At 53.2% G+C, this 115,343-nt stretch carries 89 protein-coding genes (2 of these 89 cut by a window edge); 39 read left to right on the top strand and 50 right to left on the bottom strand.

Annotated elements, in window-relative coordinates; translation table 11 throughout:
* Together Poly59_RS19205 and Poly59_RS19200 are read left to right on the top strand one after the other, a co-directional pair.
* On the top strand, positions 1–1,027 hold the 3' portion of the coding sequence (locus Poly59_RS19205) for a DUF1559 domain-containing protein (protein ID WP_146535729.1). It extends 221 nt beyond the left edge of the window; 1,027 of the gene's 1,248 nt are visible here — the last part of the coding sequence; the start codon falls outside the window, past its left edge; its stop codon occupies positions 1,025–1,027.
* A 39-nt stretch (positions 1,028–1,066) separates the two neighbouring features.
* Positions 1,067–2,800 carry a glycosyltransferase family 2 protein gene (locus Poly59_RS19200; protein ID WP_146535728.1) on the top strand — a complete coding sequence of 578 codons (1,734 nt, stop codon included), beginning with the start codon at positions 1,067–1,069 and terminating at the stop codon, positions 2,798–2,800.
* Here Poly59_RS19200 and Poly59_RS19195 read toward each other — a convergent pair.
* The 3 genes from Poly59_RS19195 to Poly59_RS19185 all read right to left on the bottom strand — a co-directional run bounded on the left by Poly59_RS19195 (position 2,795) and on the right by Poly59_RS19185 (position 7,597).
* Positions 2,795–4,009 (bottom strand): glycosyltransferase, encoded by a 1,215-nt coding sequence (locus Poly59_RS19195; RefSeq protein WP_146535727.1) that lies wholly within the window; start codon positions 4,007–4,009, stop codon positions 2,795–2,797. The genes Poly59_RS19200 and Poly59_RS19195 overlap by 6 nt on opposite strands.
* A 114-nt stretch (positions 4,010–4,123) precedes the next feature.
* Positions 4,124–6,580 (bottom strand): S8 family peptidase, encoded by a 2,457-nt coding sequence (locus tag Poly59_RS19190; protein ID WP_246151763.1) that lies wholly within the window; start codon positions 6,578–6,580, stop codon positions 4,124–4,126.
* A gap of 30 nt (positions 6,581–6,610) precedes the next feature.
* The gene (locus Poly59_RS19185; protein WP_146535726.1) at positions 6,611–7,597 is read right to left on the bottom strand and encodes an AAA family ATPase; all 987 of its coding nucleotides are present in this window, start codon (positions 7,595–7,597) and stop codon (positions 6,611–6,613) included.
* A gap of 410 nt (positions 7,598–8,007) precedes the next feature.
* Here Poly59_RS19185 and Poly59_RS19180 point away from each other — a divergent pair, with 410 nt between their 5' ends.
* Positions 8,008–8,274, top strand: coding sequence for a hypothetical protein (locus tag Poly59_RS19180; protein ID WP_146535725.1), 267 nt, complete (start codon positions 8,008–8,010; stop codon positions 8,272–8,274).
* Positions 8,275–8,619: 345 nt separating this feature from the next.
* Here Poly59_RS19180 and Poly59_RS19175 read toward each other — a convergent pair whose 3' ends face one another.
* The 7 genes from Poly59_RS19175 to Poly59_RS19145 all read right to left on the bottom strand — a co-directional run bounded on the left by Poly59_RS19175 (position 8,620) and on the right by Poly59_RS19145 (position 19,534).
* Positions 8,620–10,149: a hypothetical protein gene (locus Poly59_RS19175; protein ID WP_146535724.1), complete on the bottom strand. Its 1,530-nt coding sequence runs from the start codon at positions 10,147–10,149 to the stop codon at positions 8,620–8,622.
* 1 nt (position 10,150) lies between these two features.
* Positions 10,151–11,539 (bottom strand): S1 family peptidase, encoded by a 1,389-nt coding sequence (locus Poly59_RS19170; protein WP_146535723.1) that lies wholly within the window; start codon positions 11,537–11,539, stop codon positions 10,151–10,153.
* A 79-nt stretch (positions 11,540–11,618) separates the two neighbouring features.
* A complete protein-coding gene (locus Poly59_RS19165; protein ID WP_146535722.1) occupies positions 11,619–12,386 on the bottom strand; it encodes a hypothetical protein in 768 nt (255 codons plus the stop codon).
* Positions 12,387–12,466: 80 nt separating this feature from the next.
* Positions 12,467–13,840 (bottom strand): trypsin-like peptidase domain-containing protein, encoded by a 1,374-nt coding sequence (locus Poly59_RS19160; protein WP_146535721.1) that lies wholly within the window; start codon positions 13,838–13,840, stop codon positions 12,467–12,469.
* Positions 13,840–16,143 (bottom strand): lipase family protein, encoded by a 2,304-nt coding sequence (locus Poly59_RS19155; protein ID WP_146535720.1) that lies wholly within the window; start codon positions 16,141–16,143, stop codon positions 13,840–13,842. The genes Poly59_RS19160 and Poly59_RS19155 overlap by 1 nt, the downstream gene beginning before the upstream one ends.
* 87 nt (positions 16,144–16,230) lie before the next feature.
* Positions 16,231–17,556: a hypothetical protein gene (locus Poly59_RS19150; RefSeq protein ID WP_146535719.1), complete on the bottom strand. Its 1,326-nt coding sequence runs from the start codon at positions 17,554–17,556 to the stop codon at positions 16,231–16,233.
* A gap of 22 nt (positions 17,557–17,578) precedes the next feature.
* Entirely contained in the window at positions 17,579–19,534 is a 1,956-nt protein-coding gene (locus Poly59_RS19145; protein WP_146535718.1) for a di-heme-cytochrome C peroxidase, read from the bottom strand.
* Between the two features lie 167 nt (positions 19,535–19,701).
* Here Poly59_RS19145 and Poly59_RS19140 point away from each other — a divergent pair, with 167 nt between their 5' ends.
* Both Poly59_RS19140 and Poly59_RS19135 read left to right on the top strand, forming a co-directional pair.
* Positions 19,702–20,127 carry a helix-turn-helix domain-containing protein gene (locus Poly59_RS19140; protein WP_146535717.1) on the top strand — a complete coding sequence of 142 codons (426 nt, stop codon included), beginning with the start codon at positions 19,702–19,704 and terminating at the stop codon, positions 20,125–20,127.
* Positions 20,128–20,131: 4 nt separating this feature from the next.
* Positions 20,132–21,043 carry a M78 family metallopeptidase domain-containing protein gene (locus Poly59_RS19135; RefSeq protein WP_146535716.1) on the top strand — a complete coding sequence of 304 codons (912 nt, stop codon included), beginning with the start codon at positions 20,132–20,134 and terminating at the stop codon, positions 21,041–21,043.
* 196 nt (positions 21,044–21,239) lie between these two features.
* Here Poly59_RS19135 and Poly59_RS19130 read toward each other — a convergent pair whose 3' ends face one another.
* Entirely contained in the window at positions 21,240–21,488 is a 249-nt protein-coding gene (locus Poly59_RS19130; RefSeq protein WP_146535715.1) for a plasmid partition protein ParG, read from the bottom strand.
* Positions 21,485–22,105 (bottom strand): ParA family partition ATPase, encoded by a 621-nt coding sequence (gene parA / locus Poly59_RS19125; RefSeq protein ID WP_146535714.1) that lies wholly within the window; start codon positions 22,103–22,105, stop codon positions 21,485–21,487. The genes Poly59_RS19130 and parA overlap by 4 nt, the downstream gene beginning before the upstream one ends.
* Positions 22,106–22,279: 174 nt before the next feature.
* Between parA and Poly59_RS19120 the strand changes: the two genes are divergently transcribed.
* On the top strand, positions 22,280–22,747 hold the full coding sequence (locus Poly59_RS19120) for a hypothetical protein (RefSeq protein ID WP_146535713.1): 468 nt from the start codon (positions 22,280–22,282) through the stop codon (positions 22,745–22,747).
* Positions 22,748–22,892: 145 nt separating this feature from the next.
* On the top strand, positions 22,893–23,507 hold the full coding sequence (locus Poly59_RS19115; RefSeq protein WP_246151762.1) for an ankyrin repeat domain-containing protein: 615 nt from the start codon (positions 22,893–22,895) through the stop codon (positions 23,505–23,507).
* A 457-nt stretch (positions 23,508–23,964) separates the two neighbouring features.
* On the opposite strand, the gene Poly59_RS19105 is transcribed toward Poly59_RS19115, so the two are convergent.
* The 11 genes from Poly59_RS19105 to Poly59_RS19065 form a co-directional block, all read right to left on the bottom strand.
* A complete protein-coding gene (locus tag Poly59_RS19105) occupies positions 23,965–24,183 on the bottom strand; it encodes a helix-turn-helix domain-containing protein (RefSeq protein WP_146535711.1) in 219 nt (72 codons plus the stop codon).
* A 91-nt stretch (positions 24,184–24,274) separates the two neighbouring features.
* A complete protein-coding gene (locus tag Poly59_RS19100) occupies positions 24,275–25,603 on the bottom strand; it encodes a TraM recognition domain-containing protein (protein WP_186776390.1) in 1,329 nt (442 codons plus the stop codon).
* Between the two features lie 398 nt (positions 25,604–26,001).
* Positions 26,002–26,148, bottom strand: a complete 147-nt coding sequence (locus Poly59_RS29690; protein WP_186776389.1) for a hypothetical protein — start codon at positions 26,146–26,148, stop codon at positions 26,002–26,004.
* 101 nt (positions 26,149–26,249) lie between these two features.
* Positions 26,250–26,537: a hypothetical protein gene (locus Poly59_RS19095; RefSeq protein WP_146535709.1), complete on the bottom strand. Its 288-nt coding sequence runs from the start codon at positions 26,535–26,537 to the stop codon at positions 26,250–26,252.
* A gap of 939 nt (positions 26,538–27,476) precedes the next feature.
* Positions 27,477–28,250: a hypothetical protein gene (locus Poly59_RS19090; RefSeq protein ID WP_146535708.1), complete on the bottom strand. Its 774-nt coding sequence runs from the start codon at positions 28,248–28,250 to the stop codon at positions 27,477–27,479.
* Positions 28,251–28,353: 103 nt separating this feature from the next.
* Positions 28,354–28,731, bottom strand: a complete 378-nt coding sequence (locus Poly59_RS19085) for a hypothetical protein (protein WP_146535707.1) — start codon at positions 28,729–28,731, stop codon at positions 28,354–28,356.
* A gap of 151 nt (positions 28,732–28,882) precedes the next feature.
* Positions 28,883–29,320 (bottom strand): hypothetical protein, encoded by a 438-nt coding sequence (locus Poly59_RS19080; protein ID WP_146535706.1) that lies wholly within the window; start codon positions 29,318–29,320, stop codon positions 28,883–28,885.
* A gap of 88 nt (positions 29,321–29,408) precedes the next feature.
* Complete coding sequence (locus Poly59_RS19075; protein ID WP_146535705.1) at positions 29,409–29,945, bottom strand: hypothetical protein; 537 nt, start codon at positions 29,943–29,945, stop codon at positions 29,409–29,411.
* 171 nt (positions 29,946–30,116) lie between these two features.
* On the bottom strand, positions 30,117–30,239 hold the full coding sequence (locus tag Poly59_RS30425; RefSeq protein ID WP_261343507.1) for a hypothetical protein: 123 nt from the start codon (positions 30,237–30,239) through the stop codon (positions 30,117–30,119).
* 411 nt (positions 30,240–30,650) lie between these two features.
* Positions 30,651–31,688, bottom strand: a complete 1,038-nt coding sequence (locus tag Poly59_RS19070; protein WP_146535704.1) for a hypothetical protein — start codon at positions 31,686–31,688, stop codon at positions 30,651–30,653.
* Between the two features lie 493 nt (positions 31,689–32,181).
* Positions 32,182–33,045: an abortive infection family protein gene (locus Poly59_RS19065; RefSeq protein WP_146535703.1), complete on the bottom strand. Its 864-nt coding sequence runs from the start codon at positions 33,043–33,045 to the stop codon at positions 32,182–32,184.
* Positions 33,046–33,256: 211 nt separating this feature from the next.
* On the opposite strand from Poly59_RS19065, the gene Poly59_RS19060 reads away from it, so the two are divergent.
* Both Poly59_RS19060 and Poly59_RS19055 read left to right on the top strand, forming a co-directional pair.
* Positions 33,257–34,225, top strand: a complete 969-nt coding sequence (locus Poly59_RS19060) for a tyrosine-type recombinase/integrase (RefSeq protein WP_146535702.1) — start codon at positions 33,257–33,259, stop codon at positions 34,223–34,225.
* A gap of 87 nt (positions 34,226–34,312) precedes the next feature.
* Positions 34,313–36,073 (top strand): ATP-dependent nuclease, encoded by a 1,761-nt coding sequence (locus Poly59_RS19055; RefSeq protein WP_146535701.1) that lies wholly within the window; start codon positions 34,313–34,315, stop codon positions 36,071–36,073.
* Positions 36,074–36,189: 116 nt separating this feature from the next.
* Here the strand turns inward: Poly59_RS19055 and Poly59_RS19050 are convergent, their stop codons facing one another.
* The 3 genes from Poly59_RS19050 to Poly59_RS19040 are packed head-to-tail and all read right to left on the bottom strand — an operon-like array spanning position 36,190 to position 42,345.
* Positions 36,190–39,366 carry a type I restriction endonuclease subunit R gene (locus tag Poly59_RS19050; RefSeq protein WP_146535700.1) on the bottom strand — a complete coding sequence of 1,059 codons (3,177 nt, stop codon included), beginning with the start codon at positions 39,364–39,366 and terminating at the stop codon, positions 36,190–36,192.
* Positions 39,363–40,748: a restriction endonuclease subunit S gene (locus Poly59_RS19045; RefSeq protein WP_146535699.1), complete on the bottom strand. Its 1,386-nt coding sequence runs from the start codon at positions 40,746–40,748 to the stop codon at positions 39,363–39,365. The genes Poly59_RS19050 and Poly59_RS19045 overlap by 4 nt, the downstream gene beginning before the upstream one ends.
* On the bottom strand, positions 40,738–42,345 hold the full coding sequence (locus Poly59_RS19040; RefSeq protein ID WP_146535698.1) for a type I restriction-modification system subunit M: 1,608 nt from the start codon (positions 42,343–42,345) through the stop codon (positions 40,738–40,740). The genes Poly59_RS19045 and Poly59_RS19040 overlap by 11 nt, the downstream gene beginning before the upstream one ends.
* A 279-nt stretch (positions 42,346–42,624) precedes the next feature.
* Here Poly59_RS19040 and Poly59_RS19035 point away from each other — a divergent pair, with 279 nt between their 5' ends.
* From Poly59_RS19035 to Poly59_RS19015, 6 genes are all read left to right on the top strand, one after another.
* Positions 42,625–42,915: a hypothetical protein gene (locus tag Poly59_RS19035; RefSeq protein ID WP_146535697.1), complete on the top strand. Its 291-nt coding sequence runs from the start codon at positions 42,625–42,627 to the stop codon at positions 42,913–42,915.
* A gap of 7 nt (positions 42,916–42,922) precedes the next feature.
* Positions 42,923–43,210, top strand: coding sequence for a hypothetical protein (locus Poly59_RS19030; protein WP_146535696.1), 288 nt, complete (start codon positions 42,923–42,925; stop codon positions 43,208–43,210).
* Entirely contained in the window at positions 43,210–43,401 is a 192-nt protein-coding gene (locus Poly59_RS29685) for a hypothetical protein (protein ID WP_186776388.1), read from the top strand. The genes Poly59_RS19030 and Poly59_RS29685 overlap by 1 nt, the downstream gene beginning before the upstream one ends.
* A gap of 30 nt (positions 43,402–43,431) precedes the next feature.
* Entirely contained in the window at positions 43,432–43,968 is a 537-nt protein-coding gene (locus Poly59_RS19025; RefSeq protein ID WP_146535695.1) for a JAB domain-containing protein, read from the top strand.
* Positions 43,969–44,077: 109 nt separating this feature from the next.
* Positions 44,078–44,701, top strand: a complete 624-nt coding sequence (locus Poly59_RS19020) for a JAB domain-containing protein (protein ID WP_186776387.1) — start codon at positions 44,078–44,080, stop codon at positions 44,699–44,701.
* 162 nt (positions 44,702–44,863) lie between these two features.
* Complete coding sequence (locus Poly59_RS19015) at positions 44,864–47,494, top strand: methyltransferase (protein WP_222436138.1); 2,631 nt, start codon at positions 44,864–44,866, stop codon at positions 47,492–47,494.
* A 67-nt stretch (positions 47,495–47,561) separates the two neighbouring features.
* Here Poly59_RS19015 and Poly59_RS19010 read toward each other — a convergent pair whose 3' ends face one another.
* The 5 genes from Poly59_RS19010 to Poly59_RS18990 form a co-directional block, all read right to left on the bottom strand.
* Positions 47,562–48,368, bottom strand: coding sequence for a PEP-CTERM sorting domain-containing protein (locus Poly59_RS19010; RefSeq protein ID WP_186776386.1), 807 nt, complete (start codon positions 48,366–48,368; stop codon positions 47,562–47,564).
* Positions 48,369–48,471: 103 nt separating this feature from the next.
* A complete protein-coding gene (locus tag Poly59_RS19005) occupies positions 48,472–49,311 on the bottom strand; it encodes a PEP-CTERM sorting domain-containing protein (RefSeq protein ID WP_146535692.1) in 840 nt (279 codons plus the stop codon).
* A gap of 163 nt (positions 49,312–49,474) precedes the next feature.
* Complete coding sequence (locus Poly59_RS19000) at positions 49,475–50,194, bottom strand: hypothetical protein (protein ID WP_146535691.1); 720 nt, start codon at positions 50,192–50,194, stop codon at positions 49,475–49,477.
* Positions 50,195–51,489: 1,295 nt separating this feature from the next.
* Positions 51,490–51,834, bottom strand: coding sequence for a hypothetical protein (locus Poly59_RS18995; RefSeq protein WP_146535690.1), 345 nt, complete (start codon positions 51,832–51,834; stop codon positions 51,490–51,492).
* Between the two features lie 55 nt (positions 51,835–51,889).
* Positions 51,890–53,029, bottom strand: coding sequence for a replication initiator protein A (locus Poly59_RS18990; RefSeq protein ID WP_146535689.1), 1,140 nt, complete (start codon positions 53,027–53,029; stop codon positions 51,890–51,892).
* Positions 53,030–53,727: 698 nt separating this feature from the next.
* On the opposite strand from Poly59_RS18990, the gene Poly59_RS18985 reads away from it, so the two are divergent.
* Positions 53,728–54,384, top strand: coding sequence for a ParA family protein (locus tag Poly59_RS18985; RefSeq protein WP_146535688.1), 657 nt, complete (start codon positions 53,728–53,730; stop codon positions 54,382–54,384).
* On the top strand, positions 54,377–54,799 hold the full coding sequence (locus tag Poly59_RS18980) for a hypothetical protein (RefSeq protein ID WP_146535687.1): 423 nt from the start codon (positions 54,377–54,379) through the stop codon (positions 54,797–54,799). The genes Poly59_RS18985 and Poly59_RS18980 overlap by 8 nt, the downstream gene beginning before the upstream one ends.
* A gap of 50 nt (positions 54,800–54,849) precedes the next feature.
* Here the strand turns inward: Poly59_RS18980 and Poly59_RS18975 are convergent, their stop codons facing one another.
* Entirely contained in the window at positions 54,850–55,869 is a 1,020-nt protein-coding gene (locus Poly59_RS18975) for a tyrosine-type recombinase/integrase (protein ID WP_186776385.1), read from the bottom strand.
* A 294-nt stretch (positions 55,870–56,163) separates the two neighbouring features.
* Between Poly59_RS18975 and Poly59_RS18965 the strand changes: the two genes are divergently transcribed.
* The gene (locus tag Poly59_RS18965) at positions 56,164–56,514 is read left to right on the top strand and encodes a hypothetical protein (RefSeq protein WP_146535684.1); all 351 of its coding nucleotides are present in this window, start codon (positions 56,164–56,166) and stop codon (positions 56,512–56,514) included.
* A gap of 178 nt (positions 56,515–56,692) precedes the next feature.
* Here the strand turns inward: Poly59_RS18965 and Poly59_RS18960 are convergent, their stop codons facing one another.
* Both Poly59_RS18960 and Poly59_RS18955 read right to left on the bottom strand, forming a co-directional pair.
* Positions 56,693–58,120, bottom strand: coding sequence for a DUF1501 domain-containing protein (locus Poly59_RS18960; RefSeq protein ID WP_390621506.1), 1,428 nt, complete (start codon positions 58,118–58,120; stop codon positions 56,693–56,695).
* A 4-nt stretch (positions 58,121–58,124) separates the two neighbouring features.
* Complete coding sequence (locus tag Poly59_RS18955; protein WP_146535682.1) at positions 58,125–61,268, bottom strand: DUF1553 domain-containing protein; 3,144 nt, start codon at positions 61,266–61,268, stop codon at positions 58,125–58,127.
* A gap of 279 nt (positions 61,269–61,547) precedes the next feature.
* On the opposite strand from Poly59_RS18955, the gene Poly59_RS18950 reads away from it, so the two are divergent.
* Together Poly59_RS18950 and Poly59_RS18945 are read left to right on the top strand one after the other, a co-directional pair.
* Positions 61,548–61,763 (top strand): hypothetical protein, encoded by a 216-nt coding sequence (locus Poly59_RS18950; RefSeq protein ID WP_146535681.1) that lies wholly within the window; start codon positions 61,548–61,550, stop codon positions 61,761–61,763.
* A 244-nt stretch (positions 61,764–62,007) separates the two neighbouring features.
* Positions 62,008–62,619 (top strand): hypothetical protein, encoded by a 612-nt coding sequence (locus Poly59_RS18945; protein WP_186776384.1) that lies wholly within the window; start codon positions 62,008–62,010, stop codon positions 62,617–62,619.
* A gap of 46 nt (positions 62,620–62,665) precedes the next feature.
* On the opposite strand, the gene Poly59_RS29680 is transcribed toward Poly59_RS18945, so the two are convergent.
* Entirely contained in the window at positions 62,666–62,803 is a 138-nt protein-coding gene (locus Poly59_RS29680; RefSeq protein WP_186776383.1) for a hypothetical protein, read from the bottom strand.
* Between the two features lie 27 nt (positions 62,804–62,830).
* On the opposite strand from Poly59_RS29680, the gene Poly59_RS18940 reads away from it, so the two are divergent.
* The 3 genes from Poly59_RS18940 (at position 62,831) to Poly59_RS18930 (ending at position 68,261) form a co-directional block, all read left to right on the top strand.
* Entirely contained in the window at positions 62,831–64,384 is a 1,554-nt protein-coding gene (locus Poly59_RS18940; protein WP_146535679.1) for an efflux RND transporter periplasmic adaptor subunit, read from the top strand.
* A gap of 17 nt (positions 64,385–64,401) precedes the next feature.
* Positions 64,402–67,599, top strand: coding sequence for an efflux RND transporter permease subunit (locus Poly59_RS18935; protein ID WP_146535678.1), 3,198 nt, complete (start codon positions 64,402–64,404; stop codon positions 67,597–67,599).
* 119 nt (positions 67,600–67,718) lie between these two features.
* Positions 67,719–68,261: a hypothetical protein gene (locus Poly59_RS18930; RefSeq protein WP_186776382.1), complete on the top strand. Its 543-nt coding sequence runs from the start codon at positions 67,719–67,721 to the stop codon at positions 68,259–68,261.
* A 49-nt stretch (positions 68,262–68,310) separates the two neighbouring features.
* On the opposite strand, the gene Poly59_RS18925 is transcribed toward Poly59_RS18930, so the two are convergent.
* On the bottom strand, positions 68,311–68,895 hold the full coding sequence (locus tag Poly59_RS18925; RefSeq protein ID WP_146535677.1) for a hypothetical protein: 585 nt from the start codon (positions 68,893–68,895) through the stop codon (positions 68,311–68,313).
* A gap of 349 nt (positions 68,896–69,244) precedes the next feature.
* On the opposite strand from Poly59_RS18925, the gene Poly59_RS18920 reads away from it, so the two are divergent.
* A complete protein-coding gene (locus Poly59_RS18920; protein WP_146535676.1) occupies positions 69,245–69,808 on the top strand; it encodes a hypothetical protein in 564 nt (187 codons plus the stop codon).
* A gap of 97 nt (positions 69,809–69,905) precedes the next feature.
* On the opposite strand, the gene Poly59_RS18915 is transcribed toward Poly59_RS18920, so the two are convergent.
* The 4 genes from Poly59_RS18915 to Poly59_RS18900 all read right to left on the bottom strand — a co-directional run bounded on the left by Poly59_RS18915 (position 69,906) and on the right by Poly59_RS18900 (position 74,321).
* Entirely contained in the window at positions 69,906–70,316 is a 411-nt protein-coding gene (locus Poly59_RS18915) for a hypothetical protein (protein WP_146535675.1), read from the bottom strand.
* Positions 70,317–70,478: 162 nt separating this feature from the next.
* A complete protein-coding gene (locus tag Poly59_RS18910) occupies positions 70,479–71,936 on the bottom strand; it encodes an FG-GAP repeat domain-containing protein (protein WP_246151761.1) in 1,458 nt (485 codons plus the stop codon).
* 282 nt (positions 71,937–72,218) lie between these two features.
* On the bottom strand, positions 72,219–72,851 hold the full coding sequence (locus Poly59_RS18905; RefSeq protein WP_186776381.1) for an esterase/lipase family protein: 633 nt from the start codon (positions 72,849–72,851) through the stop codon (positions 72,219–72,221).
* Positions 72,852–72,932: 81 nt separating this feature from the next.
* Complete coding sequence (locus tag Poly59_RS18900) at positions 72,933–74,321, bottom strand: right-handed parallel beta-helix repeat-containing protein (protein ID WP_222436137.1); 1,389 nt, start codon at positions 74,319–74,321, stop codon at positions 72,933–72,935.
* A 436-nt stretch (positions 74,322–74,757) separates the two neighbouring features.
* On the opposite strand from Poly59_RS18900, the gene accD reads away from it, so the two are divergent.
* The 4 genes from accD (at position 74,758) to Poly59_RS18880 (ending at position 78,030) form a co-directional block, all read left to right on the top strand.
* A complete protein-coding gene (accD, locus tag Poly59_RS18895; protein WP_246151820.1) occupies positions 74,758–75,606 on the top strand; it encodes an acetyl-CoA carboxylase, carboxyltransferase subunit beta in 849 nt (282 codons plus the stop codon).
* Positions 75,607–75,877: 271 nt separating this feature from the next.
* Positions 75,878–76,780, top strand: coding sequence for a serine/threonine protein kinase (locus Poly59_RS18890; protein ID WP_146535671.1), 903 nt, complete (start codon positions 75,878–75,880; stop codon positions 76,778–76,780).
* 217 nt (positions 76,781–76,997) lie between these two features.
* A complete protein-coding gene (locus Poly59_RS18885) occupies positions 76,998–77,846 on the top strand; it encodes a hypothetical protein (protein ID WP_146535670.1) in 849 nt (282 codons plus the stop codon).
* Positions 77,824–78,030, top strand: a complete 207-nt coding sequence (locus tag Poly59_RS18880) for a hypothetical protein (RefSeq protein WP_146535669.1) — start codon at positions 77,824–77,826, stop codon at positions 78,028–78,030. Before Poly59_RS18885 ends, Poly59_RS18880 begins: the two co-directional genes overlap by 23 nt.
* Before the next feature lie 82 nt (positions 78,031–78,112).
* Here Poly59_RS18880 and Poly59_RS18875 read toward each other — a convergent pair whose 3' ends face one another.
* Positions 78,113–79,582 (bottom strand): RecQ family ATP-dependent DNA helicase, encoded by a 1,470-nt coding sequence (locus Poly59_RS18875; protein ID WP_146535668.1) that lies wholly within the window; start codon positions 79,580–79,582, stop codon positions 78,113–78,115.
* 101 nt (positions 79,583–79,683) lie between these two features.
* On the opposite strand from Poly59_RS18875, the gene Poly59_RS18870 reads away from it, so the two are divergent.
* Positions 79,684–80,940 carry a GspE/PulE family protein gene (locus Poly59_RS18870; RefSeq protein ID WP_146535667.1) on the top strand — a complete coding sequence of 419 codons (1,257 nt, stop codon included), beginning with the start codon at positions 79,684–79,686 and terminating at the stop codon, positions 80,938–80,940.
* Between the two features lie 115 nt (positions 80,941–81,055).
* On the opposite strand, the gene rpoC is transcribed toward Poly59_RS18870, so the two are convergent.
* Complete coding sequence (gene rpoC, locus Poly59_RS18865; protein ID WP_246151760.1) at positions 81,056–85,429, bottom strand: DNA-directed RNA polymerase subunit beta'; 4,374 nt, start codon at positions 85,427–85,429, stop codon at positions 81,056–81,058.
* A gap of 172 nt (positions 85,430–85,601) precedes the next feature.
* Positions 85,602–89,327, bottom strand: a complete 3,726-nt coding sequence (gene rpoB, locus Poly59_RS18860) for a DNA-directed RNA polymerase subunit beta (protein ID WP_146535666.1) — start codon at positions 89,325–89,327, stop codon at positions 85,602–85,604.
* A gap of 834 nt (positions 89,328–90,161) precedes the next feature.
* On the opposite strand from rpoB, the gene Poly59_RS18855 reads away from it, so the two are divergent.
* From Poly59_RS18855 to Poly59_RS18835, 5 genes are all read left to right on the top strand, one after another.
* Complete coding sequence (locus Poly59_RS18855) at positions 90,162–91,130, top strand: deoxyhypusine synthase family protein (RefSeq protein ID WP_146535665.1); 969 nt, start codon at positions 90,162–90,164, stop codon at positions 91,128–91,130.
* 241 nt (positions 91,131–91,371) lie between these two features.
* Positions 91,372–91,929, top strand: a complete 558-nt coding sequence (locus tag Poly59_RS18850) for a GspH/FimT family pseudopilin (protein WP_146535664.1) — start codon at positions 91,372–91,374, stop codon at positions 91,927–91,929.
* Positions 91,926–93,005 (top strand): type IV pilus modification PilV family protein, encoded by a 1,080-nt coding sequence (locus Poly59_RS18845; RefSeq protein WP_146535663.1) that lies wholly within the window; start codon positions 91,926–91,928, stop codon positions 93,003–93,005. Before Poly59_RS18850 ends, Poly59_RS18845 begins: the two co-directional genes overlap by 4 nt.
* Positions 93,002–93,682, top strand: coding sequence for a type IV pilus modification PilV family protein (locus tag Poly59_RS18840; RefSeq protein ID WP_146535662.1), 681 nt, complete (start codon positions 93,002–93,004; stop codon positions 93,680–93,682). Before Poly59_RS18845 ends, Poly59_RS18840 begins: the two co-directional genes overlap by 4 nt.
* Positions 93,679–94,998: a hypothetical protein gene (locus tag Poly59_RS18835; RefSeq protein WP_146535661.1), complete on the top strand. Its 1,320-nt coding sequence runs from the start codon at positions 93,679–93,681 to the stop codon at positions 94,996–94,998. The genes Poly59_RS18840 and Poly59_RS18835 overlap by 4 nt, the downstream gene beginning before the upstream one ends.
* Before the next feature lie 36 nt (positions 94,999–95,034).
* Here the strand turns inward: Poly59_RS18835 and Poly59_RS18830 are convergent, their stop codons facing one another.
* Positions 95,035–96,042 carry a Gfo/Idh/MocA family protein gene (locus Poly59_RS18830; protein ID WP_146535660.1) on the bottom strand — a complete coding sequence of 336 codons (1,008 nt, stop codon included), beginning with the start codon at positions 96,040–96,042 and terminating at the stop codon, positions 95,035–95,037.
* Positions 96,043–96,643: 601 nt separating this feature from the next.
* Between Poly59_RS18830 and Poly59_RS18825 the strand changes: the two genes are divergently transcribed.
* Positions 96,644–97,036: a thioredoxin family protein gene (locus Poly59_RS18825; protein WP_146535659.1), complete on the top strand. Its 393-nt coding sequence runs from the start codon at positions 96,644–96,646 to the stop codon at positions 97,034–97,036.
* 328 nt (positions 97,037–97,364) lie between these two features.
* Here the strand turns inward: Poly59_RS18825 and Poly59_RS29675 are convergent, their stop codons facing one another.
* The 3 genes from Poly59_RS29675 to pilM form a co-directional block, all read right to left on the bottom strand.
* Entirely contained in the window at positions 97,365–99,401 is a 2,037-nt protein-coding gene (locus tag Poly59_RS29675; RefSeq protein WP_186776380.1) for a hypothetical protein, read from the bottom strand.
* A gap of 124 nt (positions 99,402–99,525) precedes the next feature.
* Complete coding sequence (locus tag Poly59_RS29670) at positions 99,526–101,301, bottom strand: hypothetical protein (RefSeq protein ID WP_186776379.1); 1,776 nt, start codon at positions 101,299–101,301, stop codon at positions 99,526–99,528.
* Positions 101,302–101,565: 264 nt separating this feature from the next.
* Entirely contained in the window at positions 101,566–103,713 is a 2,148-nt protein-coding gene (gene pilM / locus Poly59_RS18805) for a type IV pilus assembly protein PilM (RefSeq protein ID WP_146535657.1), read from the bottom strand.
* Positions 103,714–104,095: 382 nt separating this feature from the next.
* Between pilM and Poly59_RS18800 the strand changes: the two genes are divergently transcribed.
* The 4 genes from Poly59_RS18800 to Poly59_RS18785 all read left to right on the top strand — a co-directional run bounded on the left by Poly59_RS18800 (position 104,096) and on the right by Poly59_RS18785 (position 111,707).
* Complete coding sequence (locus Poly59_RS18800; protein WP_146535656.1) at positions 104,096–107,011, top strand: hypothetical protein; 2,916 nt, start codon at positions 104,096–104,098, stop codon at positions 107,009–107,011.
* 7 nt (positions 107,012–107,018) lie between these two features.
* Positions 107,019–108,356 (top strand): serine/threonine-protein kinase, encoded by a 1,338-nt coding sequence (locus Poly59_RS18795; RefSeq protein ID WP_246151759.1) that lies wholly within the window; start codon positions 107,019–107,021, stop codon positions 108,354–108,356.
* A 327-nt stretch (positions 108,357–108,683) separates the two neighbouring features.
* Positions 108,684–110,327, top strand: coding sequence for a GumC family protein (locus Poly59_RS18790; protein WP_146535655.1), 1,644 nt, complete (start codon positions 108,684–108,686; stop codon positions 110,325–110,327).
* A 9-nt stretch (positions 110,328–110,336) separates the two neighbouring features.
* On the top strand, positions 110,337–111,707 hold the full coding sequence (locus Poly59_RS18785; protein WP_146535654.1) for an O-antigen ligase family protein: 1,371 nt from the start codon (positions 110,337–110,339) through the stop codon (positions 111,705–111,707).
* 50 nt (positions 111,708–111,757) lie between these two features.
* On the opposite strand, the gene Poly59_RS18780 is transcribed toward Poly59_RS18785, so the two are convergent.
* From Poly59_RS18780 to Poly59_RS18770, 3 genes are all read right to left on the bottom strand, one after another.
* Positions 111,758–112,744 carry a sigma-54 interaction domain-containing protein gene (locus Poly59_RS18780; RefSeq protein WP_246151819.1) on the bottom strand — a complete coding sequence of 329 codons (987 nt, stop codon included), beginning with the start codon at positions 112,742–112,744 and terminating at the stop codon, positions 111,758–111,760.
* Positions 112,745–113,020: 276 nt separating this feature from the next.
* Positions 113,021–115,000, bottom strand: a complete 1,980-nt coding sequence (locus tag Poly59_RS18775; protein ID WP_146535652.1) for a HEAT repeat domain-containing protein — start codon at positions 114,998–115,000, stop codon at positions 113,021–113,023.
* Between the two features lie 103 nt (positions 115,001–115,103).
* Positions 115,104–115,343, bottom strand: partial view of a hypothetical protein gene (locus tag Poly59_RS18770; protein WP_146535651.1) — the 3' portion only. The gene runs 228 nt beyond the window's last position; only the last 240 of its 468 coding nucleotides appear in the window; the start codon falls outside the window, past its right edge; its stop codon occupies positions 115,104–115,106.

Raw genomic sequence — 115,343 nt, 5'->3', positions numbered from 1 at the left:
GGTTTTCTGCGGTACCTTTGGCTATGTCACAGGGGCAACTCCGCAGCAGGCTGGTAGCACGAACGGCAATGAGTTGAGTGCCTTTCCGGGACTGTTGCCTTTCATGGAGCAACAGGCACTCTGGGAGCAGATTAGCAATGTTTACGAAGTCCAGGTTGGAAGCCCCGGAACGTACTTCGCCGCGATGGGGCCACACCCCAATATGAACTTGGACGAGCAAGCGGCTCATTTGTATGAACCATGGATGGCAGAGATTCAAACGCTTCGATGCCCGAGCGATCCGGGCGTTGGTCTACCGGCACTGGGAAGAACCAATTTCACATTTTGTGTTGGTGATGCGATTCAACAAACAAACATAGGGCCGGGGGATCCCGAGGGACGCTTTACCTCAATTCCCTCACAACGAGCTCGTGAATCATGCCGTGGAGTTTTTGTAAATCGAATGTTTACGAGCTTTGCCGATATCCGAGACGGGTTGTCGAACACGATCGCGATGGGAGAAGTCATTACCGATCTTGGTGACGGCGATGTGCGATCGGTGATCGGCGCATCCGCGGTGGAGTTAAGGACAAATCCAAACGCTTGCGCAACGATGATTGATCCGTTACGCCCAAGTTTCTGGTTGCCAGGGACTCCGGAAGCGGGGACGATTCCAACAAATCGGCGCGGCCATAAATGGGCGTGTGGTCGCGTAGGATACACGGGGTTTCAAACAATCCTGCCACCGAACCGACAAAGTTGTACTTGGAACAGTTCCTTCGGGAATGTTACGGACTTGCTGGATGAGGGAGTGCTTAGCGCCGCGAGTCGACATCCAGGAGGCGCTCATGTCCTCTTAGCCGACGGTGCGGTTCGGTTCATCACTGACTCGATCGAAGCGGGGAACAGTGGTCATGCCAGCGTTCGCCAGAATGGCGCCGCGATGGATCCAACGCTTCCGACGGTTCCAGGATCGAAAAGCCCTTACGGACTTTGGGGGGCACTCGGTAGTCGTGGATCGGCCGAGCCCATTGCGGCAGACTTTTGAGTTTGACGTGTTTCATCGCTTTAAGAAGAAAAGTCCGGTGTGAATAGGCCCAAGTTATCGTCCGTCGCCGTACTGGGTTCCTACCGTGGCGGCACCTCTGTTGTTACGGGACTGCTTAAGCACTTCGGTTTTTTCGTCGGAGACGCGTTCTTCAACGCGTGGAACGGGTATTGGACTTACGAAGATGTTTACCTAAGGCGGCTATGTCTGGAGTGCTTTGACGAGCGTGAGGGAAATTGGAGTCACCGAGCTGACTTTGCCACTCGTGTTGAGCGTCTTTCGCGGTGGAGTGAGTGGGCGAGATGGCGAGCGGTGGAAGAAGATGCATGTGGTATCGCTGGCAAGCATCCGACGCTGTGCAAATTGGTACCTGAATTGACCGATGCTTGGACAAGTGATGGCGGATCTGCTGCGAAACTGGTCTCAGTATCCCGGGATGCTGAATCGATCATTTCGGCGTGGCGAAAATCAAAGTCTCCCAACGGGCACCCATGGTGGCCTCGCGGGGACGTAGAGGACATTGTTCACGACCTGATCCGTTGCCGGGATTCGAGCCTCGAGGGCGTCGAACATTTGGTTTTTGACTACGAACGTCTACGACGCGAACCGGAATTCGAGATTGGTCGGTTGGCCGACTACTGTGAAGTCGGCGATATCCGAAAGTCGATCGCGATTGATTGGTACACCGACACTTGTCGAGCTCTTGGGCAGGGAACTCCGCTCGTGCTGGGGTGGGAGCACTCGGCGAATCCAGAGAGTGGAAAGCCGCCTACTGAATTGCCGGAACTGCAAAATGCTATGTCGAATGCCTTTGTTGACTTGCAGGTTTCCAGGCGACTGCCTTCGCTGCCGCTGGACAAGGTCTTATGCGTCATGATCACTTTCAACGAACGATTGCGATTGCCCGACACGCTGCGGCACTATCGCAGTTTGGGCGTTGACCGGTTTGCGATCATCGATAATGGATCGGATGACGGCACCGTTGAACTACTCCTATCGCAGCACGACTGCGATGTCTATTTCATGCCTCATGCGTATCGAAGTTCGGTGGGCGGATCAGGTTGGTCGTCGACCCTGATACGAGAGTTTTATGGCACCGGCCGTTGGGTCGTTTGCACCGACGCCGATGAACAGATGGTCTATCACGATTGCGAACGCCATGATTTGCACGATCTCGTGCGGTTGCTGAAAGATAGCGGGCAATCGTCGCTGCCGTGCGTGACGATCGATTGCTACTCGGACCGAGGATTTCTGACGTCGGTCTTGGATCCGAATCAGCAGATGGTTGATTGCTGCCCGCTGTTTGATAGCGAAGGATATGTGCGACTTGAATTGAACGATCCAGCCGACGGCGTCCCTCGAGTCATTTGGTCGGGAGGGCCAATAGAGCGAGAAATGAACGCACCCTGCGGCTGGCTCGCCAAGGTTCCGCTGATGTACTGGAAAGCTGAGACTTGGAATTGGAATCCGCATGTCGCTTACCCGTTTGAGCGTAACTTTTCCGCTCCGTCCGGAGCGATCCTGCACTTCAAATGGCTTTCAGATCTTTCAGGTGTTGTTGGCCGCGAGATTGCTCGCAACCAACGTACATACAATGCCGAAAAGTACAGGCTGCTGGGGCGAAAAATCGCGACTCAAGGCGATATCTCACTCGTCAGTTTTCGAAGTCGGAAATACGAAGGGTCGAGTTCGATCGTTGGTGCCGGATTTGCAGATGTGGTCGATTGGAACAACGAGCAGGAAAGAATCATCCCAAAATTGCCAAGCTCATGAATGTTGAGCTGCGTGGGCGGATGCAGCCTCGCTGATCCACTGGGCGACGCTCATTAGACGCTCAAACAGGTCCCAGGTCCGGTATTGTTCTGCAAAACAAGCAGCGTTCCGCAGGTAAGATTCATTTACCAGCACGTCATGAATCGCGTCTAAGACTTCGGCTTCGCGGAACGGATTGGCAAGTCGGCCTGCACCCATTTTGTGGATGTTGACGCAAGTGATTCGTTGCTCCAGGGCAATGGGGAATAGCACGGATGGTTTGCCGGCAAGCAAGACTGCTGCGGAAACACCGTGCGTGCCATGATGGACCGCGATGTCGCATTGCTTCGTGACATGCTCGATACAAAGCGGGCTTCGTGCAAATGAAATCGCGGGATAGTTCGTTTCATAAAATTCCACGACACCAGCGTCGAGAGTGGGGCCGTAGACCAGGGTTGGCATCCCAAGCATCGCAAGATTTTTGATCACCTTTTCGGCCCATGGTGATTGCTTAAGGTAGGCAAATATTCGTTTCCCGAGCGAGAGCGGCCACTTGGGCATTTCACCACCATCCACGGGGACGATGCCGACGTAGTTGGCGCCAATTCGATCAGGGAAGTGATCCAGCTCGGGATAGGTTTGATGAAACTGACGATCAACACGATAATATAATTCGCCAATGGTGCGAATCTCTGGTTGCTCGAAGAGGCAAAGTGCGTGATTGATGTTCGCAGTTACCAGCTGCTCTGCTGCATGGCATTCGTCGTCTGTACGGTCTAGCCAGGGACGCCAGTTGGGTAGTCGCTCTGCATCCGGTGGACAGCAGAAGCCGGTTCCCAGAGTAGCCGTTGCAAAGCCAAGGCCTTGCGCCGCAAGAAGAGCGATTGGACTGTGATCAAACAGCACGCAATCAGGCTTTAGCTCATCAAATAGGTTTCGCCAAAGTTGGCAACGCTCAGCAAGTTCACCGGCAACAAGAAAGCCATCATCCATCAAGGTGTGGGCAAAGTTCGATGCCTCTCGATAGCCTGAGTCTTCTGTTGAAGAAAATACAGGAGCGTCAATGATGGTGAATGGGCCAGCGATTAGAGATTGGTCAAGCTGCGAGGCTCCGCGACATACGAGAGCGACTTCGTGCCCGGCCGTAACTAATTGCTCTGACAGGACTCGCAAAGGAAGCAAGTGCCCTAGGCCGCTGCCAAGCTCCCATGTCACTAAGATTTTTGCCAACGATCAAGTTTCCAGAAGCGTCGTGAAAATGATTCGTGCGAGGAGATACGGCAAACTTGGATCACAATATCCGCAGCCGCATCCAATTGCAAAACTTCAGATTGCGATGCCAGATCAAATCAAATTGGAGATCGCAATTTCGTTAACAATAGGAGTGTAGAGATCCGTTTCGATGTCGTCTGTTTCAATCGAAACAACCAGTGCATAGTTTGTTGTGCTGTCGTGGTAGCCCAGATGAGGACGCTCTTTCCACCATCCAGTGACTGGGACGATCGCGATATAATTCGCGGCCACGAGATCGGCTGCCGTGGCGGTCCATGTGTCGCAGTGAATGGAACCCTTGCAGCGCAGGTTGCGACCCATCAGCCAATTCCGATCATCGGGTTCCGATTGATAACCTTCGTCTTCTGCGCGAGCCGACGCCGTGAGTCGTTTTCGGAATTCGTCATCCGTATCTGCGGGACGCTTCACATCGAAACGTAGGCCGTGTGATTGGTAGCGATGCTTATTGGTCCATCCTCGACGACCGGGACTCGGCTGGATGAAGTAGGACAGCGTCATTTTCAACCGCACTTCAATCTCACCTAGACTCGCCAGCACTGCGCGAGGCCACGGCAAACGATGAAAGTGCATGTCCTTGGTCTTAATTCGCGCGGATGTCTTCTCGAAAGGTTGCATTTGGGATTCGATGATCATCGTTGCGGAATTCTTGGCACTTCGCGAAGCCGAGCCAAAATCGGGAACTCCGTATCCGAAGGTTCGCAAGAGTGTTTCCCGGCTCTCGCCCTGGGCAATGGCGTGCATGGAATCAGTCCATGTCGCCGAATGTATGGTCAGCGCACGAATCGTTTCGGGCCATAGGCGTGGATATTCAGCCCACAATCGTGCAGTAAACCGCGACGCTAATGCTGCGGCAGCGCTCGTGTCGCCCGTCGTGGTTAACAGTGAACCGCTTGGATCAACACGAGTTGTGAGCAGTGAAAGGTCGTCGGCAAAGTCTGCGTCACCGGTGGTCGGATTGCGGAGCATGTTTCCGGCCTCCATGACAATTTCAGGCTTGATCGGCCAACTCTTGTCGTCCCAAACGCGCGAGGTTCGACTTGCGGGACTCAGCGAACCACCGACCGCAAGGCGTTCCCATTCTTCGAGGCCGCTCTGTCGAATCGACTGTTTCTCGGTGTAGCCACCCACCGTAATGGCATTCCAGCATTGCGCCGGATCTTCTATCCCTTCAACGAAATTGCGATCCGGATACTCTCGACGTTGCTCAAGAGATAAGTTTCCAGCCGACACAATGAAAAGTCGATGATCAGTGTTTTCATCCATCGCAGCAGCGGACTGATCAATTGCAGCGGACCAAGATGAGGGATATCCCTCATCTCGGGCTTGTGCCGTGACCGTTAGGCAAAAGCTACGGCAGCAATTCTCAGGTGATACAATCTCAATGCGATTTGCCGCCTGCTGAGTCAATGCTCCCCAGAGCGCGGGATCGGTCGTTGAACCCAAACCCATAATTTTAACGGACTCAATCCGATGCGATAACGAGATCAACTGCGGTTGATTCAATACTTCTGTCAGACAGCCATAAAGTGCGATACCTGCCATCTCGGTGCCATGACCCACGCGGTCAGTTGCCGCCCAATCTGGGTTCGCTGTCAAAACATGATTTTCGTGAATCGCTGGTTTCAATAGCGGATGATCGCGATTGACCCCAGTATCCAAATGGCAGACGGCCGGCGAAGCCGCCATCGCAAAGGTGATCCTCCCTAGTGCTTCGTTGACGTATTCAGCCTGATCGATTGGCGGCAAATCGAGAAGTTCGCTCGACAATAGCTTTGCGAGCCGGACCTCTGCCAGATACTCAAACAGATTCGGGATTGACTTCAATTGATTGGCAGTTGCCTTCGCAAGAACGACCATTCTTTCTGGGAAACGCAACTTCTCGGGTGCGACCGTAATTCCTATCGGTTGTGCGTCCGCTTGAAATTTGCTGGCGACGTTGTCCTGGGACACACTGCTGAGCCATAGCTCCCACCAGTATTCATTTTCCACTTCGGTGGGGAAGCTTCCGGCATCGCTCCAGAATGATTTTAGGGAAGCGAGGCGAATCTGGCTAATGCCTTCGATCAAGTCTTTGTGCTTCGGTCGCGGCGTCTTGCCTCCCGTTTCTTCTCTCGCATATTCCTCGCACCGCTTGACAAAGAATCCCATCTTTCCATCGGGGACAAATACGGTTGCGTGCATTGTCCCTTCGCGATCGCGACGAACGGAGCGGAGTTCAATGCCGCTCGGTCTAAATCCAAGACTGTCGGATTTCAAATCGAATCCGCAAGCTCCCGAGAATTCGAGAACTTTCCCGCTGAGTGAATTGGATCTATCGACGCTTGGCTCTTCGCCGGACACATCGTCCGTCGCCTCAAGCGAGTTGAGCTGGCTAATCAAATCGTCAGAGTGAGGAATCCGATCGCGCGGAGGACTATTGAAAGTGGGGCCACCTCGGACCTCACGCGGATAGACGTACTCTTCCGTCTTGACCGTTTCTTGGGGAAACAAGTGCGGTAACGTTGCCATAGGCCCCAGCTCACTCAATCAACGAGAAGTTTATTCGTTTGGTGATCGAGCTAACTGACGTTCGTTCAAAAACTCTGCCAGGTGACAGGTCGTCACTTTCGCTCTGTCGTCGATCACACATTGCTTTGCGGCGTCGTCGCAAGCCCGAGCAATCTCGGCATGACTAAGCCCCTCTGCGGCCGATTGTATCTTCTTCCAACCTACGCGAGAGGGGAGGAATGCATGCAGGCGATTGCGGATCAATGACTCTGCTTCTTGCTTGGATGGCCGCGAGTAACGCACTACGTCATCGAAGCGACGAAACAATGCATCGTCTAACATGTCCACGAAGTTGGTTGCTGCCAGAATCAAGCTATCTGAATCGTCTTGCTCCAAGAACTGCAGATAGGAGTTGAGAATGCGGCGAGCTTCGCCAACATCGTTGGACGCGCCGCGATTGCCTCCAATGGCATCGAACTCATCGAAAAAATAGACACCACGTGTGGAATGCATCGCTTCGAAAAGCAAATGCAACTTAGCGGACGTTTCGCCCATGAACTTAGTAATCAGCCCGTGCAGCTGGACGGAAAACAAGGGAAGGTGCAATTCCCCAGCAATTGCTGATGCGGTCATTGTTTTTCCGCACCCCGGCGGGCCGACCAACAGCAACTTTCGACGAGCCGACAATCCATGGCTACGCAACTTTTCTTGATGGCGGTATTCATGGATGACGCGTGAGAGCGGGCCAAGAGTTTCCTTCGACAGCACCATTTCTGACAATCGTGTCTTGGGAAAACTGGTGGCGAGCAGGCCAGCAAGATCCCCCGAAGGCCGAGCGATCGGAACAGGACTCGACTGCCGATCGTGACTTTGACGCCGCTTGACTTCGTCAACGAGATCCCGCAATTCCTTTGCTTGTTTCCCATCGCCCCTCTTCGCCGAGTTCGCAGCAATCTGCAACGCAACCATAACGAAGTGTTCCTCGTCACCTGCGGTAAAGCTGCGTACAAGCGATTTGATTTGCTGAGCGGTAGCCACGGAACCACATAAAAACTAAAGATCGGGAATGCGTTGTGCCCCTTTAGTCTACTCCGTCCATTTTACACCGAAAACGGACCTAGGGCTTGCTCAACGGCAGATACGCAATTTTTCGCCGACAGGGCAATGCCAAGTAGAGAGCAGTTGATCCCACGCTGTGAGCGTGTAACCGGCGAGTGATCGTTGCTGCCGGGAGGTTTGGTCTCGGCATTTAGTTTCAAATCAGCGGGGCATTCTCGACTCGCAGCTCACTCAACTGAATCGCCAATAGAGCGTTGTCGGAACTGCATTTCATTCGGCTGGCTGCGTCGCCTTCCCAATCCGTATTCTTGTTGCCGATGATTTTGCTTTGACCCGCGAAGCTCTCGTGCTAGGAATGTCCAAACTCACCACAAACGAAGGGCATCGTTATGCCCAATGAAAACAAGCCAGTGCATCGTCTCCGACTGAGCACCATCTCAGCGGCGGTATTCCGCAACGTCAGCGAAGATGGTTGCGTCAGCTACAATGCCAAATCCGACGGAAGCTACAAGGACGGCGAGCACTGGAAGCACAGCGACAGCTTCGGACGCGACGACTTGCTTCATCTTGCGAAGTTAGCGGACCAAGCCAACGCATGGATCCACGATCAACAACAGGCCGAATCTCGAACAATGGAAAACACTGGTCCAAGTTAACGAACCCTCAGCGGCTGATGTTCAAATTTCGTATCGTGCGGGGAATTGAGAATCACGTCTGCCTGACAGGCTGTTTGAGTGATAATGTATCTTATGGAAACCTTCGCCTGTATTGGCTGCTCGAGAGATCTTTACAACGTTAGAACGCGGAAAAAATCGTGCTTGTTGGCATCTGTGGGTCATTTAGTTCTCTAACTTCCGAGGCAACTCGCCCCCTCCGACGCTCGCGTACTGGTAAGCGTCATGTCTTTGGCCCCAATGCCGCGTCACCGGTGACGGCGGTAGCGTGATGCTTTTACTCTGCTGTGATTCGCAATCTCAAGTAAGACCACACTGCCACTGCCGTCAATTTAATGGAAGCGGGGAGATAACCAAGTTTTGCCCATCAATGACAAACTTGTGGCCGGACTTGGGCTCGAATGAAAGCACCCTGGAGCGTTTGAGGATTTGTCCGTTTGCGCCAACATCAACTCCACGCACGCAGAATCGTTTGGAAGCCTGGAATTGATTTCCAACATCGAATCCAATGGGGAGTGATTCCCATTTAAACCTCTGCTCCAATTCTTTTCTTGCTTGGTCGTTTGCGGCAAGCGCAATGATGTCACAGAAACCTTTATAACGGTACTCGGCATAGTCGTAGCCCGCGAGCGAAATTTCGATATTTGATAAGGTATGAATTCGTACGGTTTGGTAAGTGAAATACTTGCTTCGCTTGACATTCCCCGTCTCGTCGATGGTGAATAAATCCACGATCGGGCGGTCGTCGAGCGTGACTGCCATGTTTTCAAGTGCTGGGTTCCGGGTATAGAGAAACGAGCAACCGTAGTGCGCATTGATTCGTGAGTGCATCAGCGCTCGTCGTTGCTCCGACCTGTCGCTCGATTCAACCGATAGAGCGGCAAGTCGCTTGACGTCGTCTCGAATCGGTTTTACTGCGCCAGCAAGGTAGTCGAATTCTGATCTGGATTCGATCTCGCTCAGCTTCTTTAACTCTCCAACCGCGTCATCAATTATGCTTGCCGATCCATCGACACCAAAATACTTCCCAGTGCCAATGAGTGAGAACTGTCCCCCGGCGTTCTCAATTACCGAAACTCGACGCGATGGTGGTTTCACTGTTCTTGACGAGGTTTGAGCGAGTCGTCTAACTCCGTCCCAAATTGCGTCGGCGACATCGTCATCGGTGCAAACGGAATCGAATTGAACATTCGCAAAAGGGCTTTCGAGTGCGTCTTTCACCATTTTCTCAAGCTCACTTTTAAGCGACGCGGGCACTTGTTCACAGGTAAGTGCCTCGATTGAAATCGTAGCGGGATCGTTAGCATCTTGCCCGGTTGACCATGGATCAGGATGAATCAAAAGCTCTAACCCAAGTTTGCGGCGTAAGTACGCCTCCAACATGAACGCCTCGCAATACCGCAACTGCGCCGGATCGACTCTCAGTTCATGCGTGTCATCGAGTCGTCGATCCCATTTCTCACGCAATTCACTTTCCGTGGTCTGGACGTATCGGCGCGCAGCATCCCGGAAACCCTTGACAAGGCCTTTGCCGAGCTTCCAACTTCCCCGTTCGTCTTGGAACACGCAGTAGAATTGCTGATGCCACGGAGTCATCCCTCCTGGTAAAGAGCTAGCGTCCAAATCGTAGACTGAGGTCTCCGTCGGAATGAACAATTCATACTTTTCAAAGTTGCGGAGACGAACCGTGTCGCCGGGGGTCAGAGTGATCGTCTGTTCGACCGCAGCGCCCTGCTGTCTCACAACGATCGTCGTCGCAGATTTTGCGACGTTGACGACAACGCCGTTTCCCTGCTGCGCCGCAGCAATGGATATCTGGGAGAAAAAGACTGGAAAGAATATGAAAAGTCGAAACATTTTAGGCACCTTCCGATGTCGTCGACATACCTTCGTCGAATTGGGGTAACGGACCAGACTTGAAGAGAAAGAATCCAAGCGTCAGCGATCCGAAAAGCCACACACCGATCCAGCTCCACCATAGTTTCATTTTGGATGAGCGAATCGAATCGATTGGTTGGACCGATTCGGGGTTGGGAAAGTCCCGGAGCCATTCACGCGGGGGCTTATTCGCGAGACTCTCGAAGCCCGGTTGAAAAACATCTCGGGCACCGATGACTTCTTGAGTCGAAAATTGCTCGATGCCTTCATCGCTCTTCTGCTCGATCGTCACAACGTACTCATTCCGAAAATGGCCGTAGCCCATCAGTGTTGCAACGAACAACGCACCACATACGACGACTGGAACGATTGAGCGACGCAACCGCAGAAACTGTGTGCAAAGGATGAAAACGAGGAGATAAGCGACTGCCTGCAATAAGACAATAATGAATGAAGTCACTGTCCTGTCAGTGAGCGAAGGGCCAACCTTCAGGATCAAGTCCAAGAAAGGGGCAGCTAAGACTAGCTTCAAAAGATTCGATTCTATTGATCGAATGTTGGCGATAAAAGAAACGAAGTCGACTGCACTTTCCTGAACCGATCGCCGCTTGGGGACAGGTTGAAACGACGCAATCCGATAGCCATGAAGCTGCAATTCGTGCGCGATGTGTGCTGCTGATACACCACCGACCGAGTTGCCGACCCTACGTCGCGACCTGTGAATCCCAACCAACTCTCCATCGGCATTGAACATTCCACCGCCGCTCATTCCTGGAGCCGTTTCTGCAGGGCCGCTAAGTCTTGTTTGGGCGGGCGATTCAGGCGTCACCTCCAGACGAAATCCCGGTACCTCTTCGGCCTCAACTCTGGAGCCGACATGCCAGTGTCGGTTGCCTTCAGGAAAACCAACAATCGAAACATCGTCGTGACCAGTATCGCTCCACTGATGAACAGTTTCGTACTCTTGAAAACTGGCTTCATCAATGTTCAACAGAATCCAGTCCACGCCAGGCCCAATCTGATCTTGGGTCAACACGTCTTCTGGTCGATCGTAGATGTCGACGATTGTGGCAGACCAACTGCCATCTCGACTAGAAGATGGCCAATCGTCATCACTGCGAATCGGGGAGTAACCTCTGCCGTGCGGCCAACAGAGTATGTGTGGTAACAATTGACCGCGAGGTTCGTCCCCGCTGCCTACTGGCGCTCGAACGCAATGGCAACACGTTAAAAGGAATCGTCGGGGAGCGACTTTGTCACCCGGCGGCGTAAGGACAACGGCCACTGCACTCCCGCACGCCACGACCGCCGATGCAGTCTTGCTGCTTCGTGCTTCGATGTACCATGAGATTGACTTGCGACGTGGCATCCCCAATTTTCTCCGTGATTCGGTCGCGATCCTCCCTCGTCGATAAGAGCAGCGTCAATTCTGACATGAAATGACGGTGCTACGGGATAAATTTCCCAATCGCTGGTCGCTCGTATTCGTCGTCTGGTCCAGCATCGCGGGGGCCGTTGGGCAGCACCTCGACCACGCGCCCCTTCGTGTACGTCCATTCTTTTGCGCCGAAGCCGGTATTGTCAGGCCACTGCGCCTTCAATACGACGCGTCCGTAGCTAAAGTGACCGAACCCACCGATGGATACGGGCTTCCAAGGAATCGGACGTTTGTAGTGTTGGTGAATTAAGTAAGTACCACGGTCAATCTCCAAAACCTGGGCACCATCAGGAACCGCGTAGATCGCCACGGGGTAGGCCTCGACAGCCTTTTCGGTATTGAGTCGCAGATTGCCTCGCGTCGCGATGTCCTTGAAGAACTGATAGTAAATTTGGTCGATTCGATATGACACGTCCAAGGCCTTTTGCATCTGTTCCTTAGTGGCCGGTCGGCCAGCTTGCTGCCTATCGATTGCAAGGATGCGTTCGATTTCTTTCTCCACAACCGGAAGCACCGTGTTCCAATTCCGACGTCGGTTATCTGTGTCCATTCGATGCCGCTTGATCGCTTCAACTCTTGCCTGCTCGATCGCGGCGATTTCCAACGGAGCTGCTTGCATCGGATCGAAGGATGATGGCCAGGGCAGTTCATACCGGAGTTCTCCGTTTGAGATCGTCACTTCCGGCACAAGTTCGCCATCAATCGCTTCGCTGTAGAATTTGCGGACATCTTCGCCGAAGGTACGCACCGGCTGCATTGGCTGAACGACTTGAGCCATTGCATGTGTTCCCGCAAACAAAGCGCAACCCAAAGCGACGACGATCCGAATGTACCAAGAATCAAATGATGAACCGAAACTCAATTCGTTTTTCGCTGTCGTAGCCATGAATCGCATAAGAACACTCCAATCGTTATCGTAAGAAGAAACCACATCAGCATCCAACCAGCCAGCATCCCCATTCGCGTGATGGCTAACGAGAATTTCGTCCAAATTCGCTCCGGTTCACCTTCAAAGTTTTCTAGTAGCTGCCTGTCGGTCAAGGGTGGCGACTGGCTTCCTCGGACGATCTCTATATCAGGTTGATACCGAAAGCCGACGACTTCTTTGCTCCCTTGCCGGTCGTCGATTACTACGAACATAGAAAACAAGCCGGTGTAGAGAACCACACAGATCAAAGCAGCGACACCATTGCGAACCAATAACTTGTCGCGCCGCTTCTTTGTCGTTTCCCCGTGAAGCCAAAGCTGGAAGGCGAACATCAGAGAGAAGAATGCGGCGATGGAGGCAGCGATTCCCATGAACGTTTCGTTGGGAAACGGACTTGCGACTCCAGCGAAATAGGCGACGATCGGCAAGAGCACCACGCCGTACGCAACCTTCGCGTACATGCTTCCCGCGTCCTGAACAAACTGGAAAAACTCAGCAGTCGGTCGGGCTTCAACAACCGGATCTTCATCCCGTTGAACAGCACTGGGCTGTGCCGAAATGGCCGTGTAGCCTCTACCGCCCAATTCTTGCTCTATATGCTTCGCTCGGATTCCGCTAGTCTGGCGAGCGGCGACGCTTTGTGCTCTGTGCAAACCAGAGAATCCGCCATCCTGATTGAAAAGGCCGCCACCACTCATACCCGGTGCGGTTTCTTCTGGACTGGTCAATAAAGTCAACGCTGGCGAACTGGCTGATACTTCGCGTCGAAAACTGTCCGCCGAAAGGCTTTCGACGATCATGCTAGGCTTCCAAAGAGCTGCTCCAGCCGGAAACCCGACGATGCTGATTCCTGCATCATCGGGCTCTGCCCATGACATGACGCTTGGGTAATCCTGGAAGTCGGCTTGCTCGACATCAAGCAGCACCCAGTCGCGAGACTCTTCCAAATCGTCTGCTGCAACGCCGTCAGTTGCACGATTAAAAACGTCGACAACCTTTGCCGTCCAAACGCCGCAGTCGGCTTCACTAGGCCAGTCGCTCGAATCTTTGATCGGTACAAATCCACGACCGGGTGCCCAGCACAAGATGAACGGAAGCAAAGCACCCGCCGCCGGGCGTCCATCGGCGGACTTGGCCCGCACCACATGACTGCACGTCAGAAGATACTTGCGAGGTTGCTCATCGGACGCTCGCTTGAGCCGGACGCACACCGCGCTTCCAACCGAACGCACCGCATCCGAGTCCTTGCCGGACCGTGCTTCGACGTACCAAACACAACTTTTCGGGTAGGGAACTGAACTCATTATTGTCCGTTGGTTCCCCGCATCAATCGTTTCAATCCTGCGATGTAGTTCGCCATTTTGTGGTCGCGAAAACTTGGCAGCAAACCTTCGGCATGCAAGGGGCCTTCTTCAGCGATGTCAGTCGTGGGCGTCATAGCTTTCGCCACTCGTAGTTGGTCTTGAAGCGTGCCAAACTTTTCTTCGCTCATCGTTGGTGGATCGTTGACTGCCTCGCCGCTAGGCTCAACTTCGTCGGTCGCAGAGTGGCCCAGCGCTAACGATTCTATCTGAACACCGTTGCGCATGTGTAGCAGACGACCGGTATGAACGAAGGTCGGAGGCACCATCGCGACAATGTCATCGTCGTTGACCACTCGCAAGTGCCGCTCGCCGTATTGATTGGTCATGAATGGTACGAAGTTTCCTTTCCCAACTGCTGGTTGACCGAAAGTAAAAACGCTGTTGACATTGATGCGACCACTCCACTCTGCCGCAGCGACGACCGCCAATGCGCCACCCAAACTGTGACCCGTAATGACCAATCGCTTTCCAGGATTCAATTCGATCAGTTCAAGCAGTTGCGACTCGACATCCTGGAACGCGCCGACGAAGCCTCGATGAACTCGCCCGTAGGTTCGTTGAATGGAAAGTATCTTCAAGTCGGTGAGCCAATCAGCAAGGCTTTCAGTGCCACGAAAAGCAATCAAGTTGACATTTTCGTTGGAAGCAAAGAAACATTGCGTGTCGCCAACATGAATGGACCGACAGAATTGAAAATTCCATCGACGGGCAACACGGTCAACAACCGCCGGAGATTCATACGCAAGCTGACTGCAGAACGCCGTTGAGTACGCGGCGGCGATGGCATCGCCGTCGGCAAGCAGACTCAGCGAATCAAACTCACCAGCCAACTCATTGTCGCTCGTCTGTTGTGAACGAAAACGCCCCTCACTGGTCGGAACACTCGCATTAGTCGGCGAAAGCGAGGCAATCATGCTTGGCGCGGGATGTCCCGCAACAGGATTGCCAAGCCGAACCGAAAAATGGAGTGGTTGAGTCCATTCAAACGACAGTGGCGAGTCGTTGTTCCCCGCGCCACCGTGCGGAGGAGGCGACTGAAGCGAAGGTGTCTGGGGTGACGAGCCGGTTGTCGTCGAAGCGTTCAGCCTGCCACTCGACGTACCCGATGATTCGGCGATTTCGGAATCAGCGTCGTTCCAAAATTGCAAGTAGTCATTGCTTAATGGCACGTCACCTGGAGCGAAATTCACGCCTGCTTGGACAACGTTTTGATCAGAAGCCAAGTCAAAGGTCGGAACCGCGTAGTTCTCCTTCAAATAGATTCCGGCGAAGTGTAGGCCGATGATCTGACCACTCGGAATGTGCAGGAGGGCTGACCCCGAGTTCCCGCCAAGTGTGGAACAGTCATGTGTTAGAGCGTTGACCAATTTGCCGAAACTGCCAACCTCTTGTCTGGTGAGTAACTTTCCTGGCTGCAAGCGTTTGACGTCGTAAACGCCGTGGAAAATTTGATTTTGGAGTGTGATGTCGTTGCGTGGATCCATAGCTGGGTAGCCAACGACAACGACGTCCTGGTTCTCAAACGCTTCGGGCCGCGCCGTCGAGAGAGTCAACGGAACGACGCCCTCGGGAAGCTGCTTCACTCGCAGGAGAGCCATGTCCCAATACGGGTGAATCAACTCGACACCATCAACTTCCAAAACAAACTCTTCTGGGTTTAAATGCTCTTCCAGAAAGTCAATCTGGACATTCATGCCAGTGATAATCTTGACATGCTTGCGTCCCAGTCCTCGACAGAAAATCGCGGCGACGTGGCGATTGGTCATCAACAGATTGGTTCCGACGAGGAAGCCTGTGCCAGCATATGGTAGGCTGGGGTGTCCTGGAACTTCAATGCGTCCGATAGATCGGCATGCGGTTTCAATTGCTGTTCGCGAGTCCCCGTTCCCAAGATGTGTCCATGGATGCGGCAGGTTCTTGAAAGAGTTATTCAAGATGAACTCAGCCGGGCGAAAACGTTTGTGAACGATTGCCTCCAGACCGAACAACTGATCGGGACGAAGCACACCTTCACCAGGATCTTGGATAAGTACGTCGAGCGACTCGACCGCTATCTGCTCGTCCGATGCATTCGGTCCACCGAGGGTCAGATTGTCAAGCGATTCGGTCGCTTCCCCGGCCATCGGCGATGTAGACTCCAGTGTCTCCTTGAGATTGCCCAACGCCCCTTCCGGTGCGATGTTGCCAAGCAATTTCCGTAAACGGTTTTCGCGTTCTTGGTCGGTCAACTTGTTCTTAGCCATAGATTTTTCTCCGAGAGTTGCTGTGCTTTTGATTGTAACGGCTGGCGACTGAATCGTGACCTTTGGTTAAGAGAAACGAAGGACGTACTAACGCTCGCCGTACTCTTCCGCGATGAAGGAAACGACCTCCGCTGTTTCATTGGCGGTGCGCTGTGTTGCAGTGGCAACTGTTGGCCCTCCGCCAATCACACGGTGAGGCGGAAACCAACCAAAGTTCCTGACGTTCCAATCGTGCTTGGGGAGTACTTCGTCGGCGATCTCAGGGACTTGCGAGCCGACTCGGAACGCAAATGTGCCAGGTTCAAGGTCTAACGCGATGCGACGCCTCGTCTCCGTATGGCAACTAACGCAGTCTGTATTGAAAAAGTGTGACATGACAGGGTTAGCAACGACATCAGCGATATCTCTATAGCGCAGCTCACCGTCGAACACTTCGTCATCACCGTCCGTTCCGACAATTGCAAAATCGTCCAAAACGACGCCTCGATTGAACAGCGCAGCGGTCGCGACTCCACGACGTTCGTTCACTGGCACAACGAAACGAGAATCAATGAGAGAACGATTATTAACGATTGGTGGCGGCGACACGCTCATAGAACGAAAGTCAATCACTTGCACCGGGAGGAACGGGACCGGCCCGAAACAACCTGGCGGCTGACGCGATTTGCCAAGCGCCAGAAACATCCAAGGCTCGGGAAGCGTCCTGTCTAGCCCCATGATCGCCATCGCGGACAGATTCTCGGATGCGAGATGACTTTCAAGGAAGTCTTTGACCGCCTGAGACAAGCCATCGACTTCGGCTTTCAATCCGGGATGCACGCCAAGCGACTTGCCCGTCGTGGTTGCACCAGCGATCTCCGACATTGCCTTGAGGCCGTCCAACTCTCTGAGGATTGACGTGAACGCTTCGCGGTCCGGTACCTTTCGGCTCGATGTAGCGTCGGCAACGGTGTAATCGAACACCAGGTGAACCGCGACATCGTGGACAACGACGGCTTCACCTGAAACGTCCACTGGTTGAAGGACAAGCCGAATTTGTGGTGAGCTGCCGAACGCATCGACAATGCTGACATGGCCTCCCGGTGCCGTCGGATCAATTCGCATGGCAGCAATCTTCCACATTTGCTTATTCCGGAATGAATCACGCAATCCAATCTGACTCTCGCCAAGCTTGGACGCATCGCTTTCGATGGTCGCTATCAAATCCTGGAATTGGTCGTCAGACCAGACGTCGCTACCATCCTTCGCTTGAATCGACGAGATTGACAAAACTCGATCCAGGTCGGCCGCATTTTGCGGTGCCGGCCACAACCAAGAAACGTCATTCATATCGAGTTTCGGAGCTTCGCCGCGTGCTACTGATGTGATGCTCAACGCAACGACACACAACGGACCGATCAAGATAGTTCGCATGATTCTGTTCAACTTTCGATTGCTAGAGTGACTTCAGGTATTCGATTAAATCGAGCTTCTGGTCATCTTCAAGGTCGACCCCATGCTCGTGGCCGATGTTGAGATTACCGTCGACCGACGTGTCGAAGGTTGGAAAGCGTGCATCGTCAACGAAACCGACGTGGACCGGATCAAACTCAATACTTCCGACATGAAACGTAGGCTTCCGCTTGCCCTCTGGAAGCAAAAGTTCCCAGAGCGTTGGAACCGACCCGTTGTGCAAGTACGGGGCAGTTGCCCAAATGCCGTTCAGCGGCCTTGCCTTGTAGGCGAAGGACGCCGTTGCTTCGTTTACACGAAGTTCCCCACCGCTTCCCTCATCATCCGGTTGCGAAAGCGTTACTCGCTCTTGGGACGACACCACGCTTTCTAGCGCACCAGCAACTTTGGGATCAGCAGCCAACTTCGTCCGGATCATGTCAGCCAGCGAATTCAGTTTTTCATTGCCTGCGGATATTTGGATAGTCGCGTCGCCAATACGAGCGAGCGAATCAAGAGGCACGTTAACCGAGTTGTCGCCAAATCGAATGACCGCTGTGTTCTGATAGCCGGGGCTCAGTTCTTCATCCCCCGCCTTGCCAGTGACCAACAGATTTTTGATCTCAGCTCGCGGCAGCGAATTGAGCATCACGCGTTGGACAAGGTGCTTGAGCAGAGAACCAATCGGTGCTTCGGAGCCGAATCGTTCGTGATCGGATAACGAAATGCGTCGTCCTTCCAGCACACCCGTTTTTGCTGTTCGGCCAAAGTTCATCGCCATTGCTGGATCGGTTCCTTCGTCCGACATCATGGCGGTCACCTTGCGATCATCTGCGGTTCGATCAATAGCCTGATGGCAGCTTTGGCAATTCTCTACAAACAACGCTTCACCGCGGAGTTTGCGTGACTTATCAATCGCACCAAAAGCCGTGGGCCATTCTGGCGACCACAATCTTTCAAGGCTGTCCTCAATTTCGAGGAGGTTCGCCTTGTTCACCGTTGATGCGTACTTACGAGGAACAAGCAACTCGTGATCCTCAATCTCGGCGTGGCCAAAGACGCCCAGTACCTCACCGGTGTTTCTGCCGAGCGCTCCCACCTTCACCGTGCCAAACAGCAGTTTTCCCAGTTCGCTCGTTCGGTTTTCGGCAGCCCCGTTCCATTGGACACGATCGTGTTGCGGCGCGTCCCAGAGACACGGGTAGCTGACAGGTGCCGATGCGGGACGGACGTTTTCGCTGATGCCCAAGAAGGTGACCGAGACCTCGTTGAAGATCGCTCCAAAAGCATCCACCCGTCCGTGGCCGAAACCTTCCGCATCTTCATTTGGAAAATTTCGAGTGTTGTATCCAGCCCTCGCACTGGCGGCGGATTGCAAAGCCGACCGAAGCAATTTGCGATTCTCTTCAGAGTCGTCGGAGCCGAACAACTTGCCAGCGAATCGTAAGAACTTTCCGTCCTGCTTAACCGTGTTGTCTAACGATGCGACCAAGTGTTTCATCAAAGTCTGCATGTCGCCCATGGCAGGGCCGCCGTCGATAATGTAGCCAACTCTCCCGTGGTTGATCTGCGACGTATGACAGGCCGCACACGTGAGACCTAGACCGGCGGTACCGTCATCGTAGGCGGCATCTTTTACAAATCCCAATGGCAAGCCGTCAGGATTGTCGGCTGACACATTTCGCGGAATGTAGCCAAGGTCGCGAATATGTTCGGGGTCAAAAAACGGCGACACTGACGCCGGTTGTTCCAAATGAAGAAACCAGTCATACGGCAACAGCCGCGAACCTTGGGGGACATTATAGAACCAGTTCGATTCTTCGTCCGACCAATTCTGCTTGAGCGTCACCACCCGATCAACGGCATCACCGTGGTGGATATGCAGGGGGTTTTCCTGCGCCCAACTGACGGTCGCATAGGCAGCGACCAACAAGAAGGCTGTTCGACTAACAAACTGCATGGCATTTTCTCCAAAGGTAGAACCGGCTGAATGCGGCAACTCAAGCGTCGCCACAAAGCCTAGGGATGCTTGCTAAGCTTGTCAAGCAACGCGGTTCTTTTTGCTTGCTTTATTTAGCACATGCTAGTAAACTGTGAGTGGAAACATTGAACTTTGGAGAGTAACCAATGCCGAAGAAGACCATCAAATCGCGTGTGTCCGCGGCGAAAGACAACGATTCAACGCTGACTCTCGGGCAATTTTTGGCAAAAACGCGGACTGAAAAGCAGATGACGCTTCGGCAGGTCGAAGATGCGACAGACAAGGAAATTTCCAATGGCTATCTGTCGCAGTTGGAGAATGACAAAATCACGAAACCGTCGCCGCATGTGCTCCATACGTTAGCTGAGGTGTACGACGTGGCGTACGATCAACTGATGCAAAAGGCGGGCTACATCACGACTCGATCACCTGAATCGTCAATAAAGCAGAGCAGCAAGCAGAGCAAACCCCAACAGCACGGACGAGCAGCAACCTTCGCCGAAGAGGCTCTGACCGAGCAAGAAGAAGATCAGTTGCTTGAGTATCTTGCGTTTCTTCGCTCTAGGAAATAATGGAATGCCAAAACCCGACGACAGCGCCCTTAGCGAACGACAGCGTCAACGAATCCGCCAGGAAGCGTTTAAGGCTCTGACTCAAGCCGATGCAATCGGAGTGTTCCCGACGCCTATTGATCGGATCATGGCCGTCTCGAAAGTCGAACTCGCTCGCGAAGACTTGGCCGACGAAACGCTATTGAGATCGTTTCGGAGTCGAGCCAAGGGAGCGATCAAGCGAGCCGTCGAAAAAATTCGCGGTGTCGTCGACATTGTCGCGAGAATCGTTTACCTCGACCAAGCACTGCACAAAGCACAGTTGCCGTTCTTGAAACTCCACGAGACGGCGCACGCGGTATTGCCCTGGCAGAAAGACCTTTACGCAGTGACCGAAGATTGCGGAATGACACTGGACCCTGAGATTGCGGAAGCATTCGAGCGGGAAGCAAGCAATTTCGCAACCGAAGTCATGTTTCAAGGAGATGCTTTTCAAAGCGAAGCGGCTGACTACAAATTTGGAATACGAGCACCGCTCGGCTTAGCAAAAACGTACGGCTCATCGGTCTACATGGCAGTTCGCCGATATGTTTCGACTCATCACCGGGCGTGCGGAGTCTTGGTCCTTGAAATGCCCGAGGTCGACCAAGAATTTGGTTTTCGATGTGAGTTGCGACGCTTTGTCTCTTCACCAAGTTTCGACACTCAGTTCGGATCGCTGTACTGGCCGGGCTTTTTTACGCCCAGCGACGAAGTCGGTGCGGCCGTGCCCGCAACGGGAAAACGGATGTCAGGTATTCGCAAAATTGGACTCGTTGACCGCAACGGTGCGACTCACGAATGCGTTGCCGAAGCTTTCACGACAACAAAACAAGTTTTCATATTGATCCACTCTCAGAAGACTCTCACCACAACCCGTGTGATCGCGATCATGTAGCGTGGAGAGCTGCGTGGTTAGTACTCAGTATTTTCTCAGGCATAATTCGCTTTTCCATTTCCCAAACAGAGGCTAAGCGGTGAACATATGACCGCTGTCAAGCGAAGAAATTGGTCGACGAGGTTCGGAGATTTGTGAAACCGAATTGCGATGTAATATCGCCTGTTCCTGTAGCCGACATCCACGTCATCAGCGATTAATCGTCGCTTGAAACCCGACTGAGCAGGTCGCGTTCGATAAGGGTGCGCACCAGATCCGCGATCTGAATGCCCCGTATGGCGCAGCTCACCTTTAGATCGGTGTGAAGCGTTGGGTCGATATCGATTGTTAGCCGTTTCGGTTTGACGGCTGGCTTCTCTGCTACGGTCGATCCTCGAGTCTCGACCCATTTGTCGACTTCCGCTTTCGCTTTTGGGCGAGCTGTCATGGTGATTTTCTTGCTCATGGGAGCCTCCTTAGTTCGTCGACGAATCTCTTGATTTCATTCGCTGCTTTCGATCTTTTTTGATCGAGAACCGTCGTTCCGCTTGCTGCACTCTCGGCGAATGCCACTCTTTGGCCGATGTCGCTTTTCAGAATCGGCACGTCGAGTTCCTTCAACGCCTCTCTCACGTCCCTTCCGATTGCCGTGTTGGCGATCTTTCGATTCAGCGCAAGGCAGCATTTGATCTCAGGATTGAACATCTGTGCTTCGCGAACCAGGTCAACCGTTTCGGCTGCTGCCCAAACGTCCATTGGCGATGGTTGGAGTGGAATGATCACGATGTCTGCTGCGAGGATGATGGATCGGGCCAGCTCGGTGACTCGAGGCGGACCGTCGATGACAACGTCGTCGTAGTCTCGGGCGAGGCTCTCGATCTCTTTGTGGATGGTGGCTTTGGCCATCCCAACGACAGTGAAGTCCGCCGTCTCGCGATGGTTCGACCATCCAAGCGAGCTGCCCTGCGGATCCGCGTCGATCAACAGCACTCGCCTTCCTCGGTTGGAGAGTTCGGCGGCGGTATGGATGGAAAGCGTTGTCTTGCCGACACCACCTTTCTGGTTCAGGAATGCGTAAATCATGTTCGTCGTATTTCTGTGCATGAGACTGCACGTTGTTGCGATTTCACGCTACACGATCTCGTTCATGAGCGCAACCATTTTTTGCGCCGTCATGATTTGCCTTCTCTGTCTTGCCGGAAAGAATTTGCACACGAACCACATCAACGCCTCCCGACTCAATTGCGAGATCAAACGATGGAACCCTGGGTATTCAAGTCCTTCGGCATCATGCTTGCCATGTGCGTGTTTGCTATGCTCGCACCGTTCATGGCAAAGAACTTCAGTCTCAATTCTGATCTGACGATCTTTACATGGATGTTCGGGTCCGGCGTCGGCATCGTGCTGTTCTCACCACACGTCAATGTGACGAGCCTTACCAGTCAGCCCCTACAAGTTGTAGTGTTGCTGGTCCTGGGCATCACCGTTGGCGCGCTTGCCAACATCGCGATGGGACGCGTCGCACTGGAGGCTCCCAATCCCGCTTTGCCTTTTGCGATCATCAATGCGAGCACCGCGATCGTCTACGCGACGACTGCCCTACTCGCTGTTGTCGCTGCCAAGTGGTTTGGCAACGCAGAGATTTCGATACGCGGTTGCATCGGCATTACGATTGTGCTGATTGGTCTCTACCTGATTTCGACAGCAGGTCGAGCAGTGAGCTAGCTGGCAATCGTGTTGAAATAAAAGTCTTGCGCTTACGATTTGGTCGTGGCAATTTGCCGGCATGTTGCCGGATTATCAGCTCATTCACGCCATCGAATCAGGATGCCATGTCGATTTCAGCGATGCGATATCACGTGGAGCAAAAATGACTGCCAAGGATTGCGTCGGGCGAGGCGTTCTCGAAGTCGCGTTAAGATCAGGGCAGCCTGAAATGGCGAGGGAACTGATTCAGCTTGGGGCAGATCCAAACGGGGCAATCGGAAAACGAGAGGATCGAGTGATCCATCGTGCAGCGCGGACCGGAGACATCGGCATTCTCGCCGTCCTGCTGGAAGCGGGCGTCTGTTCAGACTCAATAGGGACAAGGCGCAAAACGCCCCTTCATCTGGTCGCCGAGCACGGGTTCCAGTTCATGGCACAGATTCTGTTGGACAAAGATGCGAATCCAGACACAACGGACGCAGCTGGAAACACCCCGCTCCACTTCGCAGGACGCCGTGGCGACTTTCCGATGGTGAAGCTTCTCCTGAAGCATCACGCAACGGCGACGATCACCAACAACGAACTATACACCCCGATTCACGACGCCGCCGCAGCTGGTCATACCGAGGTCGCACAGGCAATGCTCCAGCACGAAGACTCACTCAGTTCTCGCTTCCGGTCATCGTCCATTCCTGACCGCGTCCGCAAAGTCGCCGAACGGCATGGGCAGTTGGAAACCGCGATGGCAATTCAAGACACTTGGCTTGCCCCCGCTTGAAGCTGATCTGTGACAGACATCCTTCCGGTTTGGAGGGCTGTCGCGTGATGCTGATCAATATCCCAACTTTTTTAACGGCTGATTTCAGAGGTGGGTTTCATTCCCTTTTCCCTTCCCTTTTCAGGTCGGAAAAGGGAAGTGTTGACGCAAAATATGGAAAGCAAGGAATGCAGAAATGCCGTGATTTGCAGGACTTTCGCGTTTTTGAAGATAAAAAAGCTGCTTTGACATCGTGGAGGTCACAGATTCGAGTTCTGTATCGTCCATCACCGAAAACCCCGTAGAACCTAGTGTTTTGCGGGGTTTTTTCGTGGCAGGACGATACCTCTTTGGCTTCGTGGGAAAAACGTATTGTACCGTAGGGCAGAGGTTTAGAACGCTTTTTACCGTAATTCTCTGCCCTTATCTCTGCCCTTTTTTGGGCACCGCAAAACTGTCCACGGCTTTTTCACCCACGTTAGCTGAGGTGACGAGAAGGGGCTCTCTTAAGCGGTTCCGAAGATCCTTGCCCAGCTGCCTCCTGCCTGAGCGCCGCTTTTACCTCCTCGACTTCAAAGCGAAGTGTTCCTCGTCCCGTCCCGATGCGGAAAAACGGAATCTGCTCGCCCTCTGCCATGGCGTAGATCGTTTTCGGGCTGACCCCGAGAATTTTTGCCATCTCTTTTACGCTGACCATGTTTTAGATCCCGTGCTTGCTCGGTAGTGATTTTGAAAAGGGTGGGGGAAGACTCGGTGGAGGTGTGATTGGTGGACCGGTCGCGGAGACGTCACCGCCACCAAGTCTGCTCTGACTTGATGCGATTCATCAGCTCAAGAAGTGCCGGGTCTGGAACTGATTCAAATTGCTTGGCATCAGTGCGGCTTGGAACAGAAAGCGGCGTACCTAAACGCGGAAGCGGCATCTGCTTGTAGATGTTGTGCTCCTCCAGGCTGATTGCAGGCTTGACCTTTGCAACCACAGGTTGCTGGTAGCCATTTCCCAGCTTCAGAGCGAGGAAGAACTGGCTCTTGATGCCAGAGACTTCCAGGATTTCGTTTCTGGTAAGTGAGGGCTCAACTTGTTCGTTTTGAGTTTGCGTAGGCATATCAATGCCCGATACGCTCATGCTTCTTTGACCTTGCTGGTACACGTCTAAGCTAAGCGAGCGAAGATGCTCCTGCTCGTCACGAGTGAAGGCGTCAAATATTGCTTGCTGGCAATTGGTCCGAAGTACCGATTGCAGGTCGTCCGGCACTTGTGCAATTGATTGCAGGATTAGCGTCAGTTGCACGTTCCACTTGCGGGCAAGGTTGAGGATCGATTCCGTCGTGGAGCCTGACGAGGCAATTTGTGCAAACTCATCCACAACAAGGTGGATTGTTCGTTTACTAGCTGCTTCGGAATCAAAACGAAGGGCGGCTTCAATCATCACGCACCAGTTTGCGGCAGCAGCTATGCTTCTGGCGGCTCCTCCCTCAATGCCTGAGGGAACAAAGAAGTAAATCAATGCCGCCTCTTCAATGGCTTGGCCGATTAAGAGCTGCCGCTCTCTGCTCGACATCGCTCGCGTGTACCGACAAAGTTCTTCGGCTGCAAGAAACGCCTCGCTGACTTGACCCTTGTTCTTGGACTCGGCATCGTTTTGCCGAAGTTGTTCGGCTAAGTCCTCAAAAGACCACTTGTCGATTGCCTTAAGTCCATCGACGGCCTTGTTCACGTCTGCTGCCGAATGACGTGACCAAAATGTGTTTGGGTAACCTTCACCGCTTTGAAGCCTGAGTGCTCCCATTAGTCCCGGTACTGCTCGCTTTGGATCAAGCTTGAATACCGGAGTGTTTTTCAACATGTCCCATCCGTCACAATCGACGGTTTCATCAAGGCATATTAGGTAGGACGGTTTGCCCGCTGCATCGGCCTTGGACTTCAATGCGTGGTAACCGGCTAAGTCACCGCCCAAGTCCACCATGACCACTGCATGGTCTGGGTGCTTGATGTACTGGGCCATCCAAGAAACGGCCAATACGGATTTCATTGAACCAGGGGCCCCGGTGATCAACCAATTCGTTTCTTCTAAATCACTGACGGGATAGGCAATGTCATTTCCGTCAGCGTCCAAGCCCAAGGTTATATCTGTCATTTTTCAGTTCAAAGAAAGTTATGGAATGTTGCGACAAAGGTGTGATAAGATCGCAGGCTTCTATGAATGAGCCTGACCTATTTGAAAAAATGTCTGCACGCGAACGATGGGAGCTTGTTCTCCCGCCTTGGGCGGTCAATTGGATAGTGGGTCCGTTTCCAAGTGAGATTGGTTGGCTTCCATTTCTCTTAAAATGGTATGCCCTGATTCGCGTGTTTTGGTACTTCATTGACGAAATGGAAATCCCGCTTGAAGTACACCACCTTCTTATTGCAAGCGGTATCGCTTGGCTCTTGCTAGACATACATGAGCGTTGGCATCGAGACTAAGCAGGGAAGGAAGCCGTCCGAGGATAGGAATCCAAGGACGACTTCTGTTTAACCTGCAAGCGAGTATCGAATTCGTTCTAGTGCAGCACCGAGAAGCAACAGAATCATGGTTCGAAGAACCCAGTTGACCGACAAATCCACCAAACGAAACAAATACGCGCCCACAGTCTCTTCCTTGTTAGCATCCATTAACATCCATCCACTCCATTAATTAGATGGACTCAAACTTCAGGCCTCGCTCACCGAACTGTGAACAAGACCAAGCTTTCATCCATCCATAAAGCGATAAAGCAACGCTAGCTGTTCAGTCGGTTCTGACGAAGCTGCCAATTTTCGATCTCAATATCGACAAGCGTGTAATCAATGTTCGCCGATTGCAGACCTTCTTTTTCAACTGAGTCTTTACTCAAACGAATCTCTTCACGCTGCTCTGATATCCAGTCGAGCACTAGCAGGAGCAGAAACAGAAACAGAAACACCGGCCATAGTGGTGGCACCAGCAATAGGCACCAAAACAAGACTACGCTTGCGTAGTACAAAACAAACTTTGTGCCACGCCAAAGTATCTCTAACGTTGTTTTCATGGTTTTCCCGTAGTTGATTTAAAGTGACGCGATGAGTTCGACCCAAGCGAAGCGTTGTTTGGAAATGTACTTGTAAACGAACAAACGTTTGTTCACACCGTTTTCAAAAGACAGGACCCTTGAGTCCGTCTTGCGAGTAAAGCGAAAGTCGGTTCTCTCGATATTGACCTCAATGGGTCTATCGATCGCAAAGTGTCTGTCACCGATACGCACGCCGCCGTCGGCACACAAAAGGAGCATCGTTCCGACCTTGTACTTAGTCGAGTCCTCAGCCCACGTCAGCATTAATGGCTCAGCAACATACGAGCCCGTTATTTCGAAAGTCTTCATTACGCAAACTCCAATGGCAGATGGTTAAAGTGGTTGAAAATCGCTTCAAGTTTGGTGGATGAATAAGATCGTCCTGCGACCTCGATGACCTTGGTTATGCCTTGCTCCAAAACGGCATCAGGCCGTCGGTTTCCGAAGGCATTCTTTGCCAAGGAATCTTCGGTCTTCCAGTCGAGTTGCTGCACAGCCGAAAGTGAGAACCAAAGGTCTGCAACTCGCAAGTCATGCTCGACTTCTTGCAATCGAACACGTCTTGGAGTTCCTCCAAAGCGTTTGTGAGCCTTGGGTGTCGCAGAGATCACGGAAGTGCAAGCTAGGTCTCCTCGCCACCGTTTTCTATTCGCAGCTGCAATTTTTGCGAAGTCTGGCATTTCGCTTTGCCCTGGACTCCACTGGAAAAGTGGGGCTTGGTGTAGACCGAGCTGCCTAACGGATATCTTCCGAGAGCTTACGTAGCCGAGAGATTCAAGCCTTCGTACTGCTTCGAGCGCTTGCGTTTTTGAATCAAGACACTCGCAAAAGTACTCCCGAGCAATCTGATCGACAGATAGCACGCGAACCTGGCGGCACAGCAATCTGGCGATTTCTGTTCGTGGGTCGGTCACCATCTCACCCGACCTCCGAGACGCTACGTAACTCGTTGGCAGGCATGGCGTTTACGGCGGTCTGGCAGGCCCCATTTCCGGCCCCCATCCGTGTTGCCCCCACCCGTGACTCTGCGAGTGCGTCCGAATAAGTCTCGGCGGTTGGTCCCAGCCCAACCACGATGCGTAGCTGACCGCTAAAACCGACTTGTTCGAATTCCTCGCGAAGCTCGGCCACTCGCACCTTGTTCGACCCAAGCACGGCGAGTCCGTAGCGCCCATTATCGAGTTCCGTTGCAATGCCGTCCTTTCTTCGATGCTCGCTCAAAAACGATGTCACGTGATCACGAGCGGCACGTTGAGTGCTACCGGCGTGATACACACGAAGCACGACCGGGCATCCAAACTCGTTTGAGAGAACGTGTCGATGTTTGTTGTTCGCTGAAGTTCCAAAGCAACTTCTTAGCTCGGATGCAAGCAGCACTTGCCGGTGATACGCCTCCATTGCACAGAACCAGGCCAGGCCGATGCGTTGGTCTAAACGAGTTGGCGTAAGTTGCGTTGCTTTCGATGCCTGGACGCCAAGTCGATTGCAACCAGCAGTGTCGATCAATCCGTAGCTGTAGCGGCTTTGGATTTCTCGATTCCATTGGCGAATCGCTTGTTTACCTTCCAAGTCGCGCAGCTTGCTGTCAACGGCTTTGCCATCGTTTAGAAGGTGCGACACAATTGCGGGCAAAATCAAGCCTTGCCGGTAGGCGTACCAGAGGATTGCTTCAATGTCATGCACTTTGGACATCGCTTTGCTCTTTGGAAAATACTTGCGAATCAACTGTTGATAATTTGAATTAAAGAGGCTACCGCCAACCCTTTCGGGTCGGCGATAGCCAAGTTCGAAGTTCCTAGGCGGTTGCTAATAAGCTGGTTTTCACCGAACCCTTACCAACTTCCATACGCCCCATTCGAGAAAGAACGGTTGCCAACTCGCCACTCAAGCGTTCGCAATAAGTGCGGATGTCGGCGTCCACTTTTTCGGTATTACTAAAGACGCGGCTAAGTAGCTCTAGTCCAGAGACTGCTGCACGCACGTCAATAGGTCGCAAAGTTCGATAGCCGCGACCATGTGGGTCTTTGCTATTTAGTCTCGACAGAGACCAAGAGAGACCTTTCTCGGAGACCCAAAGATCAACTAGAACATCTTCTCCCTCTTCAACACATACCGTCTCGTCCGGTGCATTCTTACGTTTTGCTGTTTGTCCGTTACTTTGAAGTAATGACATATGCTTTTCCTTTTTCGGAGCAGCTGCATAAACGTTGGGGTTGCAGCCTGCTCGTTGATTTCGATTCCCCTGCCACTTCAAACGAAGTCGCAGCGAAGCCAACAATCAAAAGGTAAACGTGAAATAGAAACCATCGAACTTAAAAACTTCTTCATGGTCGAAGCTCCGATAACAGCTTCTTCCGCTCTTCGACAGTCAACGACGACAGAAGCGAGCTTGCCAATGTCGCTCGTTGAGCATCTGATTTCGTGGCGAGTGTTGATGCAAGCAACTCGGTTGGGGCGGCAGCGATCGACTTCCGTTCGCTGTCCGATAGTCCATTGCAGACGACTCGTTGATTTTTCCCTCCGCAGAGTTCTAAAACGAAGTCATCGCCTTGACTTTCCAGAGTGATTTTCCCAGGGACCACAACGTCACGTCCATCACTCGTCAACGAATAGGGGTTGCTCATTTGAAGCGAGGTCAGTCGCACTACCTGAGTGCCATTCTTGGATGTGCTGCTTTCGACTACACCCGACACCTGGATAGTCGCCGTGACTTCGTCGCCACAACGGGTTTTACCCAGGCTTTTGTTTCTAGAAACTTGCATTAGTATCTTTCGGTTTCATGAAAAATTTTCGTTCTGGGCAGCGTGCCGAAATCGGCACGCTGCCCTTACGCTCTAGTTGTTGCTTTCACTACAGAACCTGATCGCCTCGGCCCTCGAGTTCGCATTCAATCGAGTCGAAAAGCTCCTGCTGCTCGTCAAGTGAATCTTCAAGCGGCTCCAGCGTTTCGTTGAGTTCATCGATTTCTAACTGCAAGTCGTCGCGATCGGATTGCAGGTCGATCACTTCGCTGCTGATTGCTTCGATTGACTCTTCACACTCTCGATGGAGTTCCTGAAGTTCACTCACTGACATTGACTCGATAGACATCGAGCACCCACTTGCCGAGGGTTCACTTGTGCACACTGGAACGGGCAAAAATCCCGGCAGCATCGTAAGAGCAGCGATCCATAGTTCGGTGTACGTGGGCTTTTCCATGTCACTGATTTCAGTGAGCAATTGGTTCACCTCTTCAGGTGGGTATTTGCCAAGTTGCTTTCGAAACCAAAGCTTTGCGGGAAGCTGCTCATGGTCTGTAAAAACTTCGCGTAGCAGTTCGTCGACTTTTCGCATTTGAATGGTCAGCTCGACATTGCGAATGGATTTGCGGTCAATTGAAACGGACATGCGTTTGGGCCTTGAAAAGACTGGATGTGAAGATGAAGAAGCTTATTACTCAGCGAACGATCTCGTTTTCTGTTTGTTGTCTCCATGGGCAGGGTGCTCAGTGAGCACCCTGCCCGATAATTTGGCGGCCCTAAACGGCCTGCCTTTCCGCACCAGCTATGAGGCCGGTTGCTAGGATTGCTGCGGTGGTGGAGGCGGTGGTGGCGTCTTCTGCTCCCTCGCAGTTTGCTGCATCGCGTACTGGCGATCTTGCTCAGCTTTCTCAGCTGCTTTTTCTGATTCACTCTTGGACATTTCTCTTCTCCATAGGAACGAAAGTTATGGCGACAACGCTGTCGCCCAGAATGTGAGTCGGTGTTAGAGGAACGGAATTCGTATACTGAAAGGTTCACTTCGGAAGAAGCCGCGATCTCATTGCGATTCGGTTGATTGTTTTGAATTGCACCCAGAATCGGAATTTCGAGGTCGGCTCCACTTCGGTGTTGACACGAAAAAACCCTCGTGACTCCCAGCGCAGCTTTTGCTGCGACTTGGAAATCACGAGGGCTTGACTCAACTATCGGCCCAGAGCTGGAGGGAGTGAGACCCCTCCCTTTCCGTGGCTCCTGCCAGTGGAAAGCTGCTCAGTTTCGTGGACAAGAGCGAGCGATTCGCCCTTGCACCACTGAAGCATAGGGTGTCGGATTAAATCCGACAAGGGCTTTTCTACGATTTTCGCCGAAAAAGTTCCCGAAGGGCCTGCATTACAGGTTCCCTGGGCTGTTTAGTCTTCCCGCTAGAAATGTCTCCAGGGATTGAATGGTGCTTGCCAATCTCGCTACCAATATCTCGCAAGGTCATGCCAAACGGCTCGGAAAGGAGTGCATCAACTAACTCCTTTCCAGTCATCCGTTCCAACGGAACGGGGGGAGTTTCACCTTGAGCGGTAGCATCATGAATCACCCTCCGCTTTGGTTCAGGTAAGTCGACTCGTTCAAAAATTTGGGGAATGCGATCAACCGGAATCAAAGATAGCGACTCAGCAGCGAGGTTTATAACAGCCTCCTGCTCCACATCATCGCGTTCGGAGAATGAAAGCTCAGCAAAGCTCCGCTTCACTTCCCTAATTTTATCTAAGCGACGCTCACCCACTTGTCCTTTTGGCGGTTCTTTTGGCAACTTACGTTGAAGGATGCCATGACCGTTATCGCTAAGCAAATGCCCGCCGCCCCCTGCCTTCTCCTGGTGTTCCTCGTCACCAGTTTCATGATCTGTGTACAGTCCTTGCTGACTTGATCCAACTATCAGTCCACGGCACTCTCTGTGACTAACGAGCAACCTAAGGCATCTCGGTAAAGCAGTCTCTAGGTCTTTGACGATGGTGCCAGCGGCCACCAAAATATCGAACTCGCTCGCTCGAAGAAAATCCAGCTCATCAGCAACTAATCGTGAGACCAGCCTATCTACGGCAGTTCCCAAGATATTTGAAACTGTCGGGTACAAGGCATCATTTTGATTATCCGACGCACTGAAGCTTGGAATCGTCGCAGAGTCTTTGTCCAAATGAAAACGCAATCGGAATGTGATCGAAAGCCTGTGTTGCCTTGCACCTCCGATCGACCATCCGATTCCTCCGTCATCTGGTAACGTCGGAGTTTCAGCAGGGCGAGTAACATTATCAAGCGGTGGCGCAAGGTCCGGAGTATCTGCCTCAGGGACACTCTTGTGCTCGTCTTGCTGCAATTTTTTGTACGGATCAGTCACTGATTATCCCTGTCGTTGTCTCACTGCTACTTCTTGCTTTTCAAGTTTAAACGAGTGATTTGGTCGTTGCTGGGCACTGCAAAATTGTCGCGTGAGCAGGCTTTCCAAGGATTTCGAGCAGGAGTGTCGGATCAGTTTAATCGACAGCCGCAAAACGGAGATAGGCAGGGCGTTGCCTGAAATTTCGGTTATTTAAAAAGCGACCTCGCTTCGCAATCCGTATGGGGGCAAAGGATGGGTGCCGGAAATGGGGCTACGAGCTAGATGTCGATGGTCACGAGCATTCGCTTCAGCGTCGGATTGAATGAACGCCTAGCGGCGAGCGTCTTTTTTCGCGGCATCCAGCCGCCGGGAAGGCCAAGCGAGGAATCAGCTAAAATAGAAAAACGAAGGTGTGGCCGTCTTATTTCCGCTCCCCTTCATCCCGACGGCCTGGTTTCTGCGAAGGCCATCGGGATGAAGGGAAACGGAAAACGACCTGACTGCAATTGAGCTAGCTCAGAGGATGAACGGCTCCGTTTGTCACCTGGTAGCTGTACGTTTCCACGAGGAAATCGACGGCAGTGTGGGACGCGTTCACCGCTAGTTTTGCATGATGGCGAGTTGGCTTAAACGAGCGTGCGTGAGCGTCGCTCATCCGGTTCCTGATTGGTGCAATACCGTTAACGATGCTGGACAGACCAGAGAGAACTTGCCTCAGTGAATCGGCAACGTCTGGACGGCTCGGTTCAAGGTTCAACGCTTTTTGAACTCGCTTGAACAGCTTTCCGAGGTCACCATCTGCTTTCTGAGGTTCGGCGATTAGCCGAACCTGGATCTCAGACAATACCGCCTCCAGCAAGGATCTTGCGTTGGTGATGGCACCGTCGTAATCCTCGTCGCGGATCTTGACTCGGCATTTGTAAAGTTGCTCTTCGACAAACTCTTGAGCCAGAGGGTCGACGGCAAGGGTGATATCTTCAACTTCAACAAGGGAATCATCAGCACGAGCCATCCGGTAACGATTGCGAGACAAAACCAGCCGCAGGCCGTCAAATGCCAGGTACTTGTTGATGTACTCCACCGCTGGCTCAACGCCACCGTCGAATTCAAGAAAATGGGCAGGGTCCACCGCCGCCTCGACCGCCTTCCACTGCGTGTCTTTGTCGAGAGACCGAAGCGAATCCTTGGCGTAGACGTGTCGCGACGGGAAGCCTGCTCCGTAGGAATCGTTGCATCCAAAATCGACGAAGAAGTCAATCAGCTTCGGGCCAGACCGATACGGGGCAAGAACGTCGCCCGTCGCAGTTGGGTTGCCTGAAACCACAAGTTCGATTGCGTTGATCGCTCGTTCGCTGAGCTTGTCACCGTTCCGCATCTTTCCCCTTCGTCGTTAGCTGACGTTTGAATGTTGAAATAACTAGAGCGGCAAAACACCCATCGCGTTCGCTCTCGTCGCTCTATGTTTTCTGTAGCGTACTTTCGAGGGGGCGTCCATTTCCCACGCGTGCTGTTTCCCGTCTTTTCAGATCCCCCCGGTTAGTGCATGATAAAGGGAGTTATCAGGCATTAAAACAGGACGGTACGCGATGGCAATGGAATTGACGGTTTTAGGCTCGAGAGAACTCCAGGCAACGGAGCTGCCAAGCTTGATTGCAGCTGCGGGCCGTCCGGCAGCGACCGCTTTTCGGGATTTTTTCTACGGCGAGCTTGCCAACAACCACACCCAGCGAGCCTACGGCCACGCGGTTGGCCAATTTCTTGAGTGGGCAGACCTTCAGGGTCTTGAGCTTGCTCAGATTCGACCTGGCGACGTTGGCGTGTATCTACGTCAGCACGCCGGGGCACCGAGCACGAAAAAGCAGCATCGTTCTGCCATCAAGCGGTTTTTTGACCTGCTCGTTGAACGGCACGTTTGTTTGATTAACCCGGCAGCATCAGCGAAAACAGAAAAGCACAGAATAAAGCAAGGCGTTACACCAGAGATTGCCAAGAATGAAGTTCGGCAATTGCTCGCCACACTTACCGGCACCAAACTGAGCCAGGTGCGAGACCGTGCAGCGATTGGAATTCTTGTTTACACCGCTTGCCGCGTTGGTGCAGTGGCAAACCTCCGTCGGGGCGACTTTCAGGGGCAGCCTGGCAAAATGTCGCTTCGCTTTCACGAAAAGGGCGGCAATCACCAAGGCGTTGAAGTCAGGCACGACCTAGAGGCCTGGATAAACGAGTACATTGAGCGAGCGAGCCTGAAAACCGCCCACAGGGACGCACCGCTCTTTAGGCCCCTTGTTAGGCGAGAAGAACGCTTGCAGGCTACGGCCATGGAAGCGAACGACGTTGGCCGCATGGTAAAACGCAAGCTTCGCCAGACTGGTATCCGAACCGAGCTTTCTGCTCACTCATTTAGAGTTGCCACCATCACCGACTTGATTGCTCAAGGGGTGCCCGTTGAAGATGTGCAGGAGCTTGCAGGGCACGCAGATGCACGCACCACAAAGCTCTACGACCGCACAAACCGCAAGGCGACCAGAAACCTCGTGGAACGGATTTCGTTTTAGTCCTTTGAAATGTCAAGGAACTGGGGTAAACAACGGAGCAATGACCAGACTTTCTGGCCGCCATCTAACGAAGTGAAAAGGTAATTCATGGCAAAAAGAATTGAAAACTTTAGAGTAGAGCGGCAGCGTGGCGTTCGACTAGCCTTTTGTGATTCCGTGCCATCTTTGATGGTTGTTGCTGGACCTAACGGTGCTGGAAAATCCACACTTCTCGATGCCATTCGAAAACAAGCAAACCCGAAACCTCTATATGTTGGTCCTCATCGCGTATCAAGACGACAGAATGTTCAGATGCGATATATGTATCCGAGCAACGAAGTGTCCTCAATGGAAGAACTATTCTCGCTAGATAACCTAGTTCAGTATGAAGGCATAACGATTCAGGCTACCGCGCGTACGCCATGGGACCAAGACGAATCAACAAGCTTTGTGAAATATGGACTTTGTAAAATTGAAGTGGAACGGGCTGATGCACTCAAGGAGTTATACGACCTTAAAGGTGAGATTCCTCCTGGTCTACAGGACCCTTGGAAACCATTTCACGACCTCCTAAAGTTTCTGCTCCCCCATCTGAAATTCCAGGGAGTGGACTCAAAGATCAAGACAAATATCCGTTGCAACTTTTTAGCTCACGGACTCGATACACTGGTCGACTTGGACGAACTCAGTTCAGGCGAAAAGAGCGTTGTCCAACTGTTTTATCCACTAATCGAGCACCAAATAAAGGCTCTTCTAGAACAATACGCTCGTGGTGAAACCGCCACTGCAGCAGCTGTTTCTAGAAATCCTTGGTGTATCTTGATTGACGAGCCAGAACTCCATCTCCACCCCGCCCTGCAGGTTAAGGTATTAGACTACCTTCGCACTCTTTCACTGCTGAGCGACTCGCAAGTAATCCTGACCACTCAATCAACGGCAATTATAGAGAACGCGACTTTTGAAGAGCTATATCTGCTCCGGCCAGCGGAGCATACATCGGAGACGGAAAATCAGCTTACACAGCTTGCAACCGACGAGGAGCGTCTACAGACGATTCGAGACCTGTTTGGTTCCCCCGTAAACCTTACGTCCATGCAACCCGTCGTTGTCGTGGAGGGCGTCGGCCTGGACGGTGACACAAAAGTCGTCTCCGATAAACAGCTTTATCGGAATCTCGATTCGCGTTTTGATAGAGTGACAGTCGTTCCAGGCGGTAGCAAGGGACAAGTCATGGAGCTGCGACAGCGAATCGAGACAATGTTAGGTGAATTTTCAGTGGCTATTCCTGTCATGGCACTTGTCGACCGTGATACTGGAAGCGGTACGACTAAAGCAAATTGCTACTCCCTTCCGGTCTCGATGATTGAAAATTTTTTAGTCGATCCCCACGTAATATATACCGCAATCGAGAGTGTGCGCCACAAGACAGATCTTTCAACAATTGCTCAGGTCGAAGCCGTGATTGACAAAATCCTAGACGACCAGTTTGAAGAAGAAATTGAACGGACGGTAATTCAGCAGGTAGGTTATCGCAAATTCCAGCCACAAAGACCTGCAACTGAACTTGTCACTCAAATCCAAGAGTTTTGCCAACAACTTGTAGCGAAAGTAACACCAGAACAGGTCAAATCGTGGATAGAAGAAGCTCAGCAGAATGTCCATGCAATAAAAATAGAGAATCGACGCCGTGAACAGTTTAGCGGAAAACGTGTATTAAAAGCGCTGCATTCGAAGGCACTGCACAGCACTGGCATATCAAAGGAAGTGTTTCTCTTTTATGCCGCACGGGAGGCTGGGAAACGCCAGTCAGTCAAAGTGTTCTTTGACGAATTCTTTTTGAGACTCTTCCCCGACGATGCAGATAGTTAGTTGGCAATTAGATAACCTGCAAAATCATCTACCTTAGCCCAACCTGAAGTGTGAGACCGGTATTTTCAAAGAGCCAATATGCCGTTCCTGAGCGGCTTTGCACAAACGTCTCGTAGTCAGCCCTGATACTTCTTGAAATTTTCGGCCTGCTCGAAAATCTCCTTGTAGACCTCATCACGGTCAATCGGCGGGTAACCGTTCTCCGCTAGCAGGATTATCAGGTCGACCTTCAGTTCAGCCTTGATGTCGTCGCGTTGGCTCCAGTCGGTGTACCTGGCCTTGTCGTCAACGATGACTTTCACTTTCGTTGCTAGAGCCAGCAGCTTATCCTCTGGGTATTCAAAGTCGTACTTGACGGTCAGAGCTTTCAGGATGTCGTAGAAGGCTTTTTCTTCGAAGTCGATACCGAGTTCTTCAAACGAATCTCGCTCTTTTCGCATCGCATGGTACAGGTCGATGATCTCGTCGGTGAAGTCTTCCAGCACAGTGCTTTGAAGCACATCGTGTTCGCTGCGGTCGTTGTACTTTTCCACTAGAGCCGCAAACTGTTTGGAAAATTCCACTCCCTGTATCTTGTTTACTTTCTTAAACGAATCAATTGCTTTGGTCAGCAACTGCTGAAGCAATTTAATCTTCGTGTTGGGAAGTTTAATCTTGTCGATCTTTGCCAGGTAATCGGGATCGAACAAATCAACCTCAGAAGTATCGCCCTGACCCATCTTGAAAACTTCTTCTACGCCGTCACTTGCCAAAGCATCTGCCAGCATCTGTTGGACTTTGGCGTTCATCTGAGCCGTATCAGGAGCATCGCCTTTGGTCAGTTTGAACACGATACTGCGGATGGCAAAGTAGAAATGCACATGGTCGCGTTCGCTTTGAGTAAAGCCGTCGCTGCCGACACAAATATCGTAGGCCGCTTTCATGCGTTTGGTCAGGTTCATGAAGCGTTGTTCCAGGGCTTCCGTCACCTGCACGAATTCCGCTGCCATGTTCAGGCAGTGAAGTTGCTCCATCGGCTGGCCGCTAAAGTACGGCTTTGAATTGAACTTATGAAAGACCGCCTTTAACAAATCGAGGTGATCCTTCACCACGACCACCGAGGCCGCCACGTCTTCAAAGTTATCCTGGTCGCCTTTGCTGTAATGAGCCAAGGCCAGATTCATCTGCTTTTTAATGCCGATGTAGTCGACAACCAGGCCTTTTTCTTTCTTCTCAAAGGTGCGATTCACTCTAGAAATCGTTTGTATTAAGTTGTGGCGTTTAACAGGCTTGTCGATGTAGAGGGTGTCTAGTTCGGGCACATCAAAGCCAGTCAGCCACATGTCCACAACGATGGCAATCTTGAAGTTCGACTTGCGATTCTTAAACTCGCCGTCGAGCTTCTTGCGATACTCCTTAGTGCCCAGCATCTCGTACAGAGCCTTTTCGTCGTCCTTGCCGCGAGTCATCACCAAGTGAATTTGCGGCATCGGCAGAACTTCTTTTTTCTCTTTCTCGCTCAGCTCCACACCGTCGGCACATACCTTCACTTTTGCCCACTCTGGCCGCAAAGCGATCACTTCTTTGTAGAACTCGTAGGCAATTTGGCGATTGCTGCTAACAAACATTGCCTTACCCGCAACGGTTGCACGTTCCTCGATGCGAGCTTCATAGTGTTCCACAAAGTCAGCAGCCAGCGATTTCAAGCGATCGGGATCGCCTAAAATAGAATTCATCTGCAAGTTGGCCTTCTTACTGGCATCAATCGCGTAGGTGGTTGCTCCGTCGTCGGCACATTGAGCGTAATACTCTTCAATCTCCTTTAGCTTGCTATTATCCAGCAACACTCTGGCGGCTCGACCTTCGTAAACAATGGGCACGGTGATTTCGTCGATAACAGATTCAGTCATCGTGTACGAATCAATCACTGGTCCGAACACATCCAACGTCGCGTCGATGGGCGTACCGGTGAAGCCTACATACGTCGCGTTCGGCAGCGAATCGTGCAGATACTTGGCAAAGCCGTATGTACGTTTCACGCCTTCATCGGTAGTGGTGACTTTCTGATCCAGATTCACCTGGCTGCGATGCGCTTCGTCTGAAATGCAAATCACATTGCTGCGATCTGTAAGTAGTTCTACGTCTTCGGTGAATTTGTGAATGGTGGTCAGAAATACTCCGCCACTGCTACGCCCTTTTAAGTGATCTCGCAAATCTGACCGGCTTTCAACGCTAACTACAAGCTGATCGCCAATAAATGACTTTGCGTTTGTAAACTGAGCCGACAGCTGATCGTCCAAATCGGTGCGGTCGGTAATGACAACGATAGTTGGGCTGGATAAAGCAACACTTTTCATCAGCAAGCGTGTTAGAAACAGCATCGTGTAACTTTTGCCACAACCAGTCGCTCCAAAGTACGTACCGCCTTTTCCGTCTCCACGTTCACCGTTCGCTTCTGTCCGCATGTGCTGCAAGATGTTTTGAAACAGCTTGTTCGCGGCATAGTACTGCGGATAGCGGCAGAGAATTTTTTCCTCACGACGGGAAGTGTCTGGTAGGTAGATGAAGTTACGAATCACATCCAGCAAGCGATTCGTGTGGAACATGCCCTGAATCATGCTGTGTAGCGAATTAATGCCATCGACTTCGACAAGGTCGCCGCCATCAGTCTTTCGCCACGAGTAAAAGAACTCGTACGGAGCGAAGAACGAACCAGCTTTGTTGTTGACTCCGTCGCTTATCACGCAGAAAGCGTTGTATTTAAATAGCTCTGGAATGTCGCGATGGTAACGCACTGTGAGTTGCTTAAACGCGTCATGAATGGTCGCGTTTTCAGAGATAGCACTCTTAAATTCAAACACCACTAGCGGCAGGCCATTAATGTACAAAATGCCGTCGGGGATGCGTTTTTCGCTGCCAAAAATCTCTAGCTGATTGACGAGCTTAAAGATGTTCTGGTCGTTTTCGGCACCTACGGACAAACGACCGTAGTCGATCAATTGCACATACAAATCTTTTTGCTTTCGGTCTTCACGCTTTAGCAAGAAGCCATCGGCGACCATTTTCATGATCGCTTTGTTGCTTTCGTACAGATCGGCAGCTGCGTACGAGGTGAGTTTCTGGATGATCGATTCAATTTCACCTGGTGTTATGTTGTCCGATGCGTAGCGCGCTGCCAAAAACGCTCGCAAGTCATCCTTAATCAGAACTTCGTCAGGCGGACGGCTGATAGCCACGCCAATCACATGCGGATAGCCGACCTCGCCAAGAAGCTCGACAATAGCCGCTTCAAGTTGCGCTTCGGTGAACTTCATGCCAAGGCTCCCTCCGCCAGTTTTTCAGCTTCAGGGATTCGGAGTTCGCCTGAGATAAGTTTCGGAAGAAGGGTATCGCGGAGCTTGGTGAGTTCGTCCGATGACGCGTCGTTTCGAAGTTGCTTCTGATACGTTGGTTCAAGGATCGTTTCGGTAAACACTTCAACAATCTTTGGATCCTTTGGAAGTGCTGTCTGAACCTTCGACAGAACGTCAAATGTGATTTGCGGAAACGTACCGGATCTTGATTCGGCCAACATCTGTAAATGCTCAATGATTGGTTCTTGCTTCAAAATCAAATACGCGAACAGCGAATTGACATTGCCGATTGCCCGAAGAACCATCAGCTTTGTAGAGACGACGTGATTCGGGCTATCGAAGTATACATATGCGAATCGTCTGTTTTTGGGTCGGATCTCGCTGTAAAGAATGTCGCCCTTCCTGATCGACTTCTTTGCTTGTCCGGGAAGGCCAGTCGTTAACGAAAGGTCATCGTGAAGAAACCGTCCGTTGAGGATGTCACCAGTGTTGAGAAAGACGACTTCATCAACAGACTTCAGCGGAAAGGTTTCCGAAATCGTGTTGAGGAGTTTTGAAATCGGCGTCGCTTCCCAACCTTCAGGAATCCAACCCAGTTCGTCGGTTTGTTGGAAGGCGGCTGGGAAGGGTTTGGCGGCTTCGCGATTGGCGGTTCCGTCGGCAAGTGCCGCACGCCGGACTTCGGCTCGGTCGGCCAGTTCTTCGGGGATCGGATTCCCAGCGGCAAGGGCATTGTCGATCACCGGATCAAAGTCCACAAACCAACTTTTAAACAAGGCTTGAGCCATCCCTTCTAGCGTCGCATTCGTCCGACGATTCAACTCGATCTTGTCAGTGACCGCAGTCCAGCAAGTTTCGATAAAGTCCCTTCTTGCTTTTGGCATACGAAGGATCGGGATTTCACAAACGTCTTTTAAATTCAAAGTCTTCTGAACCGTCGTGTTCGCACGTGAATCAAGAAAGTGCATAACTTCCGGAGTCTGCAGACAAATGTGAATCCAAGTAGCGCTGTACTCTGCTGATGGCCGAATCACAGCGACTGCGCGAGCAACATTCCAACCAGCTAGTTCTGGCCCCGCGATCGCCGATTGTCCGGTCGACCCGACCAAGGAAAGAAGAACCTCTCCGCCCACCAAACGTGTTCTGCTGTGTTTGGCTTCTATCGAAGGCTGCACCTTAATTGGCGACGAAAGATCAAGCTTCCCGTTATCAAAATTGTTCACGCGAACGATTGGGACGCCATTTTCTAAATGGCTGCCAGGCTGAACAATGCCGTACGAAATTTTGCCGTCGGAAGTGCAGTCAATGAGCGAAACACATTCGGTTGCTGGTTCACTTTCCATAACCCAAGACCTCCAGATTCTTGCGAATCACTTTGTCCAACTTCGCCGACTCGTCCATCTGCTGGTAAAGCGTCTGGCTCATCTCCGTCATCTTGGTTTCAAAAGGGATACCGTCGTCTTCCAACGCTGCAGCGCCGACGTAACGACCGGGCGTCAGCATGAAGTCGTGTTTGCGGATGTCCTCCAATGTCGCCGATTTGCAGTAACCTGCCTGATCTTCATACACACCATCTTTTTTCTCGCCGCGCCAAGCGTGGTAGGTTTTGGCGACGGCTGCGATGTCGGTGTCGGTCAGTTCCTTTTGCGTGCGGCTGATCATCGAACCGATTTGGCGTGCGTCAATGAACAACGTCTCGCCTTCACGATTACGGTAGCCCCGTTGCTTGTCTACTTTTTTAGACTTGGTCAGGAACCAAAGGCAAACGGGAATTTGAGTCGTGTAAAACAATTGACCCGGTAACGCTATCATGCAATCGACCATGTCGTTCTCGACCAGCTTCTGACGAATCGCACCTTCTCCGGTGGTGTTGGTGCTCATCGAACCGTTGGCCAACACAAAACCAGCCACACCATTGGTCGAGAGCTTCGACACCATGTGCAGAATCCACGCATAGTTGGCGTTGCCCGTCGGAGGTGTTTCGTAGCCGTCCCAACGCGAGTCTTTGGTCAGCTCATCAGCCGCTCGCCAATCTTTCATGTTAAACGGCGGATTGGCCATGATGTAGTCGGCCTTTAAGTCAGGATGCTGATCCTTAAAGAACGAATCGGCCGGAACGTCACCCAGATTGGCCGACAGTCCTCGCACCGCAAGATTCATTTTGGCCAGCTTGTAGGTGGTCGCCGTAAACTCCTGACCGTACACCGAGATGTCCTTGGTGTTACCGTGATGCGATTTTACAAACTTAAGCGACTGCACAAACATCCCGCCTGAACCACAGCAGGGGTCGTAAATTTTGCCTTTGTAGGGCTCGATCATTTCAGCAATCAAATTCACCACGCACTTGGGCGTATAGAATTCGCCTCCAAGCTTCCCTTCGGATGCTGCGAACTTGCCCAGAAAGTATTCGTAGACGCGGCCAACGACGTCTTCTTCTTTGTCGGCAACGGTGTCAATGTTGTTGATGGCGTCAATCAAGGCCGACAGCTTGCTGCCATCCAGACCAAGCCTAGAGAAGTAGTTATCTGGCAAGGCTCCCTTGAGCGACGCGTTGCTCTTTTCGACTTGAGCCAACGCCGAGTCGATTTTGATGGCGATGTCGTCCTGTTTGGCGTGCTGCTGAATGTGGCTCCACCGAGATGTTTCGGGCAGATAGAACACATTCTGCATCGTGTAGAACTCCACCATGTCGGTGTAGTCCTGCTTGCCTTCAGCGATCAACGCTGCTTTGCGTTCTTCGAATTTGTCCGAGACGAATTTCAGGAAGATCAGGCTCAGGACGACGTGCTTGTACTCGGAAGATTCCACGCTGCCGCGAAGCCGGTTGGCAGAATCCCACAGGGATACTTCAAAGCCCTTGTCGTCTTTGGGAGCTTTTTTTTGAGTGGTCGACTTTTTCTTCGCCGCTGCCTTTTCGGAAGCCGCTTTTTTCTTGGCCATGCAATGCAAATTCAACTAGTGGACTCGGGTTTCAGTCGAAGATCGTGCAACAGTTTACTCGTAGAAGCAATACCAAACTATTGGGCAGCGTGGGCAGCGACGAATGAGGCATCAAGCCATTCCGCCACCGGTGCAAGTCTTTGCTCCTCGACGTTTTTTGCTCCCCGCAGTCTCGATCTACCCGAATCAGTCGCCATCTCAGTAAACCACTGCGAGATTTTTGAGTAGCGTGAGCAGTTCTGCCAACATCCTTGGAGTGAATCACCCCAAGGAGACATCATGGAAGAATCAAATCTTGACTCAGGACTCAAACACCGCATCTGGGTCAAATCAGTCGGAATCGAGTTGACCCCGCAGCAAAAGCAAGACGGCTCCTATTTCTGGACGTACCGCTTTGCTCGTTGCTTCAAACGCGGTGAAGAGTGGGAGTATTCAGATACATTCTCAAGCCACAATGATGAGTCGCTAAACGAGGTAATCGTTCAGATGATTCGCTTTCGTGAAGAACACGACGCTACCCGCTGGATGGCGAAGAAAATGGCAGAGATAAACAAAGCCAACGCAGCATAGGAGGCACATGGAAACAAAGAAGAAGGAATCCAAGAAGACTCAAAAACCAGTTCACACCGTTCGACGCGGTGCAATCGCTGCCAGCATTTGGAAGCGTCAAAGTATGAACGGCTATTGCTATTTTGAATACTCTCTATCTCGCTCTTACAAGAGCCAATCAAGTGGAAAAGAAGGCTACTCGAGTAACTTCTTTGATCGAAATGCTGCTCAAGTGATTGAAGTCATCAAAGAAGCCTCCGCTTGGATTGAAGAGCAATCAAGCCCAGCTGATGAGACTGAAAAAGAGGCTGCATAATGACAACTCCAGAGCCAGCCCCAAAACAAAAACCGCCTGAGTCAGATACGTCACTCGAAGTTGCTACGGCTCCTAAAAGTGACCCCGCTGAGGAGCAAAAGCAAGCTGAAATGCGAGCCGCGTACATCTTGCAGCAACGAAGAATGCAGTGCGGTCGCGGCGGTTGCGGCGATGGCCTTGAGACTTTCTAAGTCTCAAGACTCTTTCCAGTTTGGAGGACGATGAAACAGAGCTTTTTTGATTTTGAGCAGGAAAACATCCAAGCAGGAAACTCAGAGCTTCTAAGAGAAGCCACATTTCCAAGGATGATTGAAGACCCGCAATACGCATCGATTAAACGCGTCTCCTTGGTCTTTGAAAGTTCCCTTAAAGAACGGCCTTGTATTACCAGTACAGAGGAGGCCAAAGCCTTCTTTCAACGCTACTGGAAAAAGCACCCAGCCAACGACCAAGAGCATTTTGTCGTTGCTTGCCTAGACACCAAGCATCGTGTGCAGTGCGTTGTTTTGGTCACAGTTGGCACGCTCGATGCCTCGCTGGTTCACCCCCGTGAAGTCTTTAAGCCAGCCATTATTGAGGGTTCGTCCGCAGTTATCGTGTCGCACAATCATCCATCTGGAAACACTGAGCCAAGCCGAGAGGATATCCAAGTCACGGATCGCCTAACAGAAACTGGCAAATTAATGGGAATCAGTGTGCTCGACCACATCATTTACGGAGATGGAACCGGTGATGTTCTTTCGGTTCGAGAGCATTAGCCCGTGCTGCCAGGCCTCTCTTGTTGAGGAGTGGCCGCACAATTTTCTCCCAGAAAGCTTCATCACCATGCTTGGGGCAAAGGCAATGAAGCTTTCAAGGAGAAAACAGATGAACCAGCACAACCTGACCCAAGAAGTCGCCCAATCAATCAGCAAAGTAATCGCATACTTGTCTGAGGAAGAGATGGACTTTCTTGAAAATCCAACTGAAACTCACATTCAACATTCAATACGAAAGATTGAAACTTGGTTTTCTGAGCTAACTGGGTACCAAGCAATTCCAGTTGAAGCTTCGTCTGACCATCGATTCATACGCGAGGTAAATGTTCAGTACCGACTTCAGGAAACTAAACGGGAAGTTCTCAGAGATGCCAAGCAAGTAGCTGGTCTCACTCGCTTGCTGCTGCCTGATAACAGTCGAGAGCACTTTCTTGCCTTCTATCTTGATGGTTCCCATCAGATTGCATCGTATTCAGTCATTTCAACTGGTACTGCCAACGCAACGCTTGTCTACCCTCGTGAGATATTTCAACGAGCAGTCTTAACGGGAGCTGTAAGCGTAATTCTTGCCCACAATCACCCCAGTGGTTCGGTGCAACCTAGTGAAAGTGATTTTGCAATAACAAAGAAACTTATTGAGTGTGGCGAGGTGCTAAAGATTGCAGTTCTTGACCACGTTGTCGTGAGTGACCAAGGCTTTACTTCTTTGCGTGAGGAGTCGTCGCTTTGGTAGGGCGATTTCGCCTCTACAGAATTCACTTCGATAAAAACTTAAACAGTTCGTGCAGGGCGTGCTGCACGAACTGCCGCCTTTTCTGGAATTGTTCACCTAGCTTTGGGCAAAGGTAAACAAATCCAGCAAAGGAGGCAGGAAACGATGAAAAGGAAAAACACAATGCAACAATATATGCTCAATTTTGAATCAGCAGAGCTGCCCACAAAGGAAGTGAACAAGGTACAAGAAGATGTCTCACTGCCACCACCGCCACAGGGCGAGCGTGAACAGCCGAGAATACTTCACTACCCTGGTAAACTTCATTTTGATTGGCCAGAGGCTAGCAATCAGCACGACCGAGACACCATCACAGTTGATAGAGTTGGAACCGTTAACGGCCAAGTACCACATCGCTTTGTCATTCTTCGAGGCGATACAGTAAGGGTTAATCTTACTAAGGATAAGCAAAAAGACGGAGAAGTTGTTGGCATCAGTCACGCTCGAAACGAAGTGTCTATCCGTTTTCCAGGTGCCAGAGCTGGGACAGACGGAATTTGGTTTTCCCTTGGCTACATCTACCCAAGCAAACAGCCAATAGAGGAACCCCCAAAGGGTGTACCCCTTTCAGGCGTCATAGAGAGGCTAAACAGCAAGCACGGCGAGACGCTCACAGAGGCTGACCGCGTGCCCGCACAGGCTACGCCCTACTTGTTTGCTGACCACAAGCAGACGGTGGAAAAGCTCCGCGATGGCAGCATCACCGTTGCTGAAATCCAAGACGGCTTTACTCGCTTACTCGAATCAAAAGACGCTTTTGTTGCTGACCTGGTGGGCCGCCTAAAGGCTCCCCAGCTAAAAGCCCTTGCCTCAAGGCTTGGTGACTGGAACGCCAAGAGCCAAAGAAAGGAAGAAAACGCTGCAAGCATTCACAGAATGCTACTGCACGATTTTCATCTCGCAGATTCGTTTTCCTACGTGATGGGCCAAGACCCAGAACAGGTGCTACGCGATGCAGTGTTTGGGCAAACTAAAGCCGACATCGAAGCCTACTTTGCAAAACGCAATGATGCGAAGGAGGAAACCGAAAAAGCAGTTTCAAACCCAGAAACGCTTTCAGAATTCCACACGTTCCTACGCCACCTGGGAGAAGCTGAACTTTCTGATTCTCAACTACGGACGTTTAGCGAGCTGAACGCAAGTATCAGCCGCAAACGGCGAGCAGAGAAAAGACAAGAGCAGTCCGTTAGCCAGTTTGAATCAGAGGAACTTTCAGACATCGCTTTCACCGTCAAAGAAGGCTACCACGACAAGAAAGAGTGCTCGCTTTGGATTGTCCAACTTCCAGGACGCGTTGAACGTGCCACGTTCACAGAGCTAAAGAACAAAGCGAAGATGCTTGGCGGCTGGTACTCAAGTTTCAAAAAGGCAGATGCTGGTTTTCAGTTTCTAGACAAAGAGCGAGCTGAACGCTTTACAGCGTTACTGGGAAGTGACGTTGACAGAACAGACGTGCTTGAGCAACGAAAGGAACGCCGAGAACTGACGGCTGCTGAACGCCTTCACGAGCTTGCAAAGAGCACCTTCGATAAAGCTGAAGAAACGATTGAAGCAAGCGAGAACTCGCTTCAAAACACAGTCAGACGTGCCGACATGCAAGCTGGCATCAGGGGCCGTGCTCATGCTGACCAGGCCCTTGCCCGCTCACTTCACTCGATAGCTGAAGCACTCTCAACAGGTGAAGCGAAGTTCCTTGATGGAATACGCTTTAAGGTGCAAATCGAAGAGCTTGATTCTATTCTCTACCTGGCAAAGTACGCTCGGATAAGGGAAGTGAAGAAGCTTGAAAACGAGGGAAGCTACAACCATCACAAACGACAAGAAACAGAATCAGACAAGCCCTACGGTGAGGCTGATGTGCGTTTTGCAAAGTACCCCTTCCCCACTCTTTACAAGCAGCACCTACTTGAAGCTGCCTCTATTGCCAAGGGCGTCTCAGGAGCAAAGCTTGCTGCGGCCCGCATGGAAAAGAGGCTTCGCAACCACACGGAAGACTACGTGACCTTTGAAGCAGAGTACGAGATAAGCCAGCTGACTGACTTTCTTTCAAGGCTTCCAGCTCGGATGACTTCAGACCACATGAGGGATGACCTTGAACGATTCAACCGCGTAAGACGAGCGAACATTTTTGACGTTCATGAGCTACGTGCTGCACTCTATGAGTACCTTCCGCACAAAGCATCTGTCAGGGGCGATAGCCCGATAGCGATTGCTGAACGGGAGCTAATCGGCAAGAAGCTTCCAGGCTTTTTCCCAACCCCAAAGAGCACCATTTCAGACATGCTTGACCATGCAGACATTGAAGCACATCACAGCGTCTTAGAACCAAACGCCGGTAAGGGTGACATCGTTGAAGCGATTGCTGAACGCGTGCCAGGCGTTGCCATTAAAGCGATTGAATTTAACCGCACGCTTTCCGACGTATTGGGAGCCAAGGGCATCGAGGTTGAGTTTTCTGACTTCCTTGAGCACAAGGCAAGCTATGACCGTATCGTGATGAATCCACCCTTTGAAAATGGGGCAGATATTGAGCACGTTCAGCACGCCTACTCGCTTCTAGAGCCTGGTGGACGCATGGTGGCCATCATGAGCGAGGGGCCATTCTTTCGCTCTGACAAGAAGGCCGAGGCCTTTCGTGCCTGGCTCGATGACAACGCTGGCACAAGCGAGCAGCTACCAGAGGATACATTTAAGGGTGTTGATTCCTTTCGGCACACAGGCGTCAGAACCAGGCTCGTGGTCATTGACCGCTGATGAGATGCAATTTGCTTAGCGGCGAGTTCTTCGGTTACGGGTTACTTGCAAATGCATGATTCGCGTTTCAGGCTTTCCTTTTTCGACGTTTACACACTGCCCAGCAAGACCCCAATCCCAGAAGCATCAGAGAACTTGGTTCCGGTACTGCGATTGCTCTTACCGAGAATGCAACACCGACGTCAGTGAATGGTGTCAAATTTGGCACCACGGCTTGGGGTAAGATTTGATTGGTGTCGTACCAGTAGTCGGGATGAACAGGACTTCTAGTAATAGCAAGGCCAGCTTCTCCAAAAGCAGTCTGGCTGGTATGGGATTGAAGAGCAATAAAGTAGTCGCCAGCAGCGAGCGGTGCTTCAAAGTCTTGAATTCCAAGTAATGAGAACTGCAGATTGTAGAGATTTTGGCTTGCATCACCCGATGTTCCGAAGTTTCCAAACGCAGCTATATCGGGAACGTTTAAGGTAGAACTTACACGATTGAAGCCAGACCAGTTATCAGGTTCAGCCCCAAATGCATGCGAGATAAATGGCATTTGCTCGTTTTTAAACGCGGCATCACTAAACACCGAGAGTGTCCAGTTATGTTGTGACCAGTCAACGTTCGTCAAGTTGCTGTTTGAGTCAGGAACAACGGCTGCAATGATTCTAAAATCATACAGACGGGAGGTACCGTCCGTTGAAAATTGCATTGCAGGCATGCCTAGATTAGCAGTTGGAGAATAGTTTGAATTCCCATGAGCTGTTATAGCTCCATTGCCGTTGGCTGTCGAATTATCAGAGCCGATGTTATCACCTCCGATGACGGTGATGGTTGCGGCATGAGCGGATGACACGAGTGCCAGGGACAGCACGAGAATTGGAATCGCACGCATTTCTAAATATTTCAGACTTGGAGTCGAGCGAGAACGGAGCCGACAAGGCCCCCAGCTTGGTCGGGCAACTTGAAGGAGGCGAGAGCCGCACTGGTCAAGCTTTCTAGACATTGCTGCTGCCTTCGTTGGTCTCGTAGCTAGCAGCTCGCTTCCGACGTTTGCACACTGCCCAGCAAGACCCAAACCCCAGAAGCATCAGAGAACTTGGTTCCGGTACTGCGATTGCTCTTACCGAGAATGCAACACCGACGTCAGTGAATGGTGTCAAATTTGGCACCACGGCTTGGGGTAAGATTTGGTTGCTGTCATACCAATAGTCAGGATGAACAGCACTCCTAGTAATAGCAAGTACGCCCTCGCCAAAGGCAGATTGATTAGCATGGGATTGAATAGCAATAAAGTAGTCGCCAGCAGCTAGAGGTGCTTCAAAGTCTTCAATACCAGCTAATGAGAACTGTAAGTCGTAGAGACCTTGGTCGATATTCCCCGATGTTCCAAAGTCTCCAAAGGAAGCCGTATCAGGCACGTTTAAAGTAGAGCTCACACGATTAAATCCAGACCAGTTATCAGGTTCAGCCCCAAAGGCATGAGAGATAAATGGCATTTGCTCGTTTTTGTAGGCTGTATCGCTAAAAACGGAGAGCGTCCAGTTCTGATTCGACCAATCAACGTTAGTCAAACCGGCATTTGAGTTTGGAAGAACACCGGCAATAATCCGAAAGTCATAAAGACGAGTCGAACCGTCCGCTGAAAACGGAATTGCTGGCATCCCTAGATTAGTCAGTGGAGAGTAGCTTGCACTCCCATGAGCACCTACAACTCCGTTACCATTTACGGTCGAATTATCAGAGCCGATGTTATCACCTCCGATGACGGTGATGGTTGCGGCATGAGCGGATGACACGAGTGCCAGGGACAGCACGAGAATTGCAATCGAACGCATTGAAGGTCGCTGTATCTAGAAAATGAATGGTGTGAAAACTTCAAGCGAATCGCTTCGCAAAGTACCTGCAAGATGAAGCGAACATGGCTCCCCTCAAACGAGAGGTTCAGCTACTTCCCCCCCACCAGTCTAGTCAGGGCAGTTGCCGCACTCAAGCTGGTCGCTATGCAGCTTGTTTTCCGGCCTCGCTCACAGCTTCAAACACCTTCACTGGTTCAATTCGGTAGCGAATGCAGTCGGGTTTAATCTTCGGCAACCCGTGCGGTGCCCGAGCCGCGTTCACCATTCGAAGCAAGTCGAGCAGCTGTTTACGAATAGGAGCGTATGGCTCAAAGCCCGAATGATAGAACTTTAGCCGATACCAATCCTCAGAGCGAGTCCTGGCATGTCGCAGGAACTCGCCCTTTAGTTCCTTGAATTCAGATTTTGAAATTTGCACCCGAACTCGTCGCTTGGTGTCTCGGACAGCACCCGTTGTGTCTTCTGGCTTGTCTCGGTTTCTGATGAAATCGCCCATCACGCGGCAAATCGAATAGCCGCAAACGGCAAGCGGCTCTCCTCGCTCAAGGTTTCTGATGTTGTTTCTTTCTCGCTTCATGAACTCCGCTGGTTGCTCACCAGGCGTTAAGAGCAGCACCCAGGTGCGTTCAAACCGGAGGTATTGAAAGTTGCAGTTTCCGTTCTTTTTGCGCCAGTGACGCTGCGCGTCAGTCTTACGCACGTCGTAAAGGCCTAGCAGCTTGTCATCAACTCGCTCAGGATCTAACCCCTTTCGTACATGCCCCTTTACGTAGAACACGTAGCCGTGACGGGCGTAATTGACCAACTGCCGGATAAACCCGGCCTTTGACGTTGCAACGTATCGGTACTCTTTTCTTGCCATTTTTTGCCTCCACCTCAAACGCCCGTAGGCGTCTCAGGTGAGGCGATTGTTAGGGCACAATCGCGAAAGCCAGAACCTTCGTTTCACTCGTGTGAAGGAACCTACGGTGCTGAAAACATCGTACTCAGGGAGTTTGCAAAGCCAAACTCGCGAGTACATCTGTTTTCCAAAATGCCTGCGGCCAATTCCATTGGCCTTCGATTTCTTTCCTTTCTAAAACCTAAGCTTCGTACGCAAAGCGAACGTCGCCTGTACTGCGTCAGCTCACTGCTAGAGGCCAATTGCCCGTCAGGGAAACTCGCGTCTAACCGCACTGCATTCAATCAAGAAAGCGAGTCGGTGCCACTCAAAAAGTAAGCACCAACTCGCATCAACTTTCTTTCGACCTCGGGAACGCATGCTCCCACTGGTCAGTCGTAGCTTTCGTCGTCTGTCAAAACCCAAGTACCACCTTAGGTCCAGAACGGTTTGAAACTGCCTTGCCTCATCTCGCTTGCCGCTAGCACGGCAAAGCTCCCGCCGGGTAGTGAAGACCTCTTCCGAGACCTTCCCTTGACCTGCTTCTACTTGCTACTCACTCCCACACTCACGCTTGCTCCTTGGTGACATTCCAAGGCCCCGCCATAACCAAACGGCGGCAACATGACTGCTTCCCACTTTAGTTGCATCGAGATGCGTCTCTGCTCTGGTGACTAGTGGGCGTGACCCCACATGACCTGTAACAGCTCGCAAGCTGTTCAACGCGATAGGTGAAGCCGTCAGGCTTTCCTACTCCACTGGCTTGACGCCAGGTTTCAGGGGACAGAAAACAGAAGCTTCCCCTTACCGTTTCACGTTGGGCCGTTCGTCGTGCTGGGTACGCTATTGCAAGCCCAGCACCTTTTCGGCAACCACTTCAGAGATACTTACCGCCAAGGGATTGCTCCCCTTTCACGCTTGAGCTTTTCACGTCCTGGTGTTTCTCCAGGTACCCGAGAGGTGTCGGCCTCCCGGCTGGTTACGTTACCGCAACCAGGCTCCACGCGGCGGCGAAGGTTAAAGCAGGTCAGAGACCTACAATCCCCTTCGGTGGATTACGCAGCCCTTTAGCTGCTTCACCACTTCCAAAACAACGGCCTCCAATCAAAAACCGACGGGAGGTTTTTCAGTGTCGCCCGAAATTCCAATTCAGACTTTCTGTTGCTATCGGGTAGAAGCTAAGAATTAGACCGCTCACAAACTAAGTGAGACGGGATTAGGCTTAGCAGCCCCCGTCGAACTGGACGAGCCACTCTCATGGCATCCAGCTCTACTGACTAAGAACAGAGTTGGCTTTCGCCGACTCTCTCGCTGGTTAGGCAAGCACAGCTTGTTTGGTTGGTAGCCAAACTCGCAACGGTTCTTACATCGAAAGAAAGTGCTTTAACGTTTGTTGAACACTGACACGTGTGGAATCGTTCCACGGGCTGATTTTGCAGGGTATTGAAACGCAAAGCAAACAGCGTTTTAGGTTCGAACAGATACAGACTTCCCCCGGCTTTTCCAGACTCGTCTTTTTGATCAATCTTTGTAGTTTCATCGGAAAGTACGCGATGCAATGCTCTGGCGAGCACGTTGTCTTGCGTATCCAAATTCCTTGCTTTGAAGTAGTCGGTCAGCATAGCTGATTTGACCGCTCGCAGACAATGGCTGCGAGGATATCTACGCGAATGCAGGTTATGCAGCATTCTTTTTGTTTGCAGCCAGGAAGGTTCTCAGAATCAGTTCAAGATATGCCCGAGACGCCTCCCCTTCTCGTTGCTCGCTTCGTTGGAAGCCCTCGTACTGTTCTGGGTGATGAGTCCGGCTAAACTCAATTGCAGATTTTAGCAGCTTCTCTCGTTGCGCCGTTTTCATGCCATCAAATTGTTGAAGCAATGGACGGCTTGCAGGTTTTCCACTCTCTGGATCATCTAGGTTCTTGAATGTCGGAAGTTTTCTCACTCGTCGAAAAATTGCCATTAGCTCCCCGGTTTTGCGATCGGGTTTGATTTCCATTCCTGAAATACAACCGCATGTAACGAGCCACTTCGCTGCACGTTCAAGGATGCGTTTCATCTCGCTTGGGCAGTAAGAATCACTGAGTCCGATGATTCCCTTGCACAATCGCTCTAGCTTGAAATTGCACGTCTGCTTTTTGTACAGTCGTTTGTCGAGCACTCGATAAAGCCGAACTGCTACCTCTTTGCTACGTCCCGAAGAAACGCGTCGGAACATTTCCATGTCGACCTTCTTGACGTAACCGTCGGTGAAGCTTTTCCAGACAACCTCGCTCCACTCAAATGAACAGAGCTGATAACCAGCACCAGTTTTGTTCTTTCTTGCTCTGTCAAATTCATCTCGTGAACAAATCTGTACGCTTCCGATTAGGGTGAAGGTTTTCGACTTCCATGCCTGGTCGCCCTTGTCCCACCAGTAGTCTTTAAATTTCAGTGTCGTGCTCGCAATTCGATCGAGCGAGTCTTCAAGCCTCCGGTACGAACGCCCGTCTGTTGGCCAGCCAATTTCTTTGCATAGCTGGTAACGGCTAAATTCAACTCGCCTTGATTCAAATTTGGCTTTGCAGGTAAGTGCTTTGAGGCCAACAATCACCTGGTCATCAATAGGCTGAGGAAGGCCGAAGGCATCGGTGCCAGTCATTAACAATTTTCGAGTCACGTAGCGTTTAAGCTGCTTGTCGTAGGTTTCATGTTCTACTTCAAGCGTCTTCACTTGCGTCTTTGAAATTGGACCAAATGGAATCTCAACTAGATTCATTTCGTCCCGCCCAAATAGCTGGATGACTTCGGCTTGTTTTCTTTGTTCTTTTTTACTCAAAATCAAAATACAAGTTAATATAGTTATATTAAGTTCTATAAGTTCCGCCCCGCTAAGGGCTTGCTTTCATTGACGATCGACCACCAAACCCGTCTGCCAACACGGTACAATCCGTCTCTCAACACGGTACAACCCGTCTCTGAACACGGTAGATCCCCGTCTCTCAACACGGTACGCCCGTCTATCAACACGATAGCCCCGTCTCTGAACACGATAGCTTGCCGCCATACTTCAAGTTCGTTAAACCAAGGCAAGACTAGCTCGAACAGATGCGTTCAAGCAAGCATTAACTCGAACGCCATCTGGGGCTGGCTGCGACGTCAAGCCGAACAAGGCTCCAGTTGCAGAACTTCCACTCTTTCAATGCTTGCCGTCCTTCGTGGTTCTCAGCCTGTGTGCTTTTGTTACTTTGCCAGACCTTCAAATTTCACGCTGGAAGCCAAGTTTTTTCGTACAGTCATTGCACCGTACTGACCTGTTTGCGGAGTACTAGAGCTAAATACGGCCAGTTCACCGCTAAACACCTGTTGGCAACGCTCTCTTAATCAAGGTTAAGCGCACAATGTTGGTGAGCAAGTAAGCAATCAAGCAAGAAAGATTGCTGACTTGCTTTCTTGATTGCTCACAAGAAAGATTGCTGGTGAGCAATATTACTATCTTGTCAGATTGTCTGGTTGATTGGTAACCTTCAAGGCGAAATGATAATTGGACTTGCAAACAGTAAAGGTGGTGTCGGCAAAAGCACTCTTGCCAGAAATCTGGTGGTGTACTTGAACGACTTAGGATTTTCGACAGCTCTTGTGGACGCGGAAGAGTACGCGCCAACGGCAACGCTGCTCAAGAACTTTGATTCGAACTTGATTCTTCGCTCAGCAACGTCACTCGATGGAATCGATGACGAAGTGCAGGAGCTTTCTGAGTCAGGGCATCACGTCATCATTGATGCACCAGGAAAAGAAGGCGACCAAGTTTCAACGCTTTGCTTGCTCTCGGATTTAGTTCTGATTCCGCTTTGCGTTTCTGAGCAAGATCTTCTTCAAACTGTTGGTGTCATCAATCTTGTCAGACGACAACAACGTCGAAGCGAGGGAGGGAAGCCAGACGCCAGTATCGTTCTAACTCGGACACTGAAAAACGACATTGCGGTTCCAAGCGTGCGTGAAAACTTGCTTCGCTACGGCATTCCAGTGGCAGACACTGAAATACGAGAACGAATTGCCATCAAGCGAAACACTAGCGTGATGAGAGACAAACGCTTTGGTGGAAAAGATGGTCCCGCAACCGATGTTCAATCGCTTGTTGCTGAAATCATTCTGCCAAGACTGAACAACGAACAGAGAGTTTCAAATGAGTAGTCGAGCACCAAATTTTTCATCAACTTTTGCGATAGTCGACGATCAACTTGAAGAGACTGAAAAACGCCTCGAACAAAGACGCTTGGAAAAAGATCGTGCCAAGCTCGCAGAAAAGACGACGGCAACCGAAGCAGCAAAAAAATTGCCAGTTGAAAAACCAACAGAAAAAGTTGCTGCGATAAAAGCAAAGCCGATCAAAAAGAAGACCGCAAGCGGGCAGGGGACTTCAGCTCCTCGCATTACGAAAAAAGAAGTTCGCCGAAATCTCAATCTCAAAGTGCTTGACGAAACAGAGCAAAAATTCAGCCGCCTCTTTCATACTCTCCAGCTTGCAGGAGATGGGCGGAGAAAGCAGGACTTAGCAGATGAAGCGTTTGGGCTTCTTTTTGAAAAGTACAAATCCATCACATCCTAGCTCCATCCTTGGAGCGTAGGATGATTCACTTTAAAGAGAGCAGAACCGATTTAGTTTGCGTCAGGGCGTTTTCGTACCGATTCAGCTTGTTCTTTCAAGTAGCGTTGGTTTCTTGAAAGGTGAGCGTAGTTCTTTGCCAACGTACTTACGTCAGCATGTCCCATGAGCTGTGACAAGGTAACCGAGTCCACACCATCGATTAGCCCTTGAGTAGCGAAGCTGTGCCGAATGGCGTAGGCAAACACGCGTTTGCCGGTTTTCTTTTTGAGCCTGGAGAACCGGCAGTTGATCGAGTCCTTTGTCCATGGTCGGTTGCGAGTGTTTCGCATGATGGGACCAGTTGGCCATTTTGCTACGAGGCGAGCACAGATCTGTTTTGCTGCTTCTGTCAGATAAATCACTCGCTCATGACGTTCGCCTTTTGCCTCAGATGGCGGAAAGATGACGATGCCTGCGTCCAAGTTGACGTGCTTTGCTTCCATCGTACGAGCTTCCAGGGGACGGCAGCCTACCTCCCACATAAAGCAAAGCAGATCACGAAACGCTTGGTCTTTGACGAAACCGAGCAGCGTTGTCCACTCGTCAGTTGAGATCACGGTTTCGCGGCGTTTCCGACGAGGCTTGTCTGGCACCTGAGCCACCGTGTTGGTTTTTAGGTACTTTTTTCCTACCGCCCAATTAAAGCATCGAACGACCGAGCCTATCCCTTCATTTCGTGTCGTCGATGACCATGTGCTTTGCCCTTCAGCCCAATTGGAGAGATCCGAACCGCTCAGTGTGGCAATTTTGGTCTGCTTGCCGATGAACTTTGCAAAAGACGACAAATTGTCACGAATCTTGCTGTACGTTCCCGGCTTTCGATTCTCCTCAACCCAATCCAGGTATCGCTCAAAGAGCATTTCAACCGTGGCGGTTTCGCGAATCGGTTCGCTGTCTGCCATCAATTGATGGTACTTTTGCCAGGCTTGCTTTTTCTCCCGCCCAAGGCTCACTTGGCGTTTACCAAGCTGGAGGTACCAGGCGTTTTTTGATTTGCGGAAAAATGGTTTCGCTTCGCGTTTTGATGACACAGCTTTACACTCCGGTGGAAGTTAAAGCCGCAGAGTAAATTCGTATCTCTGCCCCCAACTCTGCCTTTTTTCGTTCGTTCCAAACCCAGGTAATTGGTGGCAAACGAGTTACGGCAAATCAACGACGGTGTTGACATCGTGGAGGTCACAGATTCGAGTTCTGTATCGTCCATCACCGAAAAGCCCGTAAAACCCAGCGTTTTGCGGGCTTTTTTCGTTGTTGGCCTCGGACGCGATCGTGGTTGGGGGAGATTGTGGCGGAAGCAACGCGTCGCAGGTGATCCGGTCCTGCACATGTCCGACGACTTTGAACTTTGGCTGCAAGTGCCGGGCGATGGCGGCACGATTTTTGTCGGCCAGATGGAAGTTGCCGAGCTGTTCCAAACAAGTAAGCAAAAAGTCTCGTTGTACGCCAAGAACATTCTGGTGGGGGTGGGCGAACTGCAGGCGGATCCGGCGGTCAAGGAAATCGTTGCCCATCGCCGCGACAGAACTCATGACAAACACGGAGAAGTCAAATCATCCTTGGCGACTGGCAGTGCTCTGACCAGGCGAGGGGTGCTCAACTCGAGAAGACGATCATGGGTGAATGCCCATGGTGGCTTCCCGATTTCGTGCCGACTCCATCCACCTGCTTTTCCTTGATCCGCCCCACAGCCACTCCGATAACTATCACCGAGTCATTGTCGAGGGCGGCAAGGACGAAATCGAAAAAAGTCTTGGTCCTGGGAATGAATCGACAAACCGCTGGCACGTCTGGCGGCAAGAATTCACAGCGCCGGAGAGCCGAACTTTCTTGAGAAAGAACAGGGATTGCGCAAGATCAGAGAATTGCGGTAACAGGGTGTCGTTCTTCGACCCCACTGAGTTTCAGATCGAGTCCTTGGAACGGGATTGTCAGTCGGCGATGGTCGATCCCCAGCATGTGAAGGATGGTCGCGTGCAGATCATTTACATGGACAGGATCAGCGACGATGTTGTAGCCGAAGTCATCGGTTTCGCCATGAACGATACCTGGCTTGACGCCACCGCCCGCCATGAAAATCGAGAACGCACGAGGATGATGGTCACGGCCGTAATTTTGTTCCGTCAGTTTGCCTTGGCAATACACAGTCCGCCCAAATTCGCCACCCCAAACCACAAGCGTGTCCTCCAGCAAACCTCGCTGCTCAAGATCCTTGATCAAGGCCGCAGTCGGCTGATCGGTATCGCGACACTGTTTGCCCATGTGATCGGGCAAGTTGTCGTGTTGATCCCAACCCATGTGAAAAAGCTGAATGAAACGAACGTCGCGTTCAGCAAGACGTCGGGCTAGCAGACAGTTCCGCGCGTACGTGCCTGGCTTTTGAACGTCTGGACCATAGCTATCGAGTAACGATTGGGGTTCGTCGGAAAAATCCGTCAGATCGGGAACGGAGGTTTGCATCCGGAACGCCAGTTCATATTGTTCAATACGAGTTTGGACTTCGGGGTCCAAAGTTCGTTGATAGTTTTCGGCATTGAGTTGCTTCAGATCGTCGAGCATCCCGCGGCGGATGTTGGGTGGACAACCGGCTGGATTCGACAAGTACAAGATTGGTTCGCTGCCGCCCCGCAGTTTGACACCCTGATGTATCCCCGGCAACACACCGCTGCCCCATAGTCGATCGTAAAGCGGTTGACCTGCGGCGCGCCCCGTTCCTCGCGAAACCATCACGACAAAGCTAGGTAAATTTTCATTCATCGAACCGAGTCCATAGGCCACCCACGCGCCCATGCTGGGCCTGCCCGACAATTGCGATCCGGTTTGAAAGAACGTAATCGCTGGGTCGTGATTGATCGCTTCGGTGTGCATTGACCGAACCACGCACAGCTTGTCAGCGACCTTCGCAATGTGCGGTAACAAATCGCTGACCCAGATGCCCGACTCGCCGCGTTGTTGAAAATCGAACTTTGACGGCGCGATTGGAAAACTTGATTGCCCTGACGTCATGCCCGTCAAACGCTGTCCATTACGGATGCTGTTAGGCAACTCGGTTGCGGCAAGCTTTCTGAGCCCGGGTTTGTAATCAAACGTTTCATACTGCGACGGCGCCCCGGACTGAAACAAATAGATGACTCGCTTCGCGGTCGCCGGATGATGCGACGTCGAAACACCTGCACTCGTTTGCGAATGATCCAGCGCAGCGGCCGAGATCGCACCCAAACTGAGACCTGCCGATTTCAGGAACAGCCGTCGGTTGCTCTGCATGGATTGCTCGAATGGCGACATCATTTTATTGCTTCGTTAGGACTTCGTCTAAGTTCAACAGGATCGCCGCGACGGATGTCATGGCCGCCAAATGCGAGCGGTCGCACGACTCGTCACAAGGCGAATCACCAACTTCACACATTGCTTCGGCTTCCTGCGGATGCGACTGGTAAAACGCTAGGCGATCAGCATAGCCGCGAACAAGCGTCTCGATTTCCGATGCTGTGGGCTGACGCAGAACGACAGTTTGAAAACCGAATCCGATCGCATCAGTGGGCGATTGATTTTCGGCATCGCCGTCGTGCGTCAACACCCGCGTGGCTAAGTGCCGAGCAGCTTCGACGTAAGTGACATCGTTCAGCAGTGCGAGCGATTGCAACGGCGTGTTGGTACGAGATCGTTTCAACTGACAGACCTCCCAACTCGGCGCGCCAAACGTTGCCAGCGTGGGGTGCGATACAGTTCGTTTGCGAAACGTGTAAAGACTGCGACGATAGAGGTCATCGCGTTCAGATTGTACGTAGGGGCCACCGCTAGCGCCGCCGGCTAGTTCCTCCCACAACCCGGCCGGCTGGTACGGGAACACCGCCGGCCCACCGTGGCGATCGACCAGCAACCCCGATATTGCGAGCGCCTGATCGCGAATTTGTTCAGCCGACAAACGATAGCGTGGCCCGCGACTGAGCCAACGGTTGTCGGGATCGCTGGCAAGTGATTCGGCCGAATGTTTGGACGACTGTTGATAGGTATCGCTCAACACAATTTGCTTGTGCAGCCGTTTGAGATCCCAACCATGCTGTCGGAAATCGTCAGCCAAATAGTTCAGCAAATTCGGATGCGTTGGCGGGGCACCTTGAACTCCGAAGTTATCGGCCGACTCCACCAAGCCGCGACCAAAGAATTTCTGCCACGCACGGTTCACGGCAACGCGAGCGGTCAATGGGTTGCGATCATCGACCATCCATCGTGCCAGTCCGAGCCGGCTGGCAGGCTGGTCGTCAGCTAGCGGAGGCAACGCGGCCGGGATCGCCGGCCACAACGGTTCGCTAGTGTCGGGCAAGTCGTATTGACCTCGAATCAGCAAGAACGTCTCACGGTACTCTGCCTGGTCTCGCATGACCATGGTTGTTGGACGCGCGTCGTGTAGCTGATTCAGTTCGGCACGCAACTTCTTTAGTTTCTGCGCCGACGGGCTATCATGCACGCGGCTGACATACCGAACCATTGGATCTGCCTGATCCATTGGCTCGGCCGCGACGACACCGGCCTTCGCTTGCTGCAATTGATCGTGATGTTGCACGATCGATGAACGGACGTGCTGGGCGACTTGAGCGTCGGTGAGTGTGACTTCAAAGAGCCGGAAGTCGGCCATCTGGCCCGTCAAGAATTCGGACGTCGACCGCTGTCCGATACGAAAGGGAACGTCAGTTGCCAACGTCTGAGTCAATGCATCTTGCTCGGTCGTAACCTCGATCGACTGGCCGTCAAAGTAAACACGCAGCCCGTAGGCTTTCGACGATCCATCGTACGTCACTGTGATGCACGTCCACTGGCCGCCGGGCAGCTTTGTACCTGACAAAACGGCGATCGCATTTTGGGGCCAGCGGTGAATCAAGTGAATCTTCAACCGCCCATCGGACAAGATCAATCCATCGACACCTCGGTAGGCATTGCCGACATCCATTTTTCCGAACAGAGCCCCGCGAGCGTCACCGTGAACCCACACCGACCAGCTCCACGGCCGGTCTTGTTCGAACGGAAATTCCGGCTCAGGCTTGATATCGATCGTCCCAGCGAGTCCTTTTAAAAGAATGCTTTTACCAACGGGACTTTCAGCGCCGGCCAAAGTGGCCCCTGGATTGGGATAGCGGAAGATAGCCTCAGGTACTTTGCTGTCACGGTTTTCGAATTCACTGCTTTCCAGTTCTGCACGCCAGCCGGCGATGGTTTTCGGAAAGACGTCAACGCCAACGAGTTTTTCCTGTATGGCGACTTGCTGTGATAAGTCCTGCAGTCTTGCCGCATGCGCTGGGGTTGTGATTGCGATCTGTGGCCCCACGTTTCCGCGTGCCTCGTTATAGACACCGCGTTCGTCAACGTTGTTAAAGAAGGCGTAGAATTGATAGAACTCTTTTTGCGAAACCGGATCGTACTTGTGGTCGTGACAACGGGCACAGCCCATCGTCAGTCCCAAAAAGGCACCTGCGGTCGTTTCTACACGATCGACACAGTTCTCGACGCGCCACTCCGCTTCGATCGATCCGCCTTCGGTCACGGAACGATTGTTTCGGTTGAATCCGGTGGCCACCAGTTGCCGCTCGGTAGCAGCGGGCAGCATGTCGCCAGCAATTTGATCGACGATGAACTCATCGTAGGGGAGGTTTTCATTGAATGCGGCGATTACCCAATCACGCCACAACCACATGCTGCGATTGAAATCGTTCTGATATCCGTTGGTGTCGGCGTACCGCGCCGCATCCAACCACTCAACCGCCATCTGCTCGCCGTAGTGAGGCGACCGCAACAACTCGTCGACCACGATTTCAAAGGCATCTTCACGGTCGTCGTTGATAAACCGCTGGATTTGTGTAGACGACGGTGGCAAGCCAACCAAATCGAAATAAGCCCGCCGCAACAACGTGGCTCGGTCGGTCGGCGGGGAAGCGTCCAACCCCGCTTCCTTTCGTCGAGCAGAGACGAATCGGTCGATCGGGCTGGCCTTCTTATCATCGCCAGCCGGAGACATTTTCGGCGCGACGATCGGTTCGAATGCCCAGTGCGATTGCCAACCGGCGCCCTGATCGATCCAGCCACGGATTAGTGCTTTTTCGCTATCTGACAAACGGTGCCCCGTTTCGGGCGGCGGCATCTGCGAGTCCGGATCCGTCGAATAGATCCGCGAGACTAATTCGCTAGAAGTGGCGTCGCCGGCAACAACCGCATGCTGCTTGGCAGCCGATTCGATATCCAATCGCAAGTCTGCTTCGCGAGTGCTCGCATCTGGCCCATGACATGAAAAGCAGTCGCGAGCTAATAAGGGCTGAATCTGTTCGGGAAAACTGATCGCTGTCCCGCTGACTCCATCGGCTGCATCCGCAATGCACCACGGCAAAGCAGCCCCCCCGGCGACAATCATCACAAACAAACCGGCGGGCACCAATGGAGACATCACAAACCATCGTCAGAGTGAGAACGACGCAGAAGCAAGGCAGATAAGTCTAGTCGAATCCTCCGAGGCTTCGCACTAACAATGTCAACGATGAAACGGGCGGCCCAGTTTTTGTTTGGATCAGAAGCGAAGGTGAGAAACTCCCTGCTAGCATCGCAACCCTTATGGCCACGATCTAGCTTTACCATGACACCGGTCCAGTGATTCAGATATTTTTGGTCTGTCATGGCAAAGTCAACGAAATTGAGCGTCTGCGGTTCCGCCATCGTTTGATCGACCATGGAACGACGACTAACGAAGTTGGCGATCGCGGTGCGGTTGCATGAACAACGATTCGGAGAGTGGCCGCAGTCGATTCCCAACCTCGAAAAGTTGGATATCGGATTGGGGCCAATTGATCCAATTGTCGAAAGAGCGTTGAGATACCGAGCGAGTAGCAACCAGAGTAATGGTGCCAACGAACGCAGCGAGAAAGCCATCACGATGGGGGTTTGATCCTCGAGAGTCTGGCGACGAGCCCCCCACACAACCTGTCGAGCTGTCCCAGCTTCAATGCCGAAAATCGTAGCCAGTACGAGTTTTGGAATTGGGAACTTGTGCCGAGCCGAGACCGAGCGTCGGCCCAGTAGGGCAACGACGACTGCGCCCGTCCGCGAAACACGGTCAAGCACCTGCATTCACGTCAAAACCGAGGAATTGAGCGGCCTGCAAGCACGTTTCTCGATCTTGGAGCGAACTCTTGGCTGACAAAACTGACGTGGGATGTTCAAGTTCGGTCGCCATTGACCCGATTGTAGGACTGGTGACAATGAGGTTAACGGTTCTGGTTCGGTTCTTGTATTTAGCGAGTTGCGTTGCTGTGATTGCGCGGTTCATCCAACGATTGACGCTTTTTGCGTTCGCCGCTCACGCGGTGTTGGGTTGCTGCTGGCATCATTCGCACGCGGTCGGCAACGATTGCTGTGCTGAACACGGGACTGCTCATGCGGACATCAGCACCGTCGCACATGACCACGCGGGCCACCGCTGCGGTTTGGAAGACGACGGGTACGATCAGGCAACCGAGGCGGATTTCGATCGTGTTATCACATCGATCGAAGCCGCTTGCTGTGACGGATCAAACAGTGATTCCCACGACTTCAACGAAGCTCGATGCAGCTATGTCACGGCCAAGGTGCAAACGTTCGATTTCCAATCGATCGCCCGCTTCATTGAAGCGGTGCACTGGGACTCGCATCAGTTTGCGGTCACGGACGGTCTGCTTGCGCACCGCTTCTTCGCCTCTTCGCCGCTTTCGAGTGCATTGACCTCCAGTGGCCGCTGCGCCGATCTGCAATCTTGGCAGATCTGAGCCTCGCTAGTTTGGGTTAATCGTCACGACCATTCTTGGCGATTTCTTATTTAGGCCAGCCGCGACGAGTTGCTGTCCAGCTCGTTTGCGTTCCACGATGTGACGCTGCTGCGACGTTGATTCCCGTGCCGGAGTCAGCAATGCGCGGTGCAGCTTTGTCGAAACCGATGCTGGTGCGAGTCATCAAATCCATTCCTACAGAGTCCGACAAATGCAATCGAATCAAACCAAAATGCCGAGGGCTTCGATGCCATGGACTGCGATACGCTGGGGCGTGGGCCTCGTCGTATTGATCGCAGCTTTTGCGACATCCTCCGCTTGGTGGCCACCGTTGTCGCGGTTGATCGACCAAACTCTAGCGTCACAGCGTGCGAGTTCAGACGACGAACATTCGGGTCCGCATGACGACTCGCCCGGCCATGCTGCGCACAACGAATCAACGGCGATCGGCAACGCAACGGCATCTTTGCAACTGACTCCGCAAGCCCTGAAGAATCTTGGACTGACGCAAGACTTCTTACGTCCAATCGAACTATCAACTTACCGCCGATCAATCACGGTGCCGGCGGTGGTGGTCGCAAAACCTGGCCGATCCTCGATCATTGTTTCATCGCCGCTAAACGGAGTCGTGACGCACGTCCACGCCGTCACCGGCGAAGCCGTGATGCCGGGCGAGTTGCTGTTTGAAGTTCGTTTGACATACGAAGACTTGGTCGAGACGCAAACGGCTTACCTGAAAACGGTGAGCGAGCTGCAAGTCGAAGCACGCGAGATCAACCGTCTTGAACAGGCAACTCAATCAGGTGCCATTTCAGGAAAACTATTGCTGGAACGACGCTACGCAAAAGAAAAACTCGAAGCCTTTGCCACGTCTCAGCGTGAAGCATTGCGGATGCACGGTTTGTCTGATCGACAAGTCGATGCAATCGGGACGAACGGCAAATTGCTGCGCGACCTGCGAATCGTTGCACCCGATGTGGACGAACACGATCACGATGAAGAACTGCGACTAAGCCAGGTTCAAATCCGTCCTGTTTCGTTCCGCCAAGACCCGTCGCTACCTCCATCACTGCCACCGACCAACGATGCCTCGCATCGACACTCGCACGACCAACCTGGCACGCCGCTAGTGATTGATGACCTGTTGGTTCATAAAGGCCAGGCGATCATGGCAGGCGAAAAGCTCTGTTCGCTGTCGGACTACACCCGGCTGTTCATCGAAGGAAAGGCTTTCGAGAACGACGTCAACGCGATCACGGAAGCTGCCAAACGAGGATGGGCCGTTGATGCGGTGATCAGCAGCTCGTCCGGACAAGAAACGGTTCGCGGGCTAAAACTGACGTTCGTTTCCAATTCAATCGATCCTGATTCGCGAACGCTATCGATGTTCGTGGAACTGCCCAACGAAGTCGTTCGAGACGAAACCAACAACGAGAACCAACGCTTCCTTTCGTGGAAATACCGACTTGGCCAGCGGATGGAACTACGCGTGCCCGTCGAAGAGTGGGAACACCAAATCGTGCTGCCCGTTGATGCCGTGGTCAGAGACGGGGCTGACTGGTTCGTATTCCAACAAAACGGTAAATCGTTCACTCGCGTTCCCGTCCACGTTCGCTATCGCGACCAAAATGCTGCCGTGATCGCCAACGATGGCTCGGTGTATCCAGGCGACGTCATCGCGCTAAAAGCTGCGCATCAAATGCAGATGGCAATTAAGAACAAATCCGGCGGAGCGGTCGACCCGCACGCTGGCCACAACCACTAAAACGGAGCTGAAATCAAATGCTAAATGCAGTCATCCGTTTTTCGCTTCACCAGCGTTTGCTCGTCATCGCGATTGCCGTGTTTCTGATCGGCTATGGAACCTGGCAAACGATGGTGATGCCGATCGATGTTTTTCCGGATCTCAATCGCCCGCGCGTGGTCATCATGACCGAGGCGCCCGGGATGGCGCCCGAAGAAGTCGAAACACTGATCACGTTGCCGATCGAAACAACGATGAACGGTGCAAACGGCGTCGAAGCCGTGCGCAGCTCGTCGGGCGTTGGCATCTCGGTGATCTACGTCGAGTTTGCTTACGGCACGGACGTCTACACGGATCGACAAATTGTTGCCGAGCGAATGCAGATGGTCCAAGATCGGTTGCCCAAAGGGATCACTCCCCAGCTTGCGCCGATCTCGTCAATCATGGGCCAGATTTTGATGTTGGGTTTATGGAACGACGACCCAGCCGCCGATCCGATGGAGCTGCGTACGACGGCCGATTGGGTCGTTCGGCAACGTTTACTGACGATACCGGGCGTGTCCCAAGTCTTTACGATGGGCGGTCAACGCAAGCAGTATCAAGTGCTGGTCGATCCTGACGCGATGTTGCGTTACGGCGTTACCCTGCCCGAAGTTGAATCTGCGGTCACCAGCAGCAACGAGAACGGAACCGGTGGTTACCTTGACCGCCAAGGGCCAAGCGAACTGTTGGTCCGATCACTCGGACGAATCCAATCGATTGAGGACCTGAAAAAGATTCCGGTAACGATTCGTGATGGGCGCCCGGTCCTGCTTTCGCAAGTCGCCAATGTCATCGAGGGAGCACAAGTCAAGCGCGGCGACAGTTCGGCGTTCGTCAGAGTTGAAGACCTGACCACCTCGCCCGTCAGCAGCAAATGGCGTGGCGGTCCGGCGGTCGTCATGACGATCAACAAGCAACCAGGCGCCGACACACGCGACGTCACCAACGAAGTGATGAAGGCGATCGAGGAGCTCAAACCGACTCTGCCACCGGGCACACAACTGTCGACGGTGTACTCGCAAAAATCGTTCATCGACCGAGCCATCGAAAATGTCGTCGAAGCACTTCGAGATGGCGGCATTCTCGTCGTCGTGATTCTGTTTTTGTTTCTGTTGAACATTCGCACGACGTTCATCACGCTGACCGCGATTCCGCTTTCACTGGTGATGACCGCAATCGTCTTTTCGGTGTTCGGTTTGTCCATCAACACGATGACGCTTGGTGGCATCGCCGTTGCCATGGGCGAGTTGGTTGACGATGCGATCGTCGACGTCGAGAACATCTACCGCCGTTTGAAAGAGAACCGATCGGCCGGCACCCCGCTCAATCCGCTGCTGGTGGTGTTTCGGGCCAGCACCGAAGTTCGCCGTTCGATCGTGTTCGGCACGATGATCGTCGTCTTGGTGTTCTTGCCTCTGTTCGCACTCGGCGGCATGGAAGGCAAACTATTTGCGCCGCTCGGCATCGCCTATATCGTATCAATCCTGTCGTCATTGGTCGTCTCGCTGACCGTGACACCGATCCTGTCGTACTGGCTGCTCGCACTCGGCAAAGGTCGCGATGACGAGCAGGACGGCTTGGTGCTAAGAGGATTGAAATGGGTTGCTGACAAAGTGATTCGCTTTAGCTTGACTTTCCCGCGATTCAACTTGAGTGTGACATTGCTCTTGGTTGCGATCGCAGCCATCTTTGTATCGCGATTGGAAAAAGATTTCCTGCCACCGTTCAACGAAGGAACGATTCAGCTGAACGTCGTTCTTCCGCCTGGAACTTCGCTTGCTGCTTCGAACACGATTGCGCAAACGGTCGAAGAGTCGCTAAAGAAGATTGACGATGTTCAGAAGTTTGCTCGGCGAACCGGTCGCGCGGAATTAGACGAACACGCCGAGGGCGTGAACATGTCCGAAATGATCATTGAACTGGACCCTGATTCACCTCGTTCGCGTGAAGAACAGTTGGCAGAAATACGCGAGTCGATGGAAGACATTCCAGGTATCGTCACGGCCGTCGAGCAACCGATTGCTCACCTGATCTCGCACATGTTGTCGGGTGTGAAGGCACAGGTCGGTATCAAGATCTATGGCGACGATCTTGACCTGCTTCGCCAGAAGGCCGAGCAAGTCAAAGCCCAAATGGAATTGGTTCCGGGCGTGACCGACGCTCTGCTAGAACCGCAAGTGATCATCCCGCAGCTTCGCATCGAATTGGATCGCGACAAGCTGTGGCAATACGGCTTATCAAGTGCCGCGGTCAACGACTACATCGAAACAGCAATGAACGGCAAAGTCGTCTCTGAGATTCTTGACGGGATGCGAACCTTCGATCTAGTCGTCCGTATGAAGGAAGCCTATCGCGAGGACATCGAGCAACTCAAACGACTATCCATTCAGTTGCCAGAGGGTGGCACCATTCCGCTGTCGGGACTGGCAAAGATCTATGAGTCCGGCGGCCCCAACGTCGTAAACCGAGAGAACGTTCGCCGCCGGGTTGTGATCCAGTGCAACGTGGCTGACCGCGGCGTGGTCGATGTCGTGACGGACATTCAAGCGGCGATCACACCAATCATTGCCCAGCTGCCGCCCGGTTACTTCGTCGAATACGGCGGACAGTTCCAAAGTCAGAAGTCAGCCAGTCGTGTGATCTCGGTGTTGTTCGTGATCTCGATGGTTGGTGTCTTCTTGGTGCTGTTTACTTTGTTCCACAGTGCGAACTTAGCGTTCCAAGTCATGGCGGCGCTGCCGATGGCATTCATCGGCTCGGTTGCCGCACTGGTCATGACCGGGCAAACGCTGACGATCGCAGCAATGGTCGGCTTCATTTCGCTAGCGGGGATTGCCTCGCGAAACGGGATTCTGTTGCTTCAGCATTACCTGCACTTGGTGCAACACGAAGGCGAACAGTTCACACCCGCGATGATCGTTCGAGCTGGCCTGGAAAGACTGGCACCCGTGCTGATGACCGCACTGACGTCGGGGATCGGGCTGGTGCCATTGGTGTTGTCGGCTGGCGAAGCAGGCAAAGAAATTTTGTATCCAGTCGCGACTGTGATTTTAGGTGGCCTGATCAGCTCAACGGCGCTCGACTTCTTTGTTCACCCAGCTTTGTTCTGGTTGTTTGGTATGAAGTCGGCTGCCCGAGTGGTCAGCGAAGCGACGAGCGAAGCGACACTTGACGAAGCAACAGCCAACGCATGATTTACATCGCGATCACATTGCAATGCATAAACCAGTTCACAGTTCCTAGTTTAATGAGCGAAAAAGACTGTCCGACCCGACACTCCTTTCGCACAATCTTAAAACCTATGAGAAAGCAAATGCGAAACTTTAACTTGGCATTCACCATTGGCGCGACACTGTTGATTGCCACCGGGTGCGGATCCAAACCAGCAACGACAACTTCGGACGCGGCAGTTGAGATGAATAGTCTTCCGCCTGATAACGCCGACGTTCATTCCCACCCGTCCGAAGGACCACATCACGGAACTCTAGTCGAACTCGGCAACGAAGAATTCCACGCTGAAGTGATCCACGACAACAATTCGGTGACGATCTATGTACTTGATTCGTCGGCAACCAAAGCCGTCCCCATTGATGCGAGTGAGTTGACGATCAACTTGATGCACGACGGAACGCCGGAACAATACAAGCTTGCCGCCACCCCTGATGACGCAGATCCCAATGGCAAATCGTCACGATTCACAATTGCTGATGCTGAACTAGTCGGACATATCGATGACGATACTGCAGCCCCCAAGCTAACGCTGACCATCAATGGAACTCCCTATCGCGGTGAAATCAAACACGACCACGACGGGCACGATCACGGAGGCCATGACCACAGCGGTCACGATCACTAGTTGATCGAAGGGGAGACTGCGAATGAGGCACTTAACAAGCTTCGCGTTCCTAAGGCGTTGCTTTTAGTTGCATCGCGATTTTGACTTCGTGAATGACTTCTTGTTCTTTGTTTGAAACACTGCCAAAGCCTAAGACGCCGCCGGTGGCTTTCGCAACCTGAGTCATTTGCTGGCAGGTCAAGTCAACCAACCGTTTCTGCGCAGTGCTTGATATCTGAGCCATGACCTCGTGGATGTACCGTCGCCAAGCGTCGACACTGACACCGCGAGGACGCTTGGTGAGCCACTGGTCAAGCAATATCCAAGCCGTCGTGCTCTCGACGATCCCCATCTTTAACGCCGCGGCCATAACGGCTTCGCGTTCCTCTTGACTAACATTTCCGTCTGCCCAGGCGACCAACACCAACGGCAACAGTCGCAGCGCGATGACACCATCAGCAGTGATCCCCAACTTACCGAGTTCTTCCAACAACTCAGTATCGTGAAGCCCAGTACTTCGCAGCAACTCGACGCGGCCTTGTTCGCTTGTCGCCTCGTCGCGAAGGCGTTGGACGATCTGTCGTTCCAGTTCGCCGAAAAAATGCTGAGTGGCAACATTGCGAAGTTGTCCAGATTGCTTCTTCATGGATGTCATGAGGTCAATTCCAAGGTGTATATCGTCTAGCCACAATCGGTAAAGCAAAGCGCGGACCAACTATCGCAGCAGCGACAAACGACGTCGCCGGCTGCATTTCCAAGATTCTCGCAAGCGATGCGATTGAGAGCTGGTCCCATTCCGCTCACGCGTGCGGATTCGCACGATCTGCGACGGGCATCACAGCGCGCCACCGGGCCGGTTGAACACAACCAAGTTGGCCGTTCCCGTACTCTTGCAGTCAACAAGCAGGTTGGCACCACAATTGCTTTTGCGTTCAAATCAACTCAACTGACGTCGGCGAACAAAACGCTGGCAAGCCGATTCTCACTAACCGAGATGCGAAATCATGCCTGAAATGGATTCCCTTCATCGACGAGGCAAAGCCCTTGAAGATGAGTTTTTCCACCGAGTCGACGAGCAATTGGGCGCACGACTGCGTGAAAAACTTGAACTCGAAGAGTCTCGCTTCGATCTGGAAGCAGAAACCGGCTTTCACGACCAAGAGTTACTCGACCACTTGATCGACGCTGGCATCAGGTCTTCATCAATCGCGGCACTAGCGTTGGTTCCCGCCGTGTTTGTGGCCTGGGCGGACGGCCGTGTCACTCCCGCCGAACGTCAAGCCATTTTGAGCGCCGCCTTGCGTCACGGCGTCAAAGACTCGCCAACGGCGTTCGATCTGCTGGAAACGTGGCTCCACCATTGCCCGCCGCAATCGCTTTGGAAAGTTTGGGAAGAATACGCAGCCGCAGTCGACCAGACGCTGACGCCAAAGATGTCAGCCATGCTGCATGCCGAGTTCTTACGGATGGCCACGAATGTTGCCAACTCGTCGAACGCTCGTTTCGGAAAAGGCAAGTTGTCCGTAAACGAACAAGTCATCCTGGACAAACTCGCCGCGATGCAATGATCACAGCAATGCGGTAAATGCAACGCTGCAGTGACTGCCTCGATGCAACAATCGCTGCGAAGCCGTCAACATTTGCGCCGCTGAGGGTTGACGAAAACTACTCGCGAAGCGTTTGGTGACAACGAACACAACTGAGCGTCATTTGGTGATACGCCAAAGTGACGCCTTCGATGTTTTCCGCCTTTGCTTGTCGGATCACTTCGTTCGTCGATCGGTCAAACAAGTTTATGTTGGTTCGATAGTCCGGATTGCGGCTCCGCACAAACCCTTCGATGCGATTGAGAACTCGCAGATGGCGTGCACTCGATTCGACCAAGTCAAAGTCGCCCAGAGCAAGCCCCTTCAGTATTTCGCTTGAGTAACCAAGCTTTTTCTGCATCCAGAAATCGAGTGGCGTTTCGGCCGACTCGACCGGAACCAATTCATCCGCAGGCTCGATTTTTGGATCTTGCGCGAATAAAGGCGTTCCGAGTAAACAAACCAACAACATCCAAACGTTCAGTCGCATCACAGCACTCCTTAGGTAAGCAACGACAGGTAAGCAACGACGGCGAACGAACGACACACCGAAGTTGGAATCGCGCAGTCCTTCCGCTAACAGACCTGATTGCAAAGCTCATGCCATGCTCACAACTGAGACGACATGCCCGCCATCCCAGCGCTGTTTACGTTACTGCTGGCGTTCATTCCAATGGATCACCAGATCGGGCAAGTCCGAAACGGCATCCCGAATGAAATTGCCGACCGCCACATCGACGGTACCATTGTGATCAAAGTCCCCGGCCACCAACGAAAGGTGCTGGTGTAGCTTGCCTTCGATTCTCGCCGGGACAAATTCGCCGTTGCCCGTCTGAGTCAGAATCACAAGGGACGACGAGTCGACGGCGTTTAGTTGCTGTCGACTATCGCCTGCCAACAGAGACGCAGCGACGATATCCATGTCACCGTCACCATCGAAATCAGCGGCCGTCGCATCCATGGCTCCGGGCATGTTACACACATGATGGTGCGCAAAAGAGTTACCGCCGACATTTTCGAGCCACTGAACCGAGTGATGAGCCTTGGCCCCACGATCAAACGAATCGCCGTTGACATACAGCAAATCGATGTCCTTGTCGCCATCCATATCGACTAATTCAATTCCGCTGGATCCGTACGCGGGATTCGGAGCAGCCCAAAGCAACTCATTTTCAAAGTTGCCCGCACCATCGTTCAAAAACACTTCTACCCGTTCGTGTTCTTGGCTTAGCAGAACGATGAAATCGAGATGTCCGTCACCATTAAGATCGATCGGTGGCACATGAATGGCGCCATTCCGATCGTCGATCTTTTTGATAGTAAATTCGGGTACGCCGCCCGAATCGTTACCGTCATTGAGCATCAAAAGTATCTGCCCAGTCTTTCGCCAACCGAAGACGCCGACCAGCAAATCGGTATCACCATCGCCGTCAAAGTCGCCGGGCCGCACATCCGAGACTCGGCCTAAACCGTCTAGCAAAACCGTTTTCTCGAAACTGCTGGAATCACCACGACGATGCAGCCAGACGACTTGACCGAGGTCGCTTTCGTTGGCGTTGAACTCGCCGATATCAGCAACCACCAAGTCAACGTTGCCATCGTCATCAAGGTCACAGGACTCGACATGTACCGGCTGGAAAACGGTCGCCAAACGAATCGTCGTCGGCTCAGGCTCGGCAGGCCAGTGCGCTAGGATCGCGCCAGAACCGATGTCACAGTAGACCAGGGCCAAAGTTTCCTGGATCCCCAAATCCATCAACGTGACATTCGTGACGACGGGTGGCCGATTGCCAGGAAAGCGAACCGTTGTTTCGCGAAAAGGCACGGGTGATTCAGGGTATCCGGTGATCCCATTCGTCAGCTCGATGTGTTCGGGAGCCTGATACTGGAAGAATTTCAACACATCACTTCGATCCGGCAGCTGCAGATCCGTCCGTCCAGAAAATTCGTACAACGAGAATCCTTGTTCGACTTCGGCAACCCAATCATCTACCGCCGAACTACTCGGCAGCGCCATCACATGGCAATCACCACAGAATTGCTCAACTTGTGGGCGAACACGTTCAACGAATTCCGCTTTCTCACTTGCATTAAGAATGTTAAGGCCCACGTTTGGGCCCGAATTCGTGGGGGGAAGTCGACGGAGTGTCCCCGATGAAGATTTTCCAAAGTTCCCAGCAACATCGTTTTCGTTTGAGTCGCGGCATCCCAACGAGAACACAACCACGACGCAGATCAACGTGCTGACATGACGGGCGGACAGATGCATTGGCGACACAGAATGTTTCTCGATTCAAATGAGAGGGATGTACAGGTAGTCTACCAACAACCCGATTGCGTTCCAATGAATATGCCCGGCCCCCTGACCCGACATCGCAAACGCGATGTCGTTTTATTTCGAAAATTGGTTGCCGGAAAGCAGAAATTGCCGCGTCAGCTTCAACACGTTCGGCTGGCAAACGATTGTAAGATGCGTCGCAAACACACGTCGAACTTGCAGATTACGAACGTGATCCAACGACACCGACCGTAAGCTTTCATCGAACCGCGACCACACCACCAATCGGCGAACTCGATCGTCACAATCAAGGTTCGCCGACGCATCGACTCGGTTCATGATGATCTTGATTTCGGGGATCAGATTCCAAGTCACTCCGTACAGCAGACTGGGAAAGAACCCGGCGCGCATCACAGGAGCCAACGACACCATCGCCGTCACACGATGTCGGCGTGATTTAGCGATTGCTGCACGTGCGACCCAATCACCAAAGCTGTGAGTCACGATCCCAATGGAACCGTCTTGATTCGCATCGCCTGCGATCGCGGCAGACAATCGATCGACACTGCGTTCCAAGTTGCGAAATACCACTCGATCTCGCCAACATTCAGCCCGAAAACCATGACGAGCCAGGCTACCTTGCAAAGGCCAAAGGAACGGCCGAGGCTCAAGCAAACCGGGGATCAAGATCACGCGTTCGGGCAGCTGCAAGGATGCCTGTGAACCTGTCGCTGCATCGATGCCCATTCAGTTACACCGTCGCGAAACGACAGGCACTAGAGGACCTGACCAATGAAAATCACTCATCCTGTTTTCGCGTTCTACTTGTTAGCGTATGCCGAGTGCACCGACATCAGACGAGCCTGTGCGTACGCGTCCCGACAGATCGTGCCCTGGCAAGTCTGCTGCGTTTGCGACGCCCACTAGATTTGACGTTTCCAACGGATTCGCGTCCAAACCGCTACCATCCAACTGGACATTCTTGAACGTCTTCGACAGTTCACTCACGACCACGTTGGCGGTGGAACGGGCGTTGCCGAATCCGTTGGCGACTGCGCGACCGGACTGCGTAAAGATGGCATTGTTGGCAACACGGATGCCCGTTGATTCAGGCGTGTCCCAATCGATGGTTTTGATCGCGTCACCTTTGGCAATGATCGTATTGTTGACGATCGTCAGGTCTCGTGGAGCCGTGCCCGAGGGCTTGGACATGATTCCGATAACGCCGGTGATGATCAAGTTGTTACGAATGATTGCATCGGCGGTTGCTTGAATCGCGTTGTCCCCCGAATCAAGGATCACGTTTTCTTCGATCACGTTGCGATCGGCAGGCTCTCGGCCGGTTCGATAGACGATGATGCCCGGATACTTCGTCCCGCGGATGAAATTCTGCTTAATTATTACTGCATACGATCCGTCTTTGATCTCGACTCCGTCGCCTTGGTCAACGTCGGAGTGGTTTAGATCGTGGATATAGTTGCCGATCACAAAGGTGTGGTGAGTGACGAACTGGCCATCGTGCGACCCTAGATAAAAGCCTTCGCCATGGCTGGCCGTGTCATGAATTTCATTGTCGATAAAATACAGATATGACGTGCTCGCCGAATTTGCGGCGATCGCATTGTTTGCGGTGCCAACAATTTCAACGTCATGCAACATGAAGTGATTGGCGCTCTGCAGCTTCAAACCTGTCGAGCCCCCGCGGAGTGTCAGACGTTCCACGATCAAGTATTCCGAACGGTCGACGTTCAAGGCGTTCTGACGCGCATCCGATCGAGTGACGATCACTTCTTCGCCGGGGGCACCTTCAATGGTGACGGGAAATGACCGAGTCCCCTGGGCTTGGATCACCAACAGAGAATCGACAACGTAGGTGCCCGCATGGATTCGAACATGGTCGCCCGCCGACAGATTGCTCAGCGTCCTTTTCAACAGCTCGCCGTTTTGGGCAGCGGTTTTCGAAGAGTCAAAATGAACCTCGACCGTTGCCTCGCCTCGATTGGCGTACCAATCGGGAGCAAACGTGGGCGAGTCGCCTTTTTTTCGCCAAAACGGCCGCGGCACAAACGGTCCATCCGGAACCTGCCCAGCCTGGTCACCGGTCTGGTCACCGGTCTGGTCACCAGCCTGATCGTCCGGCGAACTTGGCAGGACAGTGTCGGCAATGACCGAATTGCTTTCGGCGTGGACCGCGGCAAAAACGAAGGCGGAAGCCATCATCCATCTGCGCAGGCAGCATTCGATTGTTCGCAGCAACATATTGGATTCGTCTCCGATTGGGGTTTTGGGATCGTAAGACCGCGATCAGACCGGGTCAAGGAATCTGGACGCGCCGCAGGATTCCTGGATAACGTGCTGGCCGCTTGGGCCGATGGATAGCGATTTCCGTATCCGACTTGCCCTGTAGCTGCGATTTGGTACGCTACGCGACCCTCAGTTGCATTTATAGTGAGGGAATTGTTCAGCCTTGATGTCGAATGACACTCTGTTTTCGACGCAAAACCATGGGAGATTAGACTAGGTGGGTACTAAGAGAACGGGAAAAGGTCGACGAAAAGTAGGACGTAAGAAACGCCGTATGCGAGCCAAGATTCGTCACCGCAAGAAATAATTCTGAATGTCTACCGTCGATTCCAACTCTGCTGGTCCCGCGATGTCCGAGGAAACACCTGCGTCGTCTGCCGATGCGCCCGTGCCACCAAAGAAACGCGGCGTGCCAGAAGGATTGTGGTTGAAGTGTCCAGGATGTGGATCGTCGGTTTACAAAAAAGAAGTTGAGCAGCGGTTAAACGTTTGCCCGAAGTGCGACCATCACTTCTATGTTTCCGCCAAGGACCGAATTGCCCAGGTCTTAGACGAGGGCACGTTCGAACCGATGGACGAGGCGCTTCGTCCAGTTGATCCGTTAGAATTTTCGGATCGCCGCAAATACGCCGACCGCTTGGTAGGCGAACAAAAACGCACCGGACTGACCGATGCCGCGATGACGGGCGTCGGAATGATCCGAGCACGACGTGTTGCGTTTGCTGTCACCGACAGTGCGTTCATCATGGGAAGCATGGGTTCAGTGGTCGGCGAGCGACTCGCTCGATTGATCGAACGAGCCACCGATGACGGGCTTCCGCTGATCATCATCTCCGCTTCGGGCGGTGGCGCCCGCATGCACGAGGGCATCCTATCGCTGATGCAGATGGCAAAAGTATCAGCCGCTTTGGCGCGCTACGACGAATCGGGCGGGCTGTACATCAGCGTGCTGACGAATCCGACGATGGGCGGTGTCGCGGCGAGCTTTGCGTCGCTGGGCGATCTGGTTTTCGCCGAACCCAAGGCTTTGATTGGATTTGCTGGTCCGCGAACGATCAAGGCGACGATCGGAATCGAATTGCCCGAAGGCTTCCAAACCAGCGAATTTCTGCTCGAACATGGCTATGTGGATCGAATCGTGACTCGCAAAAATTTGAAAAGCGAGATCGCCCGAGCCATCGACTATTGCGGAAAATAGCCGCATCCGACCGCCGGCTGGCCATCGCAAGCGGTGTTAACGAGCAAAGCGACGCATGCAAAACGGCCAAACAGCCGATATCTAAGGCATCAGCCTCGAGTCGCGCCGCCTAGTGGACTTACGCGCAGCCAGATTGTTGCAATTCAGATTTAGGATTGCAGTGCCAAGCTCAAAACAAAATGCGTAAACTAGAATAAGTGGGCGTGGGGTTTCGACGAGCCTACGCGTCCGAATTTTGCTCCTGATACCTGAACCCTGATCACCAATTCCGATGAGCCTGTTCGATTCCATCAAGTCGGCGTTCAAGTCCAGCGGTGGCGGAACCGGTGGCCGGATTGACGTAGCGGGACGGTTTTCCCGTCAAAGAACGGCCGTTACCGGAACAATGGCGAACTTTTTCGTCGCGAAAGACCGGGAACACAACGACCGCATGGTCGGAGTTAAGGTTCTTGATATTGAAAAGATGGAATTGTTCGAGGCCCGTTTCAAAGGACTCGGCAAACCATCCGAAGGCCAAATCGCGATGATGATGAAGCATCCGAAGGTCGTCGAAACCTACGAAATCGGCTTTTCGCTCAAGGGTGAGCCGGTGCTCGTGATGGAATACATCGGCGGTCCTAGCCTTCAAAATATCGTCGTTCAACATCAGGAACATCACGTCAAAGGCCGACGGATGCTGATGATCCGCGACATGGCGGAAGCTCTGAAATACGTCCACGACCAAGGGTTCATTCACCGCGACATTTGCCCGCGAAACTTCATTTGCTTGCCGGAAACGACAGGCGTGAAACTGATCGACTTTGGGTTGACCGTGCCAGCGACCGCTCCATTCATGGTGGCCGGAAACCGTACCGGCACGCCGCTATACATGTCGCCGGAAATTGTCCGACGCCGACCGACCGACAAGCGAGTCGATATTTTTTCATTCGGCGTCACGTGTTACTGCCTGTGCTGTTTCGAGCACCCGTGGCAGAGCCAAATGTTGAATGGTCGAGCCGCCCTGCAACACGATTCATCACCGCCGAAAGATTTGATCAAACGGTGCCCCAACATAGACCCCCGTTTGGCACGAACGATCATGCACGCGCTGAATCCCGATGTCGATGCTCGGACCGCCGACATGGATCAATTCCTGCACGGAATCCGCCAAGTGGAAAAAGCCTTTGTTGACTAACCAGAACAACCCTTAAAATCCCCATTTTCGGCCCAATTTGCATGTTCCGCCGTTTCGATTTTCCCTGTGAAATCAAACGGCGCCGTGCATTTGGGTCAGTTTCGGTAAAAGGGGGTGTCATTGCCGGTTTTCGCGGCGAATTCGTTGACACTCGTTTTTCCGCGTAACTATACTTCGTGGCAGTCTTTGTCGATCTCGTCGTTTACGGAAAACACCCATGACCCTACTTGGGAAGTCCTTCACCGCTCTCATTCTGATCCTCAGTGCCGTTTTTATGGTGCTGGCGCTTGCCGTTAACGCCTCGCACCGCAATTGGCGCGATGTCGTGTTGACGGGTGTCAACGGTCAACCGGGCCTGAAGGCGAAGATCGAAGCAATCTCGCGTGAAAACGAACAACTCAATATCCAGCGAGAAAACAGTCAAGCTTCGCTCGACCGCGAACAGGCTGCTCGTCGCACTGCACTAGCTGCCCTGCAGACGCAGCTTGACCAACTCAAGAGCGATCTTCAGCAAAGCGAATCGAGCGTTCAAGCTCTTACCGCCCAGGTTCAAGAACTGACGCAAACCGACCTCAGCCGAGCCCAAGAGTTGGAACGACTGACCGCTGAAAACTCGACACTTCGTCAGAAGGTCCGCGACGAGCAACAGAATCGCGACAGCCTTTTCACGCAAACGCTCGAACTTACCGACCAGATGAATAAGCTTCGCGGATTCAAGCAACAGCTTGAAGAACGCAACGCACAACTGATGGCTCAAGTCACTCGCTTCGAAGAAGTCGTGACCTCGAAGGGAATCGACATCAACGCACCCCTTGATGGCGCACCGCCAATGCGGAATGGCAAGATTCTTGAAATCGATCGCCCGCGTCGCTTGGTACTAGTCTCGATCGGATACGACGAAGGACTGCGAGAAGGCCACATGCTGGAAGTCACCCGTGGCGGTGTCTATAAAGGCAAGGTCAAGATTCGTAAGACCGAACCAGACCGTTCAGTCGGCGAGATTATGGAAGATTACAGCCAAGGCATCATGCAGGAGAACGACCGTGTCGACACAACCCTCGATTGAAAAAAGCGGCAAACAGCCGCCAAGCGTCTATACCGTCATGCTTTTGCTTAGCATGCTGTTCATGCTGATTGCAGTGATCGCAATGTGGATCGAATTGAACCGCTGGGCACCCGACTACTACCGCACCAACACGGCCAATCCGTCGGTGATGGTAATGCCGGTTCAATCAATAATGGTTGGTTAGAGACGATCGCCTAACAAGCGATCGACGAAACCTGCCGAACGCGTTTCGGCAGATCTTTGATCGTGGGCAGGTGACTTTCGCCTTACGCGTCTGGACCCATGAAATATCGGTTCAGGAATTCTTTGCGGTCGCCTTCTTCGGCCGCCAATTGGACCATCGCGTACAACCGCTGTTGATCGCGACGCTTCTTTTCACCCAGCGATTCGTCGTCAGTGAAGTACGCGGGTAACGCGGTAAGAATATCAAAGCACTCGGGTTCGCAAGGTCCCGCCACCACCCCGTGACGGTCAAGCATCGCGATCGCGGTCGCTAGCCGGTGGTCGTGCCGACTGACCCGCTGAAGTCGATCATTCAGCCATTGCAAACCGAACGCTCGACAGGGTTCGGGATGCTCGACGATCGCCGTGTAAACGCGACCATAAAAGTCTGCATCCGGATTCGACCATTCAATGAATTGCATCTGCGTCATCAGATCTGATTGATCGTAAAGCCACCGACACAGACTGGGTTTGCCATCCCGCCCAGCTCGGCCGATTTCTTGATAATAAGATTCGATCGAACCGGGCGTTTCCGCGTGGATTACGATCCGGATGTCCTCTTTGTCGACGCCCATCCCAAACGCGGGTGTAGCTAGCACAATATCAGCATCACCGGTCATGAATTCATCTTGTATTCGTCGTCGCTTCCCACGAGGCAAATCGCCGTGATAAACGACGTGGCTTATTTTCCGCTGCATCAACTGGTCACTGACTCGTTCAAGCGTCTTGATCAACGAAAAATAGACAATCACGCTGCCGCCGTGATAGACCGGATCATCAAGCGTCTGAACGATCACGTCGATCTTTTCGTCTTCGTCAAAAACGGGCTGAACATCGATCGATAGATTCGGTCGATCAATGCCCTCGTGAAACAAACGAATTTCATTTGGGTCGATTCCAAGCTGCCGATCGATATCTTGGCGACATTCTGCGGTCGCTGTCGCCGTTAGTGCGATTGTCGTTGGGTCGCCCAACTGCTGTCGAATGTCACTGATGCGAGAATAGTCGGGACGAAAATCATGCCCCCATTGGCTAACACAGTGAGCTTCGTCAATCGCCAGAAGATGCACGTGACGATGCGATAGCGCCTCACAAAAATCGTCCTTGCGAAATCTTTCGGGGGTCACATAAAGCAACCGATACCCCCCGGCCGCGACCGCTGCATACCGCTGCAATCTCGTCTCGCGATCAAGAGACGAATTGATATATGCGGCATCGATCCCACGGCGTACCAGCGAATCCACTTGGTCATGCATCAACGCCACCAGCGGGGACAAGACGAGGACCAAGTTGCGACCGTCTGCTTCCATGGCCAATGCTGGAATCTGATAACATAGAGACTTGCCCATGCCGGTGGGCATCACGACCATCGCATGCCGGCCCGCCTGAACGTGGTCGATGACCTCTCTTTGGCAACCACGGTATGACGAATATCCAAAGTGCCTTTGCAAGAGTTCCTTTTGCAAGTGTTCCTTGGGCCCGTCTCCAAACGCTGATGAGTTAAGCTCGGTCATGCCCTAAATCTTTGCAATGATGTGCCCAATCGTCCATAGTCATGCTGCTTTTGTTCTCCGACATCGATGATTTGAATCGCCTCCAGAAATAAGACATCAAGATGAGCACGAAAAACGAGGTTCAATTTGAACCTCTTGAGGGCGAAGTTGAGATTTCGCCGCCTGAGATGTATGCCGCGAACTTAGTCGAATGGGCGGTCGAACGGCACGCCAGCGATCTGTTCATTTCCGATTCCGAACACTGTGTCCTGGTGGCAATCCGCCGACTCGGGAAGATCGAGTTGGTGCGAAAACTTGCACGCCAGTACGGGAAACGATTGCAAGGACATCTGCGAGTGCTGGCAGGTGCCGATGCGGGCGAATCGATTCGACCCGCCGATGGACGCGGCGTCCTGACCACACCCAACGGCAGCGAGATCGATTTGCGTCTTAGCAGCATCCCAACGCTATATGGACAAGACATCGCGATTCGCTTGTTCGACCCGGTGCGAGGCGCAAGATCGATCGACAAACTTGGTTACGATCCTTCGGAACTTCAAACGATCTTAGACCTGATCCATCGTCCGTCCGGCCTGGTCCTTGTCGCTGGCCCGGTAGGAAGCGGAAAGTCGAGCACGTTGTACTCGGCGGTGGAAGCACTCAACGACGGCACCCGCAAGATCCATACACTTGAAGACCCGATCGAACATTCGTTACCCGGCGTCATGCAGTCGCAGGTCAACATCAAAGCCGGGCTCGACTTTGCCGACCTGCTGACCGCGGTACTGCGCCACAGCCCGGACGTCATCATGGTTGGCGAAATCCGTGATTCACGAACAGCGTCGACTGCAGTACGAGCGGGCGCTAGCGGACAACTCGTCTTGGCAACCATTCATGCGAAGAGCTGCGCCGAAGCGGTCGATGCGATGCTGCAGTACGATACGAAACCAAAATTCTTGGCGGGCGCTTTGCTTGGGGTGATCAACCAAAGACTGCTTCGCCAATTATGCCCGAATTGCCGCCGACCGATTTGTGACGTCGACATGGACATCGGACCGAGAATCGGCAATGTGCTGGGCGGTCAGAAACCACAACTCTTTGAGGCCGTCGGCTGTGACCAATGCTTCGGTGCGGGCTTTGCGTCGCTAGCGTGCGTGCCGGAAATCATGGACCTGAATCATCACCTTTGCCACGCAATAGGCGAGGGAGTGTCCGCGGCAGATCTCGAAACGCTGGCCGTGGACGAAGGCATGCTGTGCCTTGCCGAAGTAACGGCTGCACGAGTCCTGCGAGGCGAAACGACCGCCGACGAAGCCAACCACGCAATCGCCGATCCGCTACTAGCAACCTTGTCGGCTTTGGCAAAGCGAAAAGCGTAGAGCGATTGAACTCGCGCTTTTTAAGCTAGACGAGACTGTCCATAAAAAAACCTCGCGTCCCAACTTGGAACGCGAGGTTTTGTTTTTACTGATCGCTATAGCAAAGACCGAAGCCTTACTCCTGTCCGCCCAACAATTGGTCAAGCGTTTGGTTGCTAGGCATATCGGATGGCTCTTCCACTTGAGCACTTGGCGACGGCGTCGTGGCCTCGTCTGCGTTCAACAGTGGGAAGCTTTCTTCCAAGCTTTGAACCGGTGCATTTGCCAGCTCTTCCAACGCCTCGCGACGGTAATTGACTTCCGATTCTTGGAAAATTCGGAAACCGGTACCGGCCGGAATCAAGTGCCCCAGAATAACGTTCTCCTTCAAACCGACCAACTTGTCGACCTTGCCGGCCAACGCCGCTTCGGTCAAAACCTTGGTCGTTTCTTGGAAAGATGCAGCCGAGATAAAGCTGTTCGACTGAACGGCAGCCTTGGTGATCCCTAGCAACTGAGTACTCGCGGTGGCACTCTTCGGACGCTTGCCCTTGGCGGGCTCGCCACCCATTGCTTCGATTTCAGCGTTGGTTTGCTCAAATACTTCCTTCGGAATGATTTGACCTTCGGTGAAGTCGCTCGCACCAGCTTTGCTGACCCGAATGCACTTGGCCAAGTCATCGTTGGCGTGACGGAAGTGGAAACGGTCCATCACGCTGCCCGGCAGCAAGTTCGTGTCACCAGCCGATTCGATCTTCACCTTACGCAGCATGCGAGCGATGATAATTTCGCAGTGCTTATCGTTAATTTCAACCTTCTGCGATTGATAGACCTGTTGAATTTCGTGCAGCAAGTATTGCTGAACGGCTTCTTCGCCCGAAACTCGCAGAATGTCGTGCGGCACCAAAGGCCCTTCGACAAGTGCCTGCCCAGCCTTCACAAAGTCACCACTGTGAACTTGGAAGTGCTTACCGTGCGGCACCAAGTGCTCACGTTCGATACCCGATTCGCTGCGGACCACGATCGTTCGCTTACCACGTTTGCGTTCAGCAAGGATCTCGACTTCGCCGTCGACTTCCGCGATCACGGCGGGATCCTTTGGCTTACGAGCTTCGAAAATTTCGGTAACTCGCGGCAGACCACCCGTGATGTCCGAAACACCACCACCTTCACGCGGCATTTCAGCAAGCACCGTACCAGGGATGATCTTGTCGCCTTCGCGAACCACGATCATCGCACGCTCGGGCAAGTAGATGACCTCGAGTGCCTTACCAACGGCACCGACTTCTAGCATGGCTTCGCCGTCGGCGTCTTGTTCGATGACCAACTGCGGGTGCAAGTCACCCTTATGGTCAACGATCATCATACGGACGTTGCCGCTCGCTTCACGTTCGACTCGCATCGTCTGACCTTCGACGATGTCTTCAAAGCGGATCTTACCGTGAACTTCCGACAAAATCGGAATCGAGTACGGGTTCCATTCGCAAAGAACAGTTCCTTCTTTGACTTCCTCGCCTTCCTTGACCATGACGGCCGCACCGGTTGGGATCGGATACGATTCGATTTCACGCCCGCGATCATCGACCAGCGTGATTTCACCGTTTCGGTTCAGCACGATCGGAATGCCTTCGGTGTTTTCCACCGCACGCATCCGAGTAAATCGAGCCTTACCAGCACGCTTGCTCTTGATGTCCGACTCAACCGATTGCTTGTTCACGCTACCACCGATGTGGAACGTACGCATGGTCAATTGAGTACCCGGTTCACCGATCGACTGTGCCGCGATGATACCGACGGCCATGCCTTCTTCGACCATGGAACCGGTCGACATGTCCATGCCGTAACAGCATCGGCAAACACCAAGCGGTGCGTCGCAGGTCATCGGCGTACGAACTTGGATCTTTTCCAAGCCCATCGCTTCGATGTTACGAGCAATGTCTGGTGTGATCATTTCGTTTTCACGAACGATGATCTCGTCAGTCACCGGGTTAACGATGGACTGGCGGCTAACGCGACCGTTGATCGAATCGACCAAGCTGACTTCGACCTTCTCGCCGCGATAGACAACACCCTTGGTGATCCCTTGGGTGGTGCCGCAGTCTTGCATCGTGATCACCACGTTCTGCGCGACGTCGGCAAGCTTACGAGTTAGGTAACCCGAGTCAGCCGTCTTCAGTGCCGTATCCGCCAATCCCTTACGGGCACCGTGCGTCGACGAGAAATATTCCAGAACCGACAGACCTTCGCGGAAGTTTGCCTTAATGGGCGTTTCGATGATTTCGCCGGTCGGCTTCGCCATCAATCCCCGCATACCAGCAAGCTGACGAATCTGCTCGATACCGCCCCGTGCACCGGAGTGCGACATCAAGTACACCGGGTTGATGTACCAGCCGCCTTCGCGGATGTCGTTCTTCATCGCCTGCATCATGTCCTTGGTGATCAACTCACGAGCGGCCGTCCATTCGTCTAGCACGTGGTTGTATCGTTCGGGCCCGGTCATCAAGCCACGCTCGTACGACTTCTTCAGCTTCATGACTTCTTTTTCTGCCTTCTTGATGAAGTCAGTCTTAGAGTCCGGCGTGACCAAGTCATCCGTCGCGAACGACAAACCACTGCGAGTCGATTCACGGAAACCAGCTTGCATCATGTCGTCAAGCAAGTGAATGGTTGCCTTGCGACCTAGCCGTTGATAGCAGTCACTAATGGCAAGTGCCAAGTCACCACTCTTCATCGGTTGGTTGTAGTAGTCCATCCCGTCGGGAAGCATTTCATTGAACCGAACACGACCAGGCGTGGTGTCAATGATCGCACCATAGACGCCGTCGCCAGTTTCAGTTTTCAAACGTTGGAAACGTGGCAAACGCATCTTAATACGTGCGTGAATCGCGATCACACCTTGTGCGAACGCCAAGTCGACTTCGTCATAGCCGCTGAAGATCATGCCTTCACCCTTTTGATCGGGCATTTCGGCAGTCATGTAATAGCAACCCATGACGATGTCTTGCGACGGCGACATGATCGGCTTGCCGTTCGATGGCGCGAATACGTTGTTGGTGGACATCATCAAAGTGTGGGCTTCGACTTGAGCTTCGATCGAAAGCGGCAGGTGGACAGCCATCTGGTCACCGTCGAAGTCGGCGTTGAAGCCCTTACACACCAAGGGGTGCAAGTGAATCGCGTTGCCTTCGACAAGAATCGGTTCGAACGCCTGGATCCCCATCCGGTGCAACGTCGGTGCACGGTTCAAAAGCACAGGGTGGTTCTTGATGACCTGTTCCAGAATGTCCCAAACTTCTTCGTCTTTGCGTTCGAGCATCTTCTTGGCCGACTTGATGGTGTCGGCGTGGCCGAGTTCTTTCAAGCGGCGGATGATGAACGGTTGGTACAGTTCAAGGGCGATCTTCTTGGGCAAACCACATTGGTGCAATTTCAAGCGAGGACCAACTACGATGACCGAGCGGGCCGAGTAATCGACTCGTTTGCCCAGCAAGTTTTCGCGGAAACGACCTTGCTTGCCCTTGATCATGTCGGTCAAGGACTTCAGTGGTCGGTTCGACGAACCCAGCACCGGTCGCTTGCAGCGGTTGTTGTCGAACAGTGCATCGACGGACTGTTGCAACATTCGCTTTTCGTTGCGAATGATGACTTCCGGCGCGTTCAGGTCGACAAGCTTACGCAAGCGGTTGTTGCGGTTGATGATCCGGCGGTAGAGGTCGTTCAAGTCCGACGTTGCAAAGTTACCGCTATCTAGCAACACCAACGGACGCAAGTCGGGCGGAATCACTGGCACGACGTCCAACACCATCCACTCGGGACGGTTGTCGCTGTCGCGGATCGATTCGACAATCTTCAAGCGGTTGATCAGGTCCTTCTTCTTTTGCTTTGAACCGGTCTCGACCAAGTCGACACGCAGTTTTTCCGACAACGTCACCAAGTCCAGCAGGTTGAGCAACTTGCGAACCGCTTCAGCGCCCATGTCCGCTTCGAACGAACCTTCGCCGTATTGCTGACGCGCGGCGCGGTATTCTTCTTCGGTCAAAAGCTGACGCGGTTCCAATTCGGTCGTACCCGGATCGATGACCACGTAGTCTTGGAAGTAGATGACCTTTTCAAGCGAACTGGTCTTCATGTCCAACAGGTTGCCCAAACGCGAAGGCATCGCTTTGAAGAACCAAATGTGAACCACCGGTGCGGCCAATTCGATGTGACCCATTCGTTTACGACGAACGCGACTGTGGGTGACCTTCACACCACAGCGGTCACAGATCATGCCCTTGTACTTCATGCCGCGGTACTTACCGCAGGCGCATTCCCAGTCCTTTTCAGGGCCAAAGATGCGTTCACAGAACAGACCGTCTTTTTCAGGACGATAGGTTCGATAGTTGATCGTTTCAGGCTTCTTCACTTCCCCGAACGACCATCCTTTGATGTCTTGGGGGCGCGCGAGAGAGATTCGAACTGATGCGTAGTCGTTGATGCGATCGTAATTGCTGGTTTCGCCACTGGACATGGGGAACTAAGCCTTAGCTATTTGGTTTTAGGTGTCAGGTTCAAGCGACGACCCTCGGCTGGTCGTCACAAATTCTCGTCCCGGGTTTCCCCCCGAAACGCATATCGAGAAACGGCTAGGCTTCAGATGCTGGATTACCCGCAAACCTGAAACCTAATACCTAATCCCTTTCTCAGATCGATCGTTTTTCCAATTGCATGTTCAACGCCAGCCCACGAATTTCGTTGGTCAACACGTCGAACGACGCCGGCGTTCCCGCCTCGAGCGTGTTCTCGCCCTTGACCATCGATTCGTAGATCTTGGTACGACCTTCGACGTCGTCGCTCTTGACGGTCAAAAGTTCCTGCAAGATGTACGCCGCACCGTACGCTTCCAACGCCCATACTTCCATTTCGCCGAACCGTTGGCCCCCGAAACGAGCCTTGCCGCCGAGCGGTTGCTGGGTGATCAACGAGTACGGTCCGGTCGATCGCGCGTGAACCTTGTCGTCCACCAAGTGGTGCAGCTTCAACATGTAGATGTAGCCAACCGTCGTTTCTTGCTCCATCGGTTCGCCCGTTCGACCATCGGTCAAACGAATTTTACCGTGTGCTGGCAAACCGGCTTCGGCCAAACACTTGTTGATGTCATCTTCGGTTGCACCGTCAAAGACTGGCGTGATCGCTTGGAAACCAAGCTTCGCCCCTGCCCAACCGAGGTGCGTTTCCAAGATCTGCCCCACGTTCATCCGCGAAGGAACGCCCAGCGGGTTCAGCATGATTTGGATCGGTGTGCCATCGGGCAAGAAAGGCATGTCTTCAACCGGCAAGATTTTGGCGATCACACCCTTGTTACCGTGGCGACCGGCCATCTTGTCACCAACACTGATCGTTCGCTTGGTCGCGACATAAATCTTGACCATCTGCAACACGCCGCTGCGAAGCTCATCGCCACGCTTCATGCTATTGAGCGACCGATCACGAGCATCAATCGATTGCTCGACGTTCACCCACTGCTGAGCGAAGACTCGTTCGACCTCTTTCTTCTTCTCGTCATCTTTAACTTGGTCAAGAATGTGATCGATGCGGAAACTGGTTGCACGTTCAGCGACGAACTTAGGATCCTGACCATCGGCCAACGGCGTTCCAGTCGAGTCCTTCAGTTTCGTACCCGCGGCATCTTCCAATTCACGCACGAGCCCTTCGAACGTGCTAGCGATTTCCGCGTTGCCGACGCTTTCGGCTTCCTTCAATTCTTTTTCGAACACCTTTCGCTCGTCTTCTGACAAACTCATTCGGCGACTGAACTTGTGCGTGTCGATGACGATCCCTTCGATGCCCGAAGGCACTTCTAGCGAGTCGTTCTTCACGTCTTCACCGGCACGACCAAAGATAGCGTGCAACAGTTTTTCTTCTGGCGTCAACTCAGTCTTGCTCTTAGGCGAAACCTTGCCGACCAAAATGTCGCCCGGCTTCACATAAGTACCAACGTTGACGATCCCACTGTCGTCAAGGTTCCGCAGAGCCTTTTCCGACACGTTAGGAATGTCGCGAGTAAACTCTTCGCGACCCAACTTGGTTTCGCGAATTTCAACGTCGAAGTCCTCGATGTGAATTGACGTGTACGTGTCGGCACGCACCAATTCTTCGCTGATAATGATCGCGTCTTCGTAGTTGTAACCGTCGAACGACATGAACCCGACCAAGACGTTGCGTCCGAGCGCCAATTCGCCGTTCAGGGTCGCAGCACCGTCAGCTATGATCTGGTTCTTTTCGACCTTGTCGCCGAGCGAGATAATCGGACGCTGGTTTTGACAGGTTCGTTCGTTCAGACCTTGATACTTTTTCAAGTCATAGTGATCGCTGCCGACTTCGATCCGAGTCGAGTCGACGTAGGTGACCTTACCGGCACGACGAGCACGCACAACCATCGCACTGTTCTTGGCGACTTGGCGTTCCATACCCGTACCAACGATCGGCGGCTCGGCAACCAACAATGGCACCGCTTGCCGCTGCATGTTCGACCCCATCAAAGCACGGTTCGCATCATCATGCTCGAGGAACGGAATCAGACCAGCCGAAACACCCACCATCTGAGCCGGCGCGACGTCCATGTAGTGGACCTGTTCGGGCTGAACAATTTGGAAGTCACTACGGAACCGAGCGATCATGTTCGGACCGGCAACCAAAGCACCGTTGTTTACTTCGGTGTCGGCTGGTGCAACATACGATTCGCTTTCTTCGTCTGCCCGCAGCCAAACGGTTTCGTCGGTCGCTTTACCGTCTTTAATGATCCGGTACGGCGTGATCAAGAATCCATAATCATCGACGCCGGCGTAAATCGCCAACGACGAGATCAAACCAATGTTCGTACCTTCGGGCGTCTCAATCGGACAGATCCGGCCGTAGTGCGAAATGTGAACGTCACGAACTTCAAAGCCGGCTCGCTTGCGGTTCAAACCACCAGGACCGAGTGCCGATAAACGACGCTCGTGAGTCAACTGCGACAACGGATTCGTCTGGTCAACCACCTGCGAAAGTTCGCCACGACCAAAGAAGTAATCGATTGCTGCGGAAACGGATTTCGGATTAATCAGCGAACGAGGCGACATGTCAGTCGCATCCTTGATGCTCATCCGTTCTTGAACGGTACGACGCAGCTTCAAAAAGCCCTTGCGAAGTTCTTCGCTGGCCAATTCGTCAATCGTTCGCAGACGCCGGTTACCCAGATGGTCGATGTCGTCGATTTCAGCTTCGCTATCAGCATCGAATAAATCGATCAGATAACGAATCGCCGAAATCATATCATCCGGACGCAGGCACATTTCCGTTTCTGGAACTTCCAAGCCGAGCTTACGGTTCAAGCGGAAACGGCCAACTTTGCCCAATCGATAACGATTGTCGTCATAGAACTTTTCCGTAAACAACGTACGAGCTTTTTCAAGCTGGGGCGGATTGCCGGGACGCAAACGTTGGTAGATCCGCAGCAACGCTTCCTCGTGGCTTGCGGTGTTATCTTCGATCAACGAATTGAAGATCAGCGGAATCTTCGGCGCGTCCATCGCGTCGATGCTCTTCACGCCCGACGTGCAAATCGTTTCGGCGACTTCCTTGCTGATTTTGTGACCAGCTTCGACGATGATCTCGCCCGACCGATCGGTGTCCACAGGGTAGACAACGTCATCGACCGCAATCTTGCCTTCAATCGCTTCCGGCTTGGTGCTGCCGGTGATCTTGATGGTGCCCGTTTCGTAGAACGCGTTCAGAATGTCGGCGTCGGTGGAGTACTTTGGATCCATCGCACGCAGAAGCGTCGTTGCCGAGAACTTACCGCTCTGGTCAATCCGAACGGTCAACGCGTCCTTCTTGGTCACATTGACTTCGATCCACGAACCCCGTTCTGGAATCACGCGGCACGATGGCAATTTGCGGTCGGTCGTCGTGTCTTGCTCAAGAACAAAGTCGACACCGGGGCTACGGTGCAACTGACTAACGACGACGCGTTCGGCACCGTTGATGATGAATTCACCACCGCCCAGCATGATAGGCAGGTCACCCAGATAGACCTCTTCTTCGAGAGGCTCTTCGCGGTTCAGACGCAACCAAATTCGCAGCGGGCGACCGTAGGTCAATCGCAACTGGCGACATTCCTGGCTGGTATAGCGTGGCTTGCCCAGTTCGTAGTACAGATACTCCAGCGTTGTATTGCCGTCGTAACTGCTGATCGGGAAAATCTCCTTCATCACAGCTTCAAGGCCATGCAACTTCCGCTTCCGCGAGTCCGTGTCTTCCTGGAGGAATTCGGCATACGAGGCGGTTTGCAGAGCGGTCAGATCGGGGAGCTCAAAGTTCCCTCCCAATCCGGTACCGAAGTGACGTACGGTTGTCGGCTCTAGTCGACGGTGACTGGTGGTTGCCATCGTTTAGAAAAGCTCCTTAGAAGACCAAGTGGGTGAGCGGGAGGTTGGTTTGATCGGGCCCAAAGCGGGACAGGGCCATGACTTGCGGAATTAGCGAATGCGTCATTCAGCAGTGAAACGCGTTCAGACAGGTGCGTGCGGGCAAGGAGAACTAGCGAGCGGATACAGTAAATGACACCCCGTCGCGGCGGCCAAAGCGACAGTGAATCCTTGCGAAACACGACCACGAAAACGCCACCCGTTCGATCCAGTGCCATCCCGGACGGGAAAACACGACGAATGGGAGGCGAAAGTCGGGCGAGCGAGAAACGTTGGGCCTATGATCACTCGTGAAAACTATCACAATGGCAGAATGTAGAAAAGACCAACTCGGACATTTTGGCCCGAATTATGCTGCAGCAGCGTTTTACTGCGAATCCTCTTGTCTCGCGCCCGCTTTCAGATTTCTGAAAATTTTTTTCGCGACCCTTGGGCAGAAAAAAACTTTTTTAGAAACCTGACCCCAACCGCCCCGATCAACGCCGCTATCATGACCCAAGGTGGGCATAAACGCCGCTGGATGAAAAAAGCTCGAATTCGAGCAAAAAAACGACGGTCAGTTTTTTTACATTTTTTTCCGGTGGATCAGGATGCTTGTGACCAACGCTCGGTAGAAATTTATTGGCGAATTTTCTGCCCGAACACAGTCATCCCCCCAATTCAGGGGAACACATTCTACAGCGACTCGACGGCTTGCCGGCACGCGTCCGCAATCGGAAGCTATACGGCAGACAGGCAGCCGCCGCCCCTTTACTTGCCCCTTCCTACCATTTCCTATTATCGCCAAGCCATCCAATGAACGTCACCGAGCTACTGGAAACACACTTTCTCCACTTCAACGCTCGCGAATTGGTCGCTGCTGCTAAGTCGTTCGGACAATTCGTTTCGACAGAGAACAAGGGGCGGATGATGGTCACGCTGGCCGGGGCGATGAGCACGGGCGAGCTTGGCCTGTCGCTGGCTCCGATGATCCGAGCCGGCAAGATCCACGCGATCACGTGCACGGCCGCTAACTTGGAAGAAGACATGTTCAACCTCGTCGCGCACAACGAGTACCGCATCATCGAAAACTGGCGAGCCCTTTCGACGGACGACGAAGTCGCCCTGCGCGACGAAGGGTTCAACCGCGTTACGGACACCTGCATCCCCGAAACCGTGATGCGACACATCGAAGGCCGCTTGACGCCGATGTGGCAGGAAGCAGCGAAATCAAATAAGAACCGCATGCCAGTGGAATTCATGTTCGACCTGCTGGACGACAAGGAACTAGTCCAGCACTACCAAATCCCTCGCGAACACTCATGGCTTGCGGCGGCCAAAGACATGAATATCCCTGTGTTCACCCCCGGCTTCGAAGACTCGACGCTTGGCAACATCTACGCCGCGCGTGTGATCGATGGCACCGTCCCCAACCACACCGCAATCGCAACCGGGACCTACCAAATGCAGCGACTGGCTCAGTGGTACGAAGAAGAATCTAAAATCGGACCGATCGGCTTTTTCCAAATCGGTGGTGGCATCGCTGGCGACTTTCCGATCTGCGTGGTGCCGATGTTGAGGCAAGACCTTGAACGAGACGTTCCGCTTTGGAGCTACTTTTGCCAGATCAGTGACGCGATCACCAGCTTTGGCGGATACAGCGGCGCGGTGCCGAACGAAAAGATTACTTGGTGCAAGCTCGACGCCGATGCACCGAAGTTCATCATTGAATCGGACGCCACAATCTGCGCGCCGCTGATCTTTGCTCATGTTCTGGGTTGGTGATGCGTCTTTCGCGACTCCCCCAATACGTCCGGGTAGTTTCTCTCGACGATCCGGACTGACCAACACAACCGTCGTGCGACGACCGGCCGGTCTTTCGCAATACGCGGATCATGCGGATCATTCACGCAGTGGGACGAGGCCGAATCACCGACGGACTCTCTAGCGGTGACCTAGATTTGATCGGTACACCGCGCGCTGTGGGCGGTGTGAATCTCGGTCCTCTGTTGCTGGAGCAATCACGATGCATTCTGCTCGCGCAGCAATTACCTTGATCGAGGTGGCAATCGTGATCTTGATCGTGGGCGTGATGGCAGCCGTCGCGACCCCGCGATTCGCCGAAACCCAACGTATCTCGCGGTTAGAGGCCGCGGCTTGGCGAGTGGCAAATGACGTACGGCGCGCACGCCAGACGGCGATTTGCAGCGGCCGATCTATTCAAATCGCATTCTCAAACGATGACGATTCCTACCAAGCCGACGAGGGCGAGCAAGAGGATCGTTCGCGAACGCCAGCCCTGGTTTCCATCAAGTCGATCTACGATCCTTCGATCGATATGGTCGCCAGCATGGACGGCAACCTAACGCTCTCGTTCAATTTCGAGGGCGTTCCAGAATCCTCCGGCGGGGCGATCGAACAAGCAACGATTGACCTGTCGAGCGGCAGCGATTTGTTTCGAGTTCACATCGGCGCGGGGACGGGTGCGGTCACCGTGGATCGCAAAACCACAACGAGCATCGAACCTATGGCCCCAACCGAACCGGACACCGACGTTGACGGAACCAGCGGAGCCACATCGTGACCCGCACTTCCGTAAACTCGAACGCTCGCCAAGCGTTTAGCTTGATCGAACTGGTAGTCGCCATGCTGGCCGCAACCGTCCTGCTGGTTTCATTAGCGGGATCAATCGCAGTCACTTCGCAACTGCTGGAACCTGACGAAAAGGCGAACCAGCGCCGACAAGCAACCGAAATCACCGACCGAATCGCAAACGACCTTCGCTACGCGACGCAATTCACAACCCATCCATCGAGCAACGGATTTAGCGTCCAGCGAATTGATCCGTTTACTCAATCAGTGCAGTCGATCCAGTACGTTTCATCATCCAGTGAGTTGACCCGCACCGCCGACGACAGCCCGACCATCACACTCAACGCGACCATCGATTCAACCGCGACGGTGACTGACACGTTCACACAAACCGCAACAACAACACCATCAGCCTCTTCGCCTCGACTGCGCAGCATGACCGTCGCGTCGACATCAGACAGTTCGACATCACTTTCTCTTGACATCCCAGCCGGCGTCATGCCAGGCGACTTGATTCTGATCTGCGTGTCAGCCAAGTCGCCTTCGAGCGTCACAATCAGCGAAGCCGCAAATTGGACGACGCTTCAAAGCATGTCCAACGGCTACCTCATGCTGCATGTCGCCTATCGATTTTACGATACCAATTGGGCAAACACCGTAACGGCGACCACCGACAAAAATGCGCAGATTGCGGCGAGCATGATCGCAATTCAAGACGTCAGTCTTTCGGGGCCCATTGGCTGGACAGCAAGTCGCCGAAACAACTCGCCATTCAGCGACCTGAACCCGACCTCGCTTGAGTCCAATTCGGTTGGCGATACGGACCTAAACATCCAAATCTTTGGTGCGGATGGATCACCATGGCACAACGGCACGATTGGAATGGCATCCTTTGCCGACGTCGTCCAGCGGCGTGCTGGCGAGGGGAGCTTTTGGCTAGGCAATTCCATTGGCGCAACCTTGCGAATCGGCGGATCAAACGACCAGGAAGCGCCCCCACGAATGCTGCATCGTTCGATTGGATCGTGGATTCAAGCTGCTGTTGTCCTGAAGGGGCCATCACGATGAATCTGCTTGCAAATACCCCAACCTTTGACCACCGCGTGATGGAAAACAGGCAAGAAATGCGCAGCGGCGTGACGCTGATCGAAGTTCTCGTATCGACGATCCTGATCTCAGGCGTGTTACTCACTTCGCTGGCCGCGTCCGCCAACCTGTGGCGCAGCCGCATACAGAGCCACTCCACGGCGATGGCAGCAGAGCTATCCGAGTCAATTTTGGGCGAAATCACATCCCGGCGTTTCGAAGACTCAGTGGACCCGATCTGGGGGCACGAGGCCGATGAAAACGGCGCGGGCCGATCCGCATTCGATGACATCGATGACTATCACGAATACACCGCATCGCCTCCGGTGCATCGAGACGGAACCACAATGACGGACTACGCCGGATGGAGCGTTTCGATCACGGTCGAGCCAGCGTGGGCAATCGACACCGGCATCACAAGTACGCCCCCAATCGATAGCGGAAGCGTCCCTGAACTTCGCTCTATCATGGTTACATGCGTGACTCCCACGGGCGATTCGATCACTGAGTCCGTGGTCGCCTCAAACGTGCCAACACAGACAGAATCAGCGAGCCAGTCGTACCAATGGCAGTCGCTTAGAATGTCGCTTCCCAGCGGCCGATCGGTCAAGATCCAAACACCCCTGCGCAACCTTCCCACCGCAGAGGAAACGCCGTGAATCCATCGAGACGTCATTCCACCAGCGACAGCGCACTGCAACATCGCGAAGGCATCGTCTATGTCGCAGTCCTGTTCACGGCACTGCTTGTGACGACCTTAGTCGCGACCGCCGTTTCATTGAACACGACCAGCATCCAACGAGAATCGGACCGCGCGAATAAGAGCCGAGCGATGCGGATCGCGGAAAGTGAGATGCACCGAGTTGCGTCCCTGATGCGGACAAACTCGCTGTGGCGAACCTCTTTGACCAACGGCACTTATTCATCGTGGCGAAACTGGTCCGCCGGAAACTCCGCCATCAGCGGGCTATCCCAACAAGTACGCCATCAATTCATCGACGCTGACGGGTTACTCGATGACGACTTCACCGACGATGTTGAATTGACGGTCCACGCTCGCGTTGGACTCGCCGAGTATGCCGTCACTTCGAAACTGGTTTGGGACCCAGCGCCTCTATCGATTCTGAAATATGCAGTGACAGCAACCAATCAGTTGAATTTCGAGAACGGCGCTATCAGCAGCGAACACCCTATTCAAGTCGGCGGCGACTGCACCGAAACTTCCGGTGGCATCGTTGTCGCTCCCCGACTTGAGTGCAGCGGCGACATTCCGATGACGGTCCGCGGTGACGAAGGTGAAAGCAATGTCGAAGTGCCCACTCGCGACCTGGTTGCAACCTATACATCGACCAGCACCGCAATCCCGGCCACCGGAATACGTCAAGGAGCAGGCGCCCGATACCTGGACGAAAAACTACTCAGCCCCACCGCCAATCCATTCGGAACCCCAAACGGAGATGGCCGATATGCGATCACGATGGATCAGCAAAAACTGGTGATCTCGAATTGCCGGATCAACGCGACGCTTGTGATCGAAGGCGCGACAGAAATCGAAATTCGCGGAGCCGTCGTTTGGACCTGTCCTGCGGAACCCGATGCAATCTTGATCACGGATGCACCGGTACGTTTTATCGCCATCGAAAACGAACTGGACGAAAACGCACTCGCGATCAATTTCAATCCAGCTGCATCACCCTACCGTTCAAGCTGGGCCAACAATACAACGACCGATCGCTTCCCAAGTGAATTTCGCGGCCTGATTTATTCGACATCCGATGTTGTCTTCGAGCCGACCGCCAGCGGCGACAATCTGAAAATCACTGGAATGATGACCGCCCGATCAATCACCATCAGCGGGCTAGTCAGTTTCTTTGCCTTTGACGAAATGGTGGCCAACCCACCACTGGAACTGTGCGACCCGGTACCGATGCAATTCGAGAGCGGTTCGTGGCGACGCACCGAATCACCTCGCTAGTCCAGAACCGCTAGCGTGAACACGATACTTCAGAACTCAGACGCGAATCCGGCGTCCTTCCGTTTCGCTTTGTCGGGCAGCTTCAAAAATAGACACCGCGCGATAGGCATCGTCGAGATCACTCATATTCCGAAGCAAACTGGTAACACTGCGGTGGAACTGTGACAGCAGTTTTTCGCCGACGGGCGATTCGGTATCAAGCGTTTCCATGTTACGTCCAGCATCGTCAAACCAAACCAAAGTGGTTGGCAAATCAAGGAAAGCCACGCCGCGTTCACAACAGATCTGCATTGCCGACGGAGGCCGGAACCCCGCAGCTTCGTGCCACGTCGATCGGATGTAACTGCCACAACTGATTTGCGCGGTCACGCTTGGATGGGTTTCGGTCGCCGGGAACGCCAAACTCATACATCGATAGTTCGACTCTAAGGGCTTATCGGCCGAGCTCTGCGATTGATGTTCGACGGACGAAACACTTTCAGGTTCGCGACCTACCACATACCGACACCAATCGATCAGTTCGACAAGTTCGCGGCGCGCCGGATTCGGATCGGCAGATCCCGCAACATCGTCGCACGCCTGCAAGCGGCGGTGACAAAAAATCAGTTTCGGCGCACCCAACCGAGTAGCAATCAGCTCCTTCACCCGCAACGTTGCCGGTGCGAATCGGCGCGGGAACTCGACCATGAACGAAACACCGGACTGTTCGACGATCGAGCGCACTTCGGTATCGCCTACCGAATCAAAATCTAAGTCGCCCGCCCAATAAACCGCTTTGCCAGCTTCACACGCCGCAATCACTGGCAACCATCCAAGCCAGTTCCGCTGCAAGACGATGACCGCATCGATGTCACATCGCGAAACAAGTGCTCGGTAGCCATCGACCACATCGGCCTGAAACTCGCCAGCGACATTTTCGGCCAACTTAGCGACCGTGCTAAAGACAGCGCGAACATCGAAGCGGTCGTGTAGCACACGTAACGCGGGGCGATGTCGGGTTTGCCAGGCGTCACCGTGGCCGATCAATCCAATCCGCAATTTCATGGCGTCTATGCCGAAATGAATGAAAACGAGTCTAAGAACGAAATGCTCGGTGCGGACATTGTGACCCAATTTCGCATTTCGCGTTGCCGAACATAAAAAAATCCCCTGGAATGACGCCCGCCATTGGAAGGGCGTGGCAATATGGCGCACTGGATTTGGCACGCCCCAACTCGTTTACCGGTTAGCAGTTAGCGATTTCGGAATAAATTTGATGTCCGCAGCCGCCAAAAAATGCTGGACTGCGTCAAGATCATTTCCTTCAAAAGTCTGGCAAAGCCCTTGTGACGCGTTTCCAGCCCCATATACTCCGCCAAACCTTGCCCGATCAGCAAGACCCGCAAAGCTTACTCAAGCCGCAAGGTCTATCGGATAAGGAATGACTTGATCGATTGGGGAAGTGCCTGCCGTCCGACAATGGGACGGCCGAACAAACCGGTCGATAGGGGTCTCTTGTCAAACTTTCTGTAGTTCTCGTAGTGCAAACAAGCGCGGGGAAGTTGAATCAAGAACCTTCGTAAAGGTTTTGAAATTCGGTCGCGGTAAAAAACAGCCAAACCGATGTCAAAACGTTTTCGCACAGCATCACCCAAGGAAAATCTCTATGGTTTTGTTACTTTTGGCGATCACGCTTGCCAGCGTCACTAGCGAACAACAGATGGATCAGAAGTACGCCGAAGCCTATAAGGTATCGGTAGATCAGCAGAAGCCTTTGATGGTCGTCGTTGGTGCTCCGTGGTGCCCGGCGTGCAACGTGCTGAAAGACACAACGATCAAGCAAATGGCTCAGACCGGGGAACTGGACTCGGTCAGCTTGACTGTTATCAACAAGGACGACGAACCTGAATTGGTCAAGCAATTGACCGGCGACGACAAGATGCTGCCTCAGATCATTGTCTTCACTCGTGAGCATGGCCGTTGGCAGCGTCGCAAACTGCTTGGCTACCAGCCGAAACAGCCAGTCCGTTCGCTGATTCGCAACGCCTTAGGCGGCTAAACAGGCGTTCGTTACAAGCGGCGAAGAGTCGCAACACAATTCAAGCGAGCCACCTATATACTTGGGGGGCTCGCTTTTTTTATGCCCTGAGGAGGGTGCGAGTGCTGGTTCCCGCCCGATCCGCCATCCAAGTCAATGACTTTGGTCGTCTGTAAATAACGCCAAACGAAGTCGCCCACGAAGCTGTTGCGTGCTCGTTCGATTCAGGCGACTTAAACGGCGAAGATTGGCGTATCACCCTAGCGATCCACAGACCGCGATCCTCCGTCAAGACAGCGGCGTCGGTATCGACCAAACGATCGATACCAACGCTTTCGCGGCGATGCTACTAGAGACCTTTTTCATCGGCGAAGGTTTCGATGCGGAACAATTCCTGATCATCGATTTCGTTGCGAAGTTGCAGTTGCCCGGACTGATCAAACATCAAGATCATCCCTGGCTCGGTCAAATCGCTGGCGATCTTCAGCGGTCGCCCGCCATCAAGATCAACAACGGTTGATGAGCTGACAAATTCGGGATCCGGCAGCTTTTTGATTTCCAACGTGATGGGATCGACGACATCGGCGAACTCTGCTTTTTGACTCAACACGCCACCCTTGAAGACTTCGATTTCCATCGGAACCTTGACACCGTATTTAGGAATCAGCTGCGTTGCCACAACCTTGGCCTTCGACTCATCCCGTTGATATTGAACCGGGCGACCAGCGACGGCCCAGGTTGATGCAGCACCCGGTTCGACTGCGCCGGCGACGTAGCTTTCCAGGGTTGGCAACGATGCGGGCTCTGAGGGTGCACTCCATTCGCTCCAACGTTGGAAGTCGCGTTTCTTTTGCTTGACCGCATCGTTCATCTTATCCATGACTCGGCGAGCGACTTCGGGTGCCAGCGAACTCGTCTTCGGCTGCATTAGCTGGCTAGCCGGGAAGTTCGGGTCAATGACGGCGTACCGCATTCGGTAAACGTACGTGCGACCATAAACAGGCGCGTTCTTAAAAATGCTGTTGCCAGCAAAGTCATAGAAACGCATTAGCTTGTGTTCGACGGGATCGATTTCAACTTTACCACGGCCCATCATCATCATGCCGCCGCCGGCCATCATGTCCATTCCATCCATCCCATATCCCATATCCATCCCACCGTAATCCATCCCACCGCCTCCGGTTGTGCCGGGAAGGGACAATTCGATGTTGTCGTCCTTGTCGAATTCGAAGTCGGGATTCTTTGCGTCTTCAATTGCCTCTTGCTCAATCAGCTCTTGCTTTGTGATTTCCGCTTGTGACAGCATCGGAATGCGAGGATGGATGGACCATGGACGATAGTCGTCCAACAGCACAGGTGGAATCCACACGGTCAATTGATCTTCGCGGTAGTCTTGGTTGACGATTTCCGGCGAGTAGCCAGCCCAGAAACCATCAGCTAGTTCTGCGTAACGTTTCAAGTGCCAGACTCGCGTCCAGTCTGCATCGACCAATTGTTCGATCGGCTTATCAGTGACGTCAGCACGTTCAACTTCGAAATTGAAGTACAGCGGAGTGTCACGGCGAGGATCGTAGGCATCGGCATCCTTCAAAGCCATTTCGTAGGCTTCGTAGATTTCGCGGTGCGGCAACAAAGCCGTGCCCGCGATGAACCAACCAACCGAAGGCTTAGGATTTCGCTTGTCCTCACCCGCAATGGGGCGGAGACCAAAGTCAAACTCGGGTTTCAATTTACGAATTGGCCCGGTAGCGCCTTCCATGCCCATGTCCATGTCCATCCCCATCATGCCCATATCCATGCCCATCATGTCCATGCCCATCATGTCCATGCCCATGTCCATCCCGTCCATGCCCATCCCCATTTCGTCCATCCCCATGCCTCGACGCGACCGACGCGGCCGACGCGGCGCGGGAGCCTCGACTTTCTCGACAGCATCGGCTGGCTCCAACGAAGCCAGTGGGTAATCCAATGGATCGATTTTGGATCCTTTGATGGCGATTGACGTCGCAACACCGTGCGTACGCAAATCGAGCGGTGCTGGCAGAGCGGGATCTTGGCGACGAACCACCGACTGCTCGTTCTGAGCCTCCCATGGATGACGCAACTTATAGGGGCTGTCATCGACAGGCGTATAAAGACGCTCAGTCGCGGCGATGATGTCGTAGGTCGGAATGCGCTCTTCGATGAACGCTTCGCTGTGATCGTCATCGATCGCCAATTTGACCTGCGATGCCTTCGAGGTCAGCTTGTCGGGTTGCTGCGATTGCAAAAAGTCAGGCAACTGAAGCCCGCTGTAAACAAGAAACATAGACACGAGCACGACCAATCCGAGAATCAATTTCTCGAAGTGCAAAATGAAGAACTGCTTGATCTTGTCGGTATCCATAGCGACTACCTGCGTGAAAAGGATGGACGTTGCGTTTCTTGGCGACTTGGCCGGTTGTCGACCTGGTCGTGACCAAAGTCGTTGCTAGGGCAACCACTCCGGTGACTCTCAAAGTATTTCTGCGTTACGGGCTGGCGTCAGCCGGCGGGACCGCAACAGGAACCGAATCGGTTGGTACAGGAGCAGCGGGCGACGGTGCGGCGGGCGACGTTTCAGGAGTATCGGCGGCCGGCACGGCGGGCTCTGCCGGATCCGCTCCGTCGGCCGCGGCAGGCTGGCCGTCCGCGGCATCTGCCTGAGGAACGGGCAATTCGCCATTGGCGTCTGCACCCGAGGTAACTCCGGTCGCGGCATCGATCAGTTCGTCGACGTTGTCCTTGTTGACTTGATCGAGAGCCAACTTCGCGGGGTCAGGCGGATTGTAGATAAAAATCAGACCATAGATTTCAACATTCATGTCCAAAGGAAATTCAGACGCAGGAGCGGTTGGCGCCCCGCCTGCCATGCCGCCCATTCCCATCCCCATGTCCATGCCGCCCATTCCCATCCCCATGTCCATGCCGCCCATCCCTGAATCCATGCCCCCCATTCCCATGTCTTCCATTCCACCGCTACCGCCCATTGCGGAAGCGCTTGCAGGCAAGATTCGAACTTGGTTGACGTGGACCATCAAAGGAACGCTGCCGCAGACCGCGAGCAACTCGGGTACGGCCCGTTGATCCATCTTCAAAGACATCATCACAGGAACTCGCTTGGCAACGGCGAGGGCCACATTATCGGGGCGATCCGTAGTCAAAGCCGATCGCAGTGACGCCGCATCGATTTTTTCGCCAGCGACATCGACATACCGATTCTCGGCGGGGTCGATGCCATCACCCTCCATTTCCATGCCCATGCCCATACCCATTTCCATGCCCATTTCCATGCCCATCATGTCCATGTCTTCCATGCCCATGTCATCCATGCCCATGCCCATGCCCATCCCCATGCCCATGCCTGCGTTCGCACCAGGCTTGGAAATCGTCCCGGCGCCGGCTTTGACCGAACGTCCAATAGCGATCTTCGAAATCTCATGGATCTTGGCTTGGTAGGGCTGAGTTGCGTCGCCGTTTACGTTGGCAATGATCTGCAACAACTGCTTCAAAACCCAAAGGTTCTCTTGCGAGTAGTAGACCTCAAGCGTCGATGGAAGCGACCCACGCCATGGAAACAAGTCCGACAGCAAACTGCTTTGGCTAGCTTGAGGCCATTTCACAAGCGGACCTTCGACGGCCCCCGTGATGCCAACGGCTCCCATGTTGCCCATGCCCATGCCCATATCCATCCCCATGCCCATGCCCATGCCCATGCCCATGCCCATATCCATCCCCATTTCCATACCAGCGTTAGCGGTAGCCTCGAATTCGGCTGTCCACTCAGCTTTTGCAATTTCGGCGATGCCGGGCAAGGACTTCTTGATGTAACGCTGATAGGTCGCCAACAACGTGATTTCTTTTTCATCACCTTCAAGCGTTGGGAACTCGACAAACACTTCGATCGGTATCATGTCGCGAAATTCGTCGACAAAGTTTTTGGTCAGTTCTTCTTCGGGCCAAGTCAAAATATCTCGCTGGCGATCGTAAAGAGTCTTCCACGACTCAAGCACTTCCTGCTGGCGTTTTTCAATCAGCGTTTCCATTTTCTCGTGCGAGATTGCATTGGGATGCCGCGACAGTTCGCCTTCGACCGAGCTGACCGTCGAAATTGCCTGATTGATCTTTGACGTTTGGCTTGCGTTCTCATCTGCCAACTTAGATGTCGTCATGAACCAAACGGCAAGCGATCCGATAAACACCACTGCCGACCCAATCCAAAAGCCATACTTCATGGCAACGGCAAGTTGTTCTTTGATTTTGTCCATGGCGAAGGCCGATCCGATAAGAGAAGCAAGCGGTGGTGGAAGTCACTTAGAACCAACACGATCGTTCAAATCGATCAATGCGGGATAAAGCCGGGTGTTTGTGGTCTGGTATTTTTTCGACAGTGGTTTTTCGACAGTGGTTTTTCGACACTGTTTGTTCGACACGGGGGCCAAACCGCCGTGCCAAGGTGGCTGATTAAAGCGAGCGTTAATTCTCGCCACAAATTTTCATTGACTCGCCGAGTGGTTCACTCGGCAAATCCATCATTCTTCGACGACCGCAGACTCTTCTGCGGCGGCCGTCGCAGCGGCTTCTTCTTCGGCTAGCAGCCGAGCCGCTTCCTTGGCTTCCAATCGCTCGGACAAGATTTTTTCTTGCCAAACGATTTGGTAGATAAATTCTAGCTTTCGAACCTGCAACATCGGCGCTTCAACCGCCGCATCGGGCGATGGTGCTGCACCACTGGCAACCAGCTTCATCTGCTCGGCCATGATGGCATCGGCGTCATAGTCGGGGTTCGCAATCGAGACGAGCTTATCCTTGTTGTCATCCAACAGCAGGGGATACGTCAGACCCATTTCCGGCAAGGTAAATGTTTCCATGATCCGCTTACCGTTGGCGTCGGTGCCGATGGGCAGTTCAACGCTGCTTTTCATGAACGACGTCGTCATCAAATTACGGACGTGGTTACTGCCTTCGAAACCGATGCGATCGGGACTGTTGTAATAGTGGTAACAGTTCAGTTGGATCACCCAACCCGGCCCAGTGGGCCCCAAATCTTCGTTCAAGTCCTCTGGAACTGGATTCCCCGTGATACGAGCCCAACTGCGGTATTCGTCGCGGTATCGACGAGCCACTTTTTCGGTGTACCACAACGACAGATCTTCGTAGTACTTGGTTTCGAATTGCTGGACGTGAAAGTCCTTGCGATCCAAGTATGGCAATTCCTTGGGCCCCAAAACTTTTCCATCAGGAAAGTCGGGGCGAGGAATTGCATCGTTGACGACCTTGATGATTTCCAGCCACTTCAAACGAGCTTCGCTGTTGCCGGAAACTTCTTTGCCGATGTCATTCAAATACGTCAGCTTGCTGTTCAGGTTGGCGTCGTCACTGAGGTGTTCGTCGGAATAGGTTTTCATCCGTGTCACTTCGGCTTGCGGAGCTTTCCACAAGTCATCGTGAGTGGTCGCCCACGACTTTTCCGTCAATACGTAGTGCGCCGACATGCCGACCATCAACGCTGCCAAACCGGCCAGCGTCCATGGTTTTTTGGCCCGGATCATTCGCTGGGTCAGTATCTCGCGAGGCACCAGCGACGCATGGATTTGCGAAACGCCTAGCCCTTGCAAACAAAGCCCATAACAAACCGCAAACGTCGGGATATTGTCGCGGAATGTAGGGATCGAAAGAACGTCATCGCCGCCGAGTCGATTGAATCGATCGAGCACGTGAACGTCGAAGCCCAAGTTTTTACCAAGGTAAGCTGCCAAACCTGGCATCTTGACCGTATTGCCAGTAACGATCAGCTCTTTGATGTCCGCCTTCTTGTCGATACTGCGGAAGAAACCGATCGAACGTTGCACCTCGGTGACCAAGTCATTGAAGACCGGACGCATCGTTTGGAAAATCAATTTCGGATCGACTGCTTCGCGAGCATTCCGCTTCAGATGTTCCGCCTTGGCGAAAGTCATCTTCAAGTCTTTGGTCAATTGGCGGGTAAAGTGATTACCGCCAATTGGCATGCTGCGCTGCCAAATTCGAAAACCGTTGGTGACGATCAAATCGCTGGAATCGGTGCCGATCGACAGCAGCACCGTCGATGGTGGTGGATCGTCCGAATCGAACACCCCTGCGTCGACCCGTTCATGCATGCGGTCGAACGCCAACATATTGTAGAGCGCCAACGGAGCAAGCTGGACCTGATCGACTTCGATGTTGGCTTCATCAAAAGGCGTCATTTGGCGGTAAGCTTGTTCGCGTTTCATTGCAAACAAACCGACTTCGCTTTCGAGCGCATAGCCTTCCTCGACCATGCTGCCGGGCATCATTTGGAAGTCCCAAACGACGTCGGCCAAGTCAAACGGAATCTGCTGGCGAGCTTCGTAGCGAACGATGTCGGCGATCTTTTTGACTTCGACCGGTGGTGGCTTGAAAAACTTTGCCAGCCCGCTTTGGCCAGGCACGCTGATGCAGACCTTCTCGGTGATCGCATCGTTTCGCTCTAACAACTGCTCTAGCGCATCGGCGATTAACTCCTCGGCCACCGCTTCGGGTTGGCTGAGGATCTTGGGGTACTCGATGAAATCGAATGCGTCGGCAACCGGCTCGCCATCGACCAACGAACAACGCAGCGCTTTGAGCGCCGTTTGCCCGATCTCAATGCCCCAAACGCCGGAACTGCTTCTTGCCATGATGGTTGCTTGGTGTGTTGGAAAACGGGTGGGGTCAGGTTTTGTCGCAGAGTCGCTAATCGTGTCGAACAGTCATTTCTGCCCGGAAACCGACTAGGCTAGTCGCTGGGCCGGTTCAAGCAGCGCGTCGATCGGTACAATCCGCAGACAGTTCGCCAGTTTAATGCGAATTGCGGCCAAAAGTACGCGAAGATCAAATTGCTGACCGAAACTCGCCGACTGAACGGCCGACTGTAACGAATCGACGGAATGATTTTGGATAAGTGCGATAAGTTGCTATGCAAAGTTGCCGCTCAGCAGCGATGAAGATGACGGTGCTGTGAACGGCGCTAACCCCATTCTATTGATTCATTGAACCCCAAGTCAAACTTTTTACTCCGATATGCCAGTCTTTGACGAGTGTTGCATTCTGATCCCGGCTTCGACGCTGGAAGACTTCCCCGCCAAGTTGTCGGATGACGACGCGCGCAGCCTGCTAGGCGCTTGGACAGCGCTTTGGCATCCACGTTTGCTGGCCCAAACCGAGCAAACGCCGGCCTGGTATCGCGCCGATGCGCCACCCGAACCGGCGGGCAAGCGAATCATGGTCGCGCCCCAGCCCAGCCTGGTGAAACTGCCGGATGGCTACGAGGCTCGCGCTCAAAACAACCCTGATTGCCAGTGGATCACCGGGAAATCACGCGACGAAATGATCGCCGCGATGGGCATTGCACCGTGCAATGAATTGACCGAATCACTGGAAAACACGAGCGATTCGGACGGTTCGGCGGATCTGGTGCGACGCGTCGGCGTCGCAGACTTCTATGCGGCGGGGTACGCGGCGCTGCAGATCCAGGTGATGACTCGCCGGCTGCGCTACACCAGCAATTTAGACGAGATTTTCCTGCAAACACGGATCGTGACGGCCGCAAAAGCGTTTTTGGCCGGCGATGCGTCCGCAGCCATTGCCTCGCTTCACGAAGTCTTTGATTCGCTGGCCGAGGAACGCGATCACTACTTCACGTCCGACCCTCACCTGATCGACTTGACGCTTTCGACGGCCTCAACGGTCGAAAAACTAGTCAAATCCTGGTCGGAAGCCCCCCATCGGTTCAGCGACCAAGTCCGCAAAGACTCGCCTCGACTGGCGACGCCGACCAGCGTGCTGATCGACTCGGGCGCCGCATCCAGCCTGACCGAGCTGGCCCAATCCAGTTCCCAGCCAACCGCCCAAAACTCAGCTGCAAAAGACTTCATCGACCGCCTTAAAAACGGATCGATTGGCTGGGCCGGTGGCGGCCCGGATCCGAACCAACAACTCGATGCGATGACGTTGGTCCAGGCCCAGTCGGCGTTTCAGGACGCCCACCGCGATGTGACGAATCACATCGGCGCACCGCCGGCAGTGTACGGACGAATACAAGGAGCAACGCCGTCGGATATGACCAAGACGATCATCGGATTGGGATACCGAGGCATGATTCCGATCGATTTCGCCGGCGGTAGCGGATTCGGAGACGAAGCCAAAGTGATCCTGCAGTCAGGCGGAGCCGAGATTGAAGCTCTGACGGCCAAACCGATCGATGCGAACAGCGATGCTGCGTTTCTGGCAATCGGCGCCAAGCTCGGTGAAGCGATCGACAGCGGCGAAGTCGCGACGGCACTGTTGGCCCATTGGCCGGAACAGGGATGCGACAGTTTCCACGACTTGCGGCGAGTCGGATCATGGTGCGTAGCGCTCGGACGTTTCTGGCGGATCGACCGGTACTTTACCGACGGCGAACATCCCTATCACCACGGCGGCGCTTCGGCAGCCTCGCCCGACTCGGCCCAATTGCTCACCGATCAAGTTGAATCAAAAACGGCCAATCCGCTCTCTAGCATCGCATCTGCGTTTCGCGACGGCATCCTTGCCGAACGCGATTCCATGCTGGCTGGGATGACGGCCTTGGCAACCGGCAAACCGGACGGAGTATCCCTAATCAACTCGCCTCAACAGTTCGCCGAAGCGATCGGCGCGATGGCGAGCAACCAAGGCAAATCACGACTGCTGGTGAACCCACATTCGATTGGCGTTCGCGATGACGTCGTGTTGCCATTCACTCCCAAACGCGGCAAACATGTCTACGCCAGTTCGTCCGTTGCGGGCGGCACCGGATCAACGGTGGACATCCCAGCCTGCGGCTTTGTCACCCTGCGTAGCGGAACCGGAAAAGGCGACCGCAGCGGCATGTCGTCTGCGAGAACTTGGCTGCGCAACAAATGGCTGGGCAGCCCAACGTCGATTGCAATGACTTCATCGGGCCAAGGCGGACGGCTGCAAAACGAATTCTTGGAAGCCACGATCCACCCCGAATCAGGTGGCATTTCCGGCGTCTATAGCGGCGCCACGCGAGGCAACCGTTTCTCGATGCGGCTAATTGCGGTTGGACTTGCCGGGCAAGCAGAAAAATCCGAAACGCAGATGAAGTGTGAAAAGCTGCGCGTCACCGAGTCGACACTCGCAAAGGGAGTGATCGAAGCCACCGGACGAATCACGGACGACGAAGACAAAGTTCTGGCAACGTTCACGATCACTTACACATTGCTGCGTGGCAGTCGAGTCATCGTGGTCAGCGGTGACGTCAAGCCCCAAGCCGAATTCGCCGATGATCCTTGGACGAGCTACCTTGCCGCCCGAGTTGCAGTGGCCTCCGATGCATCGACCTGTCGCGTCTTGCTGCGTGACAAAGTGCACCGCGGCGGCGGACGGCGTCTGGTGTCGCCACTGGGCTTATTGATCGACGAAGTGGATCGGCAAACCACGATCGGATCGGCAGGCCTAGCGTTTCACCGCAAAATCGGCGAACGCTTCTTTGACACGCTTCTAAGCGTTAAAGGGGAAACGCAAGCCGCATTCACAATTCATTATGGATTCGATGTTTCTAATCCAATCACAATCGCCAAGTCGATGATCGCTGGACCTGTCGAAGTGCAAGTTGATGCCTCGGAAAACACGCCCGATATTGGCTGGATGGTTCACAGTGCGCCGAAAGACTTATCGATCAGTTCGATGGAAGTCTTTCGCCGATCCGACGGCAAACTTGCCGCGATGATGCGAGTGATCCAGACTCGCCCCAAGGCTTGCAAGGCGACCTTGCGATTCTTCCGTGACGTGCGATTTGCATGCTTGGCCGGCAGCGAAAATGAAAGCGATTTTCGCAACCTTGACGAGCCAAGCGAGGATGCCGCCAATCGGTTAAAAAGCAAGGAAGACCAGGTCACGCTTTCACTTGCCTCGCATGCGTTTGCCGACCTTTTAGTCGTATTTGATTCATAGCTAAAAAGTGACGACCGCTATCGACGCCGCGCCCACACCACCGACTTTCGAAGAAGCCGCCATTCGCAGCGGATTGGTCAGCGTTTCGAAGTTCGCTCGCGCCGTCGAAATTGCCGGCACTCGCGAACCCGAGGCTGTCGCCGAAGCCCTGGTCCGCAGCGGCATCGTGACTCAGTATCAGGCCAACCAACTTCGCGATGGACGCACCAAACTGACCCTTGGGCCGTACTTGATCACCGACTTTATCGGCCAGGGCGGCATGGGACGAGTGTTCAAAGCGGTCCATCAAGTGATGGGCCGAGAGTGCGCCGTGAAGGTGCTGCCCCGTGAAAAATCAACTCACGAATCGCGAGACAGTTTCCGCCGAGAAATTCGCGTTCAAGCCGGACTCGACAGCCCCTATGTGGTCCGGGCCTTCGACGCCGGCCAAGATGGCAAAGTCCATTACCTGGTGACCGAGTACGTGCCGGGCACGGATTTGCGACGGTTGGTCCGCAGCCAGGGTCCGCTATCGATGGGCGAAGCGGCGCTGATCATTTCGCAGGTGGCGATGGGACTGCAATATGCCCATGACCTGGGGCTGATTCACCGCGACATCAAGCCGGGCAACATCTTGGTCACGCCCGACGGTCACGCCAAATTGTCGGACATCGGTTTGGCGGCTTGGAGCATGGGACTGCAGGACGATCCGCGAGCCGGAAAGATTGTCGGCACCGCCGATTACTTGTCACCCGAGCAGATTCGCGACCCAATGTCGGTCGGCCCGCTTTCGGATATCTACGCTCTCGGCTGCACGCTGTACTACACGGTCACAGGCAAGGTCCCATTTCCGGGCGGCGACTCGCGATCAAAATGCCGCCGTCACTGTGAAGAGACTCCTTGGCACCCTCGAAACTTGACGCCGGATCTATCAGAAGACTTTGTCGACACGATCGCCGACATGATGGAAAAAGATCCAGCCCGCCGCATTCCATCGGCTGCTGAAGTAGCCGAACGATTGGAACCGTGGGCTAGCGCCGCATCAGCGATCAACCACGGTTCTCTGGCATCAAGCGACGACCATCGACAGTGGACGCCACCACCACCGCCTCACGAACCATCTCAAATCCGCGAACTTCCCGAGACACCACAACTGTCCGGCAGCGCGGTGTCGATCGGGGAATTGGACTCCGCGGTTCATTCGCAAACGTCCGGAGGATCCTTGCCGCTAGGGTTCGAATTGGAATCGACGCCAGTTCGGCGACGGAGCCACATCATGCCGATCGCGATTTCACTTGCGATCGCGATTCCCATCAGCCTGCTGGCTGGCGCGATCATCGGCTTTTTGTTGCATGACCGAATTTAATATCTCATGTCACTCTGGTCTTCAGGCTGCGAAGGCAAGTATTTCGGCCTGGGTGGCGATGCAGCAAATGGATCGAGGACGTTCGCGACGGCAGGACCATGACTTCTCTCTCCTAATGCGACGCCATGCAACAGACGCCATGCAACAATCGTCCGAGTTCAGGTTATACGGATCATCCGGTTTACAGGGCCCCCACTGGTGGCAGGAATGGCTGGGAATGCCGAATTGGTAGGTTTTATCTATTTATCGGGCGGTTAAAGTGAGTTGTGTGTGTCGCCCATTTGCGACAAAACATGCGTCCTCCTCTCTTCAAAACCGCCCGATCCAATGCCGAACTCTCTCGAACAATGGACCTACGCAATCAAGCGACATTGGCTCCTGGCTTTTCTTATTTTTGTTTCCGTGATGTCTGTCACGGTCATGGTGATTCTGTTTGCACCTCGCGCTTACCATTCCGAAGCCAAGTTGCTGCTAAGGATCGGCCGTGAAAGCGTCAGCTTGGACCCGACGGCAAACTCCGTAGGCGAAACGATAAGCTTGCAACAAACGCGTGAGAACGAAATCCAGTCTGCGATCGGCGTCATGCATAGTCGCGAGATCCTTGAACGCGTCATCGACCAAATCGGCGTGGACGTGGTCATCAAAGGTACGAAACAAGCCGAAGACGACGGTTCAGGTGAAGCAGGCGAGTCGATCATTCCGAAATGGCTGGCCGAGAACATCGCCAAAGCAAAAGGCAAAGTTTCATCGATCGACCCGGTGACGCCTCGCGAAGTTGCGTTGACATCATTGGCCAAAGGCATCGGGATCTATGCCGCCAGTGAATCAAGCGTCGTGTCGATTGGCTACAAAACGAAGTCGCCCGACGTCGCTCAAGCCGTTGTCGCCGCTTGGGTCGACAGCTACCTCGAACAACACTCTAAGGTCAATCGCACCCCCGGCACGTTCGCATTTTTTACTGAACAGGGCGTCGCCCTTCGCGATCAGCTAAGCCAAGCACGAGCCGATTTGTATCAGATCAAGAACAAATCGAATTTGGTCACGATCGACGGACAGCAAAAACTGATCGAAGCTCAACTGTCCAAGGTGCGAGACAGCTTGATTGAAACCGATTCCGAGATCGCTTCGCTGGGTTCGCGTTTAAAGTCCTACGACAAGATGCTAACCGGGTTTGATGAAACCATCACTGAAGAGGTCACTGGCATCGCCGACGAAGGCCGCGCAATGATGCGAAATCAATTGTTCGACTTAGAAGTCCAACAGAAAGACCTGCTTAGCAAGTACAACGCCGGACACCCCAAACTTGTCGCAATCGAACGTCAACTTGAAGAAGCCGCAAAAATCGTCAACGAACAAGACAACGAGCGAGTCGAAGTCACCCGCTCGGTCAATCCGGCCTATCAACAATTGGTCGAGTACCGAATGCTTGATGAAGCGACGCTATCCGGCGCCACCGAAAAACAGAAATCGCTGCTCCTGAAAAAAACAGCCATCGAAGCCGAACTCGCTGAACTTAACCGGAACGAACAAAGCATCGCGACTGCTTCAAACGAAGTAACCCTGCTGGAAGACCGGTACGCTCGTCACAGCGAAAAGCTAGAACAAGCTCGACTCGACGAAGTCCTTGCTGATCAACAATTCACCAGTGTCAACGTCGTCCAGTCGGCGTCACTGGAAGAACGCCCTGTCACTCCCAACAAAGGACTATGTGCGGTCGCCGGATTCTTGGCCGCATGTGCCGCAGCGATAAGCTTGCCTGTACTGCTAGAGATCCGTGGATCAAGGCAACGCGAAATAGCAGCCACTCGAGCCAACCACCGCGACTGGAAATTCGAGCAACGAGGTGAGGCGAGCGAAAAGGAATCATCCATCGGTTCGCCGCACTATGAAACCGACATTTCCAAGTCGAGCCACAGCATGTCGGCGAAGCCCGTTGGGATAAGTGAAGTCGCGACGGCTAACAAAAACTGATTCATCGCGATGTCGACCCTTCACTCATCGCCGGTTTTGATAAACCCTGCAAGCGAACCGACGACAAGCATCGAGCCTCGGAAGGTTCGCTGGCTTGATACGTTCGCAAAGCTTTCGCTGTGGTCGCTTTCGATCATGGTCTACACGATGCCATCGACGACTTATACCCAGTCATGGCAACCACTCGACCTAGCAAAGCTGGTCGTGCTAGCGGTTGCCTGCGGCGGCGGTGTCGCAGCGATCGCCAGCGTGTGGTCCAGCCGAACATTGAAACGAGTCCTTAACCCACTTGCTCCTTTCTATCTGTTTTTGGGATGGACGCTGACGAGTGTTCTGTGGTCGCCCTTGAAATCAGTGACCATTGCCCAATCAGGCGGCTTGGTGGCAATGCTGTTGTTCGCCTCGATCGTCGCGTTCCTTAGCGTCAACGGGGATCGTGCAAAGCAGTTGCTGCAACATCTCAATTGGATGTTCTTGGTTTCCAGTGCAGTGGTTTTGATCGCGTACCTGATCAATCCCGAGATGTCTGGACTCGATCGCGGGCGAATTCATAGCGGCGGCGATGGACTGATTCACCCGACCGCCGCCGGTGCTACCGCGTCGCTAGGTCTGTTGCTGCCCGTCCTTTGCCACTGGGTTGGCGGTTTCATGTGGGCCAGAAAACTGATCGCCCCCAGCTTGATCATCCACGGCGCGGTTCTTGTACTGTCGAATAGTCGTACGGCATTGGCGATGGGAGTGGTCACGATCGGTGCGATCCTGTTCTGGTACAGCAGCAATCGACAACGGGCGATCGCGATTTTCACTGGCGCAGTGCTGGCGTTTGCTCTGTTACTTTTTGATCCTGGTTTTGAACTTGTATCATCGACGGCCGATGCGGGCACTCAATTTGTTTCACGCGGTCAGTCGAGCGAACAAATCAAAGCGGGATCCGGGCGCGGCGAATTGTGGGAAGCAGTGTGGGCCGAATACAAAAAATCGATGCTTATCGGTCACGGCTATTTTGTGACAAGCGAAACGGGAAAGCTGCACGTTTGGAATGAAACGCACAATTATACCGCCCATAACTTGGCGTTACAGATCCTGGCGTCGACCGGCGCGATCGGCTTCTTGATGTTTGCGTTTGCACTGATTCAAGCGTTCGGCGTTTCGATGTCGCTCAGACATGGCAATCTGTTCCAGCGGCAAATCGCGGTGATGGTAATCACGATCACGGTCTGGTTCGCCGGTTGGTCGCAACTCGGCGACTCGTTCTTGGGTCCAATCCGCCCTGAATCGATCCTATTCTTCACGATGCTAGGGATCGCGATTGGACAGTCCACGTTGCTGGTTCGGCCGAACGAAACCGCCTTCGAACCGCCCCAAAACATCAGCCGCTAACACAGAATCTGGCGACGCCGCAAACGGTCGCGGTCTCATGTTCTTTGTGTCTATTCGTCACCGCCAAGACCATAGTCTTTGATCTTTTTGTGCAGCGTGTTGCGGTTGATTCCTAGACGTGACGCGGCCTTCGTCTGGACGCCGCCACAGGCGATCAAGACCTGTGCGATGACCTCGCGTTCGATTTGCTCGACGATCGTGGAGTGAACGTTCTCGGCCATCGATCCGGCCTCGCTGATTCCCTGCATCACCAAGCCTTTTGCCATCGATTCAAAGTCGCCAGCGGGCGGAACATCGTCCGACGGCTCTTCCTTGCCAGTCACGCAAGCCGGTAACACGTCAACCGTCAACTCGTCGGTTTCAGCCATCACGACCGCTCGCTCGATGTAGTTTTGCAACTCACGAACGTTCCCTGGCCAATGATAATCTTGCATCGCTTCGATCACCCCAGGCCCCATGTGCACGACATAACGATCGTTGACTTCGTTATAATGCTCTAGAAAAAACGAGACCAATGCCGGGATATCATCGCGGCGGCGGCGCAGTGGCGGAATCTCGATCGGCACGACATTCAAACGCCAATACAAGTCTTCACGAAATCGTTCGGCCCGCACCTCTTTCATCAGGTCCCGGTTGCTGGCCGCAACGATCCGCGCATCGGTGCGAAGTGTATTGGTATCGCCAACTCGCTCGAATTCCTTTTCCTGCAGCACTCGCAACAGTTTCACTTGCAGGGTCAGCGAGGTGCTGTTGATTTCATCCAAGAACACCGTGCCTCCGTGACCGGCTTCGAATCGTCCCGTCCGATTGGCAACGGCTCCGGTGAAGGCGCCGCGAACATGGCCAAACAGTTCGCTTTCGAGCAAACTCTCACTCAGCGCACCACAGTTGACTCGCACAAAGGGGCCGCCGCTGCGGCGGGATAAGCGGTGAATGGCGCTGGCAACCAGCTCTTTCCCGACCCCGGTTTCACCCAAGATCAGTACCGACGCATTGCTAGCCGCGACACGCCGAGTGACTCGATACACATCCTGCATCGCCGGCGAATTGCCGATGATGCCGGAAATCGGAGGCCCGCCCGAACCATGGGACGAGGAGCCGCTTGAAGTGATGCCAAGTATCGCCATGAAGGTCGCAGGGGAAGAACTCAGAATTATCGCGTATCCGTACCTCTCGGGTCCCCAAAACGATCACTCGCTTTGCGGGTCCGGCCTCCCGAGAGACAAGAGCGTAACGCCAACCCATTCTTTTTGGTAGGCAACGCAGCAGGGCCCCCCCAATAGTCCGGCGACTGCCCGATCGATCGCCCGTTATCAGCGGTGGGAATCGCCACTAGCCATAAGTTCCTTGGCGCTGCGACGATACCGCTGCCGATCCAGCACCGACATCGCCGGCAACCGCCGACGACTCTCAACCTGACTGATCATGGCGTCAAATCCACTGGTCGAAACCGGCGGATCCACCAACATGATCGGTGCCGTCCAGCGAGATTGATCCAACGAGACCCCAATCCCGTCGGCATCCCCGGCGACGCCGTCATCATCATAAAACAGAATTGGAATTTCGCCGCCGCGCGAAGATCGACGCACAACGTCAACCATCTCGACCGGTGCCAAGTCGGACAATTGAATTTTCGACAAGATCATCCTCACGTCGCCGCCTTGACTGACTTCGCGTTCAAGAGCAGACACGCTTCCCACCACGGCTGAATCCCACCCCATTTCGGCAATCAGTTGTTCGAAACGGTTTGAAACCGCGGAACGAGTTTCCACCACAATCGCCTTGGGCTGATCGCTCAAGCGAGCCATCTCGGCCAGCGTCTGTTTGACACGACTGCTGCCTGGATAAGCGCTGCTGTTTGCGATGGTCGAAACGAGTTCAGCTGCTTCGTAACGCACGCGCGGAACCGGTGACCACGCAAGCTCGACCAAACGAGTCGGTTTGCTGCCGTGTGAACGCAAGGCCGCATCCGCGTCGATCGAACTGGTCGTATCGGCAAACAGTCGAATCAATCCGATCAGTGCCGGCGTGTTGGTCGTCGACGTTAACGTGCCCGCCGATGAGCCAGCCAAATTTGACGACGTCGTGAACTCGATTGCTCGCATCAACGTGTTTTCTCGAATCGCCGGCGCCCATAAAGTACGCACCTGTTGAATCTGTTTCGGATCACCCCAATCCGGATCGATCACTACTCGGTACGCAAGACTTGCGGCCAACGTCGCCGCATCGATGTCGATTGAATCCACACCTAGGCGGCGCAAGCGAAGGGCTGCATCGGCCGCGTCGCGGTAAGCGGCCAACATCGCTTGAGTCGTCTGATCGGTTACGCCATTTCGGTCGGCATTCACCATCCAAATGGTTCGCGTTTGGTCATCGTTATCAATCGACGAAGCCAACTCGACTTTGTCATCAAGGTCGTCCGACAACAGTTCAATGGAGTCACGCAGACTTGGCATCGACGGTGCTATTGGTGTCAACGCGAGCGCCGCAGCCGATCGCTCGGACTCGCTAGAGTCTTGTGCATGCAGCGAGGTCACAAAGTCGGAAACAAAAGCAGTCGCGTCGATCGTTGCCAAAGCCTCGATCGAACGCTGCCGAACGATCGGCGATCCATAGAGTGCTAATTGACGAAGCGCATCGGGACCGCCTGTCCCAAAGCGATTCAAAACACTCAAAATCTGTTCATGCGAACTGGCCGATCGATCGGCAACCGCAGCCGCAACCAATTGAGCAATCGCCACGTTACCACCCGCCAGGATCGTGCGGACCGCTGGCAGACGCTGATCCGCCGACGGACGGTCGAGCAATTCAATCGCCTTGATGATCCGATCGGGTGATGCCATTTGAGCCGAAAGGGCTTCGCCAATCTTGTCCAAGTTCGCCTTCGCTGCGTCACTGACTTGGTCGCTTTGCTTGATGCGGAAGAAAACATCCGAACCAATTCTGGCAGCCATTGCCGCCGCGTCGGCCGCTGATAATTTCTTGTCTGCCAACGTCACAAGCAATTGATCGACCCCAGCCCATCGTCCCGTTCTGGCCAAACTGGCAACCGAATCCGCGAATCCAGCGTTACCGCGACCGGATTGTTCCAATAGCTGACGACCGATTAAATCGGCAGCATCGTTGACCGTGTCACTCTCTTGAGCCCCGCTATTCGGCGTCCACGGCCCCGCTGCGACCATAGAAACCCCGAAAACCGCGGCAAAACGCAGCGACAAAAGCCAACGACGACCGTGAAGGAAACGGGTGGCGTGAGGTACCAATAAGCAGCGGTCGGAGGAGGGGATCGACATTCGGGCGCATTCGAAAAAAGACAGTACGAAAGAAACGATGCCGCCATGATAGTTGATGCTGCCCGGCCGGCGAACCGAATGTCAGATTCACGGACAACGGCAACTAAATTGGGCCGTCGTCCTCCGCTTGTTGCGCGGCCACGAGTTCGTCGTGATATTTCCTCGCCAAAGATCCCTCGGGTTCCTTCGCCAACGAATCGATTTGATGCTGAACCCGCTTTTTCTTCGCGGACCACACTTGACGCGAATGCTCGATTCCCGGCTTGACGACGCTGGCCTGCGCCTGACGCTTCACTGTCAATTGGGTCATAAATTCACGGTCCGTTTGTACCGCAGAATCGAA

The organism is Rubripirellula reticaptiva, assembly GCF_007860175.1.
GTDB lineage: Bacteria > Planctomycetota > Planctomycetia > Pirellulales > Pirellulaceae > Rubripirellula > Rubripirellula reticaptiva.
The sequence above is the reverse complement of the archived record's forward strand: the minus strand, read 5'-3'. Positions and strand labels throughout refer to the sequence as shown.

Bases quoted from the DNA above. Each gene is read 5' to 3' on its own strand.
- Poly59_RS19180 (WP_146535725.1), top strand. From the start codon at position 8,008: ATGCCCAATGAAAACAAGCCAGTGCATCGTCTCCGACTGAGCACCATC.
- Poly59_RS18870 (WP_146535667.1), top strand. From the start codon at position 79,684: ATGAGCACGAAAAACGAGGTTCAATTTGAACCTCTTGAGGGCGAAGTT.
- Poly59_RS19080 (WP_146535706.1), bottom strand. From the start codon at position 29,320: ATGCAAGTTTCTAGAAACAAAAGCCTGGGTAAAACCCGTTGTGGCGAC.
- Poly59_RS19170 (WP_146535723.1), bottom strand. From the start codon at position 11,539: ATGCCACGTCGCAAGTCAATCTCATGGTACATCGAAGCACGAAGCAGC.
- Poly59_RS19075 (WP_146535705.1), bottom strand. From the start codon at position 29,945: ATGTCCGTTTCAATTGACCGCAAATCCATTCGCAATGTCGAGCTGACC.
- Poly59_RS19190 (WP_246151763.1), bottom strand. From the start codon at position 6,580: ATGGCAACGTTACCGCACTTGTTTCCCCAAGAAACGGTCAAGACGGAA.
- Poly59_RS18915 (WP_146535675.1), bottom strand. From the start codon at position 70,316: ATGCGACTGAACGTTTGGATGTTGTTGGTTTGTTTACTCGGAACGCCT.
- Poly59_RS18965 (WP_146535684.1), top strand. From the start codon at position 56,164: ATGTCCGACGACTTTGAACTTTGGCTGCAAGTGCCGGGCGATGGCGGC.
- Poly59_RS18885 (WP_146535670.1), top strand. From the start codon at position 76,998: ATGACCCTACTTGGGAAGTCCTTCACCGCTCTCATTCTGATCCTCAGT.
- pilM (WP_146535657.1), bottom strand. From the start codon at position 103,713: ATGGCAAGAAGCAGTTCCGGCGTTTGGGGCATTGAGATCGGGCAAACG.
- Poly59_RS18875 (WP_146535668.1), bottom strand. From the start codon at position 79,582: ATGACCGAGCTTAACTCATCAGCGTTTGGAGACGGGCCCAAGGAACAC.
- Poly59_RS19095 (WP_146535709.1), bottom strand. From the start codon at position 26,537: ATGAAAACAACGTTAGAGATACTTTGGCGTGGCACAAAGTTTGTTTTG.
- Poly59_RS18855 (WP_146535665.1), top strand. From the start codon at position 90,162: ATGAACGTCACCGAGCTACTGGAAACACACTTTCTCCACTTCAACGCT.
- Poly59_RS18930 (WP_186776382.1), top strand. From the start codon at position 67,719: ATGCGAAACTTTAACTTGGCATTCACCATTGGCGCGACACTGTTGATT.
- Poly59_RS18790 (WP_146535655.1), top strand. From the start codon at position 108,684: ATGCCGAACTCTCTCGAACAATGGACCTACGCAATCAAGCGACATTGG.
- Poly59_RS18960 (WP_390621506.1), bottom strand. From the start codon at position 58,120: ATGTCGCCATTCGAGCAATCCATGCAGAGCAACCGACGGCTGTTCCTG.
- Poly59_RS19145 (WP_146535718.1), bottom strand. From the start codon at position 19,534: ATGCAGTTTGTTAGTCGAACAGCCTTCTTGTTGGTCGCTGCCTATGCG.
- Poly59_RS19090 (WP_146535708.1), bottom strand. From the start codon at position 28,250: ATGTCCAAAGTGCATGACATTGAAGCAATCCTCTGGTACGCCTACCGG.
- Poly59_RS19115 (WP_246151762.1), top strand. From the start codon at position 22,893: ATGACTGCCAAGGATTGCGTCGGGCGAGGCGTTCTCGAAGTCGCGTTA.
- Poly59_RS19010 (WP_186776386.1), bottom strand. From the start codon at position 48,368: ATGCGTGCGATTCCAATTCTCGTGCTGTCCCTGGCACTCGTGTCATCC.
- Poly59_RS18900 (WP_222436137.1), bottom strand. From the start codon at position 74,321: ATGGCTTCCGCCTTCGTTTTTGCCGCGGTCCACGCCGAAAGCAATTCG.
- Poly59_RS29685 (WP_186776388.1), top strand. From the start codon at position 43,210: ATGACAACTCCAGAGCCAGCCCCAAAACAAAAACCGCCTGAGTCAGAT.
- Poly59_RS19155 (WP_146535720.1), bottom strand. From the start codon at position 16,143: ATGGCTAAGAACAAGTTGACCGACCAAGAACGCGAAAACCGTTTACGG.
- Poly59_RS19055 (WP_146535701.1), top strand. From the start codon at position 34,313: ATGGCAAAAAGAATTGAAAACTTTAGAGTAGAGCGGCAGCGTGGCGTT.
- Poly59_RS18800 (WP_146535656.1), top strand. From the start codon at position 104,096: ATGCCAGTCTTTGACGAGTGTTGCATTCTGATCCCGGCTTCGACGCTG.
- Poly59_RS18980 (WP_146535687.1), top strand. From the start codon at position 54,377: ATGAGTAGTCGAGCACCAAATTTTTCATCAACTTTTGCGATAGTCGAC.
- Poly59_RS29670 (WP_186776379.1), bottom strand. From the start codon at position 101,301: ATGGACAAAATCAAAGAACAACTTGCCGTTGCCATGAAGTATGGCTTT.
- Poly59_RS19035 (WP_146535697.1), top strand. From the start codon at position 42,625: ATGGAAGAATCAAATCTTGACTCAGGACTCAAACACCGCATCTGGGTC.
- Poly59_RS19160 (WP_146535721.1), bottom strand. From the start codon at position 13,840: ATGAGTTCAGTTCCCTACCCGAAAAGTTGTGTTTGGTACGTCGAAGCA.
- Poly59_RS29675 (WP_186776380.1), bottom strand. From the start codon at position 99,401: ATGGATACCGACAAGATCAAGCAGTTCTTCATTTTGCACTTCGAGAAA.
- rpoB (WP_146535666.1), bottom strand. From the start codon at position 89,327: ATGGCAACCACCAGTCACCGTCGACTAGAGCCGACAACCGTACGTCAC.
- Poly59_RS19005 (WP_146535692.1), bottom strand. From the start codon at position 49,311: ATGCGTTCGATTGCAATTCTCGTGCTGTCCCTGGCACTCGTGTCATCC.
- Poly59_RS19085 (WP_146535707.1), bottom strand. From the start codon at position 28,731: ATGTCATTACTTCAAAGTAACGGACAAACAGCAAAACGTAAGAATGCA.
- parA (WP_146535714.1), bottom strand. From the start codon at position 22,105: ATGATTTACGCATTCCTGAACCAGAAAGGTGGTGTCGGCAAGACAACG.
- Poly59_RS18905 (WP_186776381.1), bottom strand. From the start codon at position 72,851: ATGGGCATCGATGCAGCGACAGGTTCACAGGCATCCTTGCAGCTGCCC.
- Poly59_RS19045 (WP_146535699.1), bottom strand. From the start codon at position 40,748: ATGGAAAGTGAACCAGCAACCGAATGTGTTTCGCTCATTGACTGCACT.
- Poly59_RS19120 (WP_146535713.1), top strand. From the start codon at position 22,280: ATGGAACCCTGGGTATTCAAGTCCTTCGGCATCATGCTTGCCATGTGC.
- Poly59_RS19000 (WP_146535691.1), bottom strand. From the start codon at position 50,194: ATGGCAAGAAAAGAGTACCGATACGTTGCAACGTCAAAGGCCGGGTTT.
- Poly59_RS19060 (WP_146535702.1), top strand. From the start codon at position 33,257: ATGGCAATGGAATTGACGGTTTTAGGCTCGAGAGAACTCCAGGCAACG.
- Poly59_RS19025 (WP_146535695.1), top strand. From the start codon at position 43,432: ATGAAACAGAGCTTTTTTGATTTTGAGCAGGAAAACATCCAAGCAGGA.
- Poly59_RS19175 (WP_146535724.1), bottom strand. From the start codon at position 10,149: ATGTTTCGACTTTTCATATTCTTTCCAGTCTTTTTCTCCCAGATATCC.
- Poly59_RS19135 (WP_146535716.1), top strand. From the start codon at position 20,132: ATGCCAAAACCCGACGACAGCGCCCTTAGCGAACGACAGCGTCAACGA.
- Poly59_RS29690 (WP_186776389.1), bottom strand. From the start codon at position 26,148: ATGTTAATGGATGCTAACAAGGAAGAGACTGTGGGCGCGTATTTGTTT.
- Poly59_RS19030 (WP_146535696.1), top strand. From the start codon at position 42,923: ATGGAAACAAAGAAGAAGGAATCCAAGAAGACTCAAAAACCAGTTCAC.
- Poly59_RS30425 (WP_261343507.1), bottom strand. From the start codon at position 30,239: ATGTCCAAGAGTGAATCAGAAAAAGCAGCTGAGAAAGCTGAGCAAGAT.
- Poly59_RS18995 (WP_146535690.1), bottom strand. From the start codon at position 51,834: ATGCTGACCGACTACTTCAAAGCAAGGAATTTGGATACGCAAGACAAC.
- Poly59_RS18920 (WP_146535676.1), top strand. From the start codon at position 69,245: ATGCCTGAAATGGATTCCCTTCATCGACGAGGCAAAGCCCTTGAAGAT.
- Poly59_RS18825 (WP_146535659.1), top strand. From the start codon at position 96,644: ATGGTTTTGTTACTTTTGGCGATCACGCTTGCCAGCGTCACTAGCGAA.
- Poly59_RS18775 (WP_146535652.1), bottom strand. From the start codon at position 115,000: ATGTCGATCCCCTCCTCCGACCGCTGCTTATTGGTACCTCACGCCACC.
- Poly59_RS18780 (WP_246151819.1), bottom strand. From the start codon at position 112,744: ATGCAGGATGTGTATCGAGTCACTCGGCGTGTCGCGGCTAGCAATGCG.
- rpoC (WP_246151760.1), bottom strand. From the start codon at position 85,429: ATGTCCAGTGGCGAAACCAGCAATTACGATCGCATCAACGACTACGCA.
- Poly59_RS19040 (WP_146535698.1), bottom strand. From the start codon at position 42,345: ATGGCCAAGAAAAAAGCGGCTTCCGAAAAGGCAGCGGCGAAGAAAAAG.
- Poly59_RS18890 (WP_146535671.1), top strand. From the start codon at position 75,878: ATGAGCCTGTTCGATTCCATCAAGTCGGCGTTCAAGTCCAGCGGTGGC.
- Poly59_RS19015 (WP_222436138.1), top strand. From the start codon at position 44,864: ATGCAACAATATATGCTCAATTTTGAATCAGCAGAGCTGCCCACAAAG.
- Poly59_RS19165 (WP_146535722.1), bottom strand. From the start codon at position 12,386: ATGGCTCAAGTCGTTCAGCCAATGCAGCCGGTGCGTACCTTCGGCGAA.
- Poly59_RS19130 (WP_146535715.1), bottom strand. From the start codon at position 21,488: ATGAGCAAGAAAATCACCATGACAGCTCGCCCAAAAGCGAAAGCGGAA.
- Poly59_RS29680 (WP_186776383.1), bottom strand. From the start codon at position 62,803: ATGACTCGCACCAGCATCGGTTTCGACAAAGCTGCACCGCGCATTGCT.
- accD (WP_246151820.1), top strand. From the start codon at position 74,758: ATGTCCGAGGAAACACCTGCGTCGTCTGCCGATGCGCCCGTGCCACCA.
- Poly59_RS18785 (WP_146535654.1), top strand. From the start codon at position 110,337: ATGTCGACCCTTCACTCATCGCCGGTTTTGATAAACCCTGCAAGCGAA.
- Poly59_RS19150 (WP_146535719.1), bottom strand. From the start codon at position 17,556: ATGCGAACTATCTTGATCGGTCCGTTGTGTGTCGTTGCGTTGAGCATC.
- Poly59_RS19050 (WP_146535700.1), bottom strand. From the start codon at position 39,366: ATGAAGTTCACCGAAGCGCAACTTGAAGCGGCTATTGTCGAGCTTCTT.
- Poly59_RS18940 (WP_146535679.1), top strand. From the start codon at position 62,831: ATGCAATCGAATCAAACCAAAATGCCGAGGGCTTCGATGCCATGGACT.
- Poly59_RS19020 (WP_186776387.1), top strand. From the start codon at position 44,078: ATGAACCAGCACAACCTGACCCAAGAAGTCGCCCAATCAATCAGCAAA.
- Poly59_RS18955 (WP_146535682.1), bottom strand. From the start codon at position 61,268: ATGTCTCCATTGGTGCCCGCCGGTTTGTTTGTGATGATTGTCGCCGGG.
- Poly59_RS18925 (WP_146535677.1), bottom strand. From the start codon at position 68,895: ATGACATCCATGAAGAAGCAATCTGGACAACTTCGCAATGTTGCCACT.
- Poly59_RS19140 (WP_146535717.1), top strand. From the start codon at position 19,702: ATGCCGAAGAAGACCATCAAATCGCGTGTGTCCGCGGCGAAAGACAAC.
- Poly59_RS18935 (WP_146535678.1), top strand. From the start codon at position 64,402: ATGCTAAATGCAGTCATCCGTTTTTCGCTTCACCAGCGTTTGCTCGTC.
- Poly59_RS19065 (WP_146535703.1), bottom strand. From the start codon at position 33,045: ATGCGGAACGGTGACAAGCTCAGCGAACGAGCGATCAACGCAATCGAA.
- Poly59_RS18850 (WP_146535664.1), top strand. From the start codon at position 91,372: ATGCATTCTGCTCGCGCAGCAATTACCTTGATCGAGGTGGCAATCGTG.
- Poly59_RS18830 (WP_146535660.1), bottom strand. From the start codon at position 96,042: ATGAAATTGCGGATTGGATTGATCGGCCACGGTGACGCCTGGCAAACC.
- Poly59_RS18950 (WP_146535681.1), top strand. From the start codon at position 61,548: ATGGAACGACGACTAACGAAGTTGGCGATCGCGGTGCGGTTGCATGAA.
- Poly59_RS19105 (WP_146535711.1), bottom strand. From the start codon at position 24,183: ATGGTCAGCGTAAAAGAGATGGCAAAAATTCTCGGGGTCAGCCCGAAA.
- Poly59_RS18840 (WP_146535662.1), top strand. From the start codon at position 93,002: ATGAATCTGCTTGCAAATACCCCAACCTTTGACCACCGCGTGATGGAA.
- Poly59_RS18985 (WP_146535688.1), top strand. From the start codon at position 53,728: ATGATAATTGGACTTGCAAACAGTAAAGGTGGTGTCGGCAAAAGCACT.